Raw genomic sequence first — 115343 nt, forward strand, 5'->3', positions numbered from 1 at the left:
AAAGTAGGTTTAAATCGCTTATTTTTACACGCCCACGATTTAAGTTTTTATCACCCTAAAAACGAAACCACCATGCGTGTTGAGGCACCCCTTGATAAAGCACTTAGCAACTGTTTATTAAAATTACGTGCAGCTAAAGAGTCTTAATGTATGTCCAGTAAACAATACAAATTAATTATTTTTGATTGGGATGGCACCATTATGGACTCAATTGGCAAAATAGTTAATTGTATTAAGTACAGTGCAGAGTCCTTAAGCATTGCTCCGCCAAGTGACATCGCAATAAAAAATATTATTGGGCTGTCGCTTGAAAAAGCAATGGCGGTGTTATTTCCCAATCACCCAACAAAGCAAACCGCACTAATCAATGCATACAAGGCACATTATAAAGTTGACTCAACAGCCACACCTGTATTTGATGATGTAGCAAACGTACTCAATGCCCTCAAACAAAACGGGGCAGTACTTGCTATTGCAACTGGTAAAGGAAGAGACGGCTTAGAACGCTTATTAGATCAAAGCCAGCTGAGGCATTTTTTTAGTGCAACCCGCACCAGCGACGACGCGCAATCTAAACCCTCACCCGATATGCTTTATCAATTACTAGCTGAGCTTGGCGTAAGTGGCAATGAGGCTCTCATGATAGGCGATACACAAATCGACTTGAAAATGGCACAAGCTGCAAACATAGATAGCATTGGTGTAACCATGGGGGTACACAATGCGCAGCAATTAAGTGAGTTTAACCCAATTGCAACAGTCGATAGCTACCAACAGTTGCAACAGGTTTTAATGGGCTAATACCTAAAGTGCATGTTATTTAGTTTGTAGGCTCAATACATCAACATTAAACTCAGCTAATAATTGGCTGAGTTTAATGAGTGGTAAACCAATTAAACTATTAGGATCGTCACCGCTTAGTTTTTCAAATAAACAAATGCCGAGTCCTTCACTTTTAAAGCTACCCGCACAGTTATAAGGCTGTTCTGCATCGCAGTATGCGCTAATTTGTGCTGTTGTGAGTGTTTTAAAAGTCACATTAAATGGCTCAACAACACTTTCGCTTTGCCCACTTTGAATATCAAAAACACATAATCCCGTTAAAAAAGTTACGGTTTGTCCACTAAATAAGCTTAATTGTTTTACAGCGTTTTCTTTATTATGCGGTTTACCTAGTATTTGATTATTAAACACAGCCACTTGATCAGATCCAATGACTAAACCTTCGTTAAAATATTTAATAGATTCAGCAGCTTTAAGTTCACTTAAACGCTTAACTAGGTCATGAGGTGCCTCGTTTTCAAGAGCTGACTCATCAACGTCTGGCGAAAAGGTTTCAAACGGTAAATTAAATTTTTGTAATAAAGACTGCCTAAAAGGCGAGCTTGAGGCTAAAATAAGCGGGTGCTTCATGAGTGGTTTTCCTAAGATAAATCAGATTGAGTTAGGATAAATCAGATCCGTGAGTAAAACACGTGAAAAACCTAGTAAAAATGGTTTTTTACTTTGACTAACAAACTAACTATCTATATGATGCAGCCCCTATGCAAAAGGTAAAAATTCCCTTCACTCTTCATCCTGGGAAAGCAGCGCAACACCGTTTATCATACGATGGTATTGTACCGCTTGAAAAACTGACTCGTTTACGAGGTGTTGTACAGGAAGAAGTAGGTGAAATAGCGGTAAAAATTCAGTGCAAAAACGATGAGCAAGGTTTAGTTGTGATTAGCGGCAATTTGTCCACACACGTAACTGTAACTTGTCAACGTTGTAATGATGATTTAGGGTTGGATTTGGATCAAGACTTTATGTATTCGCCTGTTGGTTTGGATGCTGAGTCGGATGATCTTCCAGAAGACTACGATGAAGTAGCGCTTGATGAAAACGGTGAAATTAACGTGTTTGAGTTAATCGAAGACGAACTAATTTTAGCGGTGCCATTAGTGCCTACACACAACGAAGCTTCATGCAATTACTCGTCAAAGCCTGCCAGCTTTGGTGTATTAAAAGCGGAAGATGATAAACCAAATCCATTTGATATTTTGAAACAACTTAAGAAAGATTCTTAGGAGAAGACTAATGGCTGTACAAAAAAGCAAAAAGTCTCGTGCAAGACGCGGCATGCGCCGTTCACACGATGCGATCAACGGTCCAACTTTAACAGTTGACCAAACTTCAGGTGAGACTCATCGTCGTCACCATGTAACTGCTGACGGTTACTACAAAGGCGTTCAAGTAATTTCTAACTAAGAGATTGCTTTGATGCTGAATAATCTAACCATAGCGTTAGATATGATGGGGGGCGATTACGGCCCCCGTTCATCTATTCCTGCTGCTGTTAGTGCAGTAAACGCTCACGCCAACCTTACACTTATTCTGTGTGGTAACGAGCAAGTTATATCTAAAGAACTCGAATCCCTCGATTCTTTATCTCACCCAAGACTCATAATTCGTCACTGTAGTGAAATAGTCACTAATGCCTGCGAACCTGCTGTTGCCGTGCGTTCAAAAAAAGATTCCTCAATGCGTGTTGCCCTTGATTTAGTTAAATCAGGCGAGGCTCAAGCATGTGTAAGTTCAGGTAATACTGGCGCATTATTTTTTATGGCGCATTACGTATTAAAAATGTTGCCCGGTGTAAAACGCCCCGCACTTATTTCATCAGTACCTACAGAGCGTAAAAATCCAGTTTATTTGCTCGACCTAGGCGCCAACGTACATTGTGATAGCGAAATACTCTACCAATTTGGTTTAATGGGTTCAGTGGTTGCAGGCCAAGCGCTTGGCTGTGATAACCCACGGGTAAGTTTATTAAACATTGGTGCCGAAGACATAAAAGGCCACGACGACATAAAACACGCCGCACAATTAATGCAGCAAAGTCCGCATATAAATTATATTGGCTACAGTGAAGGCAGCGATATTTTTACAGGCAAGGCCGACGTCATTGTATGTGAAGGGTTTGTTGGCAATGTTGCCCTTAAAACCTGTGAAGGCATAGCCAAACTTATCATGAATAAGTTCTCAAAAGCCCTCGAAAAACACCTTTTATATAAATGTATGGCGTTTATGCTTAGCCCAATCATAAAAAAACTCTATAAAAGGGTGAACCCCGACCAGTATAACGGTGCTTCTCTGGTAGGATTGCGCGGTATTGTCGTTAAAAGCCATGGAAATGCCTCAGCTAAAGCATTTCAAGCAGCAATCGATGAAGCGGTAAAAGAAGTTGAACGCCAACTTCCCACTAAAATAGCCGCTATTTTCGAAAAAACACATTCTAAAGACACGGTGGCCAATCAGTAAATTGATGTGCCGTGTATTTCATTATTTATTTGTTTAATTAAAAAGAGCAAAGTATGGCACAAAAAATTGCACTTCTATTCCCAGGTCAAGGTTCGCAAAGCGTAGGTATGTTACAAGCGCTCCTAGAAACTTCCGACATTGTAAAATCAACGTTTGCAGAAGCATCAACCGCATTGGGATACGACTTAGCAGCGTTAGTTCTTAACGGTCCAGAAGAAAAACTAAACGAAACCCACCGAACTCAACCTGCACTATTAACCTCAAGCGTTGCGATTTATCGCGACTGGTTAGCTAAAAACCCAGACGCCGATGTCGTAATGGCAGGGCACAGCTTAGGTGAATATTCAGCACTGGTATGTAGTAACGTAATTAGCTTAAGCGAAGCGGTTAAATTGGTTGAAAACCGAGGCTTGTATATGCAAGAAGCCGTACCGGCTGGTGTAGGTTCTATGGCCGCTATTATTGGTTTAGGCGACGACGAAATTAAAGCAGCGTGTGCAGCATCTGCGCAAGGCGAGGTTGTATCGCCAGTTAACTACAATTCACCCGGTCAAGTTGTAATAGCGGGGCATAAAGCGGCTGTAGATAGAGCATCAGTAGCCTGTAAAGAAGCCGGCGCAAAACGCGCATTACCGCTTTCGGTAAGTGTGCCTTCGCATTGTGAACTAATGAAGCCTGCGGCAGATAAATTGGCAGCAGATTTAGCCGCTTTAACATTTAATACACCTAAGTGTGATGTAATTAATAATGTAGATGTAAAAGCAGAAAGTGCAGCAGACGCGATTAAAGATGCACTCGTTCGCCAATTATACAGCCCAGTACGCTGGACAGAAACAGTGCAAGCGCTAGTCGCCCAAGGTATAACGCAAAGCTACGAATTTGGCCCAGGTAAAGTTTTAACAGGCCTGGCAAAACGAATTGATAAAGCAATGGTATGTGGCTCAGTAAACGACGCCGCTTCAATTGATACAGCTAAATAAGAGTATATAACAATGTCTAACTTATTTTCTTTAGAGGGCAAAGTTGTCCTAATTACAGGCGCAAGCCGTGGTATTGGTAAAGCAATTGCAACTATGTTGGTTGCACAAGGCGCAAAAGTAGCCGGTACAGCAACAAGCGAGTCGGGTGCGGCTAACATTAGTGAGTATTTAGGTGATAACGGTAAAGGTTATGCATTAAACGTCACCGATCCTGCTTCAATTGAGGCAACTTTGGCGGCAATAAAAGCTGACTTAGGCGATATTGACGTACTTGTAAATAACGCAGGTATCACGCGCGACAACTTACTTATGCGTATGAAAGAAGCCGAGTGGGACGATATTATCGATACCAACCTAAGCTCTATTTTCCGTTTATCAAAGGCTGTTTTACGCCCAATGATGAAGAAAAAGAACGGCCGTATTATTAATATTGGCTCGGTTGTGGGCACTATGGGTAACGCAGGCCAAGCCAACTACGCTGCGGCTAAAGCGGGTGTAATTGGTTTTTCTAAGTCGCTTGCACGTGAAGTGGCCTCGCGTGGTATTACAGTAAACGTAATTGCACCGGGTTTTATTCAAACAGATATGACCAACGAGCTAACCGATGACCAAAAAGCAGCCACATTAGCAAATGTACCGGCGGGTCGTTTAGGTCAACCTGACGAAATTGCAGCGGCAGTGTGTTATTTAGCATCTGACGCGGCTGCGTATGTATCAGGCGAAACTTTGCATGTAAATGGCGCGATGTATATGGTTTAATAACCATATAGCCTTTAAAAGATTAAAATTAAGTTGGCTTAATTCACTAAAAAACATTGAATTATTTGTGAACTTGCTTTAAACATACTTGAAATTGCTATTAAAATAAGCGATAACAGGGAAAACACACACTCAGAGGTTTGACCAGACAATTATTTACGGTCAAATCATTGAATCAGAGAATTATGCGGCGTAAACTACCCCGCAATCTGAAAATAACGCATTGGCGTTTTAATAAAGGAAAGAAGAATGAGCGATATCCAAGAACGCGTAAAAAAAATTATCATTGAACAACTAGGTGTTAAAGAAGAAGAAGTTAAAAACGAATCTTCTTTCGTAGATGACCTAGGTGCAGATTCTCTTGATACTGTAGAACTAGTAATGGCTCTAGAAGAAGAGTTTGACACTGAGATCCCAGATGAAGAAGCTGAAAAGATCACTACAGTTCAAAGCGCAATCGATTACGTAACAGCTCACGCTGAGTAATCATTGTATATTAAAGGCAGCATTCGCTGCCTTTAATCTATGTATTCAAACCACCTCAAAGTTCATGATTCAAATAGCAAACCTTAACTCCCCAAATTTAACTAACATTAATTTTGTTTATGTTATGTGTTGTCAAACAAGTTTGAGACTCGCACTTTGAGGTTGCTTGGGTATTAATCCCCTTGTGAATCTAATTGGATTAAAAAAACCATTTAAAAAGTAAAATGGTACAAATTTTAATAAAATTATAAATATCCCTTATTGGAGGCAAACCGTGGCTAAACGTCGTGTCGTCGTAACTGGCTTAGGAATGTTGACGCCGCTAGGCAATGATGTTCAATCAACCTGGCAAGGCTTATTAGATGCTAAAAGTGGAATACAAACAATAACACACTTTGACACATCAAAATTTGGAACAAAGTTCGCTGGTTTAATCAACGACTTTGATGCATCGGCTTATATGCCACCCAAAGATGCAAAAAAAATGGATTTATTTATCCAATACGGTTTAGCAGCGGGCGTTCAAGCCTTTCAAGATTCGGGCCTAGAAATCACAGAAGAAAACGCAACGCGAATTGGTGTTGCTGTTGGTTCTGGTATTGGCGGCCTAACGCTAATTGAAGAAAACCACGTTAAGTTACTTAACAGTGGCCCACGTAAGTTATCTCCATTTTATGTGCCTTCTACCATTATTAATATGATCTCGGGTCATTTATCAATAATGTACGGTTTGCGTGGCCCTAACATTTCAATTGTAACCGCCTGTACAACAGGCTTACATAACATTGGTCATGCCGCCCGTATGATTGCTTACGGCGATGCCGACGCAATGGTAGCCGGCGGAGCAGAAAAGGCCTGTACACCTATTGGTATGGGTGGCTTTAACGCAGCCAGAGCATTATCAACTCGTAACGACGATCCACAAGCTGCATCACGCCCGTGGGATAAAGACCGTGACGGTTTTGTACTTTCTGACGGTGCAGGTGTTGTTGTGGTTGAAGAATACGAACACGCAAAAGCACGTGGCGCAAATATTTATGCCGAACTAGTAGGTTTTGGTATGAGTGGCGATGCATTCCACATGACCTCGCCACCAGAAGACGGTGCCGGTGCAGCCCTTGCAATGGAAAACGCATTAAAAGATGCGCAAGTAAATGCAGAGCAAGTAGGTTACATAAACGCCCACGGTACATCGACCAACGCAGGCGACAAAGCCGAAACAGCCGCCGTTAAGTCTATTTTTGGTGATGCTGCAAAAAACGTAATGGTGGGCTCGTCTAAATCGATGATGGGTCATTTACTCGGTGCAGCCGGCTCGGTTGAATCAATTGTGTCGATATTGTCGTTAAAAGATCAAAAAGTGTCGCCTACTATTAACCTTGATAACCCAGATGAAGGCTGTGACCTAGATTACATTGCACATACAGCACGCGATGCAAAACTAGATTACTCACTGTGCAACTCATTTGGCTTTGGTGGTACTAATGGCTCGTTGCTATTTAAAAAGGTATAATCTTTTTTAACAACGAACCACTTTATAAGAGCTCAGTTGTTTAACTGGGCTTTTTTTATATGCAAAAAATAATAAATAATACGCAAACAATCATCAACGCCAGTAAATCAAACGCCGTTAGCACAAGCGACAGAGGCTTAAACTATGGTGATGGCTTTTTTACAACGGCAAAAATAGCTAATGGCCAAGTTGAATATTGGCACCACCATAAAGCACGCTTAGCTGAATGCGCAAAGCGCTTAGCCTTTCCTGAGCTCGACTTTATTTCACTAGAACAACACCTACATAACCAAGTAAACCAAAAACAAACAGGTGTATTAAAAATACTCGTAACACGCGGTGAAGGTGGGCGAGGGTATGGCCTACCAAGTGAGTGTAATTTAACCATTATAGTAAGCGTACTTGAATACCCTACACATTATCACTCGCTTGCAGAGCACGGTATTAGCCTTGAAATAAGCCCAATAAAATTAGCAGCGCAGCCATTGCTCGCAGGGCTAAAAACCCTAAACAGGCTAGAACAAGTACTCATTAAAAACGCCATGCAAACGCAAAATTGCGACGACGTACTGGTGCTCGACTACAACAACCATGTTATTGAAGCGTCAGCAGCCAATATAGTTGCCATTAAACACGGTAAATTATTTACGCCAAAGCTGAATGAATGCGGTATAAAGGGCGTTTATCTGCAAGCGTTATGTGATAAATTAACGGTTGAGTTTAAACACATTACCGTAAACGATTTAACAGAGGCCGATGCGGTATTTATATGTAATAGTTTAATGCACGCCGTACCTGTTAAACGTATACAGCAGCAAAGTTTTAATGTAGCGCATAGCAATACATTATTAACCCAATTAATAGCCAAGGAGGCTGAGTGTTAAAAGTTATTTTATCAGTTGTACTTTTAGCGATTATTAGCACCGCTATTGGCTATCAGCAATTGCAGGCAACTTTGCAAAGCCCACTAAAAGTAAGCGAAAACACCCAATTTGAGGTTAAAAAAGGCACGGGCTTTAATAAACTATGCCAACAGTGGCAAGCAAATAACTGGCTTGAAAGCTGCTGGCGTTACCAAGTTATTGCAAAGCTTGATCCCACACTAACCGATTTAAAAGCAGGGCTTTACGCGCTTTCAAATACCAGTGTTATTAACAACATAAAAAAAATAAACCAAGGCCAACAAATCAGCTTTAGCTTTACCATTATTGAAGGCCAAGCGCTACGCGATGTTATTGCTAACATTAAAAATGCGCCTAACTTAAAAAACGATTTAAAATTAGATGAGTTAAGCCAACAAATTTTGGGCAACAACACATTTTTAGAAGGGTGGCTGTTTCCAGACACCTACCACTACCAACATAACGATACCGCAAGCAGTGTATTAAAACGTGCCGCACACACTATGCAACAAACACTAAACGAAGCATGGCAGCAACGCGCTGACGATTTGCCTTACAACACCGCTTACGAGGCACTCATAATGGCTTCAATTATTGAAAAAGAAACCGCCTTAGCCAGCGAGCGCCCGTTAATAGCGTCTGCTTTTGTAAATAGATTAAACACAAAAATGCGCCTACAAACCGATCCAACCGTAATATACGGCCTAGGAGAAAGCTTTGACGGCGATATTAAATACAAAGATTTACGAAATCACACGCCATACAATACCTACCGTATTGATGGATTACCGCCAACCCCCATAGCCATGCCATCTAAAGACGCTATTTTAGCAGCGGTAAACCCGCCACAAAGCGACTATGTTTACTTTGTAGCAAAAGGCGATGGCAGCCACCAATTTTCAACCACGTTAAAACAACATAACGCGGCAGTTAAAACCTATATTTTAAATAAAAAGAATTAACTTGTTTATGAAACCAAAATTTATAGTAGTAGAAGGCCTTGAAGGCGCAGGTAAATCAACCGCTATTTCGCTTTGCCAAGACTTTTTAAACAAAAAGCAAATTGAGTACATTAACGTACGCGAACCTGGCGGCACGCCATTGGCCGAGTCGTTACGCACCTTGGTAAAAGCCGAGCACAAAGAAGAAATAGCGTTCGAAACCGAACTGCTAATTATGTACGCTGCACGCTCGCAGTTAATGCATAACGTAATAAACCCAGCGCTTGAGCAGGGTAAATGGATTTTAGCCGATCGTCACGATTTATCGTCTCAGGCATACCAAGGCGGCGGGCGTGGCATTAGCTCAAATACACTGGCGTCGTTATCGTCTATGGTATTAAAAGGCTTAAAGCCCGATTTAACCATTTACCTCGACATAGATCCAGTAATAGGCCTTGAGCGCGCTAAAGGGCGTGGCGAGCTTGATCGAATAGAGCAAGAAGCCATTGAGTTTTTTCAGCGCACACGCATGCGCTACCTAGAGCTTGCAAGCGACGACAACTCAATTAAAACCGTAGATGCCAATCAAGAAATTGATAAAGTACATCGCGATATCACAAACGTATTACGCACTTTTTTTGAAGAGCTAAAATAACATGTCCTTGCCATGGCTATATGAAACACAGCAACACTTAGCACAAAGCTTTCGTGGTCAGCGTTTTCATCATGCCCAGCTGTTTTGTGGGCCTGTGGGGGTAGGTAAGTTTGCCTTAAGTGACGAGCTAGCCAATGCCTTGTTATGCCAAAATATTACACAGCAAACAGCCGCACCAAACAGTATTTTAGCGCCATGTGGGCAATGTAAAAGTTGCTCACTAAACCTTGCTGGCACACACCCCGACAAGCGCATAACTCAGGTAGAAGGCCAAAGTATTGGCGTAGACGACATACGCGCCATAAGCGACTTTATGAACCACTCTGCGGCGCAAAATGGCAACAAAGTAGTGGTAATCGAAAACTGCGAAAAAATGACCATGGCAGCGGCTAACGCCTTATTAAAAACGCTTGAAGAGCCAAGCAATAGCCGGTTTTTAATATTAACCACAAGTCAGCCCGCACAACTACCAGCCACTATTTTGAGCCGATGTGCTAAAACCGACGTAAAAGTAACCAGTACGCAATTAGCGCAGCAATGGCTTGAGTCGTTACAAATACAAAGTTACACGTGGCTACCGCTTTTTTACAGCCAGCCATTGCAAGTAAAACAATGGCAAGAGCAAAACCAGCTACAAAATATAGATACCCTCTATAAGTTTGCAACTGAGTTTAAACAAAGCCATAATTTCAAAGCGTTAGTAGATATAATAAATAAACAACCGGAGCTGGTTCGTATATTTACCTTATTTTTAAGCGAGCAATTAAAACAGCAATTATTACAAGGCATGAGCTTTGAAGCGTATCAAGAAGCGCAAAAAGCACTCAGCGAATTTTTGCAAAATAACACAAAAATTCTTGGCCTTAATTTACCGCTCGCCGTATCGCGATTAGCGTACATTTTACGTAATAAATAAAAGGATTATCCATGCAAGAGCTATTAGTAGATATAGACGACCTAGACGAATTATATCGCTGTTACATGCCTTACTTAAAAAAAGGCGGCTTATTTGTACGCACTAACATGCGTTACGAAGTAGGGCACTCGCTGGCGTTACGTGTAACCCTTCCCGATGCACTCGAAGACGACATAGTAACTGGCAAAGTGGCGTGGATCACCCCACAAGGTGCGCAAAGCTCAAATCCACCAGGTATAGGTATTAGCTTTTTAGACGACAAAACAAACCTAAACGCCAAGATCGAAAAACTACTGGGGACTATGTTAAACTCCGGTAATCCAACTTACACCATGTAGTAAAAAACAGGCCCAATTTTGATTGTAGATTCGCATTGCCATTTAGACCGTCTTGATTTTGATAAACTCGATTTAAACCTAGGCCAAGTGCTAGACCAAGCACGTGCCAAACAGGTTGAACATTTTTTGTGTGTAAGCGTAACGCTTGACCAGTTTCCAAGTATGCTTGATAAAATTAAGCACTACGACGATGTATCGGCCTCGTGTGGCGTACATCCGCTCGATCAAAAAGACGCGCTTAACAAACAGCAATTAATTGATTTAGCATCGCACAACAAAGTAGTCGCCATAGGCGAAACGGGGCTTGATTACTACTACGCAAAAGACACCCATGCCGTGCAGCAAGCCAGTTTTGTAGGCCATATTGACGTGGCTAACGAGCTACAAAAGCCGCTAATTATTCATACTCGCGATGCCCGCGCCGACACCATAAACCTAATGCGCGAGCACAAAGCCGAAAACTGCGGCGGCGTACTGCACTGTTTTACAGAAGACTGGGACATGGCTAAAAAAGCCATCGATATGGGCTTTTATATTTCTATTTCAGGCATTGTAACGTTTAAAAATGCGGTAGAGCTTAAAGACGTAGTAAAGCAAATTCCACTCGACCGACTACTAATAGAAACCGATTCGCCGTATTTAGCCCCAGTCCCACACCGTGGGCAAACTAACCAACCCGCTTACGTGCAAGACGTAGCCTATTACATTAGCGAACTTAAAGGCATTAGTTTTAACGAGCTGGCAAAAGCCACCACCGATAACTTTTACTCGCTATTTAAATTAGCAGCTAAAGGCTAACCTTATGAGCACTCACGCGGCGCAACTTCCTATTTTACTTATGGGGCCAATGGTGCGCCGTGCTGAGCAAACAGGCGTGTGCATAGTGTTTGCAACGTCAAAACCCGCACAGTGCCAAATAAACATACTTAACACCCAAAGTGTTAGCGAACAACAAACTATTGCATTGGGTGAGCGCTTGTTTTTGCAGTATGTGGTAATTAAGCCTGCCAACGCGCCTTTTGTGCTCGACACCTTACTAGCGTATCAATTACTAATTGATGGCAATGAGATTGATTTATCAGCATGGGCTTACAACAATCAATCAACCCCTGCATTTGTAATACCTAATACGCTAAACAGCATACTACATGGCTCGTGCCGTAACGCGCATCACCCCGCAATAGACAGCCTAGTCACCGCAAGCCAATGGCAAAACACTCAGCGCAGCCAAAATAAGCCCGGTGCCCAACTACTGCTTTTAAGCGGCGACCAAGTTTACGCCGACGATGTAGCAGGGCCCATGTTAGTGGTGATTCATCAGCTTATTGAAAAGTTAGGTATTTATAAAGAACAACCCATGGCGCTGCCGCTACCAGAGCAGTTAAACGAGCAACTTTATAATCGGCATCATTTTTTACCTAAAACGCCGTGGCAAAAACGTTCAAAGCTCGGTGTGGGTTATTGGCTTAAAAAAGACGAGCCGCATTTTTCAAGCGTTAAAGCCTTTAACCACCTTATTCATTTTGAAGAATACGTTGCTTTATACCTGCTTAATTTAAGTGCCGCTGCGTGGCAGTGTGTTGACTTACAAAACACACAATACACAGGGCAAAACCAAGAGCACCAACGTATTTTTAATGCCGAAAAGTCAGCGCTGCTTGGTTATTCAAAAGGGCTGAGTGAAGTAGAGCGGTTATTTGCTAATGTGTCGACGTTAATGATTTTTGACGATCACGACGTAACCGACGATTGGAACCTCACCGCAGGGTGGGAGCAAGCCATAAACCAAAACCCAAGCAGTAAACGCATCGTTAATAACGGGCTTATAAGTTATTGGCTGTTTCAAGGTATGGGTAACGACGCGCTGGCAAAAACAGGCGCGCTTATAACGCCATTTAAACAAAGCTTAAGTGCTAATAACGTATGGCAATTTAAAGCGTTTGATAAACCCTTAAACGAATTTAACCATTGGCATTACGAGCTAACCACAATACCCAAAGTTGTGGTGCTCGACACACGCACACATCGCTGGCGTAACGAAAGCAATTTTAACGAGCCCTCAGGCCTGCTTGATTGGGAGCGCCTTACCGAGCTTGAAGAAAGCCTACTAAGCCACGATAAAGTTATTATTGTGTCGCCAGCGCCGGTATTTGGAGTTAAATCAATAGAAGCCATTCAAGCGGCTTTTAATATATGCGGCCAACCACTTATGGTTGATGTAGAAAACTGGATGGCACACGAAGGCTCGGCTAAAAAACTACTCGACACATTTAGGCGCACCGACACACCAAACGAAACCCTTATTTTATCGGGCGATGTGCATTATTCGTTTTGTTTTTCGGTGCAAAAGCGTTTTGGCGATCACCCAAACCGTATATGGCAACTCACCGCAAGCGGGATTAAAAACGAATTCCCTCGTAAGCTAATAAATGTATTAGATAAACTCGACTCTATTTTATACGGCCCCAAAAGCCCGCTTAACTTTTTTACCAAACGCTGGCACATGGAAGTAGATAAACACCAAACCGTAGGCGAAGGCCAAAAGTATTTAGTAAGCGACTCAGCAATAAGCTTAATCACCTTACAGCAAGGAGATTTATCACAATACCAACTCATCCACGGCGACGGCCACACCACCGAATTCGATCTAGAACATAAATAAAGCCCGTCATTGCCCTGTAGAGCTTGCTCACGTTAGAAGCGGCCGTTTCTTGCTTTTTAGTAATAAATATCACCACAGAGCACACCGAGGCGCTGGCGCTACACAGAGAAAACATAAGTAATTTGGTGATCACTTCTCCTTGTTTTCTCCTTTACTGCTCGGTGGTGACATAATCACTTAGCAATGTAAGGTATAGATTTACTGTAGGCGCCTTGCTTGCTGGCGCTTTAATTATAAATATGTAAAAGCGTTACTTTTATACGCCAGCAAGCTGCGCGTCTACGGTGTAAAGTTTGAGTTGGTTTTGTAGACGTAGAGCTTGCTCACGTTAGAAGCGCAGCTTCTTGTTACTTATAAAAAATATGACCACCGAGAACACAGAGTCGCTGGCGCTACACAGAAAAAGCATTAGTAATGGTTAGTCACTTCTCCTTGTCTTCTCCTTTACTTCTCGGTGGTGACATAATCACTTAGCAATGTACGGTGTAAAGTTTGACTTTATTTTGTAGACGTAGAGCTTGCTCACGTTAGAAGCGCAGCTTCTTGTTACTTATAAAAAAATATGACCACCGAGAACACAGAGTCGCTGGCGCTACACAGAGATAAACACAAGTAATTTGGTAGTCACTTCTCATTCACTGCTCGGTGGTGACAAAATCACTTAGCAGTGTAAAGTTTGACTTTATTTTGTAGACGCAGTGCTTACTCACGTTAGAAGCGTAGCTTCTTGTTACTTATAAAAAATATGACCACCGAGAACACAGAGTCGCTGGCGCTACACAGAAAAAGCATTAGTAATGGTTAGTCACTTCTCTTTGACTTCTCCTTCACTTCTCGGTGGTGACATAATCACTTAGCAATGCAGGGTGTTTATTTAATTGCGTAGATATGGCTACTTACCAGAACAAAATATTCTTGAAAACTGAAAACTGAAAACTGAAAACTGAAAACTGAAAACTGAAAACTGAAAACTGAAAACTGAAAACTGAAAACTGAAAACTACCTATTTAAAACTACGTACACGTTTAACAACTATTTTATTACTCAAAATCGCCAAACATAAAATAACCATAAACAGCATAGAGTTTGCACCAGCTTGGAGCGAATAATCGACCGAAGAATGCAATAACATATCAATAATCGCAATAGCACAACCAAAAGCCACACCCTGAAACAACGCCGTTTTGCGCTTACGCATAGTAGCCACACACAACCACAAACAATACAAAATAAGCGCACCCAAAGTAGCTGTAGCAGGAATACCCAGCTCTACAGCAAATTGAATATAATCGTTATGGGCATTATCGTAATAACCCGAATACGGCTCCGACTGATACGCAGGAAACGCCGTATAAAACGTACCGCCGCCCGAGCCCAATAAAGGCTTATCTAAAATAAGCGGAATAGAATCGCGCACTACCTCGTCGCGCGTTTCAGACGCAATGCTGGTTTCGCTAATACGCTGCTTAACTTTTTCAACATCAAAAATAGCGCCAATAATGATTAAATCAATAATAAAAAAGCTCACTATTAATAACTTAAACGCCTTAGGCTTATTGTTGTAAACAAACAGCGCCAAAAAGCTCACCACCATTAACGCAATAAAAAAGGCCGAGTTACCCATACGGCTGCGCGTTAAAATAAGCGCCACAATAATAATAATAAGCGAAATACGTAACACAATTTTAGAACTTAAAAGTATTTCGGCCCAAGCTCGTAAAGTTTGCTTAAGCGTTTGTTTATGCCTACCGCTGGTACGCTTTAACTCGCTTACCAACACACCAATACCTAAACATAAACACAGCGCTAAAAAGTTAGCCAAAAAGTTAGAATACGTAAATGTACCAATAGCGCGGTCGGTGTGTTTATAACCAAAAATAGGGCTTATTACATCGGGTGATAAATTTAAGTAACTTGCATACAACGCCTGAAAAACCCCGGCACAAATAATGGCATAAATAAGCTGTTTAATACGCTGTGCCGTATTACAGTAAATAAAAATAAGCCAGCAAAAAATAATTATAAAACTGGTTTTTAACAGCATGTGTTTTGTTTGAAAAGGGTCAACGCTTACCGTAAACATTTGCACAGCACATACAGCCGCAATAATGCCTAAAGTAGCAAACACAGGCCAAGAATATAAAGGAGGGTACAGCGGGTGTTTAGTATTTACAGCACTATAAACTAAATGCGTTAAAAACGTGGCGCTAATTAACACACCCATTGCTAATATAGCCCAGGGGCGATAACTGCCTAACGGCAAAGGGAGCAAAAATAAAATGCCGCACAACAAAGCAAAAATAAAACGATTCACTTATATCCCTATAAATAGTTAATACTAAATTTTAAACTGATTTTTAACGTTTGTTTTCTTAAATCTGTTTTTAAACTGACTTCTGACTTCTGACTTCTAAAATCTATTTCTTTAAACTGACTTCTGAAAACTAATATCTAATTACTTTTACTTAAACATTATTACACAATGCCCAAACACTTACACATAAAAAAACGCAGCCAATTGGCTGCGTTTTTAAACTAAATAGGTAGTATTAGTTATCAACTTCAGAAATGCCGTCGTCGCCGCCATTACCGCCAGCACCCGGAGGTGTTGGTAAGCTAACAAATGCTGGTACGCGTGAACGTGCATTAGGGTTAGCATTGCTGTTTGGAGCAGCGTTATTACCAGGGTTTTGGCCTGGTGCATTTGGATTACCAGCAGCCGTTGCTTCAGAAGCAGTCGTCGCATCAACACCAGCAGTAACAGCAGCAAGTGTTAGCGTATCGCTATCAATACCAGCAGCACTCATTGCACTTAGTACATCAGCAACTAACGGGTTATCTGCGCCTACTGCAGCAATAGCATCGTTAATTAGTGCGTCTACGTCTTCAGCAGAACAGTCGCTACATGCAGCTTGAATAGCAGCAAGTAAATCAGCTTGAAGTTGCTCCGGCGTAGCATCTGCCGACGCGTTATTTAATACGCTTACAAGTCCTGAGCTATCTGCTTGTGCATTTGCAGGTAATGTTACTACCGCACTTGCACTAGCAATTAAGCCAGCTAAAAGTAGTTTTTTCATATCTCGTCCCATGGTTGAGTGTCTAATTACAAAATTTTAGCGTATTAGGGCAAAAAGTAAACTCTTTATTTACGCCATTATTATTAGTTTTTACTATTTGCGAGGGTGCCATTATTAAATTACCTTGCACGCCATCGCACCCTAGTTTTTCAAGTACTTTTAAAGTCTCAGGTTTTTCTATTAAACAGGCTAAAACTTTAATACCAAAACCGTGGCAAATATTATTAACGGTTTGAATAAAAAATTGGCTTTGGGTGTTATCTAGCAGGTCTTGTATGTAGCTACCATCAATTTTTACAAACTCTATGTCTAACCCTTGTAAGTACCTAAACGACGTTAAACTCGTACCAAAGTGTTCTACACAAACACTAATACCAATATCTTTAATGGCATCTATATGCAAACTGGCTACATGCACATTATAAAGCAAGCTTATTTCGTGCAGCTCAAATAGTAAGTTATTTTTTAAAATAGGTTTAGTAGTGGCGTAAAGCGTAAGCCACTCTATAAAATCGGTAGAATATAACGACGCTTTACTTAAATTAAGCGCAAACACGTCTTTTGGGTATTGCTCTTTAACGTTTACAAAGTTGCGTATTATTTTTTTGTCGAGCTCTTCGGTTAAGTTTAGTTTTTCGGCCATTGCAAATAAATGGCCATTATTTACTTTTTCACCTTCGTGAATAAAGTGCGCAAACACCTCAAAATAACACTGTGTATTTTCAGAGCGAGCCTGCTTAACCGCCTGCACCGAAAAGCTCACCTCGCCAGCATCAATAATCGACTTAATAAGCGTACGCCACTGCTTAACACTAAATAGGGTGTCTTTATCTACTTTATTATTTGCGGCTGTTTCGCCAATGGTGCAACCGGTATCGAGCGCCGAAAGCACACTCCCTAGGCTAGAACCTTTTTCTACATTAACTAACGACAAGTTAGCAAAGCCGTTTACATGCAGGCTGTTTTTCTTTTGGCTAAAGGCATCGTTAATGTCTAACCGTGTTTTATTTAAAAAAGGCACGTCAAACGGGGCAAGCGCTATAAAAGTACTACCATTTAATTTAAATAACTTGGTATTAGTTAGCTCACTTAAAATGTGCTGCAGCGTAGTGCTTACATCGTAAACGTGTTGGTCGCCATCTTGGTAGCTTACAGTTTGGTTAATGTTAGCAAGCGAAGGCAGGGTGATCATCATTGCGGTTATTGGCGCATCGGGGGTTATTGTGTCTACCACCGAGCTAAAATGGTTTTCAAACGAACGGCGGTTACCCAGCCCAGTAAGGGGATCTATGTATACTTCTTCGGTAAGGGTTTGTGTTTGTTTAGTTAACGAGTCAAACGTGCTTTGTAAGTTAACAACCATATTATTTATCGCTTTAGTTACCGTACGCAGCTCGCGGGCTACCGGTATTTGTTGGTTTAACGTAAAGCGTTTACGGGTAACTAATTGCGCTTGGTGCTCTACCGCTTTTAGTGGCTTAAACACCGTGCCTAAAATTAAAAACGCCACCGCAAGCGATCCCGCCAATAATAAAAACGATCCGTAAAAGCTACGTTTAGTATGCTCCCAAAGCGTTAAGTACGACTGCCCCGTATGGCTGGTTACTTCAAGCGTGCCGGCCATTACCCAGCCATTATTAAGTTCGCTGCTCATGGTGGGGGCACTAAGCTGTAACGCGTTTATAAACCAATTAGGCACCGACTCAACCCGTTTAGGGTTAGTAAGCTCAAACACAACATTTTGTTGTGTATCGGTATATTTTATTTGCTTGTAATAGCCACTATCAAAAATCGCGGTGGCCATGGTTTGGGCAATCATTAAGCTTTCGTCGTCAAGGTAAGGCGAAACCGAAAGCCCTAAGCTTGTTGCCGTGTCTTGCGCGTGGCTACCCATTTGGGTTTGTAAGTATTGGCGGGTTGTTTGTACGTCGGTTGCTACGCGTACAAAAAACGAAATAACCGATATTAAAATAATAAGGCCATAAACTTGTGTTTTTAAGCTTAAGCCGTGTTTAAAAATTGGCGACATAACTAGTAGTTCCTTTATTGTTACGTGCGATGGGCGCAAGCTCACCGTGTTCTATTCGTTGTAGCATGGTGTTCCAGGCCGACACACCACGACTATTTTTAACTTTATTACCTAACCCTTTTGCTTTAGCAAGCCATAAACCTTGGCCGTTAAAGCTGTATATAGGTTTTAAATCGGGGCGCTTATTAGCCGGTAAAAGTTTAGTATTAAAATTACCTAACACAAGGGGTATTTGGTTAGGCTCTTCAATATAAATTAATACCATGTGTGGCTGGTTTACTGTTTTTTGGCGCACATACATAAAGCGTATTTTATCCTCAGGTATGCCCAGTGCTATTAATGTAAAGTACTTGGCTATTACGTAGTCTTCGCAGTCGCCCATACCTACGCCTAAGCTTTCAAGCGGGGTTGCCCAGTAATCTGTTTGTTGCCACAGTTCATCGTCGTTTTTGTATTGTATGTGTTTATTAAAAAAGTCGTTAACGAGGTGTATTTTTTGCCACTCGCTTTTACCTTGGCTGCTATCAATAAAGCTAAGCCAGTTTTTTATACGTGTGTAGCCAGCAGCGCCATATTGCTGTTGTGCACGGGCAAGTATATCGCTGTTACGCAAATGCATAAGTGCATCTTGCGCATACACAAAAAACGACATAACAATTAAAATGCAAACACCTAAGCGCACATACGTTCCTTTAGTTAAAAATCCCTAATAAACAGCACGGCTAAGTATAGTATTATTACAACAAAAAAGGTAGATAAGTAAAAAGTGCTAAAAAGCACTAAAATAGGGCGCTTGCTAGATATTTTGGTGCAACAAAAAATTAACAAAAAAACAGTATTAAAGGATGTTTTTATAGTTGAGTACATTATTGTGTTGTGTATAATAATAAGCTCACACGGTATGTGACGTACGTTAAAAGGATTTAAGCTTTTGCTTTGCCTTTTTGTGATTTTAAAAACAAAATAAAAAAAGGAATTAAAGTGAAAGTATTAAAAGCCGTACTCCCAGTTGCAGGTTTAGGCACGCGTATGTTGCCAGCCACCAAAGCAATACCAAAAGAAATGCTCCCCCTGGTCGACAAACCTTTAATTCAATACGTAGTTAACGAAGCCGTAGCCGCAGGCATAAAAGAAATAGTACTGGTTACTCACGCGTCTAAAAATTCTATCGAAAACCATTTTGACACCAGCTTTGAGCTAGAAGCCACACTAGAGGCACGTGTAAAACGCAGCCTACTAGACGAGGTTCGCTCAATAGTACCAAAAGACGTAACAGTTATTTCGGTTCGCCAATCGGCCCCATTAGGCCTAGGCCACGCAGTACTGGCTGCTAAACCCATAGTAGGCAATAACCCGTTTGCTGTAATGCTACCCGACGTAATAATAGACAAATACAAATCAAACCCAAAAACCGATAACCTAAGCCAAATGATCGACCGGTTTGACCAAACAGGTCATAACCAAGTAATGGTAGAGCCCGTACCGCAAGCACAAGTACATCAATACGGTGTGGTAGACCTAGCCGGTAAAAATATAAGCGCAGGCGAAAACGCCACCATTAAAAACATGGTCGAAAAACCAAATAACGATGAAGCCCCAAGCAACCTAGCAATAACAGGCCGCTATGTTGTATCGCCCACCATTTGGGATTTGCTTGAATACACACCACCGGGCGCCGGCGGCGAAATACAACTTACCGATGCACTACTACAACTACGCCACCTAGAAACGCTCGAAGCTTACCACCTAACAGGTAAATCGCACGACTGTGGTTCTAAGTTAGGCTATATGCTGGCAAATGTAGAATACGCCATGCAGTCAAGCCATATGGGTGAAGAGTTTAAAGCCGCATTGGACAAAATGTTAGTTAAGTAAGCAATTAATGCTCTATAAATAGCTCAAAATCATAATTTATTATGCCGTAAGCTAAAGAATACATATATTGTGGATTATATTTCACGATTTTTTTAGAAATAGTGAAATATAATGTGCTTATTATTAAGTCTGTGATCAAAAATTATTATGAGTAATTCATTTAAAACAATAATGAAAACAACAGGTGTTGTTGGCGCTGTTCAGGTAATAAAATTATTATTTGGCCTCATCCGTAATAAACTCATCGCGTTTTATTTTGGTCCCGCTGGTCTAGGTATTTGGGGGCTATATCTTTCTTTCACGGAGATGGTACAAGGTGTGGCTTGTTTAGGGCTTGAAAAAAGTTCTGTAAAACAAATTGCAGAAAACCATCAAGATGAATATAAAAAGTATTTAACCATAAAAGTAGCGCAATTCAGTTTAATTACATTTTCAGTTATTTGTTCAGTTACGGTCGCTATATTTTCTGCTGAATTAAGCACTGTTATATTTGGGAATGTTGAATATCAAATTGGTGTTCTAGTTTGCGCTGCTGTTATTTTATTTAACTGTCTTGCCGCTAGTTATCGTTCAATACTTAACGGCTTAAATGAAATTAAAGCGTTAGCCATCAGCCAATTAATAGGGATTTTAATTGGCAATGTTATCGTATTCCTATTGATCCCTTTTTTTGAAATTAGCGCTATTCCATTTTACTTTTTTATTGTAGCGATAAGCGCATTTATACCCACATTTGTTTTTCTTAAAAAACTTAAAATACCTTCCCTTGCTTTAACCTTCGCAGAAGGCTTTGAGCAGTTGAGTATTTTAATGAAGGTGGGTTTTGCTTTTTGGATTTCAGCTATATTTATGACTTTTATAACTTTTATGATAAATATATTTTTAAAAGATAACTTAAGTCTTGAAGTGGTAGGGATATATCAAGCCAGTTGGACAATATCGAATTTGTACATTGGTATTATTTTGTCTTCAATGGGCATAGCATTTTTTCCTAAGATTTGTCAAGTAATCCAAAATAAGCAACAGGCTAATATTTTAATAAATGAACAGATTGAGTTTGGTTTACTTGTGTCGTTACCGTTTGTTGTCGGAATTTTTATTTTTGCCCCAATACTGTTAATGATTTTATATTCATCTGAATTCTCAGCAGGGGAATGGATCATTAGGTGGCAAATGTTGGGGGTAATAATCCGTTTGTTAGGTTTCCCATTTGGCTATGCATTAATGGCAAAGGGAGAAGCAATTCAATACACAATAGCGCAGTTTTTATTTAGCTCATTAAACTACGGATTAATTATTTGGTTTGTAAATAACTATGGGTTTGAAGGATTAGGTATTAATTATTTTGTTGCCTATGTTATTTACATTTTCTTAGTAGGTGGACTTTGTATGCATTTTATAGGTTACAAACCTACGACTTTTTTAGTGAAAACAATAGCTATGTATGTTCTATTATTTGCAGCTTCAGCCTTAATTGTAAGTCAAACTAATAGCTATATGTATTTTACGATGGGAACTCTAGTTGTATTACTCTCTTTCTATATTTCCTATTACCTTTTAAGTAAAAAACTTAATCTAGATATAAAAGCATTAATATTGAATAAATTTAAAAGTAAAGTTTGAGTCATTCTAACTAATGGACACTTTACACTTATACATTTTAACAAAAAGTAAACTATAGATAATTAATTATGAAAACAGGCATTATTACATTTCACACGGCAAACAATTATGGCGCAGTTTTACAGTGTTACGCACTATCTGAGTCAATAAAAAATTTAGGCCATGAGGTAGAGTTAATAGACTTACCACTGCATGAAAAACCTAAAAAATTACGCCCGTTATTGCGCAATAAAGTTTTATCAATGGCTTTTTCAAGTTTTAGGGATACGTTTTTACCAAAAGCGGTAGAGCCAGCTGTAGAAAAAGATGTTTACTTCTTTGGTAGTGACCAAGTGTGGAACCCTCAAATAACAAAAAAACATTGTTTATCTTTCTTTGGTTCATGGATCAATAATAATAAACCCAAAATAGCTTATGCCGCTAGTTTTGGCCTTGCCACTTGGGATTTTCCAGAACTGACTTTAGATGTAAAAAAAGAACTTTCAACATTTAACGCTTTAGGTGTTCGTGAATCATCTGGTGTTAGTATTTGTAAAGACCAGTTTGGTTTAGACACTACTCAGGTTTTAGATCCAACACTGTTAAGAACCGATTACAGTAGTGTATTTAAGAAACGAAAAGCTTCTAAAAACTTAGTTTGTTATATCTTTGGCAAAGATGAACAAAAAATGGATCAACTAAGAAGTATTGCCAATAAGTGTGAATTACAAGCGGTTCTTTTAAATGATGCAAGGTTTAGGCGTAACATAAAGTCCGTACTTTTTCCGTCTGTCGCTAAATGGTTGTCCTATATAGAGTCGAGTCAATTTGTGATCACAGACTCATTTCATTGCATGGTATTTGCCATTATTTTCAAGAAAAACTTTATAGCTATACCAGCAATACAAGCAAGAGCTGGCAGAATGGTATCTTTACTTGAATCACTCGGCCTTGAGTCACGCTTTTTTAATACATTGGAAGAAGCTCAAAATTCAGACGTTATTTTGCAAGATATTGATTACTCGGTGGTAGATAAAAAATTAAATGATTTAAGAGCCAATTCTTTAGAATTCTTAAAAGACTCGTTGGATAACGTTAAATGATCACTGACTTTTTCCATGATTTATATAACGCTACATTTAAAATTAAACACCCTATACTGGTTGCTAGTAAAGTACCAGCCGTATTGAGGTTAGTGATTTTAAGTGTTGGAAATACAGTAATACCGATTGTTTTTGCGTTCACAAAAAACAATAGTCAATACAATTTGAAAAGTAATACAAAAAAACAAACCGATTTTGTTGTTTCCTTAACATCATTTCCACAGCGTATAGGTAATGTGCATTTAGTCATCGAGTCATTATTAAGACAAACAGTCAGCCCAAAAAGAATTATTTTATGGTTGTCAGAGCAGCAATTTAACTCACTTGATGAATTACCTAAAAAATTATTGGGGCTACAGAGCAGAGGTTTAGAAATATATTTAACAGCAGGCGATTTACGCTCATATAAAAAGTATTACTTTTTATTAAAAGAAACGCCTAGTAGTAAATTTATTATATTTGATGATGACATTTTTTATCAGTCAAAAGTCATTGAATATTTAATTGATACTCACAAAAAATACCCTAATGCACTGTGTGCTAATAGATGTCGGAAAATAGATAATACACAACCTTATGCAAACTGGGAAGTGATAAAAGGGGCTGAACAAAGCCCTAAATTTAATTTAATGCCAACAGGGTGCGGTGGTGTACTGTATCCAGAAAACGCGCTTCATATAGATGCATTAGATAAAGATTTATTTAACCATATCTGTAAAGACGCGGATGATATCTGGCTTAACACCGCAGCTTATTTAAATAAAACGGCCATTGCTTACACAGGTAAATTTGAATACGTATTAGCGGTAATTTCATATGGTAATATTCATTTACACAGTAAAAACGTTGGCGAGTCTAATAATGATATCCGTATGAGAAGTGTTGAAAAGCATTACCTATCTAGTAAGAGTATTAAAGTTTTCGACAGGGATAACTATTAATGACCATTGATCGGTTTAATAATACTGTGCTATTTGTTGCTATTTTATGCTCAGTGCATTTTTTTGGTCTTTATTATAACCTTGGTGCCAAGCTGAATGTATTAATTGATCTTATTTTTATGCTTTGTGTATTTTTATTTTTTTATACTAATAAAAAGATGGGGACAGCCAGCCAAGTTAATTCAAAAATTTTAAGCTTATACATTAAGTATTTTTATCTTTTTTTAATATTTTTATTTATTTCTACAATATCATGTCTATATTTTCATGATCAGAATATGTTTAGAACTATTCAGGCAATGCGGACGTTTCTCTATTTCATAATCTTTTTTATGTTAATCAAAAGTAGCATCTCCAAGGGCAAGTTAGAGACAGTTTGTTACATTTTTTTGTTTTGTTACTGCATTGTTTTTTCATTGCAACTAGCTGTTTTTCCAACAGAAATCGTACCTTTAGGCAGGGCTGATGAGTTTGACCGAGGTTTTCTTCGTTTAAGATTAGAAGGTGTAGGTTTTGTTACCTTAGTTGGGATGTTGTCATTAAATAAATATTTATCGACCAAACGGTTAAAACATATTGTAGTTTTAGCTATCTGTTTTATTTTTATCTATTTATTGGGTTTTAGAACTTTATTACTAACCTATTTTTTTAGCTTATTATTACTTGTATACTTTTTTTATAAAAACTTATCCTTAGCATTTTTAATCAATTTTTTAGTTGTTGGCCTTGGGGTGCTTTTATATCAAAGTGGGATTGGGGTCGATTTTCTTGAAGAGAATATAGAGTTAACTTCAAATCAATTAGAAGATTTCGATGATTATATTCGCGTATTAACTTACCGCTTCTTATTTGAAGACACTTCACCTAGTCAATTTGCTTTATTATTTGGTAATGGTTTTCCTTATTTGGGTTCACAGTATGGGTATGATGTTTTATATGTAGGAACTGAGCTCAACGGCTTTATAGCTGCTGACTTAGGGTTGTTAGGTTTTGCTTTTTATTTTGGTGGTATTACCACGTTTATTTACATATTAATGTTGATCACCCCTATGTTTAAACGATTTAAAAAAGAGACCGTATATTTAAAGGTATATGGTTTTTATTTAGTTATAAGTTCTTTGACAACAGCGGAATCATTTAGGATTGGAATATTTGGTGTTATTTGCATTTACCTATACTTGGTGGTGTTGGAAGTTGGCTCTAATGCAGAACCGCTGAATAAAGCTAGTAATTAAGTCAATAAATATAAAGAGAACCTAATGAATATTTGTATAGCAGTTGTAGCTTATAACAAATTGAAACCTTTAAAGAGGCTTTTACAGTCCTTATCTGAAGTTGTTATTCCTAAAACATTAAAGGTTGATTTGTGTTTTTGTATTGATGGGGGAGGTACTCCTGAGATTGAAAAGGTAGCAAAAGACTTTAATTGGCACGGTGAAAATAAAAAAATTAACGTTCAACCAACTAACATCGGGCTTAAAAAAAACGTATATAAAACTATGAAATTAGGCACAGAGTATGATTTTTTAGTTATTTTAGAAGATGATTTGTTTATTTCTACTCAACTTTTAAAGTACATCGAGTCAGTAGCTGTTTTTTATGGTGATTCAAGTTACCTAGGGGGCTACTCTCTTTATTCACCGAATTTTAATGAAACAGCATATACCGCATTTAAACCATTAAATGATAATAAAGATATTTACTTTATGAAAGTGCCTTCATCTTGGGGTCAATTTTATTCAAAAAAACAATTAGAAAATTATTTTGTTTGGTTGGAAAATGCACAAAATGTAGATCTCTCAAGCTTACCCCCTAATGTGTCAAGGTGGTCTGATAAATCTTGGAAAAAAGAATACTTTTTATATTTAATTGAAACTGGTAAGTATTTTTTGTATCCAAGAAACTCTCTAACAACCAATTTCGCAGATGCAGGTGTTCATCATCGCGGAAGCGACTTGTATCAAGTTACTTTATTTATAGATTTCAGAGATTTAAATTTAGTCGAAATTAATGAATCAAAGTGTGTTTACGATGAGTTTTGCGAATTAGAGCCTGCATGTTTAAACCGCCAAGTTACAAAGCTGCAAAACTACAATTATACAGTTGATCTTTATGGGTATAAACCCTTAGATAGTGCAACGAATGGATATCAATATATTTTGTCTACTGTATGTCATGGAAAAGCTTTGATGTCTTGGGACAATTCCCTTATTCCATTAGAAATGAATATTTTATCTGATCTTTCAGGTGAAGGCATTTATCTATATAAAACAGAAAACTTAAAATTTAAAAGATTGAACATTATAAAATCTCGAATGAAAAACTTTTTTAAGTTACATCAAATCAGAATCGATAGCTCACTGGTTTCAAGGCTAGTAGGTAGGAATTAAAAAATATGTTCAAACAAAAAATTATTAAAATGGATGTTGATGTCACCAATTTGGACTCTGTATTGCAACAAGTCGTAACCTTAGCTACTAAAAAGCAAGGTGCATATGTTTGTGTATCGAATGTACACATGTGTATTGAGGCCTTAGACAGCAATGAATTTCAACAAGTTGTAAACAAAGCTGATTTGGTAATACCTGACGGTAAGCCGCTTTCTTGGGCGCAAAAATTCCTTGGTCATAAAGCAGCACAACAAGTTCGTGGTCAAGATATTATGAATGCATTGTGTGCAGCATCAGGCGAGCAAAAACTAAATATAGGTTTTTATGGTGGTAGCTCAGGTGAATTGTTAAGTTTAGTCAAAAGTAAACTCACTCAAACTTACCCTGATATTCGTATTTCTTACGCGTATTCACCGCCTTTTAGACCATTAACAACTGACGAAGGTGCTGCCGTTATTGCCGAAATAAATTCTGCTAATGTAAATGTTTTATTTGTTGGTATTGGTTGCCCAAAGCAAGAACGTTGGATGGCAGAGCATAAAGATAAACTAAATTGTGTAATGTTAGGTGTGGGCGCAGCCTATGACTTTATTGCTGGCAGTAAAAAACACGCACCACGTTGGATTCAAAAGATAGGTATGGAATGGTTATTTAGATTATGTAGTGAGCCAAAGCGTTTATGGCGCAGGTATTTGTCAACCAACCCAAGATTTATTTGGCATTTTGGCAAGCAGTATTTAAAACATTTATTTAAAGCTATTTAATTAATAGCGTTTTTAAATTACAGGTGTGACCTTGCATTATTACAAGTACATTAGTTCAGTTTTTATTATAAGCATAACGCTCAATTTTTTTGGCTGTGCTCATGCGCAAGGTGATATTAAGCATATTTATGTTGCTAACTCGGTTGTTGTTGAAGGTGATAATGCGGACGGCACAATTGAGCGACCATTTAACACAATAGAGCAAGCATTGGATTTAGCTAGAGGTTTAAAAAATAATAGCTTAAATATTTGGTTAAGAGAAGGGCGCTATTATTTAAGTCATTCCGTTACATTATCTAAGTTGGATGCTAGAGCTGCGGATTATCCATTGGTTATTTCTGCATTTAAAAATGAGCAGGTCATTATCTCTGGAGCAAAAATACTGTCAAGCTGGGATAGGTTAACTGATAACTCAATTAAAAGAAGCCCAGCTAATAAATTGTCACCTGACGTGCAAAAACATGTGTATGTATCAAATTTGAGTGATTATAAAGTAAATAATGTTGGCACAATTAAAACCGGTGGCATTGAGTTGTATTACGATGATAGAAAAATGCAATTAGCCCGTTACCCAAATAATGGAATGTTGACGATTAAAAGATTGGTTGAACCTGACACTAAAATTGTTAGGAATCATAAAGGCAGTACAACAGGGCAGTTTTATTTTGAAGGAAATAGAATAACAAAATGGGTAAATGAGCCTGATATTTGGCTTGACGGTTTTTGGTTTTGGGATTGGAAAGATGAAATCCAAGCCGTTGACCGTATTGATATAAAAAACAAAATAATATCGCTAAAAAAACCATATCATTTTTATGGTTACAAAAAAGGTCAACGGTATTTTGCGTTTAATATTTTGTCTGAGTTAGACCACGCTGATGAGTGGTATTTAGACAGAGAGACGGGTGAGGTATATTTTTATCCCTCAGGTGATTTAGGCTCTCAAAAGCCAGTTAAGCTGGCGGTTACGGCAAATTTATTTGAGTTTAATGATGTAAGTAATGTAACGGTTAAAAACATAACTATTGCACATGCAACAAACAATGCAATTGCAATAACAGGTGGTTCACATAATGTGCTGGATAATCTTGTGATTAAGCATATTGGTAATAAAGCTGTAAGCATTAGGGGTAGTTATTTTAGTAAGGTTATGAATAGCCATATATTTTCCATTGGGGCTGGCGCCATAAGTCTTAATGGCGGAGACAGAGACTCATTATCTCCAGCCAATATATGTGCAGTTAATAATAAGATACATGATTATGCAAAAACCAAAAAAACTTATCAGCCAGGAATATCATTATCTGGTGTTGGTAATTGTGCAATAAAGAATGAAATATACGATGCACCGCATATCGCCGTGTATTTTGCAGGAAATGATCATGTGATTGAGTACAATAATATTCATCACGTGGTTAAAGAGTCAAATGACGCTGGCGCTATCTATTCTGGCAGAGATTGGACTGCAAGAGGTACCGTAATAAAGCATAATTATTTACATAACATACAAGGTTATAAGGACAAAGGTGCTAAAGGCATTTATTTGGATGATGAGCTCTCTGGAACCACCATTGTAGGTAACGTATTTGACAGTGTTCATCATGCCGTGTTTGTTGGTGGTGGTAGGGATAACTTAATAGACAATAATTTATTTATTAATACTAACAGATCTGTTTACATTGATGCACGTGGCGTTACTTGGGCAAAAAATGCTTTTGGTAGCCAATTAAGAAGTAGGCTAGAGGCTGTTCCTTATACATCAGCTGTCTGGAAAGCACGTTATCCAGAATTGACTAATGTATTAATGCAAAACACTAGATTACCTGTGGGTAATCTAGTGAGTAATAATGTTTTTTTTGATGAGAAATGGAAGTTAATATTTTCAGAAGCTAAACCTTATGTTGTGCTTTTTAATAATCATGAAATGTTTGATAAAAAGCCAACAAAAAATTACCAAGTTAATGAGTTGTTAGCTGGATTTGAGAATATTCCATTTGATGAAATTGGTGTGGGTATGAAACTTGATTAAATACTGTAAAAACAAAAGAATTGTGAAAAATAAATGTGTATGGATGATTAAGAAGGCTTTCATACGGAAGTAGTATAATTGTTTGTTTGACTATAGGTACTTATGATCAAGGTTCTTTGGCTGATAACTAAACAAACCATTTAAGGGATTATTAAGTAGCTCTGTTAAATTAAGTGTTTAAAAATTATTGGCAGTGGTTAGTAGTATCATGGAGAAACATTAATAATGTCGGGAGCTAATTTTTATGAGCGAAAGTGAAAATAGTCTTAAACTTAATGAATCTTTGCAAGCAGCATGGTTGAGCGGTTACTCGGCAGGTCTAAAAGAGAACTTTAAAGAAACCGAAGATTTATCGGATAATGAAATAGAAAATGTAGAACTTCGCGATTTAGATGATTTTTTACAGGCTGAAAAACTTAATTATAAAAAAAATGAAAGCCTTAAAGCTATTACTAAACGTAATAAATTTGGTAGTTGTAATTATTTTTGCGTACCAAATAATTCTAAAGAATTGCAGCGATTAATTACTTTTTTGAACAACAACGACATTGAGTATTTTATTATTGGTGATACGTCGAATATTTATTTCTTAGAGTCACTTCGTTATGACGTAATCGTAAGTACCAAAAAATTAAGAGGGATTAAATTTGATGATAACTCTGTAACTTGTGAAAGTGGTTACAAGCTAACAAAACTAGCTAAAGAACTTGTAGATAAAGGCGTATTAAATTATCTCGGTTTTATTGGTATACCGGGAACGGTTGGAGGTGCTGCTGTAAATAATAGCGGAGCTTTTAATTGTGAAATGTCAAAAGTTGTAAAAGAAATTACCTTGTTAAATACTGATAATGAAATGATAACTTTAACTAATCAAGAGTTAGATTTTTCAGAGAGAAATAGTGTATTAAAGTCGAAAAAAATATCTGGTTGTGTGATGTCAGTAACGTTTGATACATCCGCTTTAGGTGATAAAGATTTATTGCAAAAACAAATGGAGCAACTTATATCACACAGAAGAGGGTATATAGACAGTGACAAAATAAGTTTGGGAAGTGTTTTTGTCTCTGCATCTCATGATTATTTAAAGAAGAAATATGCTTATAAATTATTTATTAAAAAAATAGTCTTTTTTATCTGGAAGCAATTTATCAGAAATTCCAAAGGAAGGCGGAAACTTAATAAAAATTTGGAGTTTCAAACTCTAGGTTTAAGCCGTTTTATAGAGCATTGCGATACATTAAATAGATTCTATTGGACTAAAGATACATCTGAATCTGTGTTCTTTGATTATTTAAATACTTTAAATGGTATGTCTGATAATACTTTAAGAATAGAGATTGAAATGAAAGGTGACATTCAGGAAGTACAAAAACAACTGCCTTTTTACCCTGATATTGATAAAAGGGTAGAAAGATGAAACATCAAATATCAAATATCAAATATCAAATGAAAGTATAAGCCACTTTATTGCTAAAAAGCTAAATATTTTAAAGATACCAAAGGAAATGACATGTCAAAAAAAGTTGCGTTAATAACCGGTGTTACAGGCCAAGATGGCTCTTACTTAGCTGAGTTGTTACTTGAAAAAGGTTACGAAGTACATGGTATTAAACGCCGTGCATCGAGCTTTAATACAGAGCGAGTTGATCATATTTACCAAGATCTCCACGAAACTAACCCACAGTTTTTTCTGCATTACGGCGATTTAACCGATACGTCTAACCTTACGCGTATTTTAAAAGAAGTTCAGCCAGACGAAGTATATAACCTGGGCGCACAAAGCCATGTAGCGGTTAGTTTTGAGGCACCCGAATACACCGCCGATGTAGATGCAATAGGCACATTACGTTTGCTTGAGGCCATTCGCTTTTTAGGGCTTGAGAAAAAAACAAAGTTTTATCAGGCATCTACGTCTGAGCTATACGGTGAAGTGCAAGAAATACCACAAAAAGAAACAACCCCGTTTCACCCGCGCTCACCGTACGCAGTTGCAAAAATGTACGCTTACTGGATTGTAGTTAACTATCGTGAGTCGTACGGTATGTATGCCTGTAATGGTATTTTGTTTAACCATGAGTCGCCTCGCCGTGGTGAAACCTTTGTTACCCGTAAAATTACCCGTGCGCTTGCCAATATTTCACAAGGGTTAGAAAAATGCCTATACCTAGGCAATATGGATGCCCTGCGTGACTGGGGCCACGCTAAAGATTACGTACGCATGCAATGGATGATGTTACAACAAGATGTTGCTGAAGATTTTGTTATTGCTACAGGTAAACAAATTTCGGTACGCGACTTTGTGCGCTTGTCGGCCAAAGAGCTAGGTGTAACGCTTGAGTTTAGTGGTGAAGGCGTGGACGAAATAGCAACGGTAGCCGCAATTGAGGGCGATAACGCCGCTGCATTAAATGTAGGCGATGTAATAGTAAAAGTTGACCCGCGTTACTTCCGCCCAGCGGAAGTTGAAACACTACTAGGCGACCCTTCTAAAGCAAAGGCTAAACTAGGTTGGCAGCCAGAAATTACCGTAGAAGAAATGTGTGCCGAAATGGTGCAAAACGATTTAGGTAAAGCCAAACAACACGCTATTTTAAAAACGCACGGTTACAACATTAGCGTAAGTGTTGAGTAACATTTAAGTATTAATGCTGCACCTAAGTGTGCAGCACACTTTACATGGATTTATTATGAAAACTATTTTTGTAGCGGGCCATAAAGGCATGGTGGGCTCGGCTATTGTTCGCCAGTTAGCGTTAAACCCCAACATAAATGTAATTACTCAAGACCGTAGTGAATTAAATTTACTTGATCAAACAGCGGTTAAACATTTTTTTGAAACCAATAAAATTGACCAAGTATATTTAGCAGCGGCTAAAGTAGGCGGTATTGTTGCTAATAATACCTACCCAGCTGAATTTATTTACCAAAACCTAACTATACAAAATAATATAATACACAGCGCGCATTTAGCCGGCGTTAACGACTTATTGTTTTTAGGTTCATCATGCATTTACCCAAAGCTTGCAACACAACCCATGACCGAACAGGCTTTATTAACGGGTACGCTAGAGCCAACCAACGAGCCTTATGCTATTGCTAAAATTGCCGGTATTAAAATGTGCGAGTCTTACAACCGCCAATACGGCCGTAATTACCGCTCGGTAATGCCAACTAATTTATATGGTGAAAACGATAATTTTCACCCTGAAAACTCTCATGTTATACCTGCATTGTTACGCCGTTTTCACGAAGCTAAGCTCAATGGCGACAGCAACGTGGTTGCGTGGGGCTCGGGTAAGCCTATGCGTGAGTTTTTACACGTAGACGACATGGCAGCAGCCTCTATTTACGTTATGAACCTAAATAACGAAACCTACCAAGCCAACACGCGAGACATGCTAAGCCATATAAACGTGGGTACAGGCGTAGATTGCACTATACGTGAATTAGTTGAAACCGTAGCACAAGTAGTGGGCTTTACAGGCACTATTGAGTTTGATGCAACCAAGCCCGATGGCGCACCACGTAAGTTAATGAATGTATCGCGCTTAAAAGACCTAGGTTGGCAGTACAGTATTGACCTAAAACAAGGCCTTACTAGTACTTACGATTGGTTTTTAGCTAACCAAAACAACTTTAGAAAATAAGGTTGTTACATGTTTTTAGATAAACAAACGTTTAGCACGGTTATAAAAAGTAGCCCGCTTGTATCTATTGACTTAGTGGTAATTAACCCAGATGGCCAAGCTCTTTTAGGGCAGCGTTTAAACCGCCCCGCAAAAGGGTTTTGGTTTGTACCTGGCGGGCGAATTTTAAAAAACGAAAGCTTAGCTGATGCATTTAAACGCTTAACCCTTGACGAGTTAGGTACTGAGTTTGCTATTGAACAAGCAACGTTGCAGGGCCCGTATGACCATTTTTACGACGACAATGTATTTGGTAACGAGTTTACTACCCACTACGTGGCTATTTCGTTTGTTATAAAACTGACACAACCCCTAAGTAACCTACCAATGGATGTACAACATAATGGTTACAAATGGTTTGAAATTAACGATTTACTTAACGACACCGCAGTACATAAACATACTAAATGGTATTTTGAGTCATTAAGCAACAATAGCAGTGATTGCAAACTGTAAAATATACAAAGGAATAATTATGATTTTACCTGTTATTATGGCCGGTGGTTCTGGTACACGTTTATGGCCGCTTTCGCGTGGTAATTACCCAAAACAGTTTTTAGCGCTTGATGGCTCAAACCATACAATGCTGCAACAAACCATTAGCCGTTTAAGCGGTATTGACCATGCACCCGCCATGCTTATTTGTAACGAAGAACACCGTTTTATAGCCGCCGAGCAAGTTAGGCAATTAAATGTTGAGCATTCGGGTATTTTTTTAGAGCCAGTAGGGCGCAATACCGCACCGGCTATTGCCTTAGCTGCATTTAAAGCCGTTGAAAACAAGCAAGACCCGCTATTACTTGTGCTAGCTGCCGACCATGTTATTGAAAGCACAGCTGCATTTCAGCAAAGTGTTACCCAAGCAGCCGCACTTGCTGAGCAGGGTAAGTTAGTAACTTTTGGTACTGTAGGCAACAAGCCCGAAACCGGTTATGGCTACATTAAACGAGGCGAGCAATACCAAGCAGGTTTTGTGGTTGAACGCTTTGTTGAAAAGCCCGATTTAGCGACCGCTAATACCTATATTAAAAGTGGTGACTACTACTGGAACAGTGGTATGTTTTTATTTAAGGCAAGCCGTTATTTGCAAGAGCTAAAAGCATTCAGGCCCGATATTTACAACGCGTGCGAACAAGCCATGCAAGTACAAAACGACGACATGGACTTTGTACGAGTAGACAAAGCCGCATTTGAACAATGCCCCGACGAGTCGATTGATTACGCAGTAATGGAACACACAAAAGATGCCGTTGTAGTGCCTATGGACGCCGGCTGGAACGACGTAGGCGGTTTTGAAGCATTATGGGAAGTATCGCAACAAGACGAAAACGGCAATGCGTTTAAAGGCGATGTAAAAGCGGTTGATACCAAAAATACTTTAGTATTTGGTGAAGACAAACTGGTTGCCACCGTAGGTGTTGAAAACTTAGTTATTGTAAACACTAAAGACGCCGTTTTAGTTGCCAATAAAAACGAGTCGCAAAAAGTAAAAGCCATTGTTCAACAACTTAAAAATGAGCAACGCCCAGAGGTTAAGTTTCATCGTGAAGTATACCGCCCTTGGGGTAAATACGACTCGGTTGATTGCGGTGAGCGTTTTCAGGTTAAGCGCATTACGGTTAAACCCGGTGCTAAGTTGTCGGTGCAAATGCACCACCACCGTGCTGAACACTGGATTGTGGTTTCGGGTACTGCCAAAGTACATTTAGATGGGCAAGAACAATATTTAACCGAGAACGAATCGGTTTATATTCCTATAACGGCTGTACATGCGCTCGAAAACCCAGGCAAAGTAGACCTAGAGCTAATAGAGGTTCAGTCGGGCTCTTACCTAGGTGAAGACGACATTGTTCGTTTTGAAGATCGTTACGGTCGATCTTAATAAATTTGTATATTAGAGGGTACTATGGATAGTTCGGTTATTATTGAACAAAGCGGGATAGAGTTTGGTACATCGGGCGCACGTGGCTTAGTTACCAATTTCACAAACGAGGTATGTTTTGCGTTTACGTTGGCATTTTTAAGTACGCAAAACAATGTAAAACGCATTGCGATTGCGATTGATAATAGGCCGAGCAGCCCAGCTATGGCGCAAGCGTGTATTAGTGCGGCTACACAAGCCGGTATTGAGGTTGACTACTTTGGTGTTATACCCACGCCTGCACTGGCTTATACTGCACAAATTGCACAGGTACCTGCCATTATGGTTACCGGCAGCCATATACCGTTTGACCGTAACGGGCTAAAGTTTTACACAAACACCGGTGAAATAACCAAGCAAGACGAAATAGCCATTATAAGTGCCAACGTACCTGTTGAGAATAGTGACCTTTTACCTTTGCCTAATGCCGATACCCGCGCATTCGATTTATACATAAAGCGTTACTTAGATGTATACGCCAGTGATTTATTAAAAAATAAAAAAATTGGTATTTATCAGCATTCAAGCGCTGGCCGAGACTTATACCCCGTTTTATTTAAAGCACTTGGCGCCGACGTTGTATGCTTAGGTTATAGCGATGAATTTGTACCCATAGACACCGAAGCCGTAGCCGAAACCGACCGCGAACAAGCCCGCAAGTGGGCAAGTGAGTATAAGTTAGATGCACTTTTTTCGACCGATGGCGACGGCGACAGGCCCTTATTAGCTGACGAAAACGGCGACTACTTTACAGGCGATGCTTTATGTTTATTGGCAGCTAAAAGCTTAAATATTGAGGCGTTAGTTATTCCGGTTAGTTGTACTAGCTCGGTTGAATTAACTGGCTACTTTAATACCGTAAAACGCACAAAAATAGGCTCGCCGTATGTAATAGCGGCCTTTGCCGATTTAATGAATAACTATTCTGCTGTTGCGGGTTTTGAAGCCAATGGCGGGTTTTTGTTGGCGGCTAATATTTTTATTGATAATAAGCCATTAATTAGTTTGCCTACACGTGATGCGGTATTACCTGTTTTGGCAACGTTAACATTAGCTAACGGAGCTAATTTATCTGATTTAAATAGCTTATTGCCGCAGCGTTTTAATTACAGTGATCGATTAAAAAATATTACCAAAGCGCAATCGGCCCCATTAATTGAGTTAGGTAAAAACAACCAAGCTGAGCTAATGGTTACATTATGCTTAAACGAATACAGCGTAAGTAAAGTAGATACTACCGATGGGGTAAGGTTAACTTTAACCAGTGGCGACATAATACATTTACGCCCTTCGGGTAATGCGCCCGAGCTACGTTGTTACACCGAAAGCAGTAATGCAAGCAATGCAAAAGCACTGGCTTTAAATGTACTTAACAAAGTACAAAGCTACGTAGAGCATACGGTTAGCTAAGTTAAGCTGTTTTATAATGTTATTTTTATGCTAAATAAGGATAAAAATTCATTTTTTATAAATATAAATTTATTTTTTACTTTTGTTAATTAATTTAATAAGTTAAAAGCACCTTAGTTTTTTAATACTAATTAGCTAGGTGTTTTGGCTTATTTTTATTGTATATAACTGATTAATGATTTATATTAACGGTAGCTTAATGTTTACAAATTTATACAAAACTAGAGGGACTTTAGTGTGGTTACTTCAAGGACGTTTAAGCCTTCGGGCTCTTCTGATGCCAATTTTTATCGATTGTTTGACTTACTTTGCCTTTTTTTAGCGTTTCAGCTTTCTTCCCTTATTTATTCATTTACCTTTAATACTGCCTACTTGGTTGCAGTGCTTTTTGTTGCTGTGGCTTACATGTATTGCGCCGAATTGTTTTCGGCTTATCGTTCGTGGCGAGCGGGTAAGTTTAGAAGCATGGTGTTGTGTGCATGGGGGTCGTTAACTATTGCGTTTTTATGCCTGTTTGTAATTTCGTTTATGTTTAAATTTACCGAAACCTATTCGCGCATTGGTTTAGGCGTTTGGTTTTTATGTAGCACGCTGTTTTTATATGCATGGCGCTTAACGGTGTTTTTGTACAAGCGTAACCGCCGTAAGCTAGGTATGAACTTACGCAACGTTGCCATTGTAGGGGCTACCGAAAGTGGTGCGTACTTATTTACCGAAATAGATAATAACGACGAGCTCGGCTTTAAATTTAAAGGCTTTTTTGACGACCGTAAGCCAGAGCGCCTAAGCGACAAGCTGGCTATAAATAGTGTTGAAGGCAGTATACAAACGGCTGTTGATGCCGCAAAAGCGGGCGAGATTGACATACTTTATATTGCACTGCCATTAAAGGCCGAAAAACGCATTGCTGATATTTTAAAACAGTTGGGCGATACAACGGTAGATGTACATATAATACCCGATTTCTTGCTTTCGAACTTAATACATGCGCGTATAGAACACGTTGGTGAGGTAGACACATTAAGTGTGTTTGAGTCGCCTTTTATTGGCGCGCACGAATTTATTAAACGCACTGAAGATATAATAGTAGCCAGCCTTATTTTATTACTTATTTCGCCGCTTTTAGTGGTTATTGCTGCTGCTGTAAAAATAACGTCAAAAGGGCCTGTTATATTTAAGCAAGACCGCTACGGGCTTGATGGCAAAAAAATTAAAGTGTGGAAGTTCCGCTCTATGAGCGTGACCGAAAACAGCCATATTGTTACGCAAGCCACTAAAAACGATGCACGTGTAACACCTTTAGGTGGTTTTTTACGCCGCACTAGCTTAGACGAGCTACCCCAGTTTATAAATGTATTAAAAGGCGATATGTCGATTGTTGGGCCACGCCCGCACGCAGTAGCCCATAACGAGGAATACCGTAAAAAGGTCGACTTTTATATGTTTAGGCATAAAGCAAAGCCGGGAATTACTGGTTGGGCACAAATTAATGGGTGGCGGGGCGAAACCGACACCTTAAACAAAATGACCAAGCGTGTAGAGTACGATTTACATTACATTAAGCATTGGTCGTTATGGTTTGATATAAAAATTATTTTTTTAACAATATTTAAGGGATTTAAAAATGCAAACGCTTACTAACCCCGTTAAAGGTTTACTACTAGTTGCAGGTATGGGTATAGCAACACCTGCCATGGCAGCGCTAAACCCGGGCAGTGTTATGACCAAAGATGGCGCACAAATTACGCCTACGTTAACCACGGGTATTAGCAGTAACGATAACTTTTTTAGTACCCCAACCGACGAAGAGTCGCGTTTAATTTGGACTATAGCGCCAAATGTTGATGCATTAATAGAAGACGGTGTTAACTACTATAACTTTAACGTTGCAACTAGCACTAGCATACACAATAAAGACAGCGCCGATAACTTTACCCAAGTTAATTTAAGTGCTACAACCCATAACGAATTTACCAGTAAGCACAGGCTTGACTTTAACGCCACAGCCGATTGGTTGTTTGAGCCACGTGGTAGCGGTTTAACCGAAGGCCTAGGCGATGCGGTAGACGAACTGGTTGAATATCAACAACAAAGCTTAAATGGCCGCTACGAATTTGGCGCCGAAAGTTCAAAAGCGCAAGTGGCATTAATGGGTGGGGTTTTTAATAAAAAATACCAAAACTTTAGGGCTATTTCGCAGTTTCGTGATTACGACAGAACAACTCTAGGTATTGTTGGTTACTACAATACACAAGCCGCTACACGTACCTTTTTAGAGCTAAAACAAGAAGACTACCGCTACGATGTGGTTGACGCTAATGGTATAAGCCGTGACTCAGACGACGTAAAAGTGTTATTTGGTATGGAGTGGGATGCAACTGCACTTACATCGGGCTCGGTAAAATTAGGTTACCAAAAAAAGGATTTTGTAGCACCGCAGCGTGAAAACTTTAGCGGTATTAGCTGGGAAGCGGGCGTTACTTGGCAGCCACTTAGTTACTCGTTTGTTGACTTTAGTACTAGCCGCGCCGCAAAAGACCCGCTAGTTGAAGGCGATTACATTCGTGAAAGTGTATACCGTGCAACATGGACACACGATTGGAACGACCAGCTAAGCACAAGTGCTGGGCTGTCGTACACCGATGAAAAATACGTAGGTGAAATTGGCCGTAAAGACAAAACCAGCAATGCTAACTTTGCAGTAAGCTATACCACAAACAGCTTTGGTATGGTTTCGACTTATGTTGACTTTATTGATAAAGACTCAACCCAAGACGCACTAAAGTTTGACCGCATGGTTGTAGGCATTAACTTTACATTTGCACTGAAGGCTAATTAATGAAATTTGGTATTTTTATTACTGGTTTATTTATAAATTTAGTAATGGGTAATCTTGCGCATGCTGCGCAAGATTACGTTTTAGGCGCGGGCGACAAGGTAGAAATAAAAGTATTTGGCCAGCCCGACCTAGAAGTAACCGCGTTATTGGGTAACAGCGGAGAAGTAAGTTACCCATTTTTAGGTAAAATTAAATTGGCCGGTTTAAGTACAACGCAAGTTGAAAACTTAATTACCCAAGGTTTAAAGCCCGACTACCTTGTAAACCCAAACGTATATGTACAAGTTACTGAGTACCGCCCATTTTATATACATGGCGAAGTTAAAAGCCCTGGCGCATACCCTTACCAACCCACGATGACAGTAAACCAAGCCGTAGCACTAGCCGGTGGTTTAACCGAGCGAGCATCGCTTGATAAAATATACATATTTAAAGAGCAAACAAAGCAGCAGCAACAAAAAGGTAATTTAAATAGCCAAATTGCAGCGGGCGATACAATAAAAATAGAACAGCGCTTGTTTTAAGCAATTGTTAGGGCAGTAATAAATGAACCAAATAAACGAAAACCCACAAAGCGAAGAAGTAATAGATTTAAGTGCTTACTTAACTGTTATAAAGCGCAACAAATGGCGTATTTTAAGCTTTTCGCTAGTAGTTACTTTGTTAACTATTATGGTAACGTTAACGCTAATACCACGTTATACCGCAACCGCTACATTATTAATTGAGGCCGAACAAAGCAAAGCAGTAAGCTTTGATGAAGTTTACGGGCTCGACTCATCTAAAAAAGAATACTACCTTACCCAGTTTGAAGTTATTAAGTCGGACAGTATTGCCCGCGAGGTAATTACTAAGCTTGATTTAAAAGCCCATGCTGATTTTATCCCTAAGTCTTCTTTTATTGGTGAGGCCACTGGTTTTGTAAAAGGGTTGTTTCCTTTTTTAAATAAAGCTGATCAGCAACAACTTACTGAGCAAGAACAACAAGATTTACAAATGCTTGGCTTGCTTGAGGTATTTAAAGAAAGGTTAACCGTTTCGCCTGTACGTAAAACCCAACTAGTTAAAGTGAGTTTTGAGTCGAGCGACCCAAAGCTTGCCGCTTTAGTGGCTAATACCGTGGGCGAAGTGTACATAGAAAGCCAAATGCGCGCTAAAATGGGCATTACTCAGCAAGCGTCTAGCTGGTTAAATACGCGTTTGTTTCAGTTACGTGTGCAACTTGACGACTCTGAAGAAAAACTTCAAGCCTACCGTGAAGCGCAAAAACTGGTAGATATTGAAGGTATTGCGGGTTTAGTAACCCAAGAGCTTGAGCAAACGTCTGAGCAATTAGTAACTGCCCGCACCGAAAAAAATAACCTACAAAGTATTAACCGTGTAATAAGTGAATACGGTAATAACAATTTAGATTTACTGGGCAGCATGCCCGAAATTACATCGCACAAAGTGGTGCAAGATGTAAAACGCGAAGTTATTTTAGTAGAGCGTAAAGTAAGTGAACTTAGCGAAGTTTACGGCCCTAAGCACCCTAAAATAATATCGGCAAATGCGGAGCTTGCTACGGTTAAAAGTAACTTAAATAAGCAAATTAAAGGCCTGATTACCGGCATAGAAAAAGAGCTAAACCGTATTACGCGCACCGTTAGCGCCCTTGAAGCCGACTTAGTTAAAATACGCGCCGAATACCAAGAAATAACGCGTAAAGAAACCGCCTACAACCAGCTTAAACGCGAAGTTGAAACTAACCGTAATATATTTAATACTTTTTTATCGCGCTCACGCGAAACCGAAGTAACTAGCGACTTTAGCTCGGCAGCGGCCCGTTTTACCGACCGCGCATACGCACCAAAAGATCCAAGTAAACCAAACAAAAAACTGATTGTGGTTTTAGCGTTTGTGGCAAGCTTTGGTTTTGCTGTGGTAATGAGTTTTGTGTTTGATGCACTTAACGACACTATTAAAAACAAAAACGACGTTGAAAACAAACTAGCGCAACGTATGTTGGGTATTTTACCGTTTGTTAAAGTGCCTAAAAATAGTGTATTTGGTATTCATGCCTATTTTGACGAGCATTACAGGCGTTTTGCCGAGTCGGTACGTACGTTTCGTACCAGTTTACTGTTAACCCAGCTCGACCGTGAGCACAAAGTTATTGCGGTTACGTCTAGCTCGCCGGGTGAGGGTAAAACAACTACGTCGACCAATTTAGCGATGTCGCTTGCGCAAATGGGTAAAGTATTATTAATTGATGGCGATTTACGTAAACCCAGTATTGCAAAACGCTTTGATATACCGGTATTTCACCCAGGGTTAAGTAACCTAATTGTGGGGACTGAACAATTAAGCGAATGTATACACATAGACGAGCAGTCGGGCGTGACTATTATGCCTAGCGGCCAAATACCGGGTAACCCGTTAGAGCTGCTTTCGAGCAACCAATTTAATGAGTTACTGGTAAGCTTAAAACAAACCTACGACCATATAATTATTGATACACCTCCTACCCAAGCGGTGAGTGACGCATTAGTAATAGCACAAAATACCGATTCGGTTATTTATGTTGTTAAAGCCGATTTAACGCGCATTAAACCTATTAAAGCGGGCATTGAGCGTTTGTTTGAGTCTAAAGCGCATATTGCTGGGGTTGTTGTTAACCAAGTAGATATAACCAAGTCGAAAGAAGAACATAATTATGGCTACTATGACTATTACGATTACACTCAGCAATCTGAAAAGTCGTAATTAACGGTTATTATGATAGATATACATTCCCACATATTACCTGGGCTTGACGATGGCGCTAAAGACTTAACCGAGTCTTTAGCGCTTTTAACCATGGCACAAGCCGATGGTATAACCCATATGGTAGCTACCCCGCATATTCACTTAGGCCGCTTTAATAATGCGGCTTCGCACATTTACGACGACCTAGCTAATTTAAAACACGCCGCCAGTGATGCAAATATTAATGTACAACTAGCAGTAGCCGCAGAGGTTAGGCTAGATGTAGAGCTAATGACTTTAGTTATGAGCAAAAAGCTGCCGTTTATTGGTAATGTAAATGGCGCTAATTACGTGTTGCTTGAGTTACCACATTCGCATGTACCACAAGGGTTTGACAAGTTTATTAGTTGGTTGGCTAAGCAAAATATTAAAACTATTATTCCGCACCCAGAGCGTAACCGCGATATACAAGCTAAGCCTTTTTACATAGAGCGCTTAAGGCAATTGGGCTGTGAATTTCAGTTAACGGCTTCAAGCATTGAAGGCGAGTGGGGCGAACAGGCGCAAACTATTAGCCTCGATATGCTTAAAAATGGGTTAGTGACTTACGTTGCAAGTGATGCCCATTCGGTTAAACGTAGGCCGCCTATTTTAAGTAAGGCAAAAAGTATTATTAGCGATTTAATAGGGGCCGAGCAAGCAGAGGCGTTGTTTTATACAAACCCACTGCGTTTAACCCAAAGTTTATTTAACGATGCGCTTAATGGTGCGCTAAACGGTGCGGTTAATGAGTAATATTGCAGCCAAGCCAAACAAAGCGATTAAAATAGTGCAGGTAATTTTACTTGCGCTAATTACTGTGGGTGTTTGTGTAAGTAGTATTAATAGTATGCGCGCTAATGCGTGGTTTTTTAATGCTAAAAATACGCTGCAGGGGCTAAATAGCCAAGCTGATAACACGTTAAATATTGAGCTTGCACAAACCGCTATTAGCCTTGCTAGTGAACTTGACCCTACACACCCTCATTACCATGAAGTTTTTGCGCATGTTAAGTTGCTGCAATTAAACCCGGCAAATACAGATGAGGCAATAGCGCATAATTTACGTGTGTTAAAACAAGCAGAAGCTAGGCTGCTTGAGTCGGTTAAATATAGGCAAACTTGGGCCGAAACCTGGATTGCGTTGGCTAAGGTAGTGAGTTACCAAGAAGGGCCAACCGATCGTGTGTTTGAGTATATTGAACACGCTAAACGCGTGGGCCCTTATAAAATTGATGTTCATTTAGGCGTGATAGAAATAGCACTGATGAACTGGCAACAACTCCCTCCAAAATATAAAGCGTTATATGTTAACGAGCTTAAGTTAGCAGCTAAGCATGGCCATAAGTTTTCACGCGCTTTTGACATAGCTAAGCAAGTAGATGCTTTACCTATTTTATGTTTGTCGCTTAAATTTGGCGCTCATTTTGATCCCGTCAGAACCAGTTGGATGTTTAAAAAACAGTGTAAATAGGTTTGTTAGGGAAAGATCTTAGATGTTAGATTTCAGATTACAGTTATTAGATCTAAAACCATACCCAAGAGATTAGATCGAAATTGCTTGTATTTATTTGTAGACGTTTTGCTTGCTCACTTTAGAAGCGCAGCTTCTTGTTATTTATAAATAAAATATAACCACAGAGAACACTGAGGCGCTGCGCGCCACACAGAGAAAAAATAAGTAATGGTCAGTTGCTTCTGCTAGTATTTTCCTTTACTTCTCGGTGGTGACAAAATCACTTAGCAATGTACCGTATTGATTTACTGTAGGCGCCTTGCTCGCTGGCACTTTATTTATAGATATGTAAAAGCGTTGCTTTTAAACGCCAGCAAGCTGCGCGTCTACGCTGTAAAGTTTAAGTTAGTTTTGTAGACGTTGAGCTTGCTCACGTTAGAAGCGCAGCTTCTTTTTGAAAGACCATTTGCACAAAGAGAACAAAATGAGAAGACACTAGCCAAGCTGTTTAATAACTTTATTCGTCATTTCTTTAAAGCGCAGGGTACAAATAAAATACTACCACCGAGAACACTAAGGCGCTGCGCGCTACACAGAGGAAACACAAGTAATTTGGTAGTCACTTCTCCTTGTATTCTCCTTCACTGCTCGGTGGTGACAACATCACTTAGCAATGTACGGTGTTGATTTACTGTAGGCGTCTTGCTCGCTGGCACTTTATTTATAGATATGTAAAAGCGTTGCTTTTAAACGCCAGCAAGCTGCGCGTCTACGCTGTAAAGTTTGACTTTGCTTTGTAGACGTTGAGCTTGCTCACGTTAGAAGCGTAGCTTCTTGTTATTTATAAATAAAATATAACCACAGAGAACACAGAGGCGCTGCGCGTTACACAGAGAAAAATATATTTAAATCCAAATTATTTACCTGCCCTTAAATTACTACTCCTTGTATTCTCCTTCACTTCTCGGTGGTGACAACATCACTTAGCAATGTACGGTGTTGATTTACTGTAGGCGTCTTGCTCGCTGGCACTTTATTTATAGATATGTAAAAGCGTTGCTTTTATACGCCAGCAATCTGCGCGTCTACGCTGTAAAGTTTAAGTTAGTTTTGTAGACGTTGAGCTTGCTCACGTTAGAAGCGAAGCTTCTTTTTAAAAGATCATTTGCACAAAGAGAAGCGAATGAGAAGTAAACGAGAAAACATTAAGATAGTAATGCTGTTTATTATTTAATCACTAAATCACTTCTCTAAAGCGGGGCGTCTCTTAACCTCTTTGTGAATATTTAATTAATTATTAATAACTTGCGTGAGCAATCTGCGCGTCTACGGTGTAAAATTGACTTTGCTTTGTAGACGTTTTGCTTGCTCACGTTGAAGCGCGGCATCTTGTTACTAATAAATAAAATATGACCACCGAGAACACCGAGGCGCTGCGCGCTACACAGAGATAAACGTAGTTAAATCCAAATTATTTACCAGCTCTTAGATTACTTCTCCTTGTCTTCTCGGTGGTGATTAAATTACTTGATTACTAATTGATCACAGAGCGACCCTTTGTGAATTTTATTTCACTGGTGTATTTAAGTAGACAAAAAAATGCCCAGAGTGATTTAGGGAAACTCTGGGCTATAACGGGCTCTTTTGAGCCTTGCGCTAACAAAAAACTTTCTAATTCATAGGGAGAAGTTGAAAGTATTTTAAGTATAGCCAAAGCTCTTAAAATTACATATTTTTTGGTTGTTTTTTATACTGCAGCAAATACAGTTACTTAACTATGTTGTGCACATTTTATACGCAATTTATGCGTGTTTACTCCCACGTTATTAACTGTGCATTTTGAACAAGATCGCGTGGAAGTGAGTTTTTGATCTTATTTTTTTGCCACTTTCCCAGCCCAATGGGGCAGCCGCATAATGTTAATACAACTTCGCCCAGCTCTTTTGTGGGCTCGGCTAATCGTACATCTTTACCATTAAAATAGTCGTTTGCTTGTTCGCTATTAAGCGCGTACGTGTTGGTTTTGCACGCGTTACCTAACACGGTGGCAAATTCGTGAGTGAGCCTTACACCATTTTTATGAATAATGCCTATTTGAATACCTAAGCGGGCATATTTAATTTTGTTTTGAATGGCATCAAACCCCTGTGGGAATAGCCACAGTTCTTTGTCGCGTTGCATTAATGTACCGGGTAGGCTTGTTAAACCAAAGTGCTTTTTAAGCTCGCTCATAAACGCGGTTGTTGGTTTTTTATCAAACTCAGTAAACGGAAACGCGCCTTTTTTGACTGTTTGATTTGGGTTGTTACAACTTGCATGCTTTTTAAATTTAGCAATAAAAAAGCCTTCGCTGTCGTATGTTTGCGGCCATATGTGCAAATAGCCCTCGGTCGTTGTTGCTTTGTCGGCCCCCGGAAATAAATCCCTGAGTGACTCGGGCGCTATAAACTCGCCAAATTCTTCAAGTAAAAATTCGCATACTTGTTGGTTTTCGAGCGGGGTGAGCGTACAGGTAGAATACACCAGCGTGCCGCCGGGTTTTAACGCGTAAAATGCGCTTTTTATTAGATCTTTCTGTACTTGGGCTATTTGAATGTTTGATTCGATTGACCAATTTTTTAGTGCATCGGCGTCTTTACGTACCGTGCCTTCGCCAGAGCAGGGAGCGTCTAGCAAAATGCTATCGAAACATTCAAACATGTAATTGCCAAATATAATGCCATCAAAGTGTGAAAGCGCACAGTTACCCACGCCCATGCGTTTTAAGGTGGCACTGAGTACTTTTAAACGTGACGACGAAAGCTCGTTTGCTACTAGCACGCCTTGGTTGTTCATTAGTGCTGCTAGCTGCGATGTTTTAGAACCCGGCGCCGACGCCATATCAAGCACGGTGTTACTTGTTTGTATACTTTGTTTGAGCGCGATTGGCGGTAGCATTGAGCTTGCCTCTTGCACGTACATTGCGCCGCTTAGGTGTAGGTCGGTATTGCCTAGGGCTAGGTTTTGCTCTTCGCTAATTGGGCGTTCTAGCCAAAAGCCTTCGCTACACCAAGGAATTGGCGTAAGTTGCCAATTTTTTTGTTCTGCTTTTTTAGTAAAGTCTTCTACGGTTATTTTTAATGTATTAACGCGGATAGATTTTCTGAGCGGGCGACGACACGCATTTATAAAGTCATCTAACTTTAGGTGGTTTGGTAGATAGGTTTTTACGTCGTCTATAAAGTGCTCAGGAATAAAAGTATTGGCGTTCACGCGCTAGCTCGTACATTAAAAATAAAGCGCGATTTTAGCATTTAAATAACTAAATTTCAGTGATAAAAACACCTCGCTTGATTATATGGTGCTGTCGACACTTTGTGGTTTTCAGGTATTTATAAACTACTTTACTCATACTTTAGAATAATAGTGTCGACAATAAGGGTGTTTTTTAGGCTTTTTGTACAGTTTTAGGGTTGACATGTTTTTTTAATGCGCCCATTATGGCGATACAAATTGTCGACAATCTAAAAAATTAACTTATGACAGACTCATTTTTAAACGAAGCGCCTATTACCACAGCATCCGATCAGGTATTTGTAAACATGCGCCGTGAGATTGTTGAAGGCACTATTGCACAAGGTAGTAAAATTTCGGAGCCTGAGCTTGCAAAGCGTTACGGTGTAAGCCGCGCAACCCTGCGTGAGGCGCTAAACCGCCTAGAAAGCTGCTATTTAGTAGAGCGTAAAGCCAATGTAGGCTGCCGTGTAGTTGCCCTTACCGCTGAGCGTTTAATTGAGGTTTACCAAGTACGTAGCTCGCTTGAAGGGCTTGCTTGCCGTTTAGCTGCCGACAATATGGAGCCTGATGAAATTAAAGGCTTAAAACAATTACTAAATCAGCATTTACAAACGCAGCGCGTTAAAGAAGGCGAGTCGTACTACCAAGAGGCGGGCGATTTAGATTTTCATTACCGCATTATTAAGGGCAGTAAAAACGCACATTTGATTCATTTGCTTTGTAACGACCTGTACCAATTAATTCGCATGTACCGCGTGCAAATGGGTATGGCGGGGCCGCGGGTATCAAAAGCGTTTGACGAACATTTAGCGATTATTAACGCGATTGAAAACCACGACGGCGAACTGGCCGAAATGCTAATGAAGCGCCATATCAGTGCGTCGCAAGCCAATATTCAAACCAAATTTGATTTATACCAATCTGAATAACTGTTTATTCATGCAGATTGGTACAAGCCGCTAAAAGCTAAGCAAAATAGTTAAAGCGTCATATACAAAGATTAAAAATATAAGTTACTCCACGTAGCAACCGTTCAAAGAGAGGAAATGACATGTCAGCAGGATATAAATTTAAACAAGCTATTGCTAATAACCGTCCGTTACAAGTGGTGGGTACTATTAATGCCTACACAGCAATGATGGCTGAAAAAATGGGCCACCAAGCTATTTACCTATCGGGTGCGGGTGTTGCTAATGCCTCTTACGGTATGCCCGATTTAGGTATGACCAGCCTTGATAACGTGCTGGAAGATATTCGCCGTATTTCGGGTGCCAGCGATTTACCTTTACTTGTTGACGCCGATACCGGTTGGGGCGGGGCATTTAACATTGCACGTACCGTTAAAGAAATGACTAAAGCGGGTGCGGCGGGTTTTCATATAGAAGATCAAGTAGCGCAAAAGCGTTGTGGCCATCGTCCAAACAAAGAAATTGTTAGCCAAGGCGAAATGGTTGACCGTATTAAAGCGGCGGTAGATGCAAAAACCGATAGCGATTTTTACATTATGGCGCGTACCGATGCGTTTCAAAAAGAAGGCTTAAATGCCGCCATTGACCGTGCAGCAGCCTGTGTTGAAGCCGGTGCTGATGCTATTTTTGCAGAAGCCGTGCACGACCTTGCCGATTACCAAGCGTTTACCAATGCGCTAAACGTGCCTATTTTGGCCAATATTACTGAGTTTGGCCAAACGCCAATTTATACCAAAGAGCAGTTAAGTGATGTAGGCGTTGAAATGGTGCTTTACCCACTCAGTGCGTTTAGAGCAATGAACAAAGCGGCACTTAACGTGTACTCGGCTATTTTAAATGAAGGCTCGCAGCAAAGCGAAATTGAGAACATGCAAACTCGTGCTGAACTTTACGACTTTTTAGATTACCACACGTACGAAAACACACTTGATAACCTTTTTTCATCAAAATCTGACAAATAATAATTAAATTAGATAACACACACAAATTTAAGGTAGGAGAAGATCATGGTAGATAAAGCATTAGGCGGCGCAGGTTTACGCGGACAAGTAGCGGGTCAAACAGCATTGTGTACAGTAGGGCAAAGTGGCTCGGGTTTAACGTATTGTGGTTACGATATTAGCGAACTGGCTGAAAAAGCGCAGTTTGAAGAAGTGTCGTTTTTACTTTCACGCGGTGAGTTACCAACTACTAGCGAATTAGCTGAGTACAAAGCCAAATTAAAAAGCTTACGTGGCCTGCCAGATGCACTTAAAACCGTGCTTGAAAATATCCCTAAAGACGCGCACCCAATGGATGTAATGCGTACGGGTTGCTCTATGTTGGGTAACCTTGAAATGGAACTTGATTTTAGCCAAGCAAACGATGCGATTGACCGTATGGTTGCTGTGTTCCCAAGCATTATTTGTTACTGGTACCGTTTTACACACGATGGCGTTCGTATTGAAACACAAACAGACGACGATTCAGTAGGCGCACACTTTTTAACGCTATTACACGACAAAGCGCCAAGCGAGTTATTTGCACAGGTAATGAATGTGTCGCTTATTTTATACGCAGAGCACGAATTTAATGCCTCTACATTTACGGGGCGTGTGTGTGCATCTACTTTGTCTGATATTCATTCGTGTGTAACTGGTGCTATTGGTACGTTACGTGGCCCATTACATGGTGGTGCAAACGAAGCCGCAATGGACATGATTGAAGGTTTTACTAGTACAGAGCACGCTGAGCAAGAAGTTATGGGCATGCTTGAGCGCAAAGATAAAATTATGGGCTTTGGCCACGCTATTTACCGCGAGTCGGACCCACGTAATGTAATTATTAAAAAGTGGTCTGAAAAATTAGCTGCAGAGGTGGGCGATGATGTGCTTTACCCGGTGTCTGTTCGTTGTGAAGAAGTAATGTGGCGTGAGAAAAAGTTATTTTGTAATGCTGATTTTTTCCATGCATCGGCTTATCACTTTATGGATATTCCGACTAAGTTATTTACGCCAATATTTGTAATGAGCCGCGTTACTGGTTGGACAGCACATGTTAAAGAGCAGCGTGCTAATAACCGTATTATTCGCCCAAGTGCTGATTACACAGGGCCAGATGCACGCAGCTACACGCCAATTGAATCAAGAGGCTAATTAGTTAAACCTAAGGTGAGCAATACGCTCACCTTTTTGCCTTTTATTTCCCGTCACTTATTAGCGAATTTTTATTATGACCATTATTAACAATACTCAGTACCGCAAACCGCTTGCGGGCTCAAACGTAGATTACTACGATACTCAAGCCGCTGTTGATGCTATTAAACCCGGTGCTTATGCTACTCTTCCTTACAGCTCACGTGTATTTGCCGAAAACTTAGTGCGCCGCTGCGACCCTGCTATGCTCACCGATGCACTTAGCCAAATAATTGAGCGCAAACAAGATCTAGATTTTCCGTGGTATCCGGCACGTGTGGTGTGCCACGATATTTTAGGCCAAACAGCCTTGGTTGATTTAGCAGGCCTGCGCGATGCTATTGCAGCAAAAGGGGGCGATCCGTCTAAGGTTAATCCTGTGGTACCAACGCAGTTAATTGTTGACCACTCGTTAGCGGTTGAGCATGCGGGTTTTGATCCTGACGCGTTTGAAAAAAACCGTGCCATTGAAGACAGACGCAACGACGACCGTTTTCACTTTATTAATTGGACTAAAACGGCCTTTAAAAATATTGATGTGATCCCGCCTGGTAACGGCATTATGCATCAAATTAACCTTGAAAAAATGTCGCCCGTTATTCAAAACCGCGATGGCATTGCATTCCCCGATACTTTGGTAGGTACCGACAGCCACACCCCGCATGTTGATGCGTTAGGTGTTATTGCTGTAGGTGTGGGCGGGCTTGAAGCAGAAAGCGTAATGCTTGGCCGCGCGTCGTACATTCGTTTACCTGATATTGTGGGCGTAGAGCTTACGGGTACTCGCCAACCAGGTATTACCGCTACCGATATTGTGTTAGCGATTACTGAGTTTTTACGCGAGCAGCGTGTGGTATCTACCTATTTAGAGTTTTACGGTGAAGGCGCCGATGCGCTAACGCTTGGCGACAGAGCGACCATTTCGAACATGACGCCAGAATTTGGTGCGACTGCGGCCATGTTTTATATCGACGATAAAACAATAGACTATTTACGTTTAACAGGGCGCGATGAAGAGCAAATAGCGCTTGTAGAAAACTACGCTAAAACAGCCGGCCTTTGGAGCGATAGCTTAAAAACAGCAAAATACGAGCGTGTTTTGACTTTTGATTTATCGAGTGTTGGTCGCAATATTGCGGGGCCTTCTAACCCACATCGTCGTGTTTCAACCAGCGATTTAGCGAAAGAAGGTATTTCGGGTATTGTTGAAAACGAAGACGGTTTAATGCCAGACGGCGCGTGTATTATTGCGGCAATTACCAGCTGTACCAATACCAGTAATCCGCGCAATGTAATTGCGGCAGGTTTGTTAGCGCGAAACGCAAACGCAAAAGGCTTAATGCGTAAACCGTGGGTTAAAACGTCGTTAGCGCCGGGCTCTAAAGCCGTGCAATCGTACCTTGAAGATGCAAAGCTATTACCAGAGCTTGAACAACTTGGTTTTGGTATTGTTGGCTTTGCGTGTACGACTTGTAATGGTATGAGTGGGGCACTTGACCCTGTTATTCAAAAAGAAGTAATAGATCGCGATTTATACACAACGGCTGTGCTTTCGGGTAACCGTAACTTTGACGGGCGTATTCATCCTTATGCAAAACAAGCCTTTTTAGCATCACCGCCTTTGGTTGTGGCTTATGCGATTGCGGGCACGATTCGTTTTGATATTGAAAAAGATATTTTAGGGCAAGACCAACACGGTAATGATGTAACCCTTAAAGATTTATGGCCAACCGATGAAGAAATTGATGCGGTTATTCAGCAAAGCGTTAAACCCGAACAATTTAAAAAAGTGTACGAGCCGATGTTTGACTTAACCGTAGATTACGGTGAAGACAACGACCCTCTTTACGATTGGCGAGCGCAAAGCACCTATATTCGCCGCCCGCCTTATTGGGAAGGAGCACTTGCAGGTGAGCGCACCATGAGTGGTATGCGTGCATTAGCGGTATTGGGTGACAATATTACAACTGATCATTTATCGCCTTCTAACGCGATTATGGCAAGCAGTGCTGCAGGTGAATACCTGACTAAAATGAATGTGCCAGAAGAAGATTTTAACTCATACGCAACGCACCGAGGTGATCATTTAACGGCGCAGCGTGCCACGTTTGCAAACCCTAAATTACTTAACGAAATGGTACTTGATGAAAACGGCGAGGTTAAGCAAGGCTCCTACGCACGCATAGAGCCTGAGGGTAAAAACACGCGTATGTGGGAAGCAATCGAAGCCTACATGGAGCGCAAGCAACCGCTTATTATTGTGGCCGGTGCTGATTACGGGCAAGGCTCGTCGCGCGATTGGGCTGCAAAAGGCGTTAGGCTTGCCGGTGTTCAAGTGATAGCTGCAGAAGGTTTTGAACGTATTCACCGTACTAATTTAATTGGTATGGGGGTTTTACCGCTCGAATTTGCACCAGGCACTACGCGTAAAACACTTAACCTAGATGGTAGTGAAAGTTACGATGTAAAAGGCGCTCCAGCACCGGGGGCAACTTTAGAGCTGGTGATCACTCGTAAAAACGGCGAGGTGGTTACTACATCAATGAAGTGCCGATTAGATACGCAAGAAGAGCTTTCTATTTATGCTGCTGGTGGTGTATTACAGCGTTTTGCTCAAGACTTTTTAGAAGCGACAAATGCGTAATAAGGATTTTTTAAAATGTTTAAACCACAAATAAAAGTGCCGGCAACCTATATGCGTGGCGGTACGAGTAAAGGTGTGTTTTTTAATTTAACCGATTTGCCTAAGCCTGCACAAGTGGCAGGTGAGGCGCGGGATAACTTATTACTTCGTGTTATTGGTAGCCCCGACCCTTACGGAAAACAAACCGATGGCATGGGTGGTGCTACATCAAGCACCAGCAAAACGGTCATTTTAAGTAAAAGTGAGCAAGCCAATCACGATGTAGATTATTTATTTGGGCAAGTCGCTATTGATAAAGCCTTTGTTGATTGGAGCGGTAACTGCGGTAACTTAACTTCGGCAGTGGGTGCGTTTGCTATTAGTAATGGCTTAGTTGATAAAAACCGCTTGCCCGATAATGGTATTGCTATTGTGCGTGTGTGGCAGGCTAATATTAAAAAAAGCATTTTAGTGCATGTACCAATGACTAATGGCGAAGTGCAAGAAACAGGGGACTTTGAGCTTGACGGTGTTACGTTCCCAGCGGCTGAGGTAAAGCTTGAGTTTGTAGATCCTGCCGATGGGGATGGGGCTTTATTTCCTACAGGTAATGTTATGGACGATTTAGAGGTGCCAGATGTTGGCACACTAAAGGCGACAATGATCAATGCGGGTATTCCAACTATTTTTATTAATGCTGAAGATATTGGTTATACCGGCACTGAGCTTCAAGACGACATTAATAACGATGATGATGCGCTAAAAAAGCTTGAGACAATACGTGCTTATGGCGCTGTTAAAATGGGCTTAATTACTAATATAAATGAGGCACAAGCCCGCCAGCACACACCTAAAGTGGCGTTTGTTGCTAAGCCTGTTGCGTATAATGCATCAAGCGGTAAACACATAGATGCGGGCAGTATTAATTTATTAGTACGTGCTATGTCGATGGGTAAATTACACCATGCCATGATGGGAACAGCCGCAGTTGCTATTGGCACTGCAGCGGCTATAGAAGGTACGTTAGTTAATTTAGCTGCAGGTGGCGGCGCATTGAGTGAGGTGAACTTTGGTCATCCTTCGGGCACGTTAAAAGTAGGCGCCGAGGCTAAAAACAGTAATGGCGACTGGCAAGTTACCAAAGCGAGTATGAGCAGAAGCGCCAGAGTATTAATGGAAGGGCTTGTAAGGGTTCCTTTTTAATCATTTTTTGCTGCATTATTAACTCTTAAAAATCAACAGACCCTCATAGTCAGTTAGGGTTAATTTAACAGTATTAATAATGCAGTAACAATTAAGCAGGATTTTAAAATAAATAATAAACAAGGGATTGGCTTGGTTAGTTCTAAAGGTTTGCTTTTTCATTAAAACTAAATGCTTTAGGGTTGATTTCCTTCCATTCTACATTTATTTTTAATGTTCTGTCGCAAATACTTGAAGAAAAAATTTAACAAACTAAATTTAATGTAATAATCAATCAACAAACACGATATATTATAAACCAACATGTTGGTTTTTTGTGGCTCTAACCTAGGTTATTGAATTTAATTAAGGCCTATAAAAATTAAAACATGGCGTTAAACTAAAATTACATCATTTTATATGTATAAATATGTAGCAACAACTCATAGCTTAATGGTACTTTTAAAGTTCTAGTAACAAAGGTTAGATTATTGTGCTTGTTTACATTTTTTGTAAACGGTGAATAAGCTTACCCAAGTTTAACCAAACTTTTTCAGATACTTATTTCATAGCTATCAAGGAGAAATAAATGGCGAAGCGTATGATCAAATTTACACCAATAGCGGCATCAGTTGCACTTACACTCGGTTTAACTGCGTGTGGTTCTGACAACGATGGCAATAACTATGTTGCACCAACACCACCGGCGGAATCTTTTAGCTCAGAAGACACGGCTTTATTTAACGTAGAAGTTACAGGTAAAGCGGTTAAAGGTGCGATGATGAACGCGGTGGTTAGCGTTTCAACATTAGATGCAACAGGTGAAATGGTAGCAGTACCATTTCGTTTAGCGGCTTCAGCTGAAGCTGAAACATTCTCTGCTGAAGAGTCAACTCAAGAAGCTGCAGATGCAGCTGTTGCTGCAAGCATTTTAGCAGCAAACCCAGAAGCCGTTTTAACAAACGAAAGTGGTCGTTACAGCGTTTACTTAGAAAATGACTTTTCAGGTCCTGTATACATCACAGTTAAAACATCAGCTGAAGGTGACGATAGCTACCTACGTTGTGATGCTTACCTAGGTTGTGGTACTTACGATGAAGCACCAGCAGCAGAAGACGATGTTAACGATGGCGATACAGCGATTGAGTTTGGCGAGTGGTACAAAACAGACCTAGAGCTTTCTGTTGTTAAATTTATTCCAGCGGTAGAAGCTGATGCATCTGGCGCAAGTGGTGCTTTAGGCGACGCAAACGTAGCGCGTTCACTTAGAGCAAATGCGACTTTCTTAACAACGCTTGTTTCACAACTTTTAATTGATGCAGGTGAAGGTGTTGATGCTGCTGGTATTGCTAATTCAAGTGTTGATGTGCTTGTTCAAGTTTTAGGCCCAGATACAGCACTTTTACTAGCTTCTTTGCTAGGTGATGTTTCTAACGGCGGTGCAGTTGATTTAACTGACGTTGACGGTGAAGAAATGCTAGACGATGGTATTTTATCGTTAACTCAAGTTGCTTCATCTATTCAGGGCCTTTCTGACATTAACGGCAACATGACAAAACTTATTGCTGGTATTAAAGCAGGTAAAGTAACAGGTAGTGACGATGCAGAGATAGCTGCACTAGCCACTGCATTACAACAAGCTGCTACAAATACAGCTAATATTTTCTTTGCAATTGCTACAGGTGAAGAAAGCGATATTGAAGCTGCACTAGCAGCTGCATTTGCTGTAAACAACCCAGATGCGACTGACGCTGAAAAAGCGGCGTTTGCTGCGCAATCTACAGGTATTGCTAAAAAGGCAAAAGCTGCTAAAGATAAAGCTGTTAAAAATGGTGCAGCGAGTGATGCCGGTTTAGCAAAGGCCGCTGAAAAATCTAAAAAAGCACTTGAGAAAATTGGTTGTACTGACGATTGTACAGTGGGCGATGGCTTTTACATGCAACTTGCAGCTAAAACAACTGCTGCCGTTACTGTTGCAGAAGCTGAGCTAGTGTCAATTCAGGCATCAGTTACTGCTGCGCAGGCTGATTTAGTTGCAGTACAAGCACTAGGTGGTGACACTGTAGTTGACGCAGACACAGCCGTTGCGTTTGCAAATGCGGTTGAGTTACTTGCAAATGAAGCCGATGTAGCTGATTTAGCCGGTGAATCAGATGCATTATTTGTACAGTCTCAAGGTTTAGTGTCTGTAGCTACTTTACTTGTGGCTAATAACACTGATTACCAACAGATTTTAGATGATGCAGACGCGTTAGTTGTCGGTTCTTCTGCTGAAATTGATAAAGTTTCTACTTTTAATACAGAACTTGAAGCACTTGTAGCTGCAGCAGCACAAGCACTTGTTGATTTTGATGCAGAAGTTGCAGCAGCTGCTGCTCTTGCTACAGAAACAAATGAATTAGCGCTAGCGGCTGAAACTGCTGCAATGACTGCTGAAACAGCGTCAACAACAGCACTATCTGCTGCTGAAGATGCAATGGTAGACAACGCTGAAAATGCAGCTGAAGCGCTAGTACTTGCAGACGCTGCAATTGTTGCGGCTTCTGATTTTTCTGCAAGTGTTGACGCATTAGAAGTTGCTATTGCACAAGCATTAGCTGCTGCAGAAGCTTACTTAGCTTTAGATGCTGACAGCGCAGATGCACAAGATTTAATTGACGCTGCAGAGGCAATGGCTGTTACAGCGGCGGCTAAAGCTGAACTTGCATCAGAGCAGTTTGCTAAAGCGTATGCTCTACAATTAACAGCGCAAGATGCAGTTGCTAAGTTTGAAGTACTTGTATCTGTTAAAGCAACATCAGAGTCACTAAGTACAATGACTGTACTTACAAGTACTGGTGGTGAAGCGGTTCTTGATGCAGCTGATGTATTAGCTGACGTAATTAACGAACTTGCTGATATGGGCAACTCTGGTGAGGGTACGTCTACTCGTCAACCCAACTGGACTTATGCTTACAGCTTAGACGACCTAACGCTTATGCTTAACAATGCAACCACAGGTGAAATGATCAGCGCTGCTGCATCTTACCAAGGTGAGCAGTTAGTTGTTGCTTGGGGCGCTACGCTAGTTGGTGGTGACGCTACGGTTGAGCTAATGACTGCAGACACGCAAACTAATGCACTTGCAGATTGTGTTGACTTTGCAGCTGGTAATATTGACGAGACTCAAATTGATTCTTGTTTAATATTTACATTTGACGGCGAAGTAGATGCTGACACAGTAGATGACGCTGAAATCGTTAATACTGAAACTTGGAACCACGTTACAATTATGGACGGTGATTCTGGGTTTACTGGTATGTTAAATGTAACTGCTGATGACGCGACTGACATGGGTACTGTTACTCTTGAAGGTATGTCGGGCGACCTAGACTTTAAAGTTATGGGTACGGTTGACGCAAGCGGCGATGAAGATCAAAGCATGTTAGATGTAATGGTTAAAGGTGACGCAGCAATGGGTTACACATTATCTCTTATGGGTGCTGAGTCTACAGGTTACACTGGCGACGTTAAAGCGATGTACGAAGGCATGATGATGTCGTTTGGTACTGCTACTAAAGTTACTAATGGGCTTTCAATCACTTACATTGATGGTGTAACAATGGATTACACTGATGTTGATTTAATTGACTCAAGCAAGTAATTTTTAAACTATTAAAGGGAAAAGCAGTGTGCTTTTCCCTTTTTTTATTGAAAGCGATTAAATTATGAAAAAAAAAATTCTTTTGCTAGGATTTTCATCAGCTCTACTTTCTCCACTTGCATCCGCTAATAATCAGTTTCAAGTTTTTACTCATTTTGACGCAGAAATTTATACCGAAGCGCAACCAGTTCAGGCATTTGTTGATGACTTTGATGCGCCGCTAACATCGGGTGACAGTGCATTTACGTACAATATATTTGAAGTAGGTGTAGGATACGGTAATTTTAAAGTTGGACTGCAAAGTCGCTTTGACTACGTATTAAACTTTGACCCTGATACGGCAAAATATACGCACACCGAAAAAAATGATCTTGCTTTTGAAGATAGATATTACACTTACTTTTTAGACGCCAAACAGGCAACGTCTAACGGTGTTTTTGTGTCTTACGATTTTAAATTTTTAGACAAAAATGCATTAACCATTACCCCAAAATTGTCTGTGTTTGCGAGTACGCATTTTCAAGATGGGATAGTTGATGGACGTATTTACAGTGATGAAGTAGAAGGCGATATATCTGTTGATTATAACTATTCAAAAGATATTTTATTTAAAAAGTTTACTCCCTCTGAAAACCCTGAAGGGCTAGGTTACAGCCTAGATATATTTGCTGATTGGCAAGTAAATGATGAATTACATGTAGGCTTTAGCGTTAAAGACTTACTTTATAAAACAGATTACGAAGACAGTGGTTTTGTAAACGGCCAAACCACTGAGATTCCATTTAGCCAAAACGACAATGGCGACATAATAACTCAGCCAACGGTATCTTTAAAAACGTCGTCATTTGGTAATACGCAATCTCACGATTTTGATATGAAAATGCGCATGCAAGCGTTTGCTGATTACAGAATTAATGATCGATTTTCTACTCAATTAACTCTTAAACGCTACGATCAAGATACATTTAGCCAGTTAAAAGGGCGAGTTCACTTTTGGGACCATTGGAAAGTACAGGCTGGCTACGAAACTAAAAGTAAAGCTTACTTAGTGGGTATTGAAAGCAAGTATTTTGGTCTTAATTTGCAAACCGATAGTTTAGATTTGGATAAAGCGTATTATGCAAATATAAATTGGTACATGAACATTAAGTTTTAAGGAATGAAGATGTTAAAACAAATTATACCTTTAGGGGTTGCAGTAGCATTAGCGGGTTGTGGTGGATCATCTTCGAGTACTGATAACAATGAAAACGTGGCTTTAACTCAAATTACAACTAATTCAACAGCACGTTTTTTTGTAGCTAATTGGCAGTCGCCACAGGGTACGCTTAATATTTTAAATAGTGAAGGTGTTATTCAAGAATCAATTGACGTTGATAATATTAATACCTTTAGTGTTACTGTCACACCACTCGCTTATAGCCGTTTTGAATTTATACCTGATAACACGTCGCTCCCATGTCCGCGATTTACCGGTTGTGGCAGAACCGTGCGTGACGACCCTAATGATTTAAACGGCAACCGCTTAGTTGATTTTCAAGAACCGACGGCTGTTACATTAAATTATAAGGCCGATGCGTTTATTGCCCCTGGTGTGAACGCGGTGTATTTTTCTCCATTAAGTACAGCTATCACTGATGCCGGCTTAAGTGCAGCAAAGGCTAGTTTATCGGCCACGCCGTTTTATCATTTAACGCACAGTAACCTTACAGCAAGTGTTGAAGCTGAAATGATCACAAATGCATTTACGTATGCCGCTATTATTGCAGGCGTAGCTGATAGTACATTTAATGTAGATGCGGCATTTAATGCTTTTTCTAGTAATGATACTGAACAGCAAGCATGGAAAGATTACAGCCAATTAGCTGCTCAATACATTCCCGATAATCTGTTTAATGAACAGGGAAATGGCTTATTACCTAACGTTGCAGGCCAAGTAAACCAAACAATTGCGAGTGTAACTACTTATCAACAGTGGGTGCCACGTGTAAGCGAAGCACAAAGCTTAGAGTCAAGAGAGTTGCTTGTTGATGTTAGAAACATTATTGGTGTGGCAAGGCTTCAAGAAAAAAGCTATTCAGAAGAAATCGATGCTAAGTTTGCTGAACTTGAGGGCGCGTTTGATGAAGATACCCAAGCAACACTGACTGCACTTATTAATGCGCTCAACGAGGTAATAACAAATTATTCTCCGCTGGCTGATGACTCAGTGCCTGCTGGGCAATATTCGCTTAGAAATTTAGACATTGATTACAGCAAATCGCCTTATACTTGGGCTATAACGGGTACCTACGATGACCTTCCTATCAGCATAGACTTATCTATCCCTACTTTTAGAGTAAGTGGTGTGTTAGGCAATAAAATTGAGGGGGTAATGAGTGCTACGGTAACCAATGGTGCAACGATACTGAGTGTTGATGTTAGCGAGTTACTGATTCAGTTTGATGGTATTGAGGTGGTAAACGAAACAAACCCAGACGCTGATACAGGTATTGCCCAGCTTACTACAGATGTTGTTATTAATAAGGCTAATGGTAAGTTGGCAGGGGATTTGTCGTTAAATTTAAATCGTTTTGTAGACTCATTTGCAGAGGTGTCTAACACGTTATCGTCTTTTAATTTTCAAGGTGATTATGAAAGTGATATTCAAAATACCGCGTTTCATATTACTGCAATTGAATCGTCCCCCTTTATTGGTGAAGAAAATGATGATTTAGCATTTACCTTTGAATTAGATTTTCCGCTAAGTGCTGCCAACGATTTTAAATTTGCTTATGTGGGTGCTGTAGATAATTTAACAGAGCTAACATCAACAGATATATATGTGAGTGCCCAAGGGCAAGCGTTAGATCTTCGTATTCGCGATGTTAATGGCAATATTAGCTTAGTTGCTAAAGGTGAGTACGGTCGCTGGTTAGATGTAAAACAAGCGGGTCGTAATTACAGTGGCGGCTTATACTTTGGTGATACAAAAATTGCTGAGGTTACCGCTGTTCGTGGTATTCCGGGTGTTTTATTTCCAAATGGTGATTTTGAATCGTTGTTTTAAACCCCCTTTAGTTTTATAAACTAATATTAAAAAGCCCAACAAGGTGAACACCTAGTTGGGCTTTTTGTATTATTGCTCGCTGGTATTACAGCAGTTCTATTTCAACGGTTTCGCCTTGTGCAATGTTGCCACTTTGTGCAGGGACTACAATTAAGCAATTTGCTTTACTGAGTGACGACAGTACACCTGAGCCTTGTTTTTCAACAGGTTTAACAACAAGGCTATTGTTTTCATCGTTACTTGCAATACCACGTTGAAAATCTGTACGGCCCGGGCGCTTTTTAATTTGCTGAGTTGAGACTGCTTTTAAACGTAGTGTGGTTTTATGTTCATTGCCTGATAGTTTAGTCAATGCTGGTTTTACAAGTCGCTCAAGCGTCACAGCGGCAGAAACTGGGTTGCCAGGTAAACCAAAAAAGTAGCTGTTAGGCAATTTACCAAAGGCAAAGGGTTTGCCTGGTTTCATGGCTATTTTCCAAAAGTGAATATCGCCAATGTCGTTTAATACTTCTTTTGTGAAGTCGGCTTCACCAACCGATACACCGCCTGAGCTAATAACGGCGTCGGCTTGCTCGTTCGCTTTTAAAAAGGTGTTTTTAATCAAGGTTTTGTCATCAGCAATAATACCAAAATCAATAACTTCTATATTGGGATTATTAAGTTCGCTAATAATAACAGCCCGGTTACTTTCAAAAATAGCGCCTGTAGGTAAGGTATTACCCGGCTCTATTAGTTCGTCACCAGTTGAGAACACGGCTACTTTGAGTGTTTCGTAAACGTTTACTTTATTTATGCCAATAGAGGCTAATAACCCTACATCTACACCTTTAAGCTTTCTGCCTGCTTTTAATACCACACTGTTTACTGCAATATCTTCACCAGCAAAACGGACATTGTTATTGAGCTCAATAGTGCCTGAAAAAGTAATTTCATCGTTATTAACAGTGGCGTTTTCTTGCATAACAACGGCGTTAGCACCAGGTGGCAATGCTGCACCGGTCATAATTCTTACGCATTGGCCAGGATTAAGCGTTTTGTCGAAGGTTTGCCCAGCAAATACACTGCCTACTTGTTTGTAGGTGGTAAGGCCGTCGCTGATACACAGTGCATAACCATCCATTGCCGAGTTATCATGAGCGGGCACATTAATTGTTGATTTAACATCAGTAGCTAAAATGCGGCCAACGCTACTCATTAAAGGTATTGTTTCGGTGAGTTTATTGAAGCTAATTGCGTCCAACATATTACTGATTGCGGTTTGTATGGGTAATAAACCGGGTGCATTGCAAACATCGTTCATATATATTGCTTACTTAAATCATTTTTTAAAACAATACTTATAATGTCAAAGCTTTACAATACATGGCTGGGTTATTTTTTGTTGGGTGTTTGCGTGTTTTCAAGTACGTTAAACGCAAAAGAAACAATACATGTTGCGGTGGCAAGTAATTTTAAAACTGTGCTACAAACCTTGCTACAAGACTCCCCAATACCGGGTATACAAGTAAAAATATCAGCAGCATCGAGTGGGGTTTTATATTCTCAAATTGTGCATGGTGCGCCGTTTGATGTGTTTTTATCGGCTGACAATGTGCGCCCTCAAGCATTAATCAAAGAGGGATTTGCTAGTGAAAGTACATTAGTTACTTATGCGCTCGGTGAACTTGCTGTATGGCAGCCCAATGCTAATAAACTAAACGAAAAAGTAGCTATAGCTAACCCGCGTTTTTCACCTTATGGGCAAGCGTCTGAGTTTTACGCTAATGCCAATTTTAAAAAGCCAATAAGTTATGTATATGGGAATAACATTACGCAAGCCTTTCAGTTTGTTCAAAGTGGTAATGCATCTGTAGGGATAGTGGCTGTTTCTACATTAAAAATGGCGTTTAATACCAGTCAAGATCCTCAATATTTGTCGTATAAGTTAATACCGCCTAGCGAGTATCCGGAAATTATTCAACAGGGGGTGATTATTAAAACGAGTAAAAAAATAGTGAGCGCTCAAAAGCTTATGGATTTTTTAATGACCAGCAACACACAGAAAAAGCTTGTTGAATTAGGGTATAGAACAAAGGATAGCAATGCTTCAAAGTGATTTAACTGCACTGTGGTTAACAATTAAACTAGCCTTTATAACCGCTATATTATTACTCGCTTTTTGTATTCCTGTTGCATACAAACTAGCGGGATACAAAGGTAAATTTAAACCGTTTTTAGAAGCGCTTATTGCAATGCCGTTAGTATTGCCACCGACCTTGCTTGGTTTTTACTTACTTGTTTTATTTTCACCTACGCATGCAGTTGGGCAATTTTGGTTTTGGCTAACAGGCACGCAGCTGGCGTTTAGTTTTCAGGGGGTGGTTATTGGTTCGCTTTTTTATTCTCTTCCTTTTGTAATGCAGCCCTTAGTTGCAGGGTTTAAGCAAATTAATCAAACCTATAATGAAGCTGCAATAGCACTGGGGTTAAGCCACTTTAAACGCTTTGTTTATTTAATTTTGCCGTTATTAAAACCCAGTATAGGTAGTGCGTTTGCATTGGGTTTTGCGCATACATTGGGTGAGTTTGGCTTAGTACTTATGATTGGTGGCAACATACAAGGAGAAACTCAAGTGGTTTCTATTGCTTTGTACGACCATGTGGAATCGTTGAACTATGCAGCTGCGCATCAGCTTTCGCTTATTTTACTCGCTATTTCGTTTGCCTGTTTAGTGCTCTTATTTAAATTTAATAAAAGCATAGTGGGGGTTAAACAATAACATGATTAAATTAACCCTATTTAAAGCACTTAATCATTTTGATTTAGATATAAAGCTTCACCTTGAATCGTTTTCTATAGCTGGGGTTTTTGGCCCATCAGGTTCAGGAAAGTCGACATTGCTGCGCTGTATTAGTGGGCTTGAGGGCGAGCAGAGTGTTTATATAAATCACCAGCAAGTGGATCACTTACCGACTGAGCAACGCGGGGTAACACTACAGGTTCAGTCTTGCCCATTATTTCCGCATTTAGATGTGGCAGGTAATTTAGCGTTCACACAAACGCATTGTACTAATAGGCATACTGATTTAACCGAGCAAAAAGTAATAGAGGCGCTTGAATTACAACCATTATTAAAGCGCGATGTACATAGTTTGTCGGGCGGAGAGCGCCAACGTGTTGTGTTTGCCCGCACATTATTAGCAGGGCAAAAATTTATTATTTTAGATGAACCATTTAGCGCTCTTGACTGGCCACTGCGCTTTAAAACACTTTCAACAATTAGTGAGCTTGCTGCAGAATATAATATTAAATTTATACTTGTGAGCCACTCTTTAAAGGAGTTGTTGTTTTGTTGCGATACCCTTGTGCAACTTAATAATGGTAAGGTAATTAATCACGGCCCAAGTGCGCTGGTGGCTAAAGCTATTTACGCTAATAATAAACAAACACCACTGAGCCTAATTAACTTTCAAATAATTAAATTTGATGAAAAATACGGCGTGTATCAGCTTAAACTGCACGAAAGCGAACAGCAGCTATTTGCATTACCCAGCGCTGTGGAGCAAGGAAGTAAACTGATATTAGAGTGTGAGAAAATATCTGTCAGTGCCGATAGGCCAGTAAATGTAAATAACAGTAATGTGTTAGTGGGGGTGCTTGTTAATGCAGAACTTATTAACGGCTCATGGCAGCTTGCGTTAAATATTGATGGGCAAACCTTGTATTGTTTGCACTCTAAAAGGCTACGGGAGCAAAGTAGCTACAAATTAGGCGATACACTTTACGCCGCTATTCATAACTTGGAGTAAAATAATCAAAACCCGAGTTATTGACTACATGTGGGGCACTGGCTATTTTTAGGGATTTTAAAGCGGTTAAACTCCATGCTGAGCCCATCCACCAGCAATAAATGTTCACTCAAGCCGCTTGGTAAACCCGCAAGTATTTTTAGTGCCTCAGTTGCCTGAATACTGCCAATTAGCCCAACAATAGGGGAGAGCACGCCAGATTCAGAGCAGCTTTGTGTTTGTTCATTAAAAAACTGCGATAAGCACGCGTAGCAATGGCTATTTTCCTGCATGGTAAAACAGGCAACTTGGCCTTCCATTCTAATTGCAGAGCCTGAAACGAGCGGTGTTTTTGTTTTATAACAGGCGCTATTGAGTAAATTACGTGTAGGCAAGTTATCAGAGCAATCGATTACTATATCAATATTATTTAATAGCTCGTCAAGCGTTGACTGCTCATCTAAAAATACATCAATTGTATGTATATCTATTTCATCATTTAGACTCGCTAACTGTGCTTTAGCCGCGTGTGTTTTTAAGCATCCTATGTCTGTTTGTTTATAAAGTACCTGCCTTTGCAAGTTAGTCGCATCAACCACATCGTTATCTACAAGCGTTAAGGTTCCTACCCCTGATGCTGCTAAGTACTGTGCAACGGGGCAGCCCAAACCGCCTAAACCTACTATAAGCGCATGAGACTGCCATATTTTTTCTTGCCCCTCTATATCTAATTTAGGAAGCATTATATGACGCGAGTAGCGCAGTTGTTGTTGGTAAGTCAGGGCTGGTTTAGTCATTAGCGGCTTCTCATTATTTTTATACACAATAGCAATTTTTAGAATATGTGGGCAAGAACGGGGTTAAAAGTAATTGCACTGTTAGTGCTCACATTGATTACCTTAACAGTGCAAATGAAAATTATAACGAATTAGGGAAAACGTAAGTCAATGATTTTTAATAAAATAAATTATTGGCTCGCTAATTGCTCAGTATGGTTAACGTGAAATTAACAAATGCAGCAGTGTAATTAATAATAAAGTAGTAACTGCTATAAATAACTACAAACGTAACTAAGGAAAAATAACATGCAACCGAGTACTGGGTTTAATCTCATATCGTTTAGCGGAAAAATGAAAATACTGCATTTAAGCTGGATGGTGTTTTTTATCTCATTTTTTGTCTGGTTTAACCATGCGCCATTATTAGGCGCTATAGCGGGTTCGCTAGGTATTACTATGGCACAAGTAAAAACGCTGCTTATTTTAAATGTGGCTTTAACAATACCTGCGCGTGTTGTGGTGGGTATGCTTACCGATAAATTTGGGCCGCGTATTGTTTATGCGGCTTTACTCATTACGTGTAGTATTCCGTGTTTTATGTTTGCATTGGCCACTACGTTTGAGCAAGCCGCTATCGCGCGTTTTGCACTTGGCTTTATTGGTGCGGGTTTTGTTGTGGGCATTCGTATGGTGAGCGAGTGGTTCCCGGCAAATGAGTTGGGTACAGCCGAAGGTATTTACGGTGGCTGGGGTAACTTTGGTTCTGCAGCTGCTGCTATGCTATTGCCTGTATTAGCGCTTATGTTTGGCGGTGACGATGGCTGGCGTTATGCGATAGGCCTAACCGGTGTATTAAGCGTCATTTTTGGTGTTATATGGTACGTAAACGTAACTGACGCGCCAAAAGGTGGCACTTACTTTAAGCCTAAAAAAGTAGGAGCAATGGAAGTAACGAGTAAAGGCGACTTTGTACTACTTCTTATAATGAAGCTACCTATGTACGGTGCTTTAGCACTACTTACTTGGAAATTATCGCCTACTGGCGCAAACTTACTTTCAGAAAATTTTGTTATTGGTACATATGTATTTTTGGTGCTGCTTTATCTTTACGAAGTTTATAAAACGTACGACATAAACGGCCATATTTTTAAGCAACCTGTTCCTGAATCACACCGTTACGAATTTAAACAAGTGGCAGTTTTAAATATTCTTTATTTTACAACATTTGGCTCAGAGCTTGCCGTTGTATCTATGTTGCCATTATTTTTTAGTGAGGTGTTTGGCCTTGATATGGTGTACGCAGGCTTACTTGCATCAGCCTATGCATTTATGAACTTAGCCTCTCGCCCGGGTGGTGGTTGGATCTCAGATAGAATGGGTCGTCGTAAAACACTGATTGTACTTACCACCGGCTTAGCTGTAGGTTATTTTGTTATGGGCTTAGTTGACGCTAGCTGGCCGCTTTGGCTTGCAGTTGCCGCTGCCATGGCGTGTTCGTTTTTTGTGCAAGCAGGGGAAGGCGCTGTATTTGCGGCTGTGCCACTTATTAAACGCCGTTTAACTGGGCAAATTGCAGGTATGACGGGAGCCTACGGTAATGTAGGGGCTGTTGTATATTTAACGGCGCTCTCATTAGTTGATTATCAAACATTCTTTATGATTATTGCTGCAAGTGCATTGTTAGGTTTAGGTGCATTATTTTTCATGAAAGAACCCGATGGCCATATCACAGAAGTAAACGAAGATGGCACCGTTGAACTTATTTCTGTGACTTAAGGCATATTTATGTTTGATGAAACCCAAAAAGCCAGCGCACTTACAAACGAACTTAACGTTGAGTTTGGTGGGCACAGTAGCAAAGGTATAAAAACCGAAAACCAAGATGCGTTTGCTGCTCTTAATACTCAAACGCAAGAAAAAGAGTCAAAAGGGGTTATTGCCTGCTTGGCCGATGGGTGTTCATCAGCAAAAAATGCTAAACAGGCGTCACAGTTATCGGTAACGCACTTTATAAATGAGTATTTAAATACACCGCCAAGTTGGGCCGTTAAAAAGTCGGTATCTAAGGTATTGGCTAGTTTAAATCAGTGGCTGTATTCGCAATCGGTTAATTACAATCACCTTGGCCAGCGCCAAGCCGATTGGATGACCACGTTTACAGCGCTTATTTTAAAATCGGCTACGGGTTATATTTTTCATTTAGGTGATACCCGAATCACGCGTTTACGTGAAAAAAGTATGGAGGCGATAACACGCGACCATAAAGTAAACGATACCCTAACGCGAGCTTTAGGTGCACAACTTCATCAAGAAATTGATGTATACGAAGTTGAACTTAAAGCGGATGATATTTATATACTTACCTGCGATGGTGTACACGATGTGTTGCCATACAGTGATATACAAAAGCTAATTGATGAGCATACTAATTTAGAGCACGCAGCAAAAGCAGTGACAGAGCTTGCCATAGCAAGAGGCAGTGACGACAACGTAAGCTGCCTACTTGTAAAAGTGAATAGTATTGCAAAACAAAATTTAGACGAGTTATATCACTCTTTAACTAGGCGAAAAATTCCGCCACCGTTAAAGGTTGGCCAAAAAATTGATGACTTTACTGTTATCCGCGAATTACACGCTAGTAGCCGCTCGCACATTTATTTAGTGCAACAAACGCCCGATACGCCGCCTGTTGTATTAAAAGCGCCTTCGGTAAATTTTGAAGATGATGTGCACTACCTTCAAGGCTTCATAAGAGAAGGCTGGGTGGGGCAACGTATTAATCACCCCAATGTAATGAAAGTTTTAAATACGCAATCGCAAAGCCGATTTTTATATCATATTTGCGAATACATGGACGGGCAAACACTAAGTGATTGGAAGCATGATGTGCCGCACCCAGAAATTACCCAAGTGCGCAGTATTATTGAACAAATAGTACAAGCACTTAGAGCGTTTCAGCGTTTGGATATGGTACATCGCGATTTAAAACTCGATAACGTGATGGTAAACGCTCACGGCAAAGTAACATTAATCGATTATGGCACGGTAAGCGTTGCGGCTATGGATGAGTCGGTAAAGCAAATTGCTGATGATTGCCCGCAAGGTACGGTAGATTACACTGCACCAGAGACGCTTATCACTATGCACGCCGATTTTAAGAGTGATTTATTTTCGCTGGGCGTTGTTGCGTACGAATTATTATGTTCAAAATTGCCGTATCAGCCACTTGCGCATAATCACGTACCAAAAGATTACAGTCACTGGCAATACACAAGTATTCGTAAACACAGAGCAGATATCCCGTTTTGGTTAGATCAGGCTTTAATGAAAGCATTGGCTCCCAAACCCGAATTCAGATACCACGCATTTTCTGAATTTATAAGTGATATCAATAAACCTAATCCACATTTAAAAAGTACCGCCCCGAAAGACTCAATAATGAAACGCGATCCGGTTTTAGTCTGGAAAAGTATTTCGTTGTGTTTGTTTATAGCCTTGGTGTGTGTACTCATAATTAAAAATTAAGAGATAAACATGTTCAATCATAAAAAAAACTTACCTATTATTTTTATACTGGGTAGCTTAACTGCGCCTTCAATTAGTGTTGCAGCGCAAACCGATCTTAACTTCAGACTGCGTTTTGAAAGCGCAGAGCAAGATAACGCGTTAAAAGATGCAAGTAGCTTAACGCTACGAACACGCCTTACCCATAAAACAGATGAAGTGAATGGTTTTTCTGCACTTATTGAAGTTGAAGACAGCCGAAGCCTGTTAGGTGCAGACGATTACAACAATACATTGGGTAAAAATACTAATTACTCAGTAATAGCCGACCCAGAAATCACAGAAGTGGATCAAGGTTTTATAAAATACGCGAAAGATGCTTTATCAATTAAAGTGGGTAGGCAAGTAATAGCGCTTGATGGACAACGATTTGTGGGCCACGTTGGCTTTAGGCAAGACAGACAGACCTTTGATGCAGCAACAGTAAATTACACGTTTAATGATATTAACTTGCACTATAGCTACATAAGTAAGCGCAACCGTATATTTGCTGATAGCAAAGATATTGATTCATCAGATCACCTGATCAATGCAAGTTATAAAACAAGCGTAGGTAAGGTAGTTTTATACAGTTACCTATTAAGTAACGACGCAGTAGATGATGACAGCCTAGATACCTACGGTATTTCTTTTAATGGTAATAAAACGCTCAGCGACATTAAATTTTACTACAAAGCAGAGTACGCCACGCAATCTGCATCAACGAGCACGAGTGATTTTGACGCTGATTATTATGCCTTTGAAGGCGGTATTGATTTAGACGGTTTAGGCATTGAAACCGTAACATTAAAAGCCGGTGTTGAATCACTGGGTTCTGATAATGGCGATTATGGTTTTGCTACGCCACTTGCCACAATGCATAAATTTAATGGTTGGGCTGATACGTTTTTAGCAACCCCAGCACAAGGACTTGATGACACTTATGTTAGCTTAAATGGTAAAGCCTTTGACGGTAAATGGTTAGTGGCTTATCACAACTTTGATGCCGCTGATAGCGCCAATGGCGTTGATGATTTAGGCTCAGAGCTCAATGTGCAATACGTTAAGCCTATTAATAAAACCTATGCCGTAGGCGCTAAATATGCCGATTATTCAGCAGGCGATAGCGCGGCAGGTAAAGTCGATACCCAAAAGCTATGGGTGTGGGTAAGCGCTAAATTTTAGCCCTCATAATTTAAAGCGTTACAAGTTGGTGCAATAGCGCCAGCTTGTGGTGCTTTCACTTCTTTTTTACTGCACCAATTTGGTTAAGTTACTGAAATATATTATTTATATATCTGGCTTGCATATTGCTATAACAACTACATAACAAATTATACGTTTAAAGTATTAATTTATGCATTTAGTACTTTAAATCAAACAGGTGATTTTAATGCCAAGCAAGCAGCGTGTTGTCGTCGTAGGAAACGGAATGGTCGGGCATCATTTTGTACAGCAGCTAGTATCGGAACAAGGTGATAGCAAAAATGTTGATATTACAGTACTCAGTGGTGAAGATCGCCTCGCTTATGACCGCGTTCAGCTCTCGTCATTTTTTAAAGGCAAAACCGAAGACGATTTAGCACTTACCTGTAGTAAAACCTATCAAGATTGGCAAGTTAGTTTTCATACACATTCTAAAGTGGTTGATATAAACCGTGATGCAAAAACGGTGACTACCTCAAAAGGCGAATCATTTGCGTACGACAAGCTAATACTGGCAACGGGCTCATTTGCATTTGTGCCACCCATTCCAGGTAAAGATCGTGAGCATTGCCTAGTTTACAGAACCATTAACGATTTACACGCTATAAAAAAATCAGCACAAGGTAGTAAAGTCGGCGTGGTTATTGGTGGCGGTTTATTAGGGCTAGAAGCTGCCAACGCCTTTAAGCAGCTTGGCTTACAAACCCATGTCATAGAATTTGCGCCACAACTTATGGGTGTGCAAATAGACGGTGCTGGTGGGCGATTACTTAAAAATAAAATTACCGAGCTCGGCGTGACAGTGCATACCTCAGTGGCGACAGAGCAAATTATTGAGGGTGAAAATAGCCGTTATAAAATGTGCTTTAAAGGTGGTCAAACCTTAGAAACCGACATGATTGTATTTTCAGCCGGCATTCGCCCATACGATAATTTAGCTCGCGAGTTTAATTTAGAAATAGGTGAGCGCGGCGGCATTGTAATAAACAACCATTGCCAAACGAGTGATAAAAACATATACGCAATAGGCGAATGCGCCCTTTGGAATAACTTTATTTTTGGCCTTGTAGCACCGGGCTACGCTATGGCAAAAGTAGCGGCAGAGCATGTTTTAAAACAGCTTTCTTCAAGTGCAGCTTCAAACATACCTTTAAACAACAATTCAATCAATACTGATGAGTTTAGCGGCGCCGATATGAGCACCAAGCTTAAATTAATGGGTGTTGAAGTGGGTTCAATTGGTGATGCCCATGCACGCAGTGAAGGGGCAATTAGTTATTACTTTGAAGATCAGCCAAACGGTATTTACAAAAAAGTAGTCACTAATGAGCAAGGCAACAAACTTATAGGTGCTGTACTTGTTGGCGATACCAGCGAATACGATAACTTATTGCAGTATCACTTAAATAGTATAGAGCTTAGTGTGCCCGCAGAGTCGTTAATAATGCCGCTTGCGGGAGATACTGGTGAGCTAAGCGCTGATGATTTACAAAGTGATGCCATTATTTGTGCGTGCCACAAGGTTACAAAACACACCATTGAACTCGCTGTTATGCAAGGCTGTAGCGATTTAAATGATGTGCAGCAAGCAACTAAAGCAAGTACTGGCTGTGGAGGCTGTGAAAAATTAGTGCAAAGCGTTATTAGTAGCGCACTTAATAATAAAATAGCCACCCTTATCCCTGTAGATGAACCTGTATCACAGAGCGCTTAACGCTAACAATATGAGAGCAGTATGGAAACTTTAAACACTTGTTCAAACACGCCTTTGCTTAAACAAACTACCTGCGCTTATTGTGGTGTAGGGTGCGGGGTTGATATTTCATTATTAAATAATACCCCAACAAAACTTGAAGGCACGCGTGAGCACCCCGCTAATTTTGGCCGCTTGTGTGTTAAAGGCACGCATTTGCTTGATACCACCGGCAGTGATAATCGCTTAACGTCGCCTCTTATTGATAACGAGCCTGCCAGTTGGGATGCTGCAACAAAATACGTTGCGAATAGATTTAACGCTATTATTAAAGAGCATGGGCCGGAATCGGTTGCGTTTTATGTATCGGGGCAGTTACTCACCGAGGATTACTACGTTGCCAATAAATTAATGAAAGGCTACATAGGCTCAGGCAATATAGATACAAACTCAAGGCTGTGTATGTCATCGGCGGTTGCCGGTTATAAACGTGCGTTTGGTGAGGACGTAGTACCATGCACCTACGAAGATTTAGAGCAAACTGAGCTACTTATTTTAATTGGCTCGAATGCAGCTTGGACTCACCCGGTGCTTTATCAGCGTATGGAGCGCGCAAAAAAGCTTAATCCCAACATGAAAGTAGTGGTTATCGACCCGCGAAAAACCGATACAGCCGAACTTGCCGATACCTTTTTAAATATAAAACCAGGCAGCGACGGGGCACTTTATAACGGCCTACTTAATTATTTAAGTGAACATAACTATTTAGATACGCAATTTATTAACGAGCATACAAATGGCTTCGAAACAGCGCTTGCCCAGGCGAAAAAGTGGAGTGTAAAAGCGGTAAGTGACTTTTGTGATATCGACGAGCAGCTAGTCAGTGACTTTTACGCCTTATTTGCAAAAAGTCCAACCGCCATTAGTTTTTATTCAATGGGTATTAACCAATCAAGCTCAGGGGTTGATAAGTGTAATGCGATTATAAATGCGCATTTAGCGTCGGGCAAATTGTTAAAACCTGGCTGTGGCCCGTTTTCAATAACTGGGCAACCTAATGCAATGGGGGGGCGTGAAGTAGGTGGCTTAGCAAATCAATTAGCAGCACATTTAGACATTGAAAACGAAGCGCATCAACAGTTAGTGCAGCGTTTTTGGCAATCACCAACAATAGCTAAAAAAGCAGGGTGTAATGCTATTGATATGTTTGATGAAATCGCCAAAGGAAAAATAAAAGCTATTTGGGTAATGGCAACCAACCCTATGGTGAGCCTACCTAATAACGCAGCAATACAAAATGCACTTGAGCAATGTGAGCTGGTGGTTGTGTCTGACTGTATTGCCAAAAGTGATACGCTAAAATTTGCTAATGTGGCGTTTCCATCAACCGGATGGGGAGAAAAAAACGGCACAGTGACTAACTCAGAACGCAGAATATCAAGGCAACGCCCACTAGTTGAGCCTTTCTCAGGAGCTAAAAACGATTGGCAAATAATGTGCTTAGTTGCCAAAAAAATGGGCTTTGAAGGATTTGATTTTACAGACCCAAGTGGCATTTTTGAAGAATGGGCGCAACTTACTGATTTTGAAAATAATGGTGATAGGCTATTAAATTTATCAGCCTTAGTAGGGCTTTCGCAGCAGCAATACGATAACTTAAAACCCGTTATGTGGCCGGTACTAAAAAATGAGCCATATAAAAACGGGCAGGTTTTTGTTAATAAACAATTTAGCACAGCAGATAAAAAAGCCCGCTTTATACCTATAACGCCCAAACTTCCTGTGCAGCAAACATCCAGCGATTACCCTTTTGTAATAAACTCAGGGCGAATACGCGACCAATGGCATACAATGAGCCGCACCGGAAAAAGTACAGCGCTTTCTACTCATATAACCCGCCCATACATTGAAATAAACCCCATTGATGCCAGCAGACTAAATATAAAAGCAAACGATTTAATAACTGCCAATGCTAAAACTGGGCAGGTTACAGCTCATGCCAAAATAACGGATGCCGTGCGTAAAGGTGAGTGTTTTATGCCTATCCACTGGAACAAGCAATTTGCCTCATCCGCTACGGTAAGTGGGCTTTATCAATCGGTTGTAGACCCTATTTCGGGCCAAGCTGAATGCAAACATGGTGCCGTTGATTTAGTTAAAGCGCAGTTTGCTCAGTACATGCAAATTTTTAGCAAAACAGAGCTTAAAATAACCAGTGATTTTTGGCTTAAAGTTAACGCAAGTAATAGTGTTAACTACCAGTTAGCACTTAATGAAACACAAAATGACTTACTTTATTATTGCCAAACCCTTACAGGGTTACAAGGGCAGTGGTCGGCAATGGGCAGTGCAAAAGCAATGCATATTCAATGTATTCAAAACGAGCAGTTAGTGTTTGTTGCGGTAATTTCACCTGCTCAAAAAGACATATCACTTGAGTGGATAAATCATTTATTTGCAGAGCCTTTAATAACCTTTAGTCAATTACAGTCATTGCTGTACGCCACGCCCGATGAAGAGTTTACTCAAGGCGCACAAGTATGTAGTTGCTTTAAAGTACGTGAGCAGCCCATTATAAATGCCATTAAAAGTGGTGCAAATACAGTGGATCAGTTGGGGTCTAAATTAAAATGCGGCACTAACTGTGGTTCGTGTAAAACGCAGTTAAGCCAATTAATAAAGCAACATGGTACAAAAAACGCTAACAGTATTGATGTTGCGGTTGTCATTTAAAGTGCTATTTAGAAAAATAATATAAACACCAAGGAAGCATATGCTTAATGATCAATTTGGTCGGCAGTTTAATTATTTGCGCCTCTCAATTACCGATGTGTGTAACTTTAGTTGCACCTATTGTTTACCAAACGGGTATCAGTGCGATACCCCGCGTAACTTTTTAAATAAAAGCGAAATAAACACCTTAGTCAATGCGTTTGCGCAACTTGGCACAAAAAAAGTGCGTATTACAGGCGGCGAGCCGTGTTTACGCAGTGATGTAACCGATATTATAAAGCAATGTAAAAACACGCCAGGCATAGAAAAAGTAGCCATAACAACGAATGGTTTTAACTTATTTAATAAAATTGATGAGTTTTACAATGCTGGCTTAGATGCGCTAAACATTAGTATTGATAGCTTAAACCCAAGCATGTTTAAATTAATTACAGGACACGACAAGCTAACCCATATTTTAAAAGGGATAGACCGGGCAATTGAGCTGGGCATAAAAGATATAAAAATAAATGCAGTGCTGGCTAAGCAGTTTAATAAAAACCAATTGAAGGATTTTTTAGACTGGGTGAAGCATAAAAAAGTAACGGTACGCTTTATCGAATTAATGGAAACAGGCAATGGTGCCGCCTTTTTTGAGCAAAATCATTTAAGCGGGCAAAGTGTTAAAACGCAGCTTTTAGCTCAAGGTTGGTTACAGGTAGTGAGAGGTAAATTAAACGGCCCCGCAGAGGAGTTTTGTCACCCCGATTTTGAGGGCCGCATTGGCTTAATTATGCCCTACAGTAAAGATTTTTGTAAAAGCTGTAACCGATTAAGAGTATCGTCATTAGGTAAACTACATTTGTGCTTGTTTGCCGAGCAGGGGATAGACTTACGCCCGCATTTAAATGCGCAAGATACACCAGCCACTGTAAACGCAATTCAAGCAGCAATGGGCAATAAAGCTATTAGCCATGAGCTTGATAAGCGCTTAACGGGCGCAACAACCCATTTAGCTATGTTGGGCGGCTAAAATGAGCAATAAAGCAGTGTTTACAGGGGTTGTGCTCGCTGGTGGGCAATCATCCAGAATGGGTAGCGATAAAGCTAATCTCATTTTAAAAAATAAAACATTACTGCAAAATGCATGTGAGTTATTAAAAGCTGCAGGAGCAAGTAATGTACTTATAAGTCGTAATGTAAAAAGTGCAAATGGGCAATATATACCTGACATATACCCAGATTCTGGACCGCTTGGGGGGATTTATTCAACCTTAATGGCAACAGAGCAAGATATACTTGTAACCGCTGTTGATATGCCATTGCTTACTTGCACGTTATTATCGCAAATTGCATCTGCAGGGAGCGATAATTCCCACTTTCAAACAAATCAGCCACAAATACATGCGTGGCACTTTGAAAATGAACCGTTACCCCTGTATATTCGTAACACCCAAAGCGTTAAACGTCATTTAAAACAATTACTCATAAACGCAAATAGTCATAAATCAATTAAACAGTTTACCCGTAGTATTGGTGTGCAAACGCTAAAATGTAATAAAGCGCACGCACTTGTTAATACCAATACACCGGCGCAATTTAAAGCTGTTAACGAGCAATTTGACCCACACAAATCTAATTTACTGAGAAGAACCCTATGAGCCACACAACTGAGTCACAAATAGCATTAAACATTGCCGTAATGACAGTAAGCGATACACGCGATGAAATTACGGATACCTCAGGCCATTATTTAATTAAAGCGCTAACTGAGGCAGGCCATCACTTAGCGGATAAAGACATCGTTAAAGATGATGTCTATCAAATGCGAGCAGTTGCATCGCAGTGGATTGCCGATGACACCATTCACGCTATTTTAGTAACCGGTGGTACGGGTTTTACCGAGCGCGACTCAACACCAGAGGCATTTTCACCGTTGTTTGATAAAAGCGTAGATGGATTTGGAGAACTATTTAGACATATTTCGTACGGCGAAATAGGTAACTCAACTATTCAATCGCGTGCGTTGGCAGGCCTTGCCAATAACACCGTTATTTTTTGTATGCCTGGCTCTACGGGCGCATGTAAAACAGCCTGGACAGGTATTATAAAAGATCAGTTAGACTCAATGCACAAGCCATGTAACTTTGCCCCGCATATTACTATTGGTAAAAAATGCGAATCGCGAGAGCAATAATATGCTGAGCCACGTAGACGAAAATGGCCAAGCAAACATGGTTGATGTATCGCTAAAAGAGGTTACTCTGCGCGATGCATCTGCCGAGGCCTACATTAAAATGAGCAAACATGCTTTTGAGCAAGTGTTGCTTAATCAAAATAAAAAAGGTGACGTGCTAGGCGTTGCCCGTATTGCAGGTATTCAGGGCGCTAAAAAGTGCGCCGATTTAATTCCGCTTTGTCACCCGCTGGCACTGAGTAAAGTCGCCGTTGATTTTGAACTTGATGAAGCAAATAGCCAAATTAAAGTCACCAGCTACTGTAAATTGGCGGGTAAAACGGGCGTTGAAATGGAAGCGCTCACCGCTGTATCTGTGGCGACTCTAACATTATTTGATATGTGTAAAGCCGCCGATCCGCTCATGGAAATACACGGTATGCGTGTAACGCAAAAAGCAGGAGGCAAGCATGGCAGCTGGCAGCGAGACTAATTTAAATAATACGAATGCAGCTTCAGGGCACGTAAACGTACTGTTTTTTGGCCAACTTAAAGAACGCCTAAAGTGCGACAAGTTAACCGTTGATATAGCTCATACCCTTAGCATTAAATCGTTTAAACACATGCTGGTTGAGCAAAACCCGCATTGGCAGGCATGGCTTGAAGAGCGTGATGTTTTGTGTGCGCTTAATCAAACTATGTCATCAAGCGATGAGCTTGTAAAAGCAGGGGATGAACTTGCTTTTTTCCCACCCGTGACAGGTGGCTAATGAGTATAAGCATTAACGTACAAACGCACGACTTTTCAGCAGGCGAGCAACATGACGCACTTTGTAGTAATAACAAAAGTGATGGTGGCGTAGTGACGTTTACAGGGCTGGTGCGAGAATTTAGTAGCGGCGTTAACGTAATCGCCCTTGAGCTTGAGCACTACCCAGGAATGACTGAGCAACTACTGCGATCTATAGCCGAACAAGCGCAAACACGCTGGCAACTTGCCCGCATAAGCATTATTCATCGAGTCGGTTATTTAGCCCTTGGTGAGCAGATTGTATTTGTTGGCGTAACCAGCCGCCACCGCCAAGCCGCGTTTGAAGGCGCACAATTTATAATGGATTACTTAAAAAACCACGCTACGTTTTGGAAAAAAGAGCATTTTAAAGATTCATCTAACTGGGTTGAGTTTAAACAAAGCGACAAGCAAGCACTGAGTAAATGGCAAAGTATCGAACAGGATGCAATTAAATAAATGCATATAATATCTACCAATGTCTCTAAAATAAAAACGGTTGTGCATAACGGAAAAGAGGTCAAAACCGGTATTTTTAAAACGCCAACCAATGAGCCTGTTGTCATTGAAAAGCTAAATATAATAGGTGATGAACAAGCCGATTTAGTCAATCACGGCGGTATTGATAAGGCGGTTTATGCGTTTTCGCACAATCATTATGCTTATTGGAAACACACACTTGAGAATGATGATTTAGCAGTAGGTGCCTTTGGTGAAAACTTTACAATATCAGACCTTGATGAGCAAAATATTCATATAGGGGATCGTATTCGCGTTGGCAGCGCACTGCTTGAAGTAAGCCAGCCCCGTGTGCCATGCTTTAAATTGGCTATAGCCCTTAATAATAAACAAAGCCTAAAACTGTTTACTCAGTATTATCACACGGGTCTTTATTTTAGAGTGCTTGAGCAAGGTATTGCTAAAACAGGGGATGCAGTTACTATTGAGCATAAAGCTGAGCATAATATTTCAGTAAAAACCTTGTTTCAGGCGTTTTTTGATAAACACTACCCAGATTATGAAAGCTTATTATTAGCCGCACTTGAACTCCCTGAGCTTGCACTTGAGTGGCAAACTAAGATTAAAAAAAAGCTCTCAACTTAGGTTTAAGGCAGTTTTAATGTTCATGGCTGTGGTTAATCGCTAGCCACTCCCATTTATTTCTATAACCCGTCTTTAATTAGCATTATTAAGTTCAATTATTTTGTTCGCGACCGCATAAATTGAACTATGTGAATCCATAGCTTGTTTTTGAAGTTGCTTATGAGCATGCTCCTCACTTATTTTTAGTTGCTCTATTAATATATATTTTGCTTGGTGAATCACTTTTTGCTCGGTGATCACTCGTTTTGCATCAACCAGTGCTTGGTTAATTTGTTTAATATGTTGGCTTTGCTCTAAAATTAAGTCGTACATGGTTTTATTACTATTGAGCTTACTTGCCGCTTTATTAGTAGGTTCATTGTTTTTAAGCGCTAGCTGCCCGTCGGTTGCAGGTATATATTGTTGCTCTAAGGTATTGAGTATTTGTTTGTTGGAATTTAATTTTCGTTGTGCACATGCGATTTGCATTGCAGCAGAGTCGATTAAATGATCGCTAATGTTTTGCTCTATTTTATGCATAATATCAATACGCGTTGTGGTTACTTCGTACCACACTTCGCTAAGCTGCGATAAAGGCTGTGCATTTTCGTCATCAAGTTTTTGTAGCAAACTTCTTAGCTGATCTACTTGTTTATTTACAGGGTGCTCTATCAATGAGGTATAGCATTTGAGTAAATGATCGTCTGCGTACTCATTAAAAAACGAAAAACTATGGCTTTGCTCTTGGACAAAATGAGCGAGTTGCGTTTTTTGATCTTCTGTAAATTTACTCGCAGCAAACGCTTGTGCTCCGCAGGCGCGCTCTTGGCCAGCGTATTCTTTACCTTGCATGAAATTAAAATAAGCAACTAATAGGCGAGTAACATGTGGATCGCTTGCACCATCAGCAGCTTCTAAAATAATATTTAATAAGCTAGCTATAAGTTGAGTAAATGATTGAGTTGCATGTACAGGCGTTACGTTTTGTCTGCCTATTTGGTGGCGCAAAGCGGGTAGCACGTCTAGTGCCTGTAAGCTGTAAGTAATTAAATTATATAACCTTGAATGACCCGGGTCGGCATTATCCGATATAAAGGTTGTTTTAAGAGAATGATAAAACGTATCTTGAGCGCTTTGTGTAATGGGTATTTGCTGTGTGAGCTCATTGCTAAAACGTAAGCTTTTTGAGGCCAAAAAGATGTTGCTCATAGCACGTTCTTTTTGTAACTGGTGCACAAAATCACCTAGCTTGGTGAGCGAGGCACAGCTATTTTGCAGTTGCTTTAAAGCGTGAATTTCTTGGTACTTTGCCGCTAGTAAAAACTGTTTTGTGAGAGGATTGCTTGTCTGCATAGGTTTTGTTCCGCACTTTTTTGTTTTTAAAGTGCAACCCTTGTTCCAATCATGAAAAAAATTAACTATTGATTTTAAAATCAATCTAAAACAGCCGCTTGTGGTTATATTTTTATTTTAAAAGTATTAATCACTTTATTTTGAGCACGCAAATTTACCCTTTTTGGTGCATAAAAAGGGAATATTGCACTGCTAACATTGTATTTCAAAAAGCACGCTTACCCCTGGGGAGGAAATAAGCGCGAAAAGTGCATTATGTATTAAATTTGCATTAAGTATTGACCGTTTGAACTAAAAGCTCAGGGGTAATAGCCATTTTATGGTTTATTACTTCTCCAACAATTATAAGAGTAGGGCCTTGCAGGTTATGACTAAGGTGATCATTTACTATATTTTCTAATGTACTGGTGATTACTTTTTGCTTACTCGTTGTGGCGTTTTCGATAAGTGAGATTGGCGTAGTACTTGGCCAATTTACTGATTGAAGGCCGCTACTTAGCTCTTTTAATCGTCCTAAGCCCATATAAACCACTAAAGTTGGATTATTGTTACCTTGCACAAAGGCATAATTGCTCCAGTTTGGCAGTTTTTTAGGGTCTGCAAATTGGGCAGTTAAAAACGTGACGCTTCGCGCTACATCACGTGCTGTAAGCGGAATGCCTGTATAGGCAGAGGTCGCACATGCAGTGGTAACACCAGGTACAATCGCAAAGTTAATATTATGCTTTGTAAGCGCATCAGCCTCTTCGTTTATGCGAGCAAATATACTCGGATCGCCCCCTTTTAAACGTACTACGTTTAATCCTTGTTGAGCATATTTAACGAGTAGGGCGCAAATATTGGCCTGTGTCATTGAATGCATACCGGCTCGTTTGCCTACAAATACCCGCTGAGCTTTTTTAGGTAATGTTTTTAGTAAATCTTCGCTTACAAGCCAGTCATATAAAACGACGTCGGCTGTTTGTATTAAACGCTGCGCCTTTACGGTAATTAGCTCAGCATCGCCCGGGCCTGCTCCAATAATATAAACATGGCCGTTTTTGCCCTCTGTGCTGGTAAGCTTAACGCCATTGGTAAGTTTATTTACAAATTTGTTTAGCCAACCATTTTCAATACCCGAAAAATAAGAAAGCACGCTCATAATAATCTCCTTACGCAAACGCTTTAATTACTTTCGGCTCGGCGTTTATAAGTACGTTGCCGTCTTCAATTTTTGCATCAAAAACCGGTAAATGTATTGCTTCGGCCTCTAGGCACTCGCCTGTTGCTAAACAAAAATGCTGTTTATATAACGGCGAAGCAACAACCAGTTTTCCCTCTATAGAGCCAATAATACCGCGCGATAATACATTCGCTTTTCCAATTGGGTCGTAGTTACTAATGGCAAACACGCTTTGTGTGTTTTGTGGTACATAAAAAATGGCCACTTGCTGATTATTAACTAATGCGCATACACCACTGTTAGCAACTAGGTCGTCGATTGTTCCAATATTATGCCAAGACATCAGCTTGCTCCTCTTCAAGTTCCATTACTGGAATACGGTTTTGAGTAATTAGTTGTTCGCGTTTTTCAGCATCTGTAGCTGGGCGAATTTGATTACGCTCTTGTACAAATAAAATATTGTCATCGGGATTAGGGCTATTAACAAACTGGCGAAAGCGCTTAGAAGCTTCAGGGCTTTCTACTGCTTTTTTCCACTCACACGCGTATGTTTGAGTAATAAGTTCCATTTGTTTTTCAAGCTCTTGGCAAATACCTAAGCTGTCATCTATTACTACACTTTTAAGGTAGTCTAGGCCGCCTTCAAGATTTTCCATCCATACAGAGGCACGCTGTAGTTTGTCGGCGGTTTTTATGTAAAACATTAAAACGCGGTCTATGTATTTAATAAGCGTGGCTGTATCTAAATCGGTAGCAAATAAATCGGCATGGCGAGGGCGCATGCCACCGTTACCACATACGTATAAGTTCCAGCCATTTTCAGTTGCTATGATACCGATGTCTTTACTTTGTGCTTCAGCACATTCGCGGGTACAACCTGACACTGCCATTTTAATTTTATGAGGAGAGCGTAACCCTTTATAACGATTTTCGATATCGATGGCGTGGCCAACACTGTCTTGTACACCATAACGACACCACGTACTTCCCACACATGACTTAACCGTTCTAAGAGACTTACCATAAGCGTGGCCTGTCTCAAAGCCAGCTTCAATGAGTCTTCCCCAAATAACGGGTAGCTCTTCTAAACGTGCGCCAAATAAATCGATGCGCTGCCCGCCAGTCACTTTACAATAGAGGTTAAAGTCTTTTGCTACTTGGCCAATGACAATGAGTTTGTCGGGTGTTATTTCGCCGCCTGCAATACGAGGCACTACAGAGTACGAGCCGTCTTTTTGCATGTTAGCAAGGTAAGTGTCGTTAGTATCTTGTAGGCCAACATGGGCTGGTTCTAAAATAAAGTCATTCCATGTTGATGCTAAAATAGAAGCGATTGCAGGCTTACAAATTTCACAACCATGATGCCCACTACCGTGTTTAGCTAATAAATCATCAAAGGTTTTAATGCTTTCTACTTTAACCATATGCAGTAGCTCTTGGCGCGAATACGCGAAGTGCTCGCACACATGGTTGTTTACTTCAACACCACGACTCGCTAACTCATCATCTACTACCGATTTAAGTAAAGCAGCACAGCCACCACAACCACTGGCTGCTTTTGTGCACGATTTAACCGCGGCTAAATCGCATGAGCCACCATCAATGGCTCCCACAATGTCGCCTTTACTCACGTTATGACACGAACAAATGGTGGCGGTATCGGGTAGGGCGCTGCCCGCTAATGAAGGTGCGCCAGCGCTGTCTGGTAAAATTAAACACTCAGGATGTTCTGGTAAGTCCATGTCGTTTAACATGTACTGCAGTAGCGTATCGTAATCACTAGTATCGCCAACAAGTACTGCACCAAGCAGCTTATCGCCGGTTTCATTTAGAATGATTTTTTTATAGCAGTCTCTAATTGGATCTTGGTAAATAAGCTCTTTGCAGTTGGGTGTTTTTGCATGAGCGTCGCCAATAGATCCTACTTCAACACCGAGCAGTTTTAATTTAGTGCTCATATCAGCACCTGAAAATTCAAGTTTGCCGCCACTTAGCTGGCTTGCTGCAACGCGGGCCATGTTGTAGCCAGGTGCCACTAAACCAAAGAGTTTTTTGTCCCACAAGGCACATTCGCCAATAGCTAAAATATCAGGGTCTGAGGTTTGGCACTGGTTATTAATAATAATGCCGCCTCGCTCGCCTAGTTCTAGCTCAGCCACTTTGCCCAGTTGATCATAAGGGCGAATACCGGCAGAGAACAAAATTAAGTCGGTTTCTAAAAACGTACCGTCTGAAAAGTTTAATCTAAAGCGGCTAGTTTCACCTTTAACTATTTCGCTGGTCGCTTTTGAGGTATGAACAGTAACGCCTAGTTTTTCTATTTTATTTTTTAATAGCGTACCGCCTTGCCCGTCGAGCTGTACAGCCATAAGCTGCGGTGCAAACTCAACAACATGCGTATCAAGCCCTAATTGTTTAATGGCGTTTGCAGCTTCAAGTCCTAATAAACCACCACCAATTACTACACCGCTTTTACTGGCTGCGGCACTGGATTTTATTTGCTCTAAATCCTCTAGGGTGCGATAAACTAAACAATGGGGTTGATCGTTCCCCTTAATTGGCGGCACAAACGGGAACGAGCCCGTAGCAAGTACAAGCTTATCGTACGGGTATTGATCGCCAGTTTGAGTAGTTACTACTTTATTTACTCTATCAATGCCTTCAACCCACTGTTTAGTATGCACATTAATATTAAGTTGTTGATAGTTGTCTAAAGTTGTTAGTGCTAAATCGGCGGCTGTTTTGCCATCAAACACGCTTGATAAATAAACGCGGTCGTATGCAAGATTTGCTTCTCCACAAAGTACTGTAATATTTGCTTTATCATCGCTTTGACGCATTTGCTCAACAAAATGATGTCCGACCATACCATTGCCAATAATGAGTATTTTTTGCGAGGTTTGCATTAGGCATTCCTTAATGTGACGGTTTAAATTTTAAAAACAAAAAAGCCCGCCTCAGATACAAATTCATGTAACTGCGAGCGGGCTTCTTTGCCTGTGGTCATAACAACCTAAATGTATGCCGTTAAAATAACGGACTTGTATTTTATTAAAGCAATAACCTAGCCATAAAAATAAGTTACTGATTAATAGGGTTATTAATGTTTTTTGTAAATAGTAGAATCAAATATAGTGCTTTTTTGGTGCAGGGTTTGTATTAATTAGTGCAGTTTAAATGTATCTGGGACTAATAATGCACAAGTTACTTAATAAAGGACCGTATAGGTGGGAGTTTGAAGGTTAAGCTAAAACTACGTTGCATACAGCGCACATTACATGAGTGATAAGAACCCAAGTTAGGGCTAGTGATTACAGATTTTATCACTAAGTTATTGATTATTTATATAGACAAAAAGAGTAATCAAAGCTAAATGAAAACTAACGCCCAGAATAATAATTGATATGACTTTATTTGACTTACCTTTTTTAAAACTAGCAAAATCCTTAAATTGCATTTTATAACTACCGAAAGTGACTCCCTTTAGCACGAGGCAGCCGGTTGAATAAAATAAAAAACCAAAGGCCGTATCAATTACTAGCCATAAAAACATATCGAACATAATGCTCATATTAATTCCTTATATCACGTTGAGTTTTAGATTAAATCGCACAGACTAACACCCCAGTTAGTTAGTCTTAAAAATAGTTGTCACTGCTTTCAATATAATCATTTTATTAAAGCATATTCATTAAACAAAGCCAGAGCATGAAGTATAAGTAAACATAAAAACCTCTCTTCTACACGCGCTTGTGTATTTTGCAAAATGCAACTGAATCTATTGCAAGATGCGTGAAGCTTAAGTTTTTTATATTTTACATATTGATTTTCAATAGCTTAAGTTTTGGAACGGACCCTGCAATGGTTTAAATACTAAATTCATTAGGGGCTAAATTATGAAACTAAACAAATTTGCAACCGCGTGCTTACTTGCATTTCCATGCGCTGTGCTTAGTCAACCATTCGAATCGTGTCCTAGCCAAGCATTTTTAATGCAAGACTCAAACGCGCAACTTTACGGAATAGATTTAGTTTCAGCTAAACCTACCGTTTTAGCATCGCAGCTAACGTTTACTGATGAGTTAAATACTAACAGTGTTAATGCGGTCGGTTTTAATTATAAAGATCAATACATGTACGGTTACAGCAAACAATCGCTGGGTAGTGTTGTACAGCTTGGCAGCAACTACGAAATGAAGCGGTTAAACGTAATAGGTTTGCCAGTCACAAATTTTTATGTCGGTGACGTACAAGTTACGGGTGAAGGTAACGATCAACGGGCTACTTATTATGTATACCATCCTAACTTTGGTGTATTCGGTATTAATTTAGAAGGTGACCTAGATGCACCTATAACGGCAAGTTTATTACCTAATACAAATACATGGAAATTGTCTATCTATGATTTTGCTTTTCATCCTGATAGCAACCTTTTGTACGCTGTAGAACCAAACGGTAATTTATACGAAATAGATATTGCAGCAAATACCCATACGTTAATTACTCAGGTTGATGTAGGTGATGATACGGGTGCATTTGGGGCGGCGTATTTTGATGTGAAGGGCCAGTTTTATTTTAGTAACAACAAAAGCGGTAAAATCCACAAAATAGATTTAAGTGTTAGCCCAGTTGTAGGTTATACGCCCGTTGCCAATGTGTTTACATCAGGCCCTAAATCAAGCCAAAACGACGGTGCGCGCTGCGCCATTGCCGAAGTAAAAGTAACTGACAGCTCAATTGACTTTGGTGATGCGCCAGCGCCTTACAACACAAGCCTTGAGCAAAGTGGCGCAAGGCATTTATTTGATCCTAATAGCACAGGCACTGATTTAATTTATTTGGGAAGCTCGGTTGATGGCGAAAACATTAATATCGACGCCGATTTACTCTTGTCTCCTGTTGATGAGTCAGACGATGGGGTGAGCTTTGTAACGGCTATTTCGGCAGGGCAAGACTCGCAAATTATTGTAAACGCGTCTACGTCTAGCTTTTTGTATGCGTGGTTTGATTGGGACCAAAACGGCCGTTTTACTGAAGACGAAAGAATGGTGACCAAGTTAGCTATTAATGAAGGCGACAACAGTATATTAATTACAGTGCCAAGCAACACTAAATCGGGCCAAACATGGGCTCGATTTAGAGTCACCGATGGCACAGAAGCGTCGCTCATTACCGCAACAGGGGGCGTATTAGGTGGCGAAGTAGAAGACTACGAAATTACCACTTATGCGAGCGCCGTATACCCAGGTGAAAACGATTGGGTAACACTTGCTTATGAAGATAGGTGGCCGTTTTCAGGTGATTACGACTTTAATGATTTAGTACTTAATTACAGAACTACACAGCTTATGGAAGGCAGTAATGTGGTTGGCTATAAAATAGATGGCCAATTAATTGGGATTGGAGCCACATACCATAATGGTTTTGCAGTGAGATTAAAAGAAACCGTTAATGGCAGCACACGCACTATCATGCGAGATGAAGTCGATGAAGATGCGATTAGCTTTGTTATTGACGGGCAACTGCAAACAGGCAGTTTTCTTGAAGCAGATAGAAACGAAGCCATTCTTATTTTTATGCAAGACACTTGGGCGCATGTTTCAAAAGAGTCGGGCTGTAGCTACTTTAGAACAGAAGATAATTGCGATGAAAACGTAAAAGTTACCTTTAGTATGAGCATTCCTCTAAAAGAGCCAAAGGCCAAAAGTGCGTCACCTGGTACGCTACTTGACCCGTTTATTTTTGCAACAGATGGTTTTTATCACGGTGATTTTTTAGTCGGTAAAAACGCCCGAGGCTGGGAAGTGCATATTAAAAACCAAGCACCGACAGAAGCGTTTGATACTTCACTTTACAGCGTTACAAACGCAGACGATGCCAGTGTGCAAGGCAATGGTTTGTATTTTCTTAACGAAAATGGCTTGCCTTGGGCAATGGAGGTCGGTATGCAATGGCTTCATCCACTCGAAGGTATAGACATTACCGATGCCTACGGCAGCTTTGCTGAATTTGCTCAATCATCGGGTAAACAAAAGCCAACGTGGTTTAACGATTACAGTATCAGTAATGTTGTTGTGAAAGGGGAACAGTAATGAAAAAGTCACTATTAATTTTATCACTTTCAATAGGGTTAACAGCTTGTGGCGGCGGTGGTTCAGAAGAGACAAAAGCACCAGCAGTCGCTACGGTATCTACGACCTCTACACCAGCAAGTAATCCAACAGGAATTAACGCAATCACTGTTGATAACGAATTTAATTTATCTACTAAGTATTCACTTGATGTTGATGTAAACCTAGGCATGGGCGATATAAGAGCCTACTTAAATGTGTGCCAAAAAAAGGAGGGAGTTCAACGGGCAGACTACAACAACTGTATTTATAGAGGTCCTCTTAGTAATACCGCACTCGATACGCAGTTAGTGTTAAGCAATCAAGATATTGAATTAATTGCTGAAATTTGGTTTTACGATGAGTCGACTGAACCGCTTTTATTCACTTGGCAGTACGAATCTGATAAAGCACAGCAGCAGTTTGTTATTCGATAAAGCATATTCTAGGAAAATATATGTTTAAAGCCTATGCAAATAATAACCCGCAAAATTCATTCTTGCGGGTTATTTTTATATGTGCAGCAACCGTGTGCATTGCACTTGCGTTTAACCCATTTACTCACTTTTATGCCGATGTATTAGCCTCTTTAAGAATACAAATTTTATGTATTGCTGTTGGGTGCGGGTGTGTTCTTTTACTACTGAAGCTCTACAAACTAGGGGCCGCGACGATTATTATATGCGCATTAGGATTGGGTCCTGTTTTAATTACCTTACCTAAAACCGATTCGGTGCATGCGCGTGTTTTGTCTATTAAGCAAATAAACGTAAATTACAGTAATAAGTATCTTACTGCCCATTTATCAAGGTTACGTGATGAAAAGTGGGATGTGCTAATTTTACAAGAATTCAGCGATAAAAATCGCGACCTATTAAGTCAGTTTGTAACTTCAACTGATATGTTTGGGTATGAAGAGGTGGAGGGAATACCTTACGGTATGGTTGTTTTATCGCGTATACCCATGGTGTATAAGCAACAAGTTAAATTAGATGGCGATAAGTTAGGGTATTTAAAACTAAAATTTATATACGGCGATAGGCTATTAACTGCATTTGTTGCGCATCCACCTTCACCACGTACACAGTTAAATTGGCAAAATAGAAACGCTTTGCTCGCAGCTTTAAGCGAAGCAACACGGCAAGAACAAGGTTTATGGATAGTGGCTGGCGATTTAAATATAGTCCCGTGGTCATCATATTTTGACTGGGAGCAAAAACAAACATGCTTTGGGCACTCCCGTTATACGAGTTTTATGCCTTTTGAAAAAGGGCGTTTTATTTTAATGGGTTTGCCTATCGATCATTGTGTTATGAGCGAGCAAGTTTTATTGCAAAGCCTTGCGGTTACCGATTTTAAAGGCAGCGATCATAAAATGTTAAGTTACAAAATAAGTATAAAATAAGTATAAAATAAAAGGCGCTTAATAAAATAGGCGCCTTTTAACGATGTATTTAGATGCACTTTAAACTTACTTAATAGTCTGTTTAATATCGTGCATTAAGTGTTGAAGATTTCGCCTATGAGGAAACAATATAAAGGCGGCAGTTGCCAAACAAAAAGCTTTAAATTTGAAACCTATTTCTCGGTAGTATTCGCTATAACATTCGAGCATTCTGGCTTTTGCTTTAAAGCGAGATACCACGCCAATATCGTTTTTACAGCGATCTATAATTGTTTGCATCGCATTTAAGCGGTTTTGTCTGTTAGCAGTGATAGAGCCTGCTCTCATTAAATAACCCATCGATACCTGATTCGAAAACGCCACATTACCAATACGCGCTAACTTAAGCCAACAATCCCAATCGCTTGCACTATTGAGTGATTGATCAAATTTACCTATATAACAAATGGCTGATTTTTTCACTACAACAGACGAGGTACCTATAACGTTTGCAAACAGCAGTAAATCCATTGGCGATTTAAGGTTTTGATAGCCTTCAATATTCCAATTTATAAATTTTGCGAACTCAGGCCAATAGGAAAAGCAGTCAACAATGGGTTCGTACTGTTCATTAACATGCATGTAATTAGTGAAGCTCAGTACACAATCACGATTATTTTGCATGTAGGTAATTTGACTAAATAATTTATCATCAGTCCAGTAGTCATCAGCATCTAAAAAAGCAATGTAGTCGCCTTTAGCAAGTTCAATGGCTTTGTTTCTGGCACTGACAACCCCGCTGTTTTGTTGCTTTATAACACGCAAGTTAGGAAGTGATTGTTGTAACTTATTTAACCATTCAACGCTGCCATCCGTTGACCCATCATCAATAACGAGTATTTCACACTCAATATTATGCTGCCTAACAACACTTGATATAGCCTTAGCCAAATACTGCTTACAGTTGAAGTTAGGAATAATAACGCTTACCTGAATACTCATAGTACTCACCTTTTGTGTATTTCATTAACTTTAACTACGCAAGATAAGCGCCAACCATTTATGGGCTTTACAAGGGTGTTTTTTGTTTAATGATTTGCAAATTGCGATAAACCTTCGCAAATTGACTTTTTATAGGGGCTTTTTAAGGTTTTAGGCCGGGCATAGTTTTTGCGATGTAACAAGTAAGTTTATTCGGAGTTTTAACTATGAAACACATTGGCATTGTTGTCCCTAGCTTCCACATACCTTCAGAAACGTTTGTTGTAACTGAAATTAACGCGTTGGTAAATGCGGGTCATAGAGTGACCGTACTGACATTCGAGAATTTAAATTACTGCGTGCATTTAAACAAAAAGGTGCAAGTGATTGTTATTAAAAAATCAACGCCATCGGCAGTTAGCACATTACTTAAAAACCCACTAACGGCATTAAAAGGCGGTGTTATTGCAAGTCGCTTTAAGTCTATTTCGGTAATGTCTTTAATGGGCTATGGATTAAATATTGCTGAAATTATTCGTGCAAAAAAAATCTCTCATATCCATTGTCATTTTATGCATGCACCACTGGCTTACTCCATAATTGCTAGCAAAATAGCTGGCGTGAGTGTGTCATCTATTGGCCACGGTCACGATGTTTATGTGAATGATGATGATTTAAAGCTTAAATTATCGTTGTGCGATTTTTCGGTTGCCGTATGTAAAGATATGGCTGTAAAACTCAGTAAATATAGCGCAGGAAAAATACAGCTACTGCATTGTGGGATTGATTTGAGTTTATTTAATAATAAACCAAGTCGGTTAACTGAATCGGTTAATCTTATTTTTGTTGGTCGGTTAATTGAAAAAAAGGGATTACAATTTTTACTCCCAGCCATTAAAAAAATCAGCAAAAAACACTCAATAACACTAGATATAGTTGGCGATGGGCCTTTACTAAATGACCTAAAATATTTTTGTGAGCAGTTGGGTATAACAAATGAAGTTAATTTTTTAGGCTCAAAAAGTCCACAGTGGTTAGCAATAAACACGAGCAATTACTCGGCTTTAATTGCGCCATTTTGTGTATCTAAAAATGGCGATCGCGACACCGGCCCAGTTGTACTTAAAGAGGCAATGGCCAGCGGTATCCCTGTTTTAACTACTGAGCTAATGGGTGCAAAAGAAATTGTAAATGATGAGGTTGGCGCTAAATGTGCGCCTTCAAGCATTACTGGTATTGAGCAAATGCTTGGTGATTTTTGTGCGCTAACTCCTTACCAGCGCTACGAAAAAGGGTTAAATGCAAAAAGGTTAGCGACAAAAAGGTTTAATGCAAATTCGCAAGCTAAAAAGTTATCTCATTGGGTTCAAGGGATTTAGGTGCTGCTATGAATGGGATTAAGCAAATTGCATACTTTGGTATATCTACTTTATTTCTTAAAGTGTTAGGATTTGCTTTATTACCTATTACTACGCGTATTTTAAGCCAAGCAGAATTTGGTGAGCTAAATTTTTTGGTGTCTATTTCAGCGGTGATGTCGTTGTTATTATGCTTAGGTTTACCTGATTTACTGTTTAAACAACAAATGATAAACCCCCAGCATAAACGTGCCTTATTCAGAGATGCATTAGTAGTGTGTGCCATTGTAAGCAGTGTTTTTGTGTGCGTGGTTTTTTATTGTGTTGAATATTTAAGCGCATTATTACCTGTATCGTTAAATATCCTGGATATTAAACTGTTAGCTATTAATTTAGCACTCTCGTCTCTACTTTCAATTTTATTTTGTTACTTTCGATATTACGAAAAAGCAAAAGAATTTTGTATTTTGGCTGTGCTTCAAGGCATGGGGCAAACAGTTCTCACCGTTGTTCTACTTTATTTTGGCCATGGTGTTACTGGGGTAATGGCATCGGGTGTGGCATCGAGCGCATTGGTGTTATGTATTGCTTTAGCTAGGGTATTGAAGCCGTTGGGGATCAGTTTTAACAGTATAACATGGAGAATTAGTTACAAAAACGGGCTGTTTTTAATCAGTATAGTTATCTCGTCTTTATTTGTGTATGCGAATAATGGTGCCGAAAATTGGTTTATAGTCGCCAGTGAAGGCAAAGAAAAACTTGCGCAATACTACGTCGCTTTGCAGTTTGCCGTTATGACCTCGTTCACTTTTGAACCCATTAGAATGTGGTGGTTTTCACGTCGTTTTGATGAATTGGCTAAAAACCGTGAGCGTTATGTAGACTTGTGTTCACTGTGTTTAGATTTGGCCATTTTACTTTGCGCGTTAATGCTTATTATAACCCCGTCTATTTTTAGTTTAGTGTTACCACAAAATTACCAATTACATACGTGGTTGTTACCAAGTCTTATTTTTATTGTGGTTATTAAGCACCATAGTGATTTACTCAATGTAGGGTGTTACATCCATTACAATGGTGCGTTTGTTACTGTGGTTAATGCAGTTAGCGCGTTAGCTGTGCTGGCTCTATTAGCTGTTTTGGTCCCTCATTATAACGTATACGGCGTGGTTGTTGCGCTATGCACTGCGCAGTTAATTAAAACCTGTTTACTTATTATTATTAGCCAGAAATTAGAGAACTTAACGTTTAGTGTTAAGCGTTTGCTGCCAAGCTGGGCATGCTTTTTAGTGATTTACCTTTTAAGTATTACCCAAACCGCCTATTTTGAGCTTGTTCAATGCATTGTTTTTATCTGCTTTTTAATTGCTTTGTTTTATAAATATAAACCCGCAATTTTAACACTGACTCAGCAAACGACGCGGGGAGAGGTGTATGATTAGTTGGTATAAAAAATATTGTTTAATGATCAACGGTTTATTTGTAATGACATTAACATTAATGCTTTACATGCGCTTTGGTCCTATTGCGGCTTTTGCATTGTTACTGCTGCCGTTTGCGGGGTTTTTAGCGGTAAAAATAAGCACGGTATTTATTATTCTTTTTATTCTGTTTAGTTACTTTAGGTTACATGAAGTCTTTATTGTATTAATGCCCCTTAAAATTCCTAAAATGTTGGCCTTAGCATCGTTACTGGCTATTGCATGGCATTTATTCATTTCAAAATCGCTAAAGCCTCATTGGAGCTCAACACACTTGGTGTTTGTAATTTGGTTTGCGTGGCTTACCGTTTGTGTGTTTAGCGCCTCTAATAAAGGCATGGCAATAGAGTACTGGACCGGTGTGCTAGTAAAAGTATTTATAATGGTATTTGCCATTAGCTGGTGGTTAACCCGATTTTCGCATTTTAGTTTAGTGCGAATGGGCATAATGATTTCGGGTATTTTGGTTGCTGTGGTTGCGTTAAGTAACAAAATGAATGGCATTGGTTTGGTTGAGGGAACACGTGTCACTATTTCTCGTGAGTATCGATCGCAATTAGGAGACCCTAACGATTTATCGTTAGTGTTGATGTTTCCAGTGTCTTTTTTGGCAGCTGAACTGTTTGATAAAGGTGCGAATAAATATCGTCGTATATTTGCAGCCGTAGGTTTGTTGTTAGCTATTTCTGGCGTTATAGCCACACAGAGCCGAGGCGGCTTACTGGGTATTGCCGCTATTTTAAGTTTCTTTTTATATCAAAAGGTAAAAAACCCCTTAGTAGTCGGACTATGTGCAGCCGTTGCTATGCTCGCAATGATGATTTTTGCAGGCATTGGTGATAGGCAAAGTGGTGGTGCAGCAGAAGACGGAGTTGATGCGTCTGCAATGGGTCGAATTTACGCATGGCAGGCTGCCATTAACATGGCGCTTTCTAATCCGCTTACGGGTGTAGGAGTCGATAACTTTTACGTAAATTATTATTTTTACAGTCCGCATTGGGATGGCAAGAATCATGCAGTACACAGTACATGGTTTCAAGTGTTAGGCGAAACAGGCTTTGTAGGAATTGGTATTTTTGCATTATTAATTGCCAGTATTTATCGCAGCCTATCACGTGTTTATTGCATTAATGCACTTAACCATAACGACCAAGTTGCTGTTAATGCAAATGCCTTAAAAGCAGGTTTAATAGGCTTTATGGTTGCAGGCACTTTTCTAACGCAAGCATTTACATGGCCGCTTTATATTATTTTAGCGCTGACAATCGCGCTCGAAAAAATCACTGTTGAGAGCAATAAGGAATAAAACTATGATCGTACATGTTAAACATTGGCTTAAATGTAGCCCTCATCCTTTTGCGAAATCACTTTTTCAATTTGCAAAAACTATTCGCAATCCACAAATGATTGTGATCCCGTTTTTTCATTCATCGCTTTATTTTGTTCATCAATTTTTAAAACAATTTATACACGAATTTTTACGTATCACATATTTTACGCCCCTTTTCAAAAGCCAAATAAAAGGCAGTAAAAAACAGCTTTTTTTATATTCGGGTATGCCGCAGGTATTGGGTCAACTTAATGTTGTGTGTAAAGACAACGTGAGAATGTCGGGCGTTTCTACCTTTTGCGGGCGCGTGGGGGGAAAAACAACACCGACCTTAAATATTGGCAGTAATGTTGATATTGGTTGGCAAAATGCCTTTTCGGTAGGGCGTAATATAACGCTTGAAGACGACGTGCGTTTAGCTGGTCGGGTTTTTTTAGCCGGTTTTCCTGGGCATCCGGTTGATTGTGAGCGAAGAGCGCAAGGGCAAAGTGATGACGAAAACCAAATTGGCGATATTATTATTAAACGCGGAGCATGGCTTGGCACCGGAGTGACTGTGCTTGGGGGCGTTACTATAGGTGAAGGGGCGATTGTTGGGGCGGGCAGTGTTGTGACTAAAAACATACCCGCCTTTAGTATTGCAGCAGGTAACCCTGCAAAAGTAGTGAAGTACATAAAGGAATCTTAATATGAAATTTATTGTTTTTGCAGAGGACTGGGCAAGTCACCCTAGCAGCACACAGCATTTATTTGCTGAACTGGCTAAAAATCATGAAATACATTGGGTTAATTCAATTGGCATGCGAAAGCCAAGTTTAAAATTAAACGATTTAAAACGTGTACTGAGTAAATTCAAACAGTTGTTTAGTAAATCAAGTCATAACGCAATTAAAACGCCAAAAGCATTGCGTGTATATAAATTACCGGTATTGCCTTGGCACGATAATGCATTAATAAAGCGCTTTAATAAGTGGGTGTATTCTCAATACTTTAAAAATATCTCTGATGAGCCTGTTATGTATTGGTTGAGCGTGCCCACAGCCGAGTATTTAATTACAAAACAAAAACGCGACAAGTTGGTTTATTACTGTGGTGACGATTTTAGTGCATTGGCGGGCGTTGATGCGACACTTGTTGCGCCTTTTGAAAAAAACTTGATACAAAAAGCCGATTTAATTTACGTCATCAGCGCGTTTTTAATGAATAAAATGCCTAGCCAAAAAACGCAAATGTTGAGCCATGGGGTAAGCTACGATTTGTTTACTTCACAATGTGAAATAGCATCAGAGATAAGCCACTTAAATGGGCCCATTATCGGTTTTTATGGCAGTATTAATGCCTGGTTAGATATTGCATTACTCACTGCATTAGTAGCGCAGCGGCCAAGTTATCAGTTAGTGCTTGTTGGTGATATTGTGGGTCCTACTGCGCAATTGCTGCAATTTAAAAATGTAACGCATATTCCTGCTGTAGAACATGCTCGGTTAGCGAGTTTTTCAGCACATTGGAATGTGTCTGTTTTGCCATTTGTAAATAACGAACAAATTAGAGCGTGTGATCCATTAAAGCTTAAAGAATATTTAGCGGCTGGTACGCCTATTGTTGCAACCGATTTTCCGGCAGTAAAACAATATAAAACAGACATTTTTATTGGCAAAACGCATGAACAATTTATTAATAAAATTGATGAAGCCGTTTTTTTAAACAACATTCAACGTAACTCTCTTAAATTAACGCAACAACAATTAGCCAAAGATCACAGTTGGGGATCCAAAGCGCTAACAGTGCAACAAGACTTATTTATTTTAAATCACGCTGTGTAGCGTGATTTTTATACCAAAACCTTCTAAGGCCTGTTTAGTTTTGCGGATTAAAATTTGTTCAAGCTAGGGGCTATTTAATTGCGTCGCGAGGTTTGTAACCTAGTGGGATCGATAACTGCTCCTGCTTAGCATTAATGTTTGTTTATCGCCCATTTATGGGGAGTGAGCACACCGCATAGGCTCTGCCTTGCCTAAATACCAAGCAGGCTGCTGTATGTTCCACCTTGAAAAATCAACAGGTCCTAACATTTCATACATCTAATTTGGCCTTGAGAGCTGAGTTCTGAAAAAGTAATCCCCCTTAATAAACCGCTTATTTTTATTTAATTCACACCAGTTGGCGCACCCTGTGCAATACCCTATATATAGCGCGTTATTTGCAGTTTAAATTATTAATTTGCAAACAAACGCCACATTTCGCATAGCAATATGCAAATAAATAGGTAGGGATTATGTTAGTTAGAGAGCAAATAAAACGATTACTTTATTTAACTTTGTACGCTGTATATACACGTGCAAAGTTATTTGTGATCCCACTTTTAGTGGTGCCTTTTGTCATTATATTGCTCACAGTGACGGCGCAAAAAAAATATATTAACCATGCCACTATTTTAATTGAAGAATCAGCATTACTTAACCCGTATCTTGACGATTTATCTTTCTCGTTTGATTTATCTAATCGGATGGCAGCACTTCGTACACTGGTTATAAGTAGGAAGGTACTTATTGCCGTTGCAAAAGAAACGCAACTAGTGCCAGAAAATGCGACACCTGCGCAAATAGAAAAAATTCACCAAGAGCTATCTCAGGCATTGTCTTTGTCGTTAGTAGGAGATGAGTTGGTACGGGTTAATTTCACATGGCATGAGCAAAGTAAAATGAAACTCGTGCTAGAGAAAGTAGTCGAGAAGTTTATAGAGCGTTTATTAGCGCCCACTCGGGCCTCGCTTGATAGTTCGGAGCAATTTTTTTACCAGCAATTGAATAGTATTCGTGATGAGCTTGAGTTATCTGAAGAGTCACTCGCGGCCTTCAAATCAACAAACAGCAATACACTGCCAGCTGTGTTGCACAGTAACCGTCAAACGTTTGATAAGTTATTGAGCGATCAACAACAAAAAACAATTGTGTTATCTGGTGCGCAAGCAAAGTTAAAAGCACTGGCTACTAAAATGGGCCAAGCGAACCCAATTTTAGGGCGCATTGAAGAAAAAATTATTGTTGCGGAGTCAGAGTTAAGTTTTTTAAAAACTCGGTATACCGAAAAACACAGCAAGGTTATTTCAAAAAAGCGAGAGCTACAAAGTATACGTAATCGCCAGCAGTCATTATTAGAAAGTGCAGAAGACTTAGATTCCACCAATATTGAACAGCTATGGCAAATGGCAAACACACTGCCCAGTAGCAAAGACAATGAGAGCAGTATGCTGGTTTCGCAAATTCTAAAATTAGAAGAAGCAAAAAATGAAGTAGCTCAACACCAACAAGAGTACGACATGCTAGAGCAGCAAGTAAAACTCGTTGGTGAAAGGCTGCTAGTAACCAGTGATGTTGAAAAGCAGTTAAGAAAACTAGAGCGAGATTACGATGTTAAACAATCGCTTTATAAAGACATGTTAAGCCGTTACGAAATGGCAAAAGTGACAGGGAAATTGGTTAAGTATGAAGGACCAGATAAAGTAAAAACCATAGAGCGTGCTTACAGTCCTACGCAACCAATTAATACGTCGTTAGTTGCATCCATTATTGTGGGTCTTGTTTTAGGTGTGTTTACAAGTAGCACAATTGTGTTTGTGGCCACCTTATTTGATAGCCATTTAAAAGATATTCAAACCATTGAAAAACTATCTGCGTTAGAGGTAGTCGCCATATTACCTATTGTAAAAAATACACCTGTAGATTTGGTGTTTAGCTCTGCAAGTAACTCTATTGAACAGGGGAAATAACATGAACGTATTACATTTAGTTCAGCACTTTAAAATAGGTGGCCTTGAAAAAATGGCCGTCACGCTAATGCAAAAAAGTCAATTTGCTAATTCAAGTGTGGTTGTATCACTTGAAGGGACTCTCAGTGAGGCTATTGAAGGTTGGCCGCAATTAGCCTCGTTTGAAGGGCGGTTAATTTGTTTAAATAAGCCTGCAAAGTTTGATATGAACACGGTAAGTAAACTGACTGAGGTTATTAAACAATTTAATATTGATGTGATACACAGCCATCACATAGGGCCAATGCTCTACGCTAGTATGGCGTGCCTACGAAATCGACACGTGAAACATGTATCGACTATTCATGATGCGTGGTATTTAAAAAGTTTTAAGCAGCGTTTAATTACTAAAGTGCTTAATAAATTGACAAAAATACGTTGGGTTGCTGACGCGCAGGTAGTCGCTAACGATTTTTATAATGAAACAGCCATCCAAACCGATAAAACAATACTTAATGGTATTGATTTTAACAAGTTTGTTTGTGGGGACGAATCAAACGCACGTAAGGAACTGCACTTACCACAAGATATCAACTTAATTGGCTGCTCGGCTCGCTTAGAGCCAGGTAAAGGGCATTTTGCGTTATTAAGAATTCTCAATTCATTACCCATTTATACCGAGCTTGTATTTGCTGGTAGCGGTAGTTTACACACTGAGTTAGTGAATTATGCCACAAAGCTTGGCATTAAAGAGCGCGTTCACTTTTTGGGAAATGTGCAAAATATGCCGCTATTTTATTCAGCTATTAATGTGATGTGTCTTTATTCACAACGCGAAGGGTTACCGCTATCTATTTTGGAGTCAATGGCGTGCGGAAAAAGCATTGTTGCTACCGATGTTGGTGGGATCAAAGAGGTTCTAACCAGCGAGCAAGGCGTGCTGGTAAAACCCGGTGATGAGGTTGGTTTAAAAAAAGCGCTGATAGAAGCTATTTATATTAAACATGGCCACTGTATTCGTGAACATGCTTTATCAATTGCAAGTGCATCAAAAATGAGCGCAGAGTACGACCACTTTTACAACGGTATTACATCGTGAGGAAAATATAATGACTTATTTATTAATAGTGTTAGCGGTGTTAATTGCGCTTGTTGTTTACCACCATGTAGGCTATTTAGCAATTTTGAGGGTGTTTAGCCAAGGTAAAAATAAGCCGGCAGTATTTAAACAAAACCCCAAAGCAACCAGCCATTTTGGTATTTTGATTTGTGCTTACAATGAACAAGATTACATTAAAGAGAAACTATATAATTTAGGTGCCATGCTTTACGACACCGACAAGTTTGCGATTCATGTTTATTTAGATGGTTGTACAGATAATACATACAATGAGGCTATGCTTGCTCAGTCGCATTTAGCCAAACAAAATGTTGAATGCCATTTGCATTTTAATAAAATCAACCGTGGTAAAGCGCATGGTATTAATGAGTTAATTAAGCTAACTAAATCAACGTACGATGTTTTACTATTTACTGATGTAAGTGCGCTATTAAGTATAGATGTACTTGGCAATATAGATGCTGATTTTAAAGATCAAAACATTAATGTGATTACCGGAGTTTACGTTTTGGACGAACAAGCTACACAGGAGCAAAAACACTATTGGCAGTATCAAAATAACGTTAAAAGTATGGAGTCGTCTTTAGGTGCGGTGATTGGTGTGCCAGGTGCGATGTTTGCAATTCGCTCACAGTACACAGATTTACTGGATGAAAGTGCCATAAATGATGATTTTATTTTATCAATGAATGCATTAAAAAATGGCGGTAAAGCAATTGTAGATAAAAACATTAATATTGTTGAAAGAGAGTGTGATGAACAAAGCCACGATTATGCAAGACGCATAAGATTGGGCGCAGGAAACTGGCAGCAAATAAAAGTACTGTTATCGCTATTTAACCCCAAGTTAGGCTGGGTGAGTTTTAACTTTATTTCGCACAAAGTACTACGCGGTATTATGCCGTTGTTGCTCGCTTTGATTTATGTTTTAGTTTTTTCAATGGCGCTGTTTTCAAATGTTATTTTAGCAAAATTGGGCTGTGCGGCTATTGCGTTACTTCATGGTATTGAACTGACTAAAAAGGTATTTAATATCACCACTAAAATACCTGTTGTGGATAAGGTTAACTATATTCTAAATGCCTATTTTTTAGCGTTATGGGGCATTATTAAATATGAAAAAGGCGATTACAAAAGCCACTGGCAGCGAGTTCATACAACCAATAGCGAGCAAAGCGGTACAATTAAGTGTGTTAAACGCGGTATTGATATAATTGGTTCTGCATTGGGTTTAATTATGTTATCTCCTGTTATGTTATTGGTTGCATTAACAATAAAGCTAACTTCACGCGGGCCGGTGCTATTTAATCAGCTAAGAGTGGGTGAAAGTAGTGATAGCTTTGTTGCTTTGTTTAACGTGCTTAAATTTCGCTCTATGGTTGTCGATGCTGAAGTAAAAAGCGGTGCGGTATGGGCTTCTAAGGACGACCCTAGAATAACGCCAGTGGGTAGGTTTATTCGTAAAACACGTTTAGATGAATTACCGCAACTGTGGAATGTGTTAGTAGGGGACATGTCATTGATTGGGCCGCGTCCAGAACGCCCCGTATTTTACTCAAAACTTGAAAAGGATATTCCTTACTTTTCACAGCGTACTTATGGCATAAAACCGGGTATTTCAGGGCTTGCACAAGTGATGAATGGTTACGATGAAAGCATTGATGATGCAAGAAACAAAATAGGCTGGGACTATGCCTACATGCTAAGTACTTCATCACCACGCAGCTGGTGCTACATGGAACTGACTATATTGGTCAAAACGCTAGTTGTTATATTTACAGGTAAAGGCCAATAACCATGCATTGCATAATGCAATAAGACGCCCTAGTCTTAATTGCATTATGCTTTAACTCCCTCCTTAAATTGAACTTAATAATTTATAATTGTTAAATATCAATAGCTTAAAATTGGTTCGTTTCTTGTATTAGTAATAGAGAACTTTACTATTTAATAGGTAACTACCATGACTAATTTAGCCAACTCACAAGAACAAACCGTAATTTCGCTTCCTGCTGATTTTTCAGGCTTTACCGTAGACGGATTTAAAGATGAATTTGAAGGGTTAGTGGGTACAGACACTAATTTTATTATTTTAGATTTTTCAAAAACAGAGTTTATAGATTCATCTGGTATTGGTGCAATTGTGTTTTTATACAAACGCATTGAAAAGAAAAACCATCAACTTTCTTTACTTAATGTAACGGGTCAGCCTTTCAAATTAATGAATTTGTTAAGAGTAGATAAAACAATTCCATTTATTGATTCAATCTAACAGCGTAAGGAGAGGGATATGAAAGCACACATTTTTATTCTCATTACTTTATTTTTAAGTGGGTGTGCTTCTTGGCCTGATGAAGGACAAGGAGGTTGGGCAGAAAAGTACCAAAACTACCCATTAGATGATGAGCAACAAGATTTAAATTACACACAGCCTGAAGAGGTCGTTCGCAGTGAGTTTGAGCATTTAGTGCTAAAACTTGAGTTATTAAAGTCTCAAGATATTAAAGCGTGTATGCCTGCTCAGTTATTAAAGGCTCAAATATACGAAAACCGTATTCGTAGGCTTATTGCGGCTCAAATGTGGGAAGACGCAGAGCATGATTTACTTATTCATTATCATGGACTTAATCAATTAACGCAGCATTTTGATACTGTTCAACAGTTAACCCAATGCGCGGTGGTTAAAGAGAAGAAACCGGCTTTATTTAGCGTTAAAAAGCAAATTACCGATCTACTCAATAGTGATAATCAATTTGCGTTTAAGGCGTTTGAGATCACACCTAAATATGCAGTGAGGCTTGCTCAAGCCGCTGACTTGGTAAAGGAGCTAGAAAGCATTTCTATATTGCTAGTAGGTCATACTGACTCAATGGGAGAGATGGCCAGCAATTATGAACTTGCTTTAAAACGCGCTGAAACGGTTAAGCATTGGTTAGTGGTTTATGGTGTGCCAGTACAAAGCATTACAACACTTACGCAAGGCAGTTTAAAACCTTATAGCGACCAACCACAAACCGACACAGTACGCCATTCAGACCGCCGAGTAGAGGCTATTGTACTTGACGCAAACACTAATAATTTACAGGATAATAAAGCTAAATCGTTAGTCAGTTGGACCAAAATTATTAAAAGTAAGCAGGAGTAATTTATGAGATATTTATTAATAATCGCATTATTATTTTTCACGTTTAATGCTTACTCAGCCACTAAAGTTGATGAAACGGTACAGGTAGGCAACAAACTTTTTTTGTATATTCCTGGTGAAGTCGATTTTGATAAGGCCTTTGAAGTTGACAACAAAGGGCAAATTAATTTACCCGAGGTTGGGCAGTTTGTAGTAGCAGACAAAACACTCTCGCAAATTGAGCAGGAACTTGCACCGGTATTGGGTGGTTTATTTGTTGCCATGGATGATTTTTATATAGAAATACGCAGCAGAGATATTTTTATCAACGTCATGGGTTATGTTAATACGCCCTCTCAAGTGAGTATTCCAGATAATGGGAATATTCAAATGGTTATTTCAAAAGCAGACGGTTTAAAACCAGGCGCTCAGTTAGACAGGTTACAAATAAGACGTGGTGAAGAGGTTATTGAGTTTGATTACAAAGCCTATTTAGACTCTGGCAATATTAGCTTATTACCTGCACTTAAAAGCAAAGATACGGTATTTGTGCCGGTTTCACCTTTGTTGGGTAATGTACAAATAGACTTTGATGCCCAAACACTCAGTGCAACTGGGGATGCCAACGACGGTAATGCAGTCACTATTTTAGGTGAGGTACATAACCCGGGAAGCTTTTCATACAAAGAAGAAATGACCATTTTGGATGCGCTTATGCGCGCTGAAGGGGTCACGCGTTATGCCGATGTGACTAAAATTAGAGTTATTGTAGATAAATCGCCGGTTATTTTTGATTTAAAGGCTTATTTAGATAAACCATCAAGTAGCACTATGCAGTTATTGCAGCCGGGTTCGACAGTGTATGTGCCTATTATGGTTGATGATGTAAACACGACCTCTCGTACTGTTTATATTATGGGTGAGGTTCAAAAACCAGGTGCTTATGAAGCGGCAGACAGTACTAACTTTTTGGATATTTTAGCAAATGCGGGTGGCCCAACTCGATTTGCTGAAACCCGCCATATAAAAATACTTACACCAGAGGGTGAAAGTATTTTATTTGACTTACAAGGCTACAGTGAAGGCACGGTAACCACAAAAGTACCTGACTTAAACCCAGGCGATGTTATTTTTGTTCCAGAAAAAACAGACGTAAATGAAAAAAGCTGGCTTAAAATTCCGACTAAACGCGCCATTAAAATAATTGGTGCCATTACTTCTCCGGGCAGGTATGAGTGGAGTGATGAAATGGACTTTACCGATTTACTTGCACACGCTGGTGGGCCTACCAAAGGCGCTAATATTAACGATATAAAAATACTTAGAAACGGCGATGTAACCCAGCGTTTCGACCTTGAAAAATACACCATTACAGACGGTGAAACACCGTTACCAAATTTAGTCGCTGGAGACACCGTAATTGTAGAGGAACTCCCCGTTGATCCTGCTGATAATAAGTCGCAGTGGATACGTCAAGAGTCAAGTAAGTCTATTTATATTATGGGGCAGGTTGGTTCACCAGGGCGCTATTCGTTCAATGAAAACATGCACTTTATCGATATTTTAGCGGCCGCTGATGGCCCAACGGGCACAGCCGATATTCGTAATATTAGAGTGACTCACAGAAACGGTAATCGAGCTAAAGTGAGTAAGTTAGATTTAGCAATGTACTTTGAAACCGGTGACGAAACATTATTCCCTAATGTTTTACCAGGAGACACTATTTTTGTCCCAGAAAAAAATAAAGACTGGCTACGCACACCCAAAGAACGCGTAGTACGCATTATGGGCGCGGTGCAAAAGCCTGGTAGATATAACTTTGACGACACAATGAGTATTTTAGATGTGCTAGCTGAGGCTGGTGGCCCTTCAAACTCAGCACTTATTGATAAAATAGTCGTGGTTAATCATTCGTGTTGTAAAGAGCAATCAAGAGTGTTTGATTTAGAGGCTTTTATTAAATCGCCAAACTCAGCAAATATCCCCGTACTCAGAGCAGGGGATACCTTGTATGTTCCTGATAAAGGCCAAGATTTATTAAGTCAGTTTAAAGATAATTTCCTGGATGTAATTACTATACTTGCGTTAGTGGTGGGCTTATGAAATTAATACCAAGTCAATATCACGAGTTAGAAGTGATATGTAATACCATGATTGATAACAGTGCGCGATGCGTTACGTTTATATCGCTTTGTGGCTCAGAGGGCGCATCTACCGCGTGTGTGAGTGTTGCAAAGCGTTTACAAAGCCAAAATAAGTCGGTGCTTATAATTGATTTAAACCCAATTAATACATTTAATTCAGATGATAAGTTACCCGATACGTGCAGCCCATGGCGTTTTGATGATATTTCGTGCCAGTTAGGAGTGACAAATTATCAAGAGGTAAGCTTACTCACTATTAAACACTTAACAGCAATAGAGCCTGCTAAAAACAAACACGTGTTAAATGATGCGATTGCTCGCTTAAAACAAGAGTATGACTATATTTTAATAGATATGTCGCCGGCATTAAAACTAAACAGAAACAATGTACCGCTTCATTCACTCAGTTTGTGCAGCGAATTAACCTTTGTCGCTGTGGCGCTTGGTGTTAATGATGAAGAGTCGTTATGTAAAGGCATAAAAGAGCTAAAGCAAGCCGGTCATAGTAATATTAAGTTACTAATAAGCCAGCATAATTTTGCTCCGCTGGGTGAACGTATAATTAGTGTTTTAAATAAACATAAAAACAAATGGCCTAAATTGTGTAATAACCTTAAGTCAAAAGTTAATAAACAAAGGTGGCTGTTTGAACACCACTGAGGGCAATATGGATATTTTATTTGAAAGACGTTTTGAATTACTTTGGCCAACGCTCAGCGAAATTCGATTGGTACTTAAACATGTTTTAAGAGCACTTAATGTAAAAAAAGATGAAGTCGATGCCGCTGGTTTAGTGGCAACCGAATACTTAACTAATTTGATAAGGCACAACGAGGGATCAGAACAGCATATATTTTTACGGATCAGCCAAGCTGATAACGATGGTTATACCCTCACATTTATAGATGAGCTTACGCCTTACAATTTATTTGAAAAAAATAACTCTCAATGGAAACTCGGTTCAGGGACTTTGGTTGAAGGCGGTATGGGGGTTGAGCTTATTCGCCACTATTTTAAGACCGCACAGTATGTTTCAGAAGATGGTAAAAACTATTTTACTTTCCCACTGGAGCACTTAGACAAACGACCCACGGTTATATACGTTGACGATGATGTTACTCAACTCGCTTTAATGAGTGCCTATTTAAAAGATCACTTTCAAGTAGTGCCTTGCGAAAGTATTGAGGCCGGTTGGCAAGCAATTTTAACCGCCGATGCACGAATATTGCTGCTTGACCATAAGCTAAAAAACGGTACATGCGAGCCACTTTTAGAAAAACTCAACCAATCTAATTTAAAGTCGCAGTTATCGGTTGTTATGCTAACAGGTGACGATAGCGAAGAAGTGATAAGTAAAATTAATCGGTTAGGTGTAGACGACTATTTAATTAAACCCGTTAAAAAAAATAAACTGCTACAGAGTATTGAACGAGTAACACACCGTTTTGCCTACTTATCGTATCAAACTACATTCGAATCTACGCCTTCTAAAATTCATTTACAAAATAATAAAAGTGCGCATCTTTTTGGCTCTATTAGCTTGGGGAATGGGGGGGACTTTTTTATGCCCATTAACGATGAGTGCAGTGCATTTGTACTTGGTGATATGATGGGACATGGCTTGCAAGCGCTTAAAGAAAGCTTTGCAATTAAAGGTTTTATAAGTGGCTTTTTGGCCACAGGTTTACCTTATCAAAATATGTTAGCGGCGCTTAATAACGCGCTTTACAAGCAGCAGCTTTGTAAGTCTAGCTTAGTCACGCTTGTTATTTGTTTTATACAACACAATAAATTATTTTGGTTAAATGCCGGCCATCCTCCGCCAGTTGTAATACTCAATAATGGCAAAGTACGCCAATTGACAGGGACTGGTCCATTGTTGGGGCTTTCAAAGGAGCATAATTACGCAATATACGAAGCACGGCTTGACGATGTTGAACATATTTTGTTTTACACCGATGGCTGGACTGAAAACCGCTTCACCGATAAAGATGAGATAGGTGAACTCACTAAAATTATTCCTCAAGGTTGTCAAACGTCTGAGGAATTTGCACATTGTTTATGGAAAAACTCTCAAGTTACCCTTTCTAAAGAAATTGATGACGCCTCATTAATTATAATTAACTGAATTTGCATTACGTGACACTTTATAGCTATATTATAGGCATACACTCTATCTGATTGAATTAACGGCTACTTGCCAACTGAGACGTCTTTATGCCACCCACAGTTTTAATCGTTGAAGATACGCAGTCTTTAGCAATGATGTACCAATCTTATTTACTACCAACCGGTGTTAACACCCTTGTGGCAAGTGACGGCAAAACGGCTATAGACATCATAAATAAAGTGCACCCAGACCTTATAGTGCTGGATGTTATGCTGCCAGATATGAATGGGCTTGATATTTTAGCGACGTTAGAACCCGACAATTCGCCTCAAATTGTTGTATTAACTGGGCATGCAACAAAAGAAATGGCCATCCAGGCAATAAAACTAGGCGCGAGCGACTTTTTAGAAAAACCAATAGAAGCAGACCGCTTTAGAATAACGGTTAACAACGCGCTTAAAATTAAAAATTTAAAGCAAACTGTTACACAATATAAAAACAAATACGAAAACGGAAAATACTTTGATTTGATTGGCAGCTCAAAGCAAATGCAGTCTGTTTATCAAATTATAAGCTCGGCGTCTGCCAGCAAGGCCACTGTTTTCATTACAGGTGAAAGTGGTACGGGTAAAGAGTTATGCGCACGGGCTGTTCACCAAGCGTCTAATCGAGCTAATCAACCCTTTGTCGCCTTAAACTGTGCGGCAATACCAAAGGATTTAATTGAAAGTGAAATTTTTGGGCATTTAAAGGGAGCGTTTACTGGCGCTATTGCCAATAGAGTGGGTGCTGCAGGGCAGGCCAACGGAGGAACGCTGTTTTTAGATGAATTGTGTGAGATGGATATTAATCTGCAAAGTAAACTTCTGCGATTTATACAAACAGGGAGCTACCAGCAAGTTGGCAGTGAAAAAGAAGTAAAAGTTGACGTTAGATTTGTTTGTGCAACTAATAAAGACCCGCTTATTGAAGTAGAAAACGGCCGTTTTAGAGAAGATTTATATTACCGGCTCCATGTTATTCCGATAGAGTTGCCACCACTTAGAGAACGCGGAGCCGATATTATCGAGATTGCCGAAGCCTTGTTTGTAAAACTCGCATTGGAAGAAAATCATCCTTATAAGAGTATTTCAGAGGGGGTAAAGCAGCTGCTTATGCAGTACAGTTGGCCAGGTAATGTAAGGCAGCTCGAAAATGTGATCCGTAATGTATTGGTACTCCACCCTGAGCAATATATTGATACTGATATGATACCCGCATTACCGGTTAGCTCAAAAAGTCAGACGCAACAAACGCCAATCACCAACGCGCAATCGATAACTACTGAAACAGCAGCGTTTGATATGGCAACGTCTCAAAGCGAAGTTAAGCCGCTATGGCTTGCAGAAAAAGAATACATTGAGCACGTTATAAAAATATGTGTATCGAATGTACCTAAAGCGGCATCACTGCTCGATGTGAGCCCTTCAACATTGTACAGAAAAATTAAAAGCTGGGATGAGCTCGAATAAACTTATTTCCCAGTATACGCTTGCTTGAGTAGTTTAAATTGCTGTTTACCAGAAAAACGTTCCTCTAGCGTGCTGTAAGCGTTATTGATAATAGTAATGGTGTGATCTTCGGATTGTGAGAGCAGTTTTTCTACCTGTTGCTCAAAGTGTTGTGCATTTGTTTCTTGTATTAAAAATCCTGAAATTCCGTGTTTAATAATAGTGGGGATAGCACCTACTGCGCTGCTAATTATAAACTTTTTTTCTGATATGGCTTCTAGTAGTGCCATTGGTAGTCCTTCTTCTCTTGAGCAAATAAGTAATACATCAATTTTTTTCCATATGGTATTACGCTCAACTAGTCCGTGGTATTCAAGGTTATGTAAGTTTGGTAGTTCGCCTTTTAAGGGGCCATCACCAAAAATGTGAAACTTAACGTTTAAATGTTGCTGCATATTTTCAGCTAACCTGCAAAATATATCCGGTCCTTTTTCAAAAGATAAACGCCCCACAAAACCAATGTTAATGCCTGTTTTAAATTTGTTAGTATGACTTTGGGGTTTATTAATAGCGATAAAGTTTTCGAGTAACTGTGCATTTTTAATTGAATGCTTTATTTGTTTAGAGACGGCGAAGTTTATTGATAAAAGGGAAAGTAGTTTATCTAACGTGTTGTAAAGTTTTAGTTTACCTGTACCCGCTTCGCCAGCATGGTAGGTACTAATACAGCGATGCCTAGTTATTTTACATACTAAACGGCCTAATATTCCGGCCTTATAACCATGAGTATGAATAACGGTGTTTGAATCGAAGCTTTTTAATTGTTTTAGTAGGCTACTTAGGTTTCCTTTTAAAAATTCATACCTTATATTTTCTTGGTTAAGCAAATCATAAAATGCTTGATTTTTGTGATCCTGGTAAAACATAATGTAGCTGCTAATGTGGTTGTTAGTGAGTAGCTTTGACAGTTCAACTAGGTGTGTTTCTATACCACCAAGCATCGAAGAGTCTACAAATAAAACAACGTTGAATTTCATAACTAACCCCAAAAGATATATATGATTAATTGCTCAACAATTGAACAGCTTAAAAGTGATGTTGGTAACGAGCTAGCAGTAGAGCTGCTAAAAACGTTTATCAACGAGTCAAAAAAAACAGTTGAAATCTTGGTTAATACAAAAGATGTCAGTGAAATAGAAATAAGCGCACATAGCCTTAAAAGCAGTGCCTATAGCTTTGGTGCTATCAGCTTGGGAGATACCTGCAACTCAATAGAGTCACTCGTAAAAGTTGAACATACTCCACAACAGCTCGATTTATTATTAACAACAGCAGAACAACAAAGTACAGAAACCTTTAAAGAACTAGAAGCTGTTATCCAAAACATTTAAAAATGATTACTTAATTGTATGGGCATTTTAAGTAACTCAGAAAACACATTGTTTAGCTCATCTATGTCGTGTAAATGGGCTCTGTTTTTTAGGATAGTTTTACTACCCTGTAATATTTCATCAATTGCAGAAGGCGGAATACTTAAATCGTATAATTTAAAACCTAGTTGTTCTGCAAGCCAATCAACACCCGGTGTTGAGGTGTTTTCCATGACGCTTTTTTCTGTTTTTGAGTTTTCGATAAAAATACGACACGCCGATGTTTTTTGAATAGCTGCCGCTATTTCATCCACTAAAAACGCAGGTAAAATACTCGTAATAATGCTTCCTGGGCCAATAATGATTAAATCGGCTTCTAAAATGGCTTTTACACAGCCCGGGCCTGCAGGGACATTTTTAGATAGTGATACACTTTTAGGCAAAGAGGTTAGTGAATCAATTTCACATTCGCCAATTACTTTTTCATTATTGTTTAGTTCAGCAACAAGATCGGTGGGTACTTCTGTCATGGGTAAAACGGTTTCTGAATTACCAAGCATAAAATTAAAATGCGCAATGGCTTTTGTTGCAGAGCCGGTCAGCTCCATTAAACCAAGCAGTGTTAAATTACCTAAACAATGTTCAGCAAGTTGCCCTTGTGTGAATCTGTGTTCGTAAATTGCGTTAAACGTAGATTTTTTACCTGCAAGCTGCAAACAGCAGCGACGTATATCTCCAAGCGCAATAGTTTCTTGTGAAGATCTAATTTTACCTGTGCTACCACCATTGTCTGTGGTTGCGACAATAGCGGTTATGTGACTACTCATCGGCTTAATAGCGCTTAAAACCTGTGCTAATCCGTGTCCGCCTCCAATACACACTATTTTCATTTTTGAGCCTTTGTGTTTTTGTTTATTTCACATGTGAATTGCATTTATTATTCCAAAAGTTTTATAACAATTAACATGATGATTTATATTGTTTTTTAATCTATATTTAATTGAGTAAGGCCAGTTTTAAAATTACTTTTTGCAAAACGCGATGCATATTGATGAGGAAAATGAGTGTGAAAAAAACAGAACATCTGTGTGTATCTGATTTACAAAAACATTTAATAGATTTAGCTAATTGTGAACACGGTGCTGATTTGTTGGATTTGCTTAGAGCGGTATTTGAGTCACGGCTTAAGTATACTGACTGTATTATCATCAATAGGTATAAATATAGATATTACGAGACGATAGCGACGACAAATGATCAATTTAGTGACAAAATGTGGTCCGAGTGTTCTTTGTTTACACAAACGGCTGAACAAGGTTACGCCATATGCCAATACCCTCAACAAATTGAAGAACTCGAATTTTCGATTACATATTCAATTCAAACCTTAAAGCTAAAAAACTCTCTATTATTTAGTGTGAACACACACTTTGATAAAGGCATATTTATTTTTACAAATGTAGATGCACAGCAATGTGAGCAATTTATTAGTTCAGACACAATTAAAATATTGTTACAGCAGGCGTTTTATACATTAATTAATCACGTTAAGTTAGCCAAACAAACTAACAAAGCTTTATCGCTTACACATAAATTTACGACACTCTCTAGCCTATTTAAAGAGTATGGGTCAGAGTGGTTTTGGCGATTAAACCCGCTAATGGTATTTGAAAGTATTAATAATATTGAAACTATAGGGAATGTTTACGATCAGCTTTTTATTGGTCATAAAATTGAACACATCATTACAGATAATGAAAAGCAAAATACAGAAAAATGGCAGCAATTTAACCAGCTAATTGATGACCGTAACGATTTTCATAATTTTGAATTTGAGGTTGAAGCCGACAAAAATTTTTGGGTCATTTTAAGTGGTAAACCTCTTTATAATAAGTTAGGACACTTTTTGGGTTACATGGGGCTTGCAAAAAATATTACCAATTCAAAACAGCGAGAGTTTGAACTACAGGCACAAACCTTAAAAGCAGAAGAAGCAAGTCAAACAAAGTCTAAATTTTTAAGTGTGATGTCTCATGAAATCAGAACGCCTATTCATGCCGTTATGGGTATGATTGAGTTACTACTTGATACAGAGCTCACCCCCGAGCAACAGCAACTTGTTAATTATGCTAACTCTAGCACCGAAATTTTATACGGTTTAATCACCGATGTGCTCGACTTTTCAAAAATTGAGTCTGGCACGGTTTCATGTATAAAAAAACCATTTGATATAAAGCTGTTAACTGAAAATATAGTAGGGCAGTTAAATATTGTTGAAAAGTCAGATGACATTCTTTTTACCACTCACATCGATACGCAAATTCCCCAATATGTTGTTGGTGACGAATACAGATTAGGTCAAGTATTATTTAATGTAATTAGTAACGCGTTTAAGTACACAGTAAATGGTCAAATTAACTTAAACGTAGTGATACAAAATGAGCAGCTTATTTTTGAGGTAAAAGATTCGGGTATTGGTATAGCTAAAAAGCATTTAGATTTAATCTTTAAGCCATTTAGCCAAGTGAATGACAGTATAAACCGTAAAAGTGAAGGGGTTGGATTAGGATTAAGTATTTCAAAAAACTTATTAGGCATAATGGGAGGAGACATAACAGTAGATACTCAACTAGGTTTAGGAAGTACGTTTACCATTTCAATACCATTTGAAGAAGCCCATGTTAGCGATATTGTTGATAATGTAATACATAAACAATCGGCGCTAACAATTTTGGTGGCAGAGGACAACAAAACGAATCAAGTACTGATCAAGGCGTATTTAGAAAAGCTGAATCATAAAGTGACTTTGGCTAATCATGGGCACGAGGCTATTGATTTATTTTCGCGTAAAAAGTTTGATTTAGTATTAATGGATATCATGATGCCTGAAATGGATGGTTTAACTGCTGCAGAATATATAAGAGATGAATTAGTCAGCGATGTACCAATTTACGCTTTAACCGCTAATGCAGAAAAAGACAATAAAGCATCGTGCTTTAAGGTGGGTATGAACAAAGTACTCACAAAGCCGATTAAATTTCAAGAACTCGAAGCCGCCTTGAAAGGGTTGTTTCCACGATAAAATATAGTCCCAGTTATCTTATTAATTGATTTTAGGCTAATTGATTAAGGGTTGGGAGAAATTTGCTTTTAAGTATTTATACTTTTTGGATTGGTACGACTGAGTGGATTCGAACCACCGACCCCTACCATGTCAAGGTAGTGCTCTAACCAACTGAGCTACAGTCGTACAATTTTTTTAGGATTCTTAAATGTTGCTACGACTGAGTGGATTCGAGTCACTGAACCTTGGACCGGGTGGCCAAGAGTAGGTAGTGCTCTATCCATCAATTGTATGTTTCATTAATGTTGGTACGACTGAGTGGATTCGAACCACCGACCCCTACCATGTCAAGGTAGTGCTCTAACCAACTGAGCTACAGTCGTATTTTACATTTAATAAGCTTATGAAAATAATCACCAGCGGTCGCTAATATATAGCGTGGGGGAGGTCGAATCAAGCACGTTTCGTATTTTTAAGTTTATTTGCCGTTTTTTTATTCATATTGGGCTGATTTCACACGTTTTATAAAATTCTTGCCACCAAATAACATGCTGTTTAGCTGAGCTTTTTAACTGATTTAATAAATTTGTTTTAGAGTGGGGTGCTAGTAGCTCATTAATAGCATCTGTTGTTACTGGCTCTTTATACCAAACCTGGTTTAATAAAGGCTGAAGTACTTCAAGAAAACCAATAAGTTGTGCCTGATATGGCTGTATTTGCGACAAATAATATTTTTGAAAAATATTATTCATAATTTTCGCTTTATCTTTGTTTTTATTTTTAGGGCAAAGAGTATTTAGCTCTATATTTTCAACTAAATTAGTGGCAGATTGATTTAGTCGAACTTGTTGCCTTACAGATTTGATTAAGGACTGATTAAACCTGTATTTGTTAAGCGTTTCGAGTGCTTGATATATTGCATCTGCGTTTATTTCATCAAATTGAGACTGTGCTAATTGAGCTTTAATAGCAGTCAGTTTTTGCATAGCCTCTATTGTATCGCTAAAGCCCGCGGGTTCTTTATTTAACTCGGAAGCGGTTAGCGACCATGTGCGGTTTAGCTCCGACTCTTCCAAAAGAGCTGCATTAAAGTAATAAAGTAAATTAGTTTGTTTTTGATTTTTTGCTTCACTAATTTTTTTATACGTTGCTGAGGATTCTTCGAGCGAGGCTAAGCAGCTATTGGCGTTTTGAATAAAGTCTATTTGATATTTTAAACGCCCTGCAGCGGTGGCTGTCTTACCCAGTTGATTGTTGTGCTCACTTATCACCACATTTAAGTTACAACTACTGATCCCCGCAAGCTCAACTATACCCAGTGTTATTTTATTGTTTTTGAGTTTGGTTAACGGCTTTAACTTTAGTGAATTTAGCGATGGCAGGTCTTCAGATTTTTTATCGGTTACATTTTCAAGGCGTTCTATGTAAGTGCTGTTTATATTACTAGGAGCTTCTGTACAAGCTGTAAGCACAGTAGTGGCTAGTATCAGTAATATACATACTGATACTAACTGCTTTATATAATGTAAATTGAGTGTGTTAGCTAATAAATGGTTCATGTTTAAAGCGCTTACTAACGGTTAGCATTAAGAGTATGGCTGCGACGGTGAGCCCGACAATTATACCAATCCAAAACCCGTGCGGCCCCATTGCTGGTACTATTATGTCTGTTCTTGCTAATACGTAGCCTAAGCTAAAGCCGATTAACCAATATGAAATAAACGTGATGTAAGAAATAGGGGCCGTGTGTTTTAACCCTCTTAAAATGCCATTTGCTGCAACTTGTAGGGCATCGGGCAATTGGTAAATACAGGCTAAAACCATAATTGAAGTGGCAAGGGCAATAACAGCAGGGCTCTCTGTGTATAGCTCACTGATTACATCACGGCCTATAAACGTTATAAACGCCAAAAACAGTGCGATGAATACAGCCAGTAGATAACTTGTCGATACAGCTATTTTTAACTGTTCATACTTGTTTTGGCCGTACAAGTTACCAATCCGAATACTAATGGCAATAGAGAGGCTCAGCGGCATCATAAACAGTAATGCGGTAACACTCGCTGCAATTTGATGCCCTGAAACAGCAACCGCGCCTAAATGAGCAATAAATAGTGGAATACACGCAAAGAGTGTGACTTCAAAAAAAGTAGCCAAAGAGATAGGAATACCTAATTTTGTAATAGTGGCGATAGTCGTTATATTTGGTTTTTCAAACGGTGTGAGCAGCCCTTTGGCATCTATTTTTTTACTCATTTGGCAATAAGTGACCTGTGCGAATGCCATCACCGTTAAAACAATGGCGGTTGCTATACCGCAGCCAGCTCCCCCATAGACAGGAAGGCCAAATAAACCATTTATAAAAATGTAGTTGGCAGGAATATTAACGGCTAATCCGAGTAAGCTAATATAAAAGGCCGGTTTTGTCATACCCATGCCTTCGGTCATATTTCTGTAGGTGGTAAAGAATAAAAATCCAAATACCCCCCATTTAACAAAATGAATATAGTCGTAGGCTAAGTTAGCAATAGCTGGGCTTGTATCTAGCTGTAATATAATAATGTTGGCCAAGTAGGCAATACTAAAACCTGCAATGCACAGTAAAACGGTTAGGTATAAAGCTTGTTGAAAATAGTGGCTTATGCCTTTTTTGTCATTCGCGCCGGCAAACTGCGCAATAATGCCAGTAAGTGCTAATAAAATACCTTGCAGCGCTAAAAGTAGCGGGTTCCAAATACCTGTCGCAATAGACAGGGCTGCCAGATCGGTAGGGCTGACTTGACCTGCCATTATAGTGTCGACGACCGACATCAATATAAGGGTAACTTGTGCTAAAAAAACAGGTAACGCGAGAGAAAGTAAACGCTTCGCTTCCCAATTACAAAAGGTCATAAAAACAGCTATTTAATGAGTAAGACTTTAATTGTAATCTATTGTCTTTGAAATAAAAATCTCAGGAGTGAATGATTTTATAATTCGATACGTTAAACTATAACTTTGTCATAATTTAACGAGATTTTATGTTTACAGGTATAGTGCAAACTCAGGCTACTGTGGTGTCTAAAACCCATAATGAAGGAGTGTTACGTTTAGTGGTGTCGGTGAGCGATGATTACGTTAAGCACTTAGATCTAGGAGCCAGTATTGCTATTAATGGGTGTTGTTTAACGGTTGTAAAAGTTGAGCTAAGTAATCAAGATGTGGTGGCGCAAGTTCACTTTGATGTGATTGACGAAACACTTAAATTAACTAACCTAGGGCTTCTTGAACTAGGCAGTTTAGTAAATTACGAGCGCTCTGTTACTTTTGGCACTGAGCTGGGTGGGCACATTGTATCGGGACATATTCACTGTGCGGCTAAAATAAATCAAATAATCAATACCCAAAGTAACTGCAAAATTCAGATAAGCTTACCTGTAAAGTGGCAAAAATATGTCCTGTATAAAGGCTTTGTCGCCATTAATGGTGCCAGCTTAACAGTAGGCGAGATTGACGAGCAGGGCTTTTGGTTGCACCTAATCCCAGAAACACTCACCATTACAAATTTAGGTAAAGCGCAAGTGGGTGATGAGCTTAATATAGAGGTGGATCAGCAAACTTACACTATTGTTAACACCGTTGAAAACTACCTGCGTCATCAGGGTTAAAAAATTTGTTCGTCGTCACTGTCTACGTGTAGCTCTAACTTATTGTTTGCATAATCTATATGCATATTTAAATGAATTGGGTTACAACAGGCAGTGCAGTCTTCAATGTAGTCCTGATCGCCCATGCTTGCATCTAAATCTAAATGAATGTGGTGTCCGCAAAACGGGCAGCTGATACGTTGTGATAAAAAGTCTTTCATAATCACTCCAATTACAGATAACTTAAGCAGAGCTTGGAATGTTTCTATTCTAAACACGGCTTAGCGACGTAAAACTCAACTCCTTAGAACCCTTTAAATATAGTCTGTTTGGCGTGTTATGACAGTTTATTTACACTTATTGTATAAGCTTATTTATAT

Annotated in this window: 98 protein-coding genes and 2 tRNA genes (2 of these 100 cut by a window edge); 79 read left to right on the forward strand and 21 right to left on the reverse strand. The window is 39.6% G+C overall.

The genetic code is table 11. From position 1 onward, the window contains the following. A protein-coding gene (gene rluC / locus AC27I2_RS12915; RefSeq protein WP_058406047.1) for a 23S rRNA pseudouridine(955/2504/2580) synthase RluC crosses the window boundary here: on the forward strand, positions 1-147 show its end. Its footprint begins 816 nt before the window's first position; the window shows 147 of its 963 coding nt (coding positions 817-963); its start codon lies beyond the left edge, outside the window; the stop codon is at positions 145-147. Between the two features lie 3 nt (positions 148-150). Continuing rightward, the gene (locus tag AC27I2_RS12920) at positions 151-801 is read left to right on the forward strand and encodes an HAD-IA family hydrolase (RefSeq protein ID WP_138530538.1); all 651 of its coding nucleotides are present in this window, start codon (positions 151-153) and stop codon (positions 799-801) included. 15 nt (positions 802-816) lie between these two features. Here the strand turns inward: AC27I2_RS12920 and AC27I2_RS12925 are convergent, their stop codons facing one another. Continuing rightward, complete coding sequence (locus AC27I2_RS12925; protein WP_487204485.1) at positions 817-1413, reverse strand: Maf family protein; 597 nt, start codon at positions 1411-1413, stop codon at positions 817-819. Between the two features lie 131 nt (positions 1414-1544). Between AC27I2_RS12925 and yceD the strand changes: the two genes are divergently transcribed. From yceD to AC27I2_RS12995, 14 genes are all read left to right on the forward strand, one after another. Continuing rightward, positions 1545-2069 carry a 23S rRNA accumulation protein YceD gene (gene yceD / locus AC27I2_RS12930; RefSeq protein ID WP_006792308.1) on the forward strand — a complete coding sequence of 175 codons (525 nt, stop codon included), beginning with the start codon at positions 1545-1547 and terminating at the stop codon, positions 2067-2069. 10 nt (positions 2070-2079) lie between these two features. After that, on the forward strand, positions 2080-2250 hold the full coding sequence (gene rpmF, locus AC27I2_RS12935) for a 50S ribosomal protein L32 (protein WP_004587686.1): 171 nt from the start codon (positions 2080-2082) through the stop codon (positions 2248-2250). A 12-nt stretch (positions 2251-2262) separates the two neighbouring features. Then, entirely contained in the window at positions 2263-3303 is a 1041-nt protein-coding gene (gene plsX / locus AC27I2_RS12940) for a phosphate acyltransferase PlsX (protein WP_006792307.1), read from the forward strand. 53 nt (positions 3304-3356) lie between these two features. Continuing rightward, positions 3357-4283, forward strand: coding sequence for an ACP S-malonyltransferase (fabD, locus tag AC27I2_RS12945; RefSeq protein ID WP_487204486.1), 927 nt, complete (start codon positions 3357-3359; stop codon positions 4281-4283). A gap of 12 nt (positions 4284-4295) precedes the next feature. Then, on the forward strand, positions 4296-5042 hold the full coding sequence (gene fabG, locus AC27I2_RS12950; protein ID WP_058406051.1) for a 3-oxoacyl-ACP reductase FabG: 747 nt from the start codon (positions 4296-4298) through the stop codon (positions 5040-5042). 249 nt (positions 5043-5291) lie between these two features. Then, entirely contained in the window at positions 5292-5528 is a 237-nt protein-coding gene (gene acpP / locus AC27I2_RS12955; protein ID WP_006792304.1) for an acyl carrier protein, read from the forward strand. A gap of 274 nt (positions 5529-5802) precedes the next feature. After that, entirely contained in the window at positions 5803-7041 is a 1239-nt protein-coding gene (gene fabF, locus AC27I2_RS12960; protein ID WP_487204487.1) for a beta-ketoacyl-ACP synthase II, read from the forward strand. Between the two features lie 59 nt (positions 7042-7100). Beyond that, positions 7101-7925 carry an aminodeoxychorismate lyase gene (gene pabC, locus AC27I2_RS12965; RefSeq protein ID WP_487204488.1) on the forward strand — a complete coding sequence of 275 codons (825 nt, stop codon included), beginning with the start codon at positions 7101-7103 and terminating at the stop codon, positions 7923-7925. Next, positions 7919-8905: an endolytic transglycosylase MltG gene (gene mltG / locus AC27I2_RS12970; protein ID WP_058406053.1), complete on the forward strand. Its 987-nt coding sequence runs from the start codon at positions 7919-7921 to the stop codon at positions 8903-8905. Before pabC ends, mltG begins: the two co-directional genes overlap by 7 nt. A 7-nt stretch (positions 8906-8912) precedes the next feature. Beyond that, on the forward strand, positions 8913-9539 hold the full coding sequence (tmk, locus tag AC27I2_RS12975; RefSeq protein WP_006792300.1) for a dTMP kinase: 627 nt from the start codon (positions 8913-8915) through the stop codon (positions 9537-9539). Between the two features lies 1 nt (position 9540). After that, on the forward strand, positions 9541-10455 hold the full coding sequence (locus tag AC27I2_RS12980; protein ID WP_487204489.1) for a DNA polymerase III subunit: 915 nt from the start codon (positions 9541-9543) through the stop codon (positions 10453-10455). An 11-nt stretch (positions 10456-10466) separates the two neighbouring features. Further along, positions 10467-10793 carry a PilZ domain-containing protein gene (locus AC27I2_RS12985; RefSeq protein WP_006792298.1) on the forward strand — a complete coding sequence of 109 codons (327 nt, stop codon included), beginning with the start codon at positions 10467-10469 and terminating at the stop codon, positions 10791-10793. Positions 10794-10811: 18 nt separating this feature from the next. Continuing rightward, the gene (locus tag AC27I2_RS12990) at positions 10812-11591 is read left to right on the forward strand and encodes a TatD family hydrolase (RefSeq protein WP_487204490.1); all 780 of its coding nucleotides are present in this window, start codon (positions 10812-10814) and stop codon (positions 11589-11591) included. Positions 11592-11595: 4 nt separating this feature from the next. Continuing rightward, positions 11596-13455, forward strand: coding sequence for an alkaline phosphatase D family protein (locus tag AC27I2_RS12995; RefSeq protein ID WP_487204491.1), 1860 nt, complete (start codon positions 11596-11598; stop codon positions 13453-13455). Positions 13456-14458: 1003 nt separating this feature from the next. Here AC27I2_RS12995 and AC27I2_RS13000 read toward each other — a convergent pair. The 4 genes from AC27I2_RS13000 to AC27I2_RS13015 all read right to left on the reverse strand — a co-directional run bounded on the left by AC27I2_RS13000 (position 14459) and on the right by AC27I2_RS13015 (position 19243). Next, entirely contained in the window at positions 14459-15769 is a 1311-nt protein-coding gene (locus AC27I2_RS13000; protein ID WP_487204492.1) for an O-antigen ligase family protein, read from the reverse strand. Positions 15770-16004: 235 nt separating this feature from the next. Then, positions 16005-16532, reverse strand: a complete 528-nt coding sequence (locus tag AC27I2_RS13005; protein WP_487204493.1) for a hypothetical protein — start codon at positions 16530-16532, stop codon at positions 16005-16007. A gap of 22 nt (positions 16533-16554) precedes the next feature. Then, a complete protein-coding gene (locus AC27I2_RS13010; protein WP_487204494.1) occupies positions 16555-18561 on the reverse strand; it encodes a bifunctional diguanylate cyclase/phosphodiesterase in 2007 nt (668 codons plus the stop codon). Then, complete coding sequence (locus tag AC27I2_RS13015; protein WP_138530514.1) at positions 18545-19243, reverse strand: transglutaminase-like cysteine peptidase; 699 nt, start codon at positions 19241-19243, stop codon at positions 18545-18547. Before AC27I2_RS13015 ends, AC27I2_RS13010 begins: the two co-directional genes overlap by 17 nt. A 299-nt stretch (positions 19244-19542) precedes the next feature. Between AC27I2_RS13015 and galU the strand changes: the two genes are divergently transcribed. The 20 genes from galU (at position 19543) to AC27I2_RS13115 (ending at position 43361) form a co-directional block, all read left to right on the forward strand. Then, the gene (gene galU, locus AC27I2_RS13020; RefSeq protein WP_487204495.1) at positions 19543-20436 is read left to right on the forward strand and encodes a UTP--glucose-1-phosphate uridylyltransferase GalU; all 894 of its coding nucleotides are present in this window, start codon (positions 19543-19545) and stop codon (positions 20434-20436) included. A gap of 147 nt (positions 20437-20583) precedes the next feature. Then, complete coding sequence (locus AC27I2_RS13025; RefSeq protein ID WP_487204496.1) at positions 20584-22059, forward strand: oligosaccharide flippase family protein; 1476 nt, start codon at positions 20584-20586, stop codon at positions 22057-22059. Positions 22060-22127: 68 nt separating this feature from the next. Continuing rightward, a complete protein-coding gene (locus tag AC27I2_RS13030; RefSeq protein ID WP_487204497.1) occupies positions 22128-23141 on the forward strand; it encodes a polysaccharide pyruvyl transferase family protein in 1014 nt (337 codons plus the stop codon). Further along, a complete protein-coding gene (locus tag AC27I2_RS13035; RefSeq protein ID WP_487204498.1) occupies positions 23138-24082 on the forward strand; it encodes a hypothetical protein in 945 nt (314 codons plus the stop codon). Before AC27I2_RS13030 ends, AC27I2_RS13035 begins: the two co-directional genes overlap by 4 nt. After that, positions 24082-25317 carry a hypothetical protein gene (locus AC27I2_RS13040; RefSeq protein ID WP_487204499.1) on the forward strand — a complete coding sequence of 412 codons (1236 nt, stop codon included), beginning with the start codon at positions 24082-24084 and terminating at the stop codon, positions 25315-25317. Before AC27I2_RS13035 ends, AC27I2_RS13040 begins: the two co-directional genes overlap by 1 nt. Positions 25318-25341: 24 nt before the next feature. Beyond that, positions 25342-26472 carry a glycosyltransferase family A protein gene (locus AC27I2_RS13045; protein ID WP_487204500.1) on the forward strand — a complete coding sequence of 377 codons (1131 nt, stop codon included), beginning with the start codon at positions 25342-25344 and terminating at the stop codon, positions 26470-26472. A gap of 5 nt (positions 26473-26477) precedes the next feature. Further along, entirely contained in the window at positions 26478-27236 is a 759-nt protein-coding gene (locus AC27I2_RS13050) for a WecB/TagA/CpsF family glycosyltransferase (RefSeq protein ID WP_487204501.1), read from the forward strand. A gap of 31 nt (positions 27237-27267) precedes the next feature. After that, entirely contained in the window at positions 27268-29265 is a 1998-nt protein-coding gene (locus AC27I2_RS13055) for a right-handed parallel beta-helix repeat-containing protein (protein ID WP_487204502.1), read from the forward strand. Positions 29266-29509: 244 nt separating this feature from the next. Next, positions 29510-30682, forward strand: a complete 1173-nt coding sequence (locus AC27I2_RS13060; protein ID WP_487204503.1) for an FAD-binding protein — start codon at positions 29510-29512, stop codon at positions 30680-30682. A gap of 93 nt (positions 30683-30775) precedes the next feature. Continuing rightward, positions 30776-31897, forward strand: a complete 1122-nt coding sequence (gene gmd / locus AC27I2_RS13065) for a GDP-mannose 4,6-dehydratase (protein ID WP_487204504.1) — start codon at positions 30776-30778, stop codon at positions 31895-31897. Positions 31898-31952: 55 nt separating this feature from the next. Further along, positions 31953-32912 (forward strand): GDP-L-fucose synthase, encoded by a 960-nt coding sequence (gene fcl / locus AC27I2_RS13070; RefSeq protein ID WP_487204505.1) that lies wholly within the window; start codon positions 31953-31955, stop codon positions 32910-32912. A 9-nt stretch (positions 32913-32921) separates the two neighbouring features. Continuing rightward, the gene (locus AC27I2_RS13075) at positions 32922-33407 is read left to right on the forward strand and encodes a GDP-mannose mannosyl hydrolase (RefSeq protein ID WP_487204506.1); all 486 of its coding nucleotides are present in this window, start codon (positions 32922-32924) and stop codon (positions 33405-33407) included. A 19-nt stretch (positions 33408-33426) separates the two neighbouring features. Next, positions 33427-34833 (forward strand): mannose-1-phosphate guanylyltransferase/mannose-6-phosphate isomerase, encoded by a 1407-nt coding sequence (locus tag AC27I2_RS13080; RefSeq protein ID WP_487204507.1) that lies wholly within the window; start codon positions 33427-33429, stop codon positions 34831-34833. Positions 34834-34857: 24 nt separating this feature from the next. After that, positions 34858-36282 carry a phosphomannomutase gene (locus tag AC27I2_RS13085; RefSeq protein WP_487204508.1) on the forward strand — a complete coding sequence of 475 codons (1425 nt, stop codon included), beginning with the start codon at positions 34858-34860 and terminating at the stop codon, positions 36280-36282. Between the two features lie 237 nt (positions 36283-36519). Next, positions 36520-37923, forward strand: a complete 1404-nt coding sequence (locus tag AC27I2_RS13090; RefSeq protein WP_487204509.1) for an undecaprenyl-phosphate glucose phosphotransferase — start codon at positions 36520-36522, stop codon at positions 37921-37923. Next, the gene (locus AC27I2_RS13095) at positions 37907-39121 is read left to right on the forward strand and encodes an outer membrane beta-barrel protein (RefSeq protein WP_487204510.1); all 1215 of its coding nucleotides are present in this window, start codon (positions 37907-37909) and stop codon (positions 39119-39121) included. The genes AC27I2_RS13090 and AC27I2_RS13095 overlap by 17 nt, the downstream gene beginning before the upstream one ends. Next, positions 39121-39645, forward strand: a complete 525-nt coding sequence (locus tag AC27I2_RS13100; RefSeq protein WP_487204511.1) for a polysaccharide biosynthesis/export family protein — start codon at positions 39121-39123, stop codon at positions 39643-39645. Before AC27I2_RS13095 ends, AC27I2_RS13100 begins: the two co-directional genes overlap by 1 nt. Before the next feature lie 22 nt (positions 39646-39667). After that, positions 39668-41866 (forward strand): GumC family protein, encoded by a 2199-nt coding sequence (locus tag AC27I2_RS13105; protein ID WP_487204512.1) that lies wholly within the window; start codon positions 39668-39670, stop codon positions 41864-41866. A gap of 12 nt (positions 41867-41878) precedes the next feature. Then, the gene (locus tag AC27I2_RS13110; protein WP_487204513.1) at positions 41879-42643 is read left to right on the forward strand and encodes a tyrosine-protein phosphatase; all 765 of its coding nucleotides are present in this window, start codon (positions 41879-41881) and stop codon (positions 42641-42643) included. Continuing rightward, positions 42636-43361 carry a VpsP family polysaccharide biosynthesis protein gene (locus tag AC27I2_RS13115; RefSeq protein WP_487204514.1) on the forward strand — a complete coding sequence of 242 codons (726 nt, stop codon included), beginning with the start codon at positions 42636-42638 and terminating at the stop codon, positions 43359-43361. Before AC27I2_RS13110 ends, AC27I2_RS13115 begins: the two co-directional genes overlap by 8 nt. A 1794-nt stretch (positions 43362-45155) precedes the next feature. Here AC27I2_RS13115 and rsmF read toward each other — a convergent pair. Further along, on the reverse strand, positions 45156-46595 hold the full coding sequence (rsmF, locus tag AC27I2_RS13120; protein ID WP_487204515.1) for a 16S rRNA (cytosine(1407)-C(5))-methyltransferase RsmF: 1440 nt from the start codon (positions 46593-46595) through the stop codon (positions 45156-45158). A gap of 266 nt (positions 46596-46861) precedes the next feature. Between rsmF and AC27I2_RS13125 the strand changes: the two genes are divergently transcribed. From AC27I2_RS13125 to AC27I2_RS13160, 8 genes are all read left to right on the forward strand, one after another. Then, positions 46862-47548, forward strand: a complete 687-nt coding sequence (locus AC27I2_RS13125; RefSeq protein ID WP_058405451.1) for a GntR family transcriptional regulator — start codon at positions 46862-46864, stop codon at positions 47546-47548. 122 nt (positions 47549-47670) lie between these two features. Continuing rightward, positions 47671-48549: a methylisocitrate lyase gene (gene prpB / locus AC27I2_RS13130; RefSeq protein ID WP_487204516.1), complete on the forward strand. Its 879-nt coding sequence runs from the start codon at positions 47671-47673 to the stop codon at positions 48547-48549. A 45-nt stretch (positions 48550-48594) separates the two neighbouring features. Beyond that, complete coding sequence (prpC, locus tag AC27I2_RS13135; RefSeq protein ID WP_487204517.1) at positions 48595-49722, forward strand: bifunctional 2-methylcitrate synthase/citrate synthase; 1128 nt, start codon at positions 48595-48597, stop codon at positions 49720-49722. 76 nt (positions 49723-49798) lie between these two features. Next, positions 49799-52405, forward strand: a complete 2607-nt coding sequence (acnD, locus tag AC27I2_RS13140; protein WP_487204518.1) for a Fe/S-dependent 2-methylisocitrate dehydratase AcnD — start codon at positions 49799-49801, stop codon at positions 52403-52405. Between the two features lie 15 nt (positions 52406-52420). Beyond that, positions 52421-53587: a 2-methylaconitate cis-trans isomerase PrpF gene (gene prpF, locus AC27I2_RS13145; protein ID WP_487204519.1), complete on the forward strand. Its 1167-nt coding sequence runs from the start codon at positions 52421-52423 to the stop codon at positions 53585-53587. A 568-nt stretch (positions 53588-54155) separates the two neighbouring features. Next, positions 54156-57209 (forward strand): hypothetical protein, encoded by a 3054-nt coding sequence (locus tag AC27I2_RS13150; RefSeq protein ID WP_487204520.1) that lies wholly within the window; start codon positions 54156-54158, stop codon positions 57207-57209. Between the two features lie 64 nt (positions 57210-57273). After that, positions 57274-58365: a hypothetical protein gene (locus AC27I2_RS13155; RefSeq protein ID WP_138528467.1), complete on the forward strand. Its 1092-nt coding sequence runs from the start codon at positions 57274-57276 to the stop codon at positions 58363-58365. 9 nt (positions 58366-58374) lie between these two features. After that, positions 58375-60258 carry a hypothetical protein gene (locus tag AC27I2_RS13160; RefSeq protein ID WP_487204521.1) on the forward strand — a complete coding sequence of 628 codons (1884 nt, stop codon included), beginning with the start codon at positions 58375-58377 and terminating at the stop codon, positions 60256-60258. A gap of 85 nt (positions 60259-60343) precedes the next feature. Here the strand turns inward: AC27I2_RS13160 and moeA are convergent, their stop codons facing one another. Next, a complete protein-coding gene (gene moeA, locus AC27I2_RS13165; protein ID WP_487204522.1) occupies positions 60344-61558 on the reverse strand; it encodes a molybdopterin molybdotransferase MoeA in 1215 nt (404 codons plus the stop codon). A 42-nt stretch (positions 61559-61600) separates the two neighbouring features. Here moeA and modA point away from each other — a divergent pair, with 42 nt between their 5' ends. The 3 genes from modA to AC27I2_RS13180 are packed head-to-tail and all read left to right on the forward strand — an operon-like array spanning position 61601 to position 64047. Continuing rightward, a complete protein-coding gene (modA, locus tag AC27I2_RS13170) occupies positions 61601-62353 on the forward strand; it encodes a molybdate ABC transporter substrate-binding protein (protein WP_138528473.1) in 753 nt (250 codons plus the stop codon). Continuing rightward, positions 62340-63017 (forward strand): molybdate ABC transporter permease subunit, encoded by a 678-nt coding sequence (modB, locus tag AC27I2_RS13175; RefSeq protein WP_058405461.1) that lies wholly within the window; start codon positions 62340-62342, stop codon positions 63015-63017. Before modA ends, modB begins: the two co-directional genes overlap by 14 nt. 1 nt (position 63018) lies before the next feature. Beyond that, positions 63019-64047, forward strand: coding sequence for an ATP-binding cassette domain-containing protein (locus AC27I2_RS13180; protein WP_058405462.1), 1029 nt, complete (start codon positions 63019-63021; stop codon positions 64045-64047). A 17-nt stretch (positions 64048-64064) separates the two neighbouring features. Here AC27I2_RS13180 and AC27I2_RS13185 read toward each other — a convergent pair whose 3' ends face one another. Continuing rightward, entirely contained in the window at positions 64065-64823 is a 759-nt protein-coding gene (locus tag AC27I2_RS13185; protein ID WP_487204523.1) for a HesA/MoeB/ThiF family protein, read from the reverse strand. Between the two features lie 288 nt (positions 64824-65111). Here AC27I2_RS13185 and AC27I2_RS13190 point away from each other — a divergent pair, with 288 nt between their 5' ends. From AC27I2_RS13190 to AC27I2_RS13245, 12 genes are all read left to right on the forward strand, one after another. Further along, entirely contained in the window at positions 65112-66581 is a 1470-nt protein-coding gene (locus AC27I2_RS13190) for a NarK family nitrate/nitrite MFS transporter (RefSeq protein ID WP_487204524.1), read from the forward strand. A 9-nt stretch (positions 66582-66590) separates the two neighbouring features. Continuing rightward, on the forward strand, positions 66591-68330 hold the full coding sequence (locus AC27I2_RS13195) for a bifunctional protein-serine/threonine kinase/phosphatase (RefSeq protein WP_487204525.1): 1740 nt from the start codon (positions 66591-66593) through the stop codon (positions 68328-68330). Positions 68331-68339: 9 nt separating this feature from the next. Then, positions 68340-69533, forward strand: coding sequence for an alginate export family protein (locus tag AC27I2_RS13200; RefSeq protein ID WP_487204526.1), 1194 nt, complete (start codon positions 68340-68342; stop codon positions 69531-69533). A gap of 208 nt (positions 69534-69741) precedes the next feature. Then, positions 69742-71268: an FAD-dependent oxidoreductase gene (locus AC27I2_RS13205; protein WP_487204527.1), complete on the forward strand. Its 1527-nt coding sequence runs from the start codon at positions 69742-69744 to the stop codon at positions 71266-71268. A gap of 21 nt (positions 71269-71289) precedes the next feature. Beyond that, positions 71290-73980, forward strand: coding sequence for a nitrate reductase (locus tag AC27I2_RS13210; protein ID WP_487204528.1), 2691 nt, complete (start codon positions 71290-71292; stop codon positions 73978-73980). Between the two features lie 40 nt (positions 73981-74020). Beyond that, positions 74021-74992 carry a GTP 3',8-cyclase MoaA gene (gene moaA / locus AC27I2_RS13215; protein WP_487204529.1) on the forward strand — a complete coding sequence of 324 codons (972 nt, stop codon included), beginning with the start codon at positions 74021-74023 and terminating at the stop codon, positions 74990-74992. A 1-nt stretch (position 74993) separates the two neighbouring features. Next, positions 74994-75620: a molybdenum cofactor guanylyltransferase gene (locus tag AC27I2_RS13220; protein WP_487204530.1), complete on the forward strand. Its 627-nt coding sequence runs from the start codon at positions 74994-74996 to the stop codon at positions 75618-75620. After that, positions 75617-76156: a molybdenum cofactor biosynthesis protein B gene (moaB, locus tag AC27I2_RS13225; protein ID WP_058405471.1), complete on the forward strand. Its 540-nt coding sequence runs from the start codon at positions 75617-75619 to the stop codon at positions 76154-76156. The genes AC27I2_RS13220 and moaB overlap by 4 nt, the downstream gene beginning before the upstream one ends. A gap of 1 nt (position 76157) precedes the next feature. Further along, the gene (gene moaC / locus AC27I2_RS13230) at positions 76158-76628 is read left to right on the forward strand and encodes a cyclic pyranopterin monophosphate synthase MoaC (protein WP_138528496.1); all 471 of its coding nucleotides are present in this window, start codon (positions 76158-76160) and stop codon (positions 76626-76628) included. Continuing rightward, positions 76606-76905 (forward strand): MoaD/ThiS family protein, encoded by a 300-nt coding sequence (locus AC27I2_RS13235; RefSeq protein WP_487204531.1) that lies wholly within the window; start codon positions 76606-76608, stop codon positions 76903-76905. The genes moaC and AC27I2_RS13235 overlap by 23 nt, the downstream gene beginning before the upstream one ends. Beyond that, positions 76905-77384, forward strand: a complete 480-nt coding sequence (moaE, locus tag AC27I2_RS13240) for a molybdopterin synthase catalytic subunit MoaE (RefSeq protein ID WP_487204532.1) — start codon at positions 76905-76907, stop codon at positions 77382-77384. Before AC27I2_RS13235 ends, moaE begins: the two co-directional genes overlap by 1 nt. After that, the gene (locus AC27I2_RS13245) at positions 77385-78029 is read left to right on the forward strand and encodes an MOSC domain-containing protein (protein WP_487204533.1); all 645 of its coding nucleotides are present in this window, start codon (positions 77385-77387) and stop codon (positions 78027-78029) included. Between the two features lie 72 nt (positions 78030-78101). Here the strand turns inward: AC27I2_RS13245 and AC27I2_RS13250 are convergent, their stop codons facing one another. The 4 genes from AC27I2_RS13250 to nirB all read right to left on the reverse strand — a co-directional run bounded on the left by AC27I2_RS13250 (position 78102) and on the right by nirB (position 83429). Continuing rightward, positions 78102-79361: a nitrate- and nitrite sensing domain-containing protein gene (locus AC27I2_RS13250; protein WP_487204534.1), complete on the reverse strand. Its 1260-nt coding sequence runs from the start codon at positions 79359-79361 to the stop codon at positions 78102-78104. Positions 79362-79632: 271 nt separating this feature from the next. Continuing rightward, positions 79633-80502, reverse strand: coding sequence for a uroporphyrinogen-III C-methyltransferase (gene cobA / locus AC27I2_RS13255; RefSeq protein WP_487204535.1), 870 nt, complete (start codon positions 80500-80502; stop codon positions 79633-79635). A 10-nt stretch (positions 80503-80512) separates the two neighbouring features. Continuing rightward, on the reverse strand, positions 80513-80866 hold the full coding sequence (gene nirD, locus AC27I2_RS13260; protein WP_487204536.1) for a nitrite reductase small subunit NirD: 354 nt from the start codon (positions 80864-80866) through the stop codon (positions 80513-80515). Next, positions 80853-83429 (reverse strand): nitrite reductase large subunit NirB, encoded by a 2577-nt coding sequence (gene nirB / locus AC27I2_RS13265; RefSeq protein WP_487204537.1) that lies wholly within the window; start codon positions 83427-83429, stop codon positions 80853-80855. Before nirB ends, nirD begins: the two co-directional genes overlap by 14 nt. Positions 83430-84419: 990 nt before the next feature. On the opposite strand from nirB, the gene AC27I2_RS13270 reads away from it, so the two are divergent. The 3 genes from AC27I2_RS13270 to AC27I2_RS13280 are packed head-to-tail and all read left to right on the forward strand — an operon-like array spanning position 84420 to position 88038. Beyond that, complete coding sequence (locus tag AC27I2_RS13270; protein ID WP_487204538.1) at positions 84420-86615, forward strand: LruC domain-containing protein; 2196 nt, start codon at positions 84420-84422, stop codon at positions 86613-86615. Next, positions 86615-87070, forward strand: a complete 456-nt coding sequence (locus AC27I2_RS13275) for a hypothetical protein (RefSeq protein WP_487204539.1) — start codon at positions 86615-86617, stop codon at positions 87068-87070. The genes AC27I2_RS13270 and AC27I2_RS13275 overlap by 1 nt, the downstream gene beginning before the upstream one ends. 20 nt (positions 87071-87090) lie before the next feature. Beyond that, positions 87091-88038, forward strand: coding sequence for an endonuclease/exonuclease/phosphatase family protein (locus AC27I2_RS13280; RefSeq protein ID WP_487204540.1), 948 nt, complete (start codon positions 87091-87093; stop codon positions 88036-88038). Positions 88039-88104: 66 nt separating this feature from the next. Here the strand turns inward: AC27I2_RS13280 and AC27I2_RS13285 are convergent, their stop codons facing one another. Next, positions 88105-89019, reverse strand: a complete 915-nt coding sequence (locus AC27I2_RS13285; protein ID WP_487204541.1) for a glycosyltransferase family 2 protein — start codon at positions 89017-89019, stop codon at positions 88105-88107. 206 nt (positions 89020-89225) lie between these two features. On the opposite strand from AC27I2_RS13285, the gene AC27I2_RS13290 reads away from it, so the two are divergent. The 14 genes from AC27I2_RS13290 (at position 89226) to AC27I2_RS13355 (ending at position 106924) form a co-directional block, all read left to right on the forward strand. Beyond that, positions 89226-90377, forward strand: coding sequence for a glycosyltransferase (locus AC27I2_RS13290; protein WP_487204542.1), 1152 nt, complete (start codon positions 89226-89228; stop codon positions 90375-90377). Positions 90378-90385: 8 nt separating this feature from the next. Then, entirely contained in the window at positions 90386-91798 is a 1413-nt protein-coding gene (locus tag AC27I2_RS13295; RefSeq protein ID WP_487204543.1) for a lipopolysaccharide biosynthesis protein, read from the forward strand. Further along, a complete protein-coding gene (locus AC27I2_RS13300; protein WP_487204544.1) occupies positions 91791-93143 on the forward strand; it encodes an O-antigen ligase family protein in 1353 nt (450 codons plus the stop codon). Before AC27I2_RS13295 ends, AC27I2_RS13300 begins: the two co-directional genes overlap by 8 nt. 4 nt (positions 93144-93147) lie before the next feature. Next, the gene (locus AC27I2_RS13305; protein WP_487204545.1) at positions 93148-93855 is read left to right on the forward strand and encodes an acyltransferase; all 708 of its coding nucleotides are present in this window, start codon (positions 93148-93150) and stop codon (positions 93853-93855) included. Position 93856: 1 nt separating this feature from the next. Then, positions 93857-94990, forward strand: a complete 1134-nt coding sequence (locus AC27I2_RS13310) for a glycosyltransferase (RefSeq protein ID WP_487204546.1) — start codon at positions 93857-93859, stop codon at positions 94988-94990. 452 nt (positions 94991-95442) lie between these two features. Next, on the forward strand, positions 95443-96936 hold the full coding sequence (locus tag AC27I2_RS13315; protein ID WP_487204547.1) for a GumC family protein: 1494 nt from the start codon (positions 95443-95445) through the stop codon (positions 96934-96936). A 1-nt stretch (position 96937) separates the two neighbouring features. Next, positions 96938-98014 (forward strand): glycosyltransferase, encoded by a 1077-nt coding sequence (locus AC27I2_RS13320; RefSeq protein ID WP_487204548.1) that lies wholly within the window; start codon positions 96938-96940, stop codon positions 98012-98014. Positions 98015-98024: 10 nt separating this feature from the next. Beyond that, positions 98025-99830 carry a sugar transferase gene (locus AC27I2_RS13325; RefSeq protein ID WP_487204549.1) on the forward strand — a complete coding sequence of 602 codons (1806 nt, stop codon included), beginning with the start codon at positions 98025-98027 and terminating at the stop codon, positions 99828-99830. A gap of 168 nt (positions 99831-99998) precedes the next feature. Then, on the forward strand, positions 99999-100307 hold the full coding sequence (locus AC27I2_RS13330; RefSeq protein WP_006792900.1) for an STAS domain-containing protein: 309 nt from the start codon (positions 99999-100001) through the stop codon (positions 100305-100307). Between the two features lie 18 nt (positions 100308-100325). Next, a complete protein-coding gene (locus tag AC27I2_RS13335; RefSeq protein ID WP_487204550.1) occupies positions 100326-101180 on the forward strand; it encodes an OmpA family protein in 855 nt (284 codons plus the stop codon). A gap of 3 nt (positions 101181-101183) precedes the next feature. Continuing rightward, entirely contained in the window at positions 101184-103262 is a 2079-nt protein-coding gene (locus tag AC27I2_RS13340) for an SLBB domain-containing protein (protein ID WP_487204551.1), read from the forward strand. Beyond that, positions 103259-103963 carry a capsular biosynthesis protein gene (locus AC27I2_RS13345; RefSeq protein ID WP_487204552.1) on the forward strand — a complete coding sequence of 235 codons (705 nt, stop codon included), beginning with the start codon at positions 103259-103261 and terminating at the stop codon, positions 103961-103963. The genes AC27I2_RS13340 and AC27I2_RS13345 overlap by 4 nt, the downstream gene beginning before the upstream one ends. Before the next feature lie 7 nt (positions 103964-103970). After that, positions 103971-105431 (forward strand): SpoIIE family protein phosphatase, encoded by a 1461-nt coding sequence (locus AC27I2_RS13350; RefSeq protein WP_487204575.1) that lies wholly within the window; start codon positions 103971-103973, stop codon positions 105429-105431. An 89-nt stretch (positions 105432-105520) separates the two neighbouring features. Next, complete coding sequence (locus tag AC27I2_RS13355) at positions 105521-106924, forward strand: sigma-54-dependent transcriptional regulator (protein ID WP_487204553.1); 1404 nt, start codon at positions 105521-105523, stop codon at positions 106922-106924. 2 nt (positions 106925-106926) lie between these two features. Here AC27I2_RS13355 and AC27I2_RS13360 read toward each other — a convergent pair whose 3' ends face one another. Then, the gene (locus AC27I2_RS13360) at positions 106927-107940 is read right to left on the reverse strand and encodes a glycosyltransferase family 4 protein (RefSeq protein ID WP_487204554.1); all 1014 of its coding nucleotides are present in this window, start codon (positions 107938-107940) and stop codon (positions 106927-106929) included. A gap of 21 nt (positions 107941-107961) precedes the next feature. Between AC27I2_RS13360 and AC27I2_RS13365 the strand changes: the two genes are divergently transcribed. Further along, complete coding sequence (locus AC27I2_RS13365; RefSeq protein WP_487204555.1) at positions 107962-108294, forward strand: Hpt domain-containing protein; 333 nt, start codon at positions 107962-107964, stop codon at positions 108292-108294. Here AC27I2_RS13365 and AC27I2_RS13370 read toward each other — a convergent pair. After that, entirely contained in the window at positions 108291-109163 is an 873-nt protein-coding gene (locus AC27I2_RS13370) for a gluconeogenesis factor YvcK family protein (protein WP_487204556.1), read from the reverse strand. The genes AC27I2_RS13365 and AC27I2_RS13370 overlap by 4 nt on opposite strands. Positions 109164-109339: 176 nt before the next feature. Here AC27I2_RS13370 and AC27I2_RS13375 point away from each other — a divergent pair, with 176 nt between their 5' ends. Beyond that, complete coding sequence (locus AC27I2_RS13375; RefSeq protein ID WP_487204557.1) at positions 109340-111355, forward strand: response regulator; 2016 nt, start codon at positions 109340-109342, stop codon at positions 111353-111355. 91 nt (positions 111356-111446) lie between these two features. Here AC27I2_RS13375 and AC27I2_RS13380 read toward each other — a convergent pair. The 4 genes from AC27I2_RS13380 to AC27I2_RS13395 form a co-directional block, all read right to left on the reverse strand. Beyond that, positions 111447-111523, reverse strand: a tRNA-Val gene (locus tag AC27I2_RS13380). Positions 111524-111643: 120 nt separating this feature from the next. Next, a tRNA-Val gene (locus AC27I2_RS13385) sits at positions 111644-111720 on the reverse strand. A gap of 114 nt (positions 111721-111834) precedes the next feature. Further along, the gene (locus AC27I2_RS13390; protein ID WP_058405485.1) at positions 111835-112896 is read right to left on the reverse strand and encodes a DUF3080 family protein; all 1062 of its coding nucleotides are present in this window, start codon (positions 112894-112896) and stop codon (positions 111835-111837) included. Continuing rightward, positions 112877-114229, reverse strand: coding sequence for an MATE family efflux transporter (locus tag AC27I2_RS13395; protein ID WP_219421915.1), 1353 nt, complete (start codon positions 114227-114229; stop codon positions 112877-112879). The genes AC27I2_RS13390 and AC27I2_RS13395 overlap by 20 nt, the downstream gene beginning before the upstream one ends. Positions 114230-114357: 128 nt before the next feature. Between AC27I2_RS13395 and AC27I2_RS13400 the strand changes: the two genes are divergently transcribed. Continuing rightward, a complete protein-coding gene (locus AC27I2_RS13400) occupies positions 114358-114984 on the forward strand; it encodes a riboflavin synthase (protein WP_058405487.1) in 627 nt (208 codons plus the stop codon). Here AC27I2_RS13400 and AC27I2_RS13405 read toward each other — a convergent pair. Both AC27I2_RS13405 and AC27I2_RS13410 read right to left on the reverse strand, forming a co-directional pair. Then, positions 114981-115184, reverse strand: a complete 204-nt coding sequence (locus AC27I2_RS13405; protein WP_058553137.1) for a CPXCG motif-containing cysteine-rich protein — start codon at positions 115182-115184, stop codon at positions 114981-114983. The two genes, AC27I2_RS13400 and AC27I2_RS13405, sit on opposite strands and share 4 nt — an antisense overlap. A gap of 136 nt (positions 115185-115320) precedes the next feature. After that, positions 115321-115343: the end of a fructosamine kinase family protein gene (locus AC27I2_RS13410; protein WP_487204558.1), read on the reverse strand. Its footprint extends 838 nt past the window's final position; 23 of the gene's 861 nt are visible here — the last part of the coding sequence; its start codon lies beyond the right edge, outside the window — the gene reads right to left on this strand; the stop codon is at positions 115321-115323.

The sequence above is a fragment of the Pseudoalteromonas sp. NH0006-46 genome, from assembly GCF_057547735.1.

What these genes read in the sequence shown, in the direction of transcription:
- AC27I2_RS12920 (WP_138530538.1), top strand. Translation starts at nt 151, where the DNA reads ATGTCCAGTAAACAATACAAATTAATTATTTTTGATTGGGATGGCACC.
- AC27I2_RS12925 (WP_487204485.1), bottom strand. Translation starts at nt 1,413, where the DNA reads ATGAAGCACCCGCTTATTTTAGCCTCAAGCTCGCCTTTTAGGCAGTCT.
- yceD (WP_006792308.1), top strand. Translation starts at nt 1,545, where the DNA reads ATGCAAAAGGTAAAAATTCCCTTCACTCTTCATCCTGGGAAAGCAGCG.
- rpmF (WP_004587686.1), top strand. Translation starts at nt 2,080, where the DNA reads ATGGCTGTACAAAAAAGCAAAAAGTCTCGTGCAAGACGCGGCATGCGC.
- plsX (WP_006792307.1), top strand. Translation starts at nt 2,263, where the DNA reads ATGCTGAATAATCTAACCATAGCGTTAGATATGATGGGGGGCGATTAC.
- fabD (WP_487204486.1), top strand. Translation starts at nt 3,357, where the DNA reads ATGGCACAAAAAATTGCACTTCTATTCCCAGGTCAAGGTTCGCAAAGC.
- fabG (WP_058406051.1), top strand. Translation starts at nt 4,296, where the DNA reads ATGTCTAACTTATTTTCTTTAGAGGGCAAAGTTGTCCTAATTACAGGC.
- acpP (WP_006792304.1), top strand. Translation starts at nt 5,292, where the DNA reads ATGAGCGATATCCAAGAACGCGTAAAAAAAATTATCATTGAACAACTA.
- pabC (WP_487204488.1), top strand. Translation starts at nt 7,101, where the DNA reads ATGCAAAAAATAATAAATAATACGCAAACAATCATCAACGCCAGTAAA.
- tmk (WP_006792300.1), top strand. Translation starts at nt 8,913, where the DNA reads ATGAAACCAAAATTTATAGTAGTAGAAGGCCTTGAAGGCGCAGGTAAA.
- AC27I2_RS12980 (WP_487204489.1), top strand. Translation starts at nt 9,541, where the DNA reads ATGTCCTTGCCATGGCTATATGAAACACAGCAACACTTAGCACAAAGC.
- AC27I2_RS12985 (WP_006792298.1), top strand. Translation starts at nt 10,467, where the DNA reads ATGCAAGAGCTATTAGTAGATATAGACGACCTAGACGAATTATATCGC.
- AC27I2_RS12995 (WP_487204491.1), top strand. Translation starts at nt 11,596, where the DNA reads ATGAGCACTCACGCGGCGCAACTTCCTATTTTACTTATGGGGCCAATG.
- AC27I2_RS13005 (WP_487204493.1), bottom strand. Translation starts at nt 16,532, where the DNA reads ATGAAAAAACTACTTTTAGCTGGCTTAATTGCTAGTGCAAGTGCGGTA.
- AC27I2_RS13010 (WP_487204494.1), bottom strand. Translation starts at nt 18,561, where the DNA reads ATGTCGCCAATTTTTAAACACGGCTTAAGCTTAAAAACACAAGTTTAT.
- AC27I2_RS13025 (WP_487204496.1), top strand. Translation starts at nt 20,584, where the DNA reads ATGAGTAATTCATTTAAAACAATAATGAAAACAACAGGTGTTGTTGGC.
- AC27I2_RS13030 (WP_487204497.1), top strand. Translation starts at nt 22,128, where the DNA reads ATGAAAACAGGCATTATTACATTTCACACGGCAAACAATTATGGCGCA.
- AC27I2_RS13035 (WP_487204498.1), top strand. Translation starts at nt 23,138, where the DNA reads ATGATCACTGACTTTTTCCATGATTTATATAACGCTACATTTAAAATT.
- AC27I2_RS13040 (WP_487204499.1), top strand. Translation starts at nt 24,082, where the DNA reads ATGACCATTGATCGGTTTAATAATACTGTGCTATTTGTTGCTATTTTA.
- AC27I2_RS13045 (WP_487204500.1), top strand. Translation starts at nt 25,342, where the DNA reads ATGAATATTTGTATAGCAGTTGTAGCTTATAACAAATTGAAACCTTTA.
- AC27I2_RS13050 (WP_487204501.1), top strand. Translation starts at nt 26,478, where the DNA reads ATGTTCAAACAAAAAATTATTAAAATGGATGTTGATGTCACCAATTTG.
- AC27I2_RS13060 (WP_487204503.1), top strand. Translation starts at nt 29,510, where the DNA reads ATGAGCGAAAGTGAAAATAGTCTTAAACTTAATGAATCTTTGCAAGCA.
- gmd (WP_487204504.1), top strand. Translation starts at nt 30,776, where the DNA reads ATGTCAAAAAAAGTTGCGTTAATAACCGGTGTTACAGGCCAAGATGGC.
- fcl (WP_487204505.1), top strand. Translation starts at nt 31,953, where the DNA reads ATGAAAACTATTTTTGTAGCGGGCCATAAAGGCATGGTGGGCTCGGCT.
- AC27I2_RS13075 (WP_487204506.1), top strand. Translation starts at nt 32,922, where the DNA reads ATGTTTTTAGATAAACAAACGTTTAGCACGGTTATAAAAAGTAGCCCG.
- AC27I2_RS13080 (WP_487204507.1), top strand. Translation starts at nt 33,427, where the DNA reads ATGATTTTACCTGTTATTATGGCCGGTGGTTCTGGTACACGTTTATGG.
- AC27I2_RS13085 (WP_487204508.1), top strand. Translation starts at nt 34,858, where the DNA reads ATGGATAGTTCGGTTATTATTGAACAAAGCGGGATAGAGTTTGGTACA.
- AC27I2_RS13095 (WP_487204510.1), top strand. Translation starts at nt 37,907, where the DNA reads ATGCAAACGCTTACTAACCCCGTTAAAGGTTTACTACTAGTTGCAGGT.
- AC27I2_RS13100 (WP_487204511.1), top strand. Translation starts at nt 39,121, where the DNA reads ATGAAATTTGGTATTTTTATTACTGGTTTATTTATAAATTTAGTAATG.
- AC27I2_RS13105 (WP_487204512.1), top strand. Translation starts at nt 39,668, where the DNA reads ATGAACCAAATAAACGAAAACCCACAAAGCGAAGAAGTAATAGATTTA.
- AC27I2_RS13110 (WP_487204513.1), top strand. Translation starts at nt 41,879, where the DNA reads ATGATAGATATACATTCCCACATATTACCTGGGCTTGACGATGGCGCT.
- AC27I2_RS13115 (WP_487204514.1), top strand. Translation starts at nt 42,636, where the DNA reads ATGAGTAATATTGCAGCCAAGCCAAACAAAGCGATTAAAATAGTGCAG.
- AC27I2_RS13125 (WP_058405451.1), top strand. Translation starts at nt 46,862, where the DNA reads ATGACAGACTCATTTTTAAACGAAGCGCCTATTACCACAGCATCCGAT.
- prpB (WP_487204516.1), top strand. Translation starts at nt 47,671, where the DNA reads ATGTCAGCAGGATATAAATTTAAACAAGCTATTGCTAATAACCGTCCG.
- prpC (WP_487204517.1), top strand. Translation starts at nt 48,595, where the DNA reads ATGGTAGATAAAGCATTAGGCGGCGCAGGTTTACGCGGACAAGTAGCG.
- acnD (WP_487204518.1), top strand. Translation starts at nt 49,799, where the DNA reads ATGACCATTATTAACAATACTCAGTACCGCAAACCGCTTGCGGGCTCA.
- prpF (WP_487204519.1), top strand. Translation starts at nt 52,421, where the DNA reads ATGTTTAAACCACAAATAAAAGTGCCGGCAACCTATATGCGTGGCGGT.
- AC27I2_RS13150 (WP_487204520.1), top strand. Translation starts at nt 54,156, where the DNA reads ATGGCGAAGCGTATGATCAAATTTACACCAATAGCGGCATCAGTTGCA.
- AC27I2_RS13155 (WP_138528467.1), top strand. Translation starts at nt 57,274, where the DNA reads ATGAAAAAAAAAATTCTTTTGCTAGGATTTTCATCAGCTCTACTTTCT.
- AC27I2_RS13160 (WP_487204521.1), top strand. Translation starts at nt 58,375, where the DNA reads ATGTTAAAACAAATTATACCTTTAGGGGTTGCAGTAGCATTAGCGGGT.
- moeA (WP_487204522.1), bottom strand. Translation starts at nt 61,558, where the DNA reads ATGAACGATGTTTGCAATGCACCCGGTTTATTACCCATACAAACCGCA.
- modA (WP_138528473.1), top strand. Translation starts at nt 61,601, where the DNA reads ATGTCAAAGCTTTACAATACATGGCTGGGTTATTTTTTGTTGGGTGTT.
- modB (WP_058405461.1), top strand. Translation starts at nt 62,340, where the DNA reads ATGCTTCAAAGTGATTTAACTGCACTGTGGTTAACAATTAAACTAGCC.
- AC27I2_RS13180 (WP_058405462.1), top strand. Translation starts at nt 63,019, where the DNA reads ATGATTAAATTAACCCTATTTAAAGCACTTAATCATTTTGATTTAGAT.
- AC27I2_RS13185 (WP_487204523.1), bottom strand. Translation starts at nt 64,823, where the DNA reads ATGACTAAACCAGCCCTGACTTACCAACAACAACTGCGCTACTCGCGT.
- AC27I2_RS13190 (WP_487204524.1), top strand. Translation starts at nt 65,112, where the DNA reads ATGCAACCGAGTACTGGGTTTAATCTCATATCGTTTAGCGGAAAAATG.
- AC27I2_RS13195 (WP_487204525.1), top strand. Translation starts at nt 66,591, where the DNA reads ATGTTTGATGAAACCCAAAAAGCCAGCGCACTTACAAACGAACTTAAC.
- AC27I2_RS13200 (WP_487204526.1), top strand. Translation starts at nt 68,340, where the DNA reads ATGTTCAATCATAAAAAAAACTTACCTATTATTTTTATACTGGGTAGC.
- AC27I2_RS13205 (WP_487204527.1), top strand. Translation starts at nt 69,742, where the DNA reads ATGCCAAGCAAGCAGCGTGTTGTCGTCGTAGGAAACGGAATGGTCGGG.
- AC27I2_RS13210 (WP_487204528.1), top strand. Translation starts at nt 71,290, where the DNA reads ATGGAAACTTTAAACACTTGTTCAAACACGCCTTTGCTTAAACAAACT.
- moaA (WP_487204529.1), top strand. Translation starts at nt 74,021, where the DNA reads ATGCTTAATGATCAATTTGGTCGGCAGTTTAATTATTTGCGCCTCTCA.
- AC27I2_RS13220 (WP_487204530.1), top strand. Translation starts at nt 74,994, where the DNA reads ATGAGCAATAAAGCAGTGTTTACAGGGGTTGTGCTCGCTGGTGGGCAA.
- moaB (WP_058405471.1), top strand. Translation starts at nt 75,617, where the DNA reads ATGAGCCACACAACTGAGTCACAAATAGCATTAAACATTGCCGTAATG.
- moaC (WP_138528496.1), top strand. Translation starts at nt 76,158, where the DNA reads ATGCTGAGCCACGTAGACGAAAATGGCCAAGCAAACATGGTTGATGTA.
- AC27I2_RS13235 (WP_487204531.1), top strand. Translation starts at nt 76,606, where the DNA reads ATGGCAGCTGGCAGCGAGACTAATTTAAATAATACGAATGCAGCTTCA.
- moaE (WP_487204532.1), top strand. Translation starts at nt 76,905, where the DNA reads ATGAGTATAAGCATTAACGTACAAACGCACGACTTTTCAGCAGGCGAG.
- AC27I2_RS13245 (WP_487204533.1), top strand. Translation starts at nt 77,385, where the DNA reads ATGCATATAATATCTACCAATGTCTCTAAAATAAAAACGGTTGTGCAT.
- AC27I2_RS13250 (WP_487204534.1), bottom strand. Translation starts at nt 79,361, where the DNA reads ATGCAGACAAGCAATCCTCTCACAAAACAGTTTTTACTAGCGGCAAAG.
- cobA (WP_487204535.1), bottom strand. Translation starts at nt 80,502, where the DNA reads ATGAGCGTGCTTTCTTATTTTTCGGGTATTGAAAATGGTTGGCTAAAC.
- nirD (WP_487204536.1), bottom strand. Translation starts at nt 80,866, where the DNA reads ATGTCTTGGCATAATATTGGAACAATCGACGACCTAGTTGCTAACAGT.
- nirB (WP_487204537.1), bottom strand. Translation starts at nt 83,429, where the DNA reads ATGCAAACCTCGCAAAAAATACTCATTATTGGCAATGGTATGGTCGGA.
- AC27I2_RS13270 (WP_487204538.1), top strand. Translation starts at nt 84,420, where the DNA reads ATGAAACTAAACAAATTTGCAACCGCGTGCTTACTTGCATTTCCATGC.
- AC27I2_RS13275 (WP_487204539.1), top strand. Translation starts at nt 86,615, where the DNA reads ATGAAAAAGTCACTATTAATTTTATCACTTTCAATAGGGTTAACAGCT.
- AC27I2_RS13280 (WP_487204540.1), top strand. Translation starts at nt 87,091, where the DNA reads ATGTTTAAAGCCTATGCAAATAATAACCCGCAAAATTCATTCTTGCGG.
- AC27I2_RS13285 (WP_487204541.1), bottom strand. Translation starts at nt 89,019, where the DNA reads ATGAGTATTCAGGTAAGCGTTATTATTCCTAACTTCAACTGTAAGCAG.
- AC27I2_RS13290 (WP_487204542.1), top strand. Translation starts at nt 89,226, where the DNA reads ATGAAACACATTGGCATTGTTGTCCCTAGCTTCCACATACCTTCAGAA.
- AC27I2_RS13295 (WP_487204543.1), top strand. Translation starts at nt 90,386, where the DNA reads ATGAATGGGATTAAGCAAATTGCATACTTTGGTATATCTACTTTATTT.
- AC27I2_RS13300 (WP_487204544.1), top strand. Translation starts at nt 91,791, where the DNA reads ATGATTAGTTGGTATAAAAAATATTGTTTAATGATCAACGGTTTATTT.
- AC27I2_RS13305 (WP_487204545.1), top strand. Translation starts at nt 93,148, where the DNA reads ATGATCGTACATGTTAAACATTGGCTTAAATGTAGCCCTCATCCTTTT.
- AC27I2_RS13310 (WP_487204546.1), top strand. Translation starts at nt 93,857, where the DNA reads ATGAAATTTATTGTTTTTGCAGAGGACTGGGCAAGTCACCCTAGCAGC.
- AC27I2_RS13315 (WP_487204547.1), top strand. Translation starts at nt 95,443, where the DNA reads ATGTTAGTTAGAGAGCAAATAAAACGATTACTTTATTTAACTTTGTAC.
- AC27I2_RS13320 (WP_487204548.1), top strand. Translation starts at nt 96,938, where the DNA reads ATGAACGTATTACATTTAGTTCAGCACTTTAAAATAGGTGGCCTTGAA.
- AC27I2_RS13325 (WP_487204549.1), top strand. Translation starts at nt 98,025, where the DNA reads ATGACTTATTTATTAATAGTGTTAGCGGTGTTAATTGCGCTTGTTGTT.
- AC27I2_RS13330 (WP_006792900.1), top strand. Translation starts at nt 99,999, where the DNA reads ATGACTAATTTAGCCAACTCACAAGAACAAACCGTAATTTCGCTTCCT.
- AC27I2_RS13335 (WP_487204550.1), top strand. Translation starts at nt 100,326, where the DNA reads ATGAAAGCACACATTTTTATTCTCATTACTTTATTTTTAAGTGGGTGT.
- AC27I2_RS13340 (WP_487204551.1), top strand. Translation starts at nt 101,184, where the DNA reads ATGAGATATTTATTAATAATCGCATTATTATTTTTCACGTTTAATGCT.
- AC27I2_RS13345 (WP_487204552.1), top strand. Translation starts at nt 103,259, where the DNA reads ATGAAATTAATACCAAGTCAATATCACGAGTTAGAAGTGATATGTAAT.
- AC27I2_RS13350 (WP_487204575.1), top strand. Translation starts at nt 103,971, where the DNA reads ATGGATATTTTATTTGAAAGACGTTTTGAATTACTTTGGCCAACGCTC.
- AC27I2_RS13355 (WP_487204553.1), top strand. Translation starts at nt 105,521, where the DNA reads ATGCCACCCACAGTTTTAATCGTTGAAGATACGCAGTCTTTAGCAATG.
- AC27I2_RS13360 (WP_487204554.1), bottom strand. Translation starts at nt 107,940, where the DNA reads ATGAAATTCAACGTTGTTTTATTTGTAGACTCTTCGATGCTTGGTGGT.
- AC27I2_RS13365 (WP_487204555.1), top strand. Translation starts at nt 107,962, where the DNA reads ATGATTAATTGCTCAACAATTGAACAGCTTAAAAGTGATGTTGGTAAC.
- AC27I2_RS13370 (WP_487204556.1), bottom strand. Translation starts at nt 109,163, where the DNA reads ATGAAAATAGTGTGTATTGGAGGCGGACACGGATTAGCACAGGTTTTA.
- AC27I2_RS13390 (WP_058405485.1), bottom strand. Translation starts at nt 112,896, where the DNA reads ATGAACCATTTATTAGCTAACACACTCAATTTACATTATATAAAGCAG.
- AC27I2_RS13395 (WP_219421915.1), bottom strand. Translation starts at nt 114,229, where the DNA reads ATGACCTTTTGTAATTGGGAAGCGAAGCGTTTACTTTCTCTCGCGTTA.
- AC27I2_RS13400 (WP_058405487.1), top strand. Translation starts at nt 114,358, where the DNA reads ATGTTTACAGGTATAGTGCAAACTCAGGCTACTGTGGTGTCTAAAACC.
- AC27I2_RS13405 (WP_058553137.1), bottom strand. Translation starts at nt 115,184, where the DNA reads ATGAAAGACTTTTTATCACAACGTATCAGCTGCCCGTTTTGCGGACAC.